At 41.8% G+C, this 115,343-nt stretch carries 88 protein-coding genes, 4 tRNA genes, 3 rRNA genes and 1 riboswitch (1 of these 96 running past the window's edge); of the genes, 73 read left to right on the forward strand and 22 right to left on the reverse strand.

Annotated elements, in window-relative coordinates; translation table 11 throughout:
* The 7 genes from dnaA to GAVG_RS00035 all read left to right on the forward strand — a co-directional run bounded on the left by dnaA (nucleotide 1) and on the right by GAVG_RS00035 (nucleotide 10,352).
* On the forward strand, nucleotides 1-1,608 hold the full coding sequence (gene dnaA, locus GAVG_RS00005; protein ID WP_004114028.1) for a chromosomal replication initiator protein DnaA: 1,608 nt from the start codon (nucleotides 1-3) through the stop codon (nucleotides 1,606-1,608).
* A 425-nt stretch (nucleotides 1,609-2,033) separates the two neighbouring features.
* Entirely contained in the window at nucleotides 2,034-3,152 is a 1,119-nt protein-coding gene (dnaN, locus tag GAVG_RS00010; protein WP_009994520.1) for a DNA polymerase III subunit beta, read from the forward strand.
* A gap of 10 nt (nucleotides 3,153-3,162) precedes the next feature.
* A complete protein-coding gene (gene recF / locus GAVG_RS00015; protein ID WP_009994522.1) occupies nucleotides 3,163-4,431 on the forward strand; it encodes a DNA replication/repair protein RecF in 1,269 nt (422 codons plus the stop codon).
* A gap of 10 nt (nucleotides 4,432-4,441) precedes the next feature.
* Nucleotides 4,442-4,933, forward strand: a complete 492-nt coding sequence (locus GAVG_RS00020; protein ID WP_004114025.1) for a DciA family protein — start codon at nucleotides 4,442-4,444, stop codon at nucleotides 4,931-4,933.
* A gap of 150 nt (nucleotides 4,934-5,083) precedes the next feature.
* Entirely contained in the window at nucleotides 5,084-7,159 is a 2,076-nt protein-coding gene (gene gyrB / locus GAVG_RS00025; RefSeq protein ID WP_009994524.1) for a DNA topoisomerase (ATP-hydrolyzing) subunit B, read from the forward strand.
* Between the two features lie 69 nt (nucleotides 7,160-7,228).
* Nucleotides 7,229-9,868 carry a DNA gyrase subunit A gene (gene gyrA / locus GAVG_RS00030; RefSeq protein ID WP_013399363.1) on the forward strand — a complete coding sequence of 880 codons (2,640 nt, stop codon included), beginning with the start codon at nucleotides 7,229-7,231 and terminating at the stop codon, nucleotides 9,866-9,868.
* A complete protein-coding gene (locus tag GAVG_RS00035) occupies nucleotides 9,861-10,352 on the forward strand; it encodes a DUF3566 domain-containing protein (RefSeq protein ID WP_009994531.1) in 492 nt (163 codons plus the stop codon). The genes gyrA and GAVG_RS00035 overlap by 8 nt, the downstream gene beginning before the upstream one ends.
* 91 nt (nucleotides 10,353-10,443) lie before the next feature.
* On the opposite strand, the gene mscL is transcribed toward GAVG_RS00035, so the two are convergent.
* The gene (gene mscL, locus GAVG_RS00040) at nucleotides 10,444-10,851 is read right to left on the reverse strand and encodes a large conductance mechanosensitive channel protein MscL (protein WP_009994532.1); all 408 of its coding nucleotides are present in this window, start codon (nucleotides 10,849-10,851) and stop codon (nucleotides 10,444-10,446) included.
* Nucleotides 10,852-10,864: 13 nt separating this feature from the next.
* Nucleotides 10,865-11,545: a phosphatase PAP2 family protein gene (locus tag GAVG_RS00045; protein ID WP_004114017.1), complete on the reverse strand. Its 681-nt coding sequence runs from the start codon at nucleotides 11,543-11,545 to the stop codon at nucleotides 10,865-10,867.
* 201 nt (nucleotides 11,546-11,746) lie between these two features.
* On the opposite strand from GAVG_RS00045, the gene GAVG_RS00050 reads away from it, so the two are divergent.
* Genes GAVG_RS00050 through pknB form a run of 7 tightly spaced genes read left to right on the forward strand, consistent with a single transcriptional unit; the run spans nucleotide 11,747 to nucleotide 20,604 of the window.
* The gene (locus GAVG_RS00050; RefSeq protein ID WP_048653108.1) at nucleotides 11,747-12,439 is read left to right on the forward strand and encodes an FhaA domain-containing protein; all 693 of its coding nucleotides are present in this window, start codon (nucleotides 11,747-11,749) and stop codon (nucleotides 12,437-12,439) included.
* A gap of 33 nt (nucleotides 12,440-12,472) precedes the next feature.
* Complete coding sequence (locus tag GAVG_RS00055) at nucleotides 12,473-12,997, forward strand: FHA domain-containing protein FhaB/FipA (protein WP_009994535.1); 525 nt, start codon at nucleotides 12,473-12,475, stop codon at nucleotides 12,995-12,997.
* Between the two features lie 4 nt (nucleotides 12,998-13,001).
* Nucleotides 13,002-14,681: a PP2C family protein-serine/threonine phosphatase gene (locus GAVG_RS00060; RefSeq protein WP_004114012.1), complete on the forward strand. Its 1,680-nt coding sequence runs from the start codon at nucleotides 13,002-13,004 to the stop codon at nucleotides 14,679-14,681.
* Nucleotides 14,678-16,102, forward strand: coding sequence for an FtsW/RodA/SpoVE family cell cycle protein (locus GAVG_RS00065; RefSeq protein ID WP_004573602.1), 1,425 nt, complete (start codon nucleotides 14,678-14,680; stop codon nucleotides 16,100-16,102). The genes GAVG_RS00060 and GAVG_RS00065 overlap by 4 nt, the downstream gene beginning before the upstream one ends.
* A complete protein-coding gene (locus GAVG_RS00070; protein ID WP_009994536.1) occupies nucleotides 16,095-17,561 on the forward strand; it encodes a peptidoglycan D,D-transpeptidase FtsI family protein in 1,467 nt (488 codons plus the stop codon). Before GAVG_RS00065 ends, GAVG_RS00070 begins: the two co-directional genes overlap by 8 nt.
* Nucleotides 17,558-18,523 carry a serine/threonine-protein kinase gene (locus GAVG_RS00075; RefSeq protein ID WP_004137650.1) on the forward strand — a complete coding sequence of 322 codons (966 nt, stop codon included), beginning with the start codon at nucleotides 17,558-17,560 and terminating at the stop codon, nucleotides 18,521-18,523. Before GAVG_RS00070 ends, GAVG_RS00075 begins: the two co-directional genes overlap by 4 nt.
* Nucleotides 18,520-20,604 carry a Stk1 family PASTA domain-containing Ser/Thr kinase gene (gene pknB, locus GAVG_RS00080; protein ID WP_004116465.1) on the forward strand — a complete coding sequence of 695 codons (2,085 nt, stop codon included), beginning with the start codon at nucleotides 18,520-18,522 and terminating at the stop codon, nucleotides 20,602-20,604. Before GAVG_RS00075 ends, pknB begins: the two co-directional genes overlap by 4 nt.
* A gap of 233 nt (nucleotides 20,605-20,837) precedes the next feature.
* Here pknB and GAVG_RS00085 read toward each other — a convergent pair whose 3' ends face one another.
* Nucleotides 20,838-21,953 carry a class E sortase gene (locus GAVG_RS00085; protein WP_004114002.1) on the reverse strand — a complete coding sequence of 372 codons (1,116 nt, stop codon included), beginning with the start codon at nucleotides 21,951-21,953 and terminating at the stop codon, nucleotides 20,838-20,840.
* 9 nt (nucleotides 21,954-21,962) lie between these two features.
* Nucleotides 21,963-22,760 carry a DUF881 domain-containing protein gene (locus tag GAVG_RS00090; RefSeq protein WP_004113998.1) on the reverse strand — a complete coding sequence of 266 codons (798 nt, stop codon included), beginning with the start codon at nucleotides 22,758-22,760 and terminating at the stop codon, nucleotides 21,963-21,965.
* A 76-nt stretch (nucleotides 22,761-22,836) separates the two neighbouring features.
* Here GAVG_RS00090 and crgA point away from each other — a divergent pair, with 76 nt between their 5' ends.
* A complete protein-coding gene (crgA, locus tag GAVG_RS00095) occupies nucleotides 22,837-23,238 on the forward strand; it encodes a cell division protein CrgA (protein WP_004113997.1) in 402 nt (133 codons plus the stop codon).
* Between the two features lie 63 nt (nucleotides 23,239-23,301).
* Here the strand turns inward: crgA and GAVG_RS00100 are convergent, their stop codons facing one another.
* Nucleotides 23,302-24,609 (reverse strand): THUMP-like domain-containing protein, encoded by a 1,308-nt coding sequence (locus GAVG_RS00100; RefSeq protein WP_009993794.1) that lies wholly within the window; start codon nucleotides 24,607-24,609, stop codon nucleotides 23,302-23,304.
* Nucleotides 24,610-24,822: 213 nt separating this feature from the next.
* The gene (locus GAVG_RS00105) at nucleotides 24,823-25,524 is read right to left on the reverse strand and encodes a rhomboid family intramembrane serine protease (RefSeq protein WP_009993795.1); all 702 of its coding nucleotides are present in this window, start codon (nucleotides 25,522-25,524) and stop codon (nucleotides 24,823-24,825) included.
* 170 nt (nucleotides 25,525-25,694) lie between these two features.
* On the opposite strand from GAVG_RS00105, the gene GAVG_RS00110 reads away from it, so the two are divergent.
* Nucleotides 25,695-25,907 (forward strand): hypothetical protein, encoded by a 213-nt coding sequence (locus tag GAVG_RS00110; RefSeq protein ID WP_004113993.1) that lies wholly within the window; start codon nucleotides 25,695-25,697, stop codon nucleotides 25,905-25,907.
* A 201-nt stretch (nucleotides 25,908-26,108) separates the two neighbouring features.
* On the opposite strand, the gene GAVG_RS00115 is transcribed toward GAVG_RS00110, so the two are convergent.
* Nucleotides 26,109-28,592 carry a glycogen/starch/alpha-glucan phosphorylase gene (locus tag GAVG_RS00115; RefSeq protein WP_009993797.1) on the reverse strand — a complete coding sequence of 828 codons (2,484 nt, stop codon included), beginning with the start codon at nucleotides 28,590-28,592 and terminating at the stop codon, nucleotides 26,109-26,111.
* A 276-nt stretch (nucleotides 28,593-28,868) separates the two neighbouring features.
* On the opposite strand from GAVG_RS00115, the gene GAVG_RS00120 reads away from it, so the two are divergent.
* Nucleotides 28,869-29,312, forward strand: a complete 444-nt coding sequence (locus GAVG_RS00120) for a sterol carrier family protein (RefSeq protein ID WP_009993799.1) — start codon at nucleotides 28,869-28,871, stop codon at nucleotides 29,310-29,312.
* Nucleotides 29,313-29,366: 54 nt separating this feature from the next.
* Here GAVG_RS00120 and GAVG_RS00125 read toward each other — a convergent pair whose 3' ends face one another.
* Nucleotides 29,367-29,774 (reverse strand): DUF3073 domain-containing protein, encoded by a 408-nt coding sequence (locus GAVG_RS00125; RefSeq protein ID WP_004113981.1) that lies wholly within the window; start codon nucleotides 29,772-29,774, stop codon nucleotides 29,367-29,369.
* Nucleotides 29,775-29,930: 156 nt separating this feature from the next.
* On the opposite strand from GAVG_RS00125, the gene trpS reads away from it, so the two are divergent.
* The gene (gene trpS / locus GAVG_RS00130; RefSeq protein ID WP_004573597.1) at nucleotides 29,931-31,022 is read left to right on the forward strand and encodes a tryptophan--tRNA ligase; all 1,092 of its coding nucleotides are present in this window, start codon (nucleotides 29,931-29,933) and stop codon (nucleotides 31,020-31,022) included.
* Between the two features lie 126 nt (nucleotides 31,023-31,148).
* Here trpS and GAVG_RS00135 read toward each other — a convergent pair whose 3' ends face one another.
* Nucleotides 31,149-32,921, reverse strand: coding sequence for a threonine/serine exporter family protein (locus tag GAVG_RS00135; protein WP_013399371.1), 1,773 nt, complete (start codon nucleotides 32,919-32,921; stop codon nucleotides 31,149-31,151).
* A gap of 193 nt (nucleotides 32,922-33,114) precedes the next feature.
* On the opposite strand from GAVG_RS00135, the gene GAVG_RS00140 reads away from it, so the two are divergent.
* From GAVG_RS00140 to GAVG_RS00210, 15 genes are all read left to right on the forward strand, one after another.
* Entirely contained in the window at nucleotides 33,115-35,871 is a 2,757-nt protein-coding gene (locus tag GAVG_RS00140) for a phosphoenolpyruvate carboxylase (protein ID WP_004116485.1), read from the forward strand.
* 188 nt (nucleotides 35,872-36,059) lie between these two features.
* Complete coding sequence (locus tag GAVG_RS00145; protein WP_009993864.1) at nucleotides 36,060-36,719, forward strand: carbonic anhydrase; 660 nt, start codon at nucleotides 36,060-36,062, stop codon at nucleotides 36,717-36,719.
* Nucleotides 36,713-37,807: a permease gene (locus GAVG_RS00150; RefSeq protein ID WP_004113976.1), complete on the forward strand. Its 1,095-nt coding sequence runs from the start codon at nucleotides 36,713-36,715 to the stop codon at nucleotides 37,805-37,807. Before GAVG_RS00145 ends, GAVG_RS00150 begins: the two co-directional genes overlap by 7 nt.
* Nucleotides 37,804-38,634 (forward strand): TIGR03943 family putative permease subunit, encoded by an 831-nt coding sequence (locus tag GAVG_RS00155; protein ID WP_004113975.1) that lies wholly within the window; start codon nucleotides 37,804-37,806, stop codon nucleotides 38,632-38,634. Before GAVG_RS00150 ends, GAVG_RS00155 begins: the two co-directional genes overlap by 4 nt.
* A 69-nt stretch (nucleotides 38,635-38,703) precedes the next feature.
* The gene (locus GAVG_RS00160; RefSeq protein WP_004113973.1) at nucleotides 38,704-40,005 is read left to right on the forward strand and encodes a hemolysin family protein; all 1,302 of its coding nucleotides are present in this window, start codon (nucleotides 38,704-38,706) and stop codon (nucleotides 40,003-40,005) included.
* Nucleotides 40,006-40,055: 50 nt separating this feature from the next.
* Nucleotides 40,056-40,535, forward strand: coding sequence for a Dps family protein (locus GAVG_RS00165; RefSeq protein ID WP_004573592.1), 480 nt, complete (start codon nucleotides 40,056-40,058; stop codon nucleotides 40,533-40,535).
* Between the two features lie 97 nt (nucleotides 40,536-40,632).
* A tRNA-Ile gene (locus GAVG_RS00170) sits at nucleotides 40,633-40,706 on the forward strand.
* A 32-nt stretch (nucleotides 40,707-40,738) separates the two neighbouring features.
* Nucleotides 40,739-40,811 (forward strand) — tRNA-Ala (locus GAVG_RS00175).
* A gap of 273 nt (nucleotides 40,812-41,084) precedes the next feature.
* Nucleotides 41,085-43,457: a heavy metal translocating P-type ATPase gene (locus tag GAVG_RS00180; protein ID WP_013399373.1), complete on the forward strand. Its 2,373-nt coding sequence runs from the start codon at nucleotides 41,085-41,087 to the stop codon at nucleotides 43,455-43,457.
* 211 nt (nucleotides 43,458-43,668) lie between these two features.
* Nucleotides 43,669-45,150, forward strand: coding sequence for an FAD-dependent oxidoreductase (locus tag GAVG_RS00185; protein WP_009993508.1), 1,482 nt, complete (start codon nucleotides 43,669-43,671; stop codon nucleotides 45,148-45,150).
* Between the two features lie 176 nt (nucleotides 45,151-45,326).
* The gene (locus GAVG_RS00190; protein ID WP_013399376.1) at nucleotides 45,327-46,400 is read left to right on the forward strand and encodes a M48 family metalloprotease; all 1,074 of its coding nucleotides are present in this window, start codon (nucleotides 45,327-45,329) and stop codon (nucleotides 46,398-46,400) included.
* Nucleotides 46,401-46,474: 74 nt separating this feature from the next.
* Nucleotides 46,475-46,548, forward strand: a tRNA-Gly gene (locus GAVG_RS00195).
* 516 nt (nucleotides 46,549-47,064) lie between these two features.
* Nucleotides 47,065-47,301, forward strand: coding sequence for a hypothetical protein (locus tag GAVG_RS06580; protein ID WP_013399377.1), 237 nt, complete (start codon nucleotides 47,065-47,067; stop codon nucleotides 47,299-47,301).
* A 235-nt stretch (nucleotides 47,302-47,536) separates the two neighbouring features.
* Nucleotides 47,537-48,094: a DUF2599 domain-containing protein gene (locus GAVG_RS00205; RefSeq protein WP_004116508.1), complete on the forward strand. Its 558-nt coding sequence runs from the start codon at nucleotides 47,537-47,539 to the stop codon at nucleotides 48,092-48,094.
* Nucleotides 48,095-48,111: 17 nt separating this feature from the next.
* A complete protein-coding gene (locus tag GAVG_RS00210; protein ID WP_004113951.1) occupies nucleotides 48,112-48,423 on the forward strand; it encodes a peptidase A8 in 312 nt (103 codons plus the stop codon).
* 392 nt (nucleotides 48,424-48,815) lie between these two features.
* Here GAVG_RS00210 and GAVG_RS00215 read toward each other — a convergent pair whose 3' ends face one another.
* Nucleotides 48,816-49,706 (reverse strand): Fic family protein, encoded by an 891-nt coding sequence (locus tag GAVG_RS00215; RefSeq protein ID WP_004116510.1) that lies wholly within the window; start codon nucleotides 49,704-49,706, stop codon nucleotides 48,816-48,818.
* A 395-nt stretch (nucleotides 49,707-50,101) separates the two neighbouring features.
* Between GAVG_RS00215 and GAVG_RS00220 the strand changes: the two genes are divergently transcribed.
* The gene (locus tag GAVG_RS00220; RefSeq protein ID WP_004113947.1) at nucleotides 50,102-51,358 is read left to right on the forward strand and encodes an ATP-binding protein; all 1,257 of its coding nucleotides are present in this window, start codon (nucleotides 50,102-50,104) and stop codon (nucleotides 51,356-51,358) included.
* Between the two features lie 436 nt (nucleotides 51,359-51,794).
* Entirely contained in the window at nucleotides 51,795-52,448 is a 654-nt protein-coding gene (locus GAVG_RS00225) for a hypothetical protein (protein WP_048653109.1), read from the forward strand.
* Nucleotides 52,449-53,010: 562 nt separating this feature from the next.
* Here GAVG_RS00225 and GAVG_RS00230 read toward each other — a convergent pair.
* On the reverse strand, nucleotides 53,011-54,201 hold the full coding sequence (locus GAVG_RS00230) for a lipase family protein (RefSeq protein ID WP_048653110.1): 1,191 nt from the start codon (nucleotides 54,199-54,201) through the stop codon (nucleotides 53,011-53,013).
* A 582-nt stretch (nucleotides 54,202-54,783) separates the two neighbouring features.
* Between GAVG_RS00230 and GAVG_RS00235 the strand changes: the two genes are divergently transcribed.
* The 10 genes from GAVG_RS00235 to nagA all read left to right on the forward strand — a co-directional run bounded on the left by GAVG_RS00235 (nucleotide 54,784) and on the right by nagA (nucleotide 66,781).
* Complete coding sequence (locus GAVG_RS00235) at nucleotides 54,784-55,716, forward strand: DUF4862 family protein (RefSeq protein WP_048653111.1); 933 nt, start codon at nucleotides 54,784-54,786, stop codon at nucleotides 55,714-55,716.
* A 43-nt stretch (nucleotides 55,717-55,759) separates the two neighbouring features.
* A complete protein-coding gene (locus GAVG_RS00240) occupies nucleotides 55,760-56,758 on the forward strand; it encodes an ROK family protein (RefSeq protein ID WP_009993557.1) in 999 nt (332 codons plus the stop codon).
* A 62-nt stretch (nucleotides 56,759-56,820) separates the two neighbouring features.
* A complete protein-coding gene (locus tag GAVG_RS00245; RefSeq protein WP_004113937.1) occupies nucleotides 56,821-57,489 on the forward strand; it encodes an N-acetylmannosamine-6-phosphate 2-epimerase in 669 nt (222 codons plus the stop codon).
* A 289-nt stretch (nucleotides 57,490-57,778) separates the two neighbouring features.
* Complete coding sequence (locus GAVG_RS00250) at nucleotides 57,779-59,344, forward strand: ABC transporter substrate-binding protein (RefSeq protein ID WP_004116517.1); 1,566 nt, start codon at nucleotides 57,779-57,781, stop codon at nucleotides 59,342-59,344.
* Nucleotides 59,345-59,542: 198 nt separating this feature from the next.
* On the forward strand, nucleotides 59,543-60,448 hold the full coding sequence (locus GAVG_RS00255; RefSeq protein WP_004113928.1) for an ABC transporter permease: 906 nt from the start codon (nucleotides 59,543-59,545) through the stop codon (nucleotides 60,446-60,448).
* 1 nt (nucleotide 60,449) lies between these two features.
* Entirely contained in the window at nucleotides 60,450-62,474 is a 2,025-nt protein-coding gene (locus tag GAVG_RS00260; protein ID WP_009993832.1) for a dipeptide/oligopeptide/nickel ABC transporter permease/ATP-binding protein, read from the forward strand.
* Nucleotides 62,471-63,331 carry an ABC transporter ATP-binding protein gene (locus GAVG_RS00265; RefSeq protein ID WP_004116524.1) on the forward strand — a complete coding sequence of 287 codons (861 nt, stop codon included), beginning with the start codon at nucleotides 62,471-62,473 and terminating at the stop codon, nucleotides 63,329-63,331. Before GAVG_RS00260 ends, GAVG_RS00265 begins: the two co-directional genes overlap by 4 nt.
* A gap of 171 nt (nucleotides 63,332-63,502) precedes the next feature.
* On the forward strand, nucleotides 63,503-64,462 hold the full coding sequence (locus GAVG_RS00270) for a dihydrodipicolinate synthase family protein (RefSeq protein ID WP_009993834.1): 960 nt from the start codon (nucleotides 63,503-63,505) through the stop codon (nucleotides 64,460-64,462).
* A gap of 171 nt (nucleotides 64,463-64,633) precedes the next feature.
* On the forward strand, nucleotides 64,634-65,446 hold the full coding sequence (gene nagB / locus GAVG_RS00275) for a glucosamine-6-phosphate deaminase (RefSeq protein WP_004116530.1): 813 nt from the start codon (nucleotides 64,634-64,636) through the stop codon (nucleotides 65,444-65,446).
* A gap of 75 nt (nucleotides 65,447-65,521) precedes the next feature.
* Entirely contained in the window at nucleotides 65,522-66,781 is a 1,260-nt protein-coding gene (nagA, locus tag GAVG_RS00280) for an N-acetylglucosamine-6-phosphate deacetylase (RefSeq protein WP_009993835.1), read from the forward strand.
* 511 nt (nucleotides 66,782-67,292) lie between these two features.
* Here the strand turns inward: nagA and GAVG_RS00285 are convergent.
* From GAVG_RS00285 to tgt, 4 genes are all read right to left on the reverse strand, one after another.
* Nucleotides 67,293-68,090 carry a FadR/GntR family transcriptional regulator gene (locus tag GAVG_RS00285; protein WP_013399385.1) on the reverse strand — a complete coding sequence of 266 codons (798 nt, stop codon included), beginning with the start codon at nucleotides 68,088-68,090 and terminating at the stop codon, nucleotides 67,293-67,295.
* Nucleotides 68,074-70,797: a sialidase family protein gene (locus GAVG_RS00290; RefSeq protein WP_013399386.1), complete on the reverse strand. Its 2,724-nt coding sequence runs from the start codon at nucleotides 70,795-70,797 to the stop codon at nucleotides 68,074-68,076. The genes GAVG_RS00285 and GAVG_RS00290 overlap by 17 nt, the downstream gene beginning before the upstream one ends.
* Before the next feature lie 169 nt (nucleotides 70,798-70,966).
* Nucleotides 70,967-71,049: transfer RNA gene (locus tag GAVG_RS00295), tRNA-Leu, on the reverse strand.
* A 631-nt stretch (nucleotides 71,050-71,680) separates the two neighbouring features.
* Nucleotides 71,681-73,006 (reverse strand): tRNA guanosine(34) transglycosylase Tgt, encoded by a 1,326-nt coding sequence (gene tgt / locus GAVG_RS00300; RefSeq protein WP_009994511.1) that lies wholly within the window; start codon nucleotides 73,004-73,006, stop codon nucleotides 71,681-71,683.
* Between the two features lie 341 nt (nucleotides 73,007-73,347).
* On the opposite strand from tgt, the gene GAVG_RS00305 reads away from it, so the two are divergent.
* Both GAVG_RS00305 and GAVG_RS00310 read left to right on the forward strand, forming a co-directional pair.
* Entirely contained in the window at nucleotides 73,348-75,198 is a 1,851-nt protein-coding gene (locus GAVG_RS00305; protein WP_009994510.1) for a S1C family serine protease, read from the forward strand.
* 9 nt (nucleotides 75,199-75,207) lie between these two features.
* Nucleotides 75,208-75,918, forward strand: a complete 711-nt coding sequence (locus GAVG_RS00310) for a nitroreductase family protein (protein ID WP_009994509.1) — start codon at nucleotides 75,208-75,210, stop codon at nucleotides 75,916-75,918.
* A 24-nt stretch (nucleotides 75,919-75,942) separates the two neighbouring features.
* Here GAVG_RS00310 and GAVG_RS00315 read toward each other — a convergent pair whose 3' ends face one another.
* Both GAVG_RS00315 and rlmB read right to left on the reverse strand, forming a co-directional pair.
* Nucleotides 75,943-77,652 (reverse strand): hypothetical protein, encoded by a 1,710-nt coding sequence (locus tag GAVG_RS00315; RefSeq protein WP_009994508.1) that lies wholly within the window; start codon nucleotides 77,650-77,652, stop codon nucleotides 75,943-75,945.
* A gap of 32 nt (nucleotides 77,653-77,684) precedes the next feature.
* On the reverse strand, nucleotides 77,685-78,680 hold the full coding sequence (gene rlmB / locus GAVG_RS00320; protein ID WP_009994507.1) for a 23S rRNA (guanosine(2251)-2'-O)-methyltransferase RlmB: 996 nt from the start codon (nucleotides 78,678-78,680) through the stop codon (nucleotides 77,685-77,687).
* A gap of 213 nt (nucleotides 78,681-78,893) precedes the next feature.
* Between rlmB and GAVG_RS00325 the strand changes: the two genes are divergently transcribed.
* The 12 genes from GAVG_RS00325 (at nucleotide 78,894) to GAVG_RS00380 (ending at nucleotide 95,060) form a co-directional block, all read left to right on the forward strand.
* On the forward strand, nucleotides 78,894-81,851 hold the full coding sequence (locus GAVG_RS00325; protein ID WP_004116556.1) for a cation-translocating P-type ATPase: 2,958 nt from the start codon (nucleotides 78,894-78,896) through the stop codon (nucleotides 81,849-81,851).
* Nucleotides 81,852-81,941: 90 nt separating this feature from the next.
* Nucleotides 81,942-82,523, forward strand: a complete 582-nt coding sequence (gene dcd / locus GAVG_RS00330; RefSeq protein WP_004113895.1) for a dCTP deaminase — start codon at nucleotides 81,942-81,944, stop codon at nucleotides 82,521-82,523.
* A gap of 290 nt (nucleotides 82,524-82,813) precedes the next feature.
* Nucleotides 82,814-83,635: a phospholipase/carboxylesterase gene (locus tag GAVG_RS00335; protein WP_013399390.1), complete on the forward strand. Its 822-nt coding sequence runs from the start codon at nucleotides 82,814-82,816 to the stop codon at nucleotides 83,633-83,635.
* A 29-nt stretch (nucleotides 83,636-83,664) separates the two neighbouring features.
* The gene (locus GAVG_RS00340) at nucleotides 83,665-84,096 is read left to right on the forward strand and encodes a nucleoside deaminase (RefSeq protein ID WP_042711297.1); all 432 of its coding nucleotides are present in this window, start codon (nucleotides 83,665-83,667) and stop codon (nucleotides 84,094-84,096) included.
* A gap of 485 nt (nucleotides 84,097-84,581) precedes the next feature.
* Nucleotides 84,582-85,592, forward strand: a complete 1,011-nt coding sequence (locus tag GAVG_RS00345) for a LacI family DNA-binding transcriptional regulator (protein WP_004113891.1) — start codon at nucleotides 84,582-84,584, stop codon at nucleotides 85,590-85,592.
* A 262-nt stretch (nucleotides 85,593-85,854) separates the two neighbouring features.
* The gene (locus GAVG_RS00350; protein WP_004137724.1) at nucleotides 85,855-87,348 is read left to right on the forward strand and encodes a sugar ABC transporter ATP-binding protein; all 1,494 of its coding nucleotides are present in this window, start codon (nucleotides 85,855-85,857) and stop codon (nucleotides 87,346-87,348) included.
* A gap of 172 nt (nucleotides 87,349-87,520) precedes the next feature.
* Nucleotides 87,521-88,522, forward strand: coding sequence for an ABC transporter permease (locus tag GAVG_RS00355; RefSeq protein WP_004113889.1), 1,002 nt, complete (start codon nucleotides 87,521-87,523; stop codon nucleotides 88,520-88,522).
* Between the two features lie 298 nt (nucleotides 88,523-88,820).
* A complete protein-coding gene (locus GAVG_RS00360; RefSeq protein WP_004116565.1) occupies nucleotides 88,821-89,759 on the forward strand; it encodes a D-ribose ABC transporter substrate-binding protein in 939 nt (312 codons plus the stop codon).
* 389 nt (nucleotides 89,760-90,148) lie between these two features.
* The gene (rbsD, locus tag GAVG_RS00365) at nucleotides 90,149-90,544 is read left to right on the forward strand and encodes a D-ribose pyranase (protein ID WP_004116568.1); all 396 of its coding nucleotides are present in this window, start codon (nucleotides 90,149-90,151) and stop codon (nucleotides 90,542-90,544) included.
* Nucleotides 90,545-90,612: 68 nt separating this feature from the next.
* Nucleotides 90,613-91,677, forward strand: coding sequence for a ribokinase (locus GAVG_RS00370; RefSeq protein WP_009994500.1), 1,065 nt, complete (start codon nucleotides 90,613-90,615; stop codon nucleotides 91,675-91,677).
* 257 nt (nucleotides 91,678-91,934) lie between these two features.
* Entirely contained in the window at nucleotides 91,935-92,903 is a 969-nt protein-coding gene (locus tag GAVG_RS00375) for a ketopantoate reductase family protein (RefSeq protein WP_009994499.1), read from the forward strand.
* 213 nt (nucleotides 92,904-93,116) lie between these two features.
* Entirely contained in the window at nucleotides 93,117-95,060 is a 1,944-nt protein-coding gene (locus GAVG_RS00380; RefSeq protein WP_009994497.1) for an alpha-glucosidase, read from the forward strand.
* 28 nt (nucleotides 95,061-95,088) lie between these two features.
* Here the strand turns inward: GAVG_RS00380 and GAVG_RS00385 are convergent, their stop codons facing one another.
* Nucleotides 95,089-95,871: an SIR2 family NAD-dependent protein deacylase gene (locus GAVG_RS00385; RefSeq protein ID WP_009994495.1), complete on the reverse strand. Its 783-nt coding sequence runs from the start codon at nucleotides 95,869-95,871 to the stop codon at nucleotides 95,089-95,091.
* A 38-nt stretch (nucleotides 95,872-95,909) separates the two neighbouring features.
* Here GAVG_RS00385 and GAVG_RS07205 point away from each other — a divergent pair, with 38 nt between their 5' ends.
* The 8 genes from GAVG_RS07205 (at nucleotide 95,910) to GAVG_RS00420 (ending at nucleotide 106,309) form a co-directional block, all read left to right on the forward strand.
* Nucleotides 95,910-96,251 (forward strand): hypothetical protein, encoded by a 342-nt coding sequence (locus GAVG_RS07205; RefSeq protein WP_116285251.1) that lies wholly within the window; start codon nucleotides 95,910-95,912, stop codon nucleotides 96,249-96,251.
* A 190-nt stretch (nucleotides 96,252-96,441) separates the two neighbouring features.
* Nucleotides 96,442-97,969, forward strand: a 16S ribosomal RNA gene (locus GAVG_RS00390).
* A 373-nt stretch (nucleotides 97,970-98,342) separates the two neighbouring features.
* Nucleotides 98,343-101,405 (forward strand): 23S ribosomal RNA (locus tag GAVG_RS00395).
* Nucleotides 101,406-101,570: 165 nt separating this feature from the next.
* Nucleotides 101,571-101,687: ribosomal RNA gene (gene rrf / locus GAVG_RS00400) — 5S ribosomal RNA — on the forward strand.
* Together the 16S, 23S and 5S rRNA genes form the textbook arrangement of a ribosomal RNA operon.
* 316 nt (nucleotides 101,688-102,003) lie before the next feature.
* A riboswitch (TPP riboswitch) is annotated at nucleotides 102,004-102,096 on the forward strand.
* Nucleotides 102,084-103,601: a hydroxyethylthiazole kinase gene (gene thiM / locus GAVG_RS00405; RefSeq protein WP_009994090.1), complete on the forward strand. Its 1,518-nt coding sequence runs from the start codon at nucleotides 102,084-102,086 to the stop codon at nucleotides 103,599-103,601. Its footprint overlaps the riboswitch before it by 13 nt.
* A gap of 5 nt (nucleotides 103,602-103,606) precedes the next feature.
* Nucleotides 103,607-105,304: a bifunctional hydroxymethylpyrimidine kinase/phosphomethylpyrimidine kinase gene (locus GAVG_RS00410; protein ID WP_013399395.1), complete on the forward strand. Its 1,698-nt coding sequence runs from the start codon at nucleotides 103,607-103,609 to the stop codon at nucleotides 105,302-105,304.
* A gap of 397 nt (nucleotides 105,305-105,701) precedes the next feature.
* The gene (locus tag GAVG_RS07465) at nucleotides 105,702-105,899 is read left to right on the forward strand and encodes a hypothetical protein (RefSeq protein WP_004112856.1); all 198 of its coding nucleotides are present in this window, start codon (nucleotides 105,702-105,704) and stop codon (nucleotides 105,897-105,899) included.
* Nucleotides 105,896-106,309 (forward strand): transcriptional regulator, encoded by a 414-nt coding sequence (locus GAVG_RS00420; protein ID WP_004113737.1) that lies wholly within the window; start codon nucleotides 105,896-105,898, stop codon nucleotides 106,307-106,309. The genes GAVG_RS07465 and GAVG_RS00420 overlap by 4 nt, the downstream gene beginning before the upstream one ends.
* A 180-nt stretch (nucleotides 106,310-106,489) precedes the next feature.
* Here the strand turns inward: GAVG_RS00420 and GAVG_RS00425 are convergent, their stop codons facing one another.
* The 3 genes from GAVG_RS00425 to GAVG_RS00435 form a co-directional block, all read right to left on the reverse strand.
* Nucleotides 106,490-106,861: a hypothetical protein gene (locus GAVG_RS00425; protein ID WP_004112863.1), complete on the reverse strand. Its 372-nt coding sequence runs from the start codon at nucleotides 106,859-106,861 to the stop codon at nucleotides 106,490-106,492.
* A gap of 161 nt (nucleotides 106,862-107,022) precedes the next feature.
* Nucleotides 107,023-108,183, reverse strand: a complete 1,161-nt coding sequence (locus GAVG_RS00430) for a hypothetical protein (protein ID WP_004113739.1) — start codon at nucleotides 108,181-108,183, stop codon at nucleotides 107,023-107,025.
* Nucleotides 108,180-108,851, reverse strand: coding sequence for a response regulator transcription factor (locus tag GAVG_RS00435; protein ID WP_004113741.1), 672 nt, complete (start codon nucleotides 108,849-108,851; stop codon nucleotides 108,180-108,182). The genes GAVG_RS00430 and GAVG_RS00435 overlap by 4 nt, the downstream gene beginning before the upstream one ends.
* 476 nt (nucleotides 108,852-109,327) lie before the next feature.
* On the opposite strand from GAVG_RS00435, the gene GAVG_RS00440 reads away from it, so the two are divergent.
* From GAVG_RS00440 to GAVG_RS00455, 4 genes are read left to right on the forward strand one after another with little or no spacing between them, the layout of a single operon-like run.
* Nucleotides 109,328-110,230, forward strand: coding sequence for an efflux RND transporter periplasmic adaptor subunit (locus GAVG_RS00440; protein ID WP_009994085.1), 903 nt, complete (start codon nucleotides 109,328-109,330; stop codon nucleotides 110,228-110,230).
* On the forward strand, nucleotides 110,227-110,937 hold the full coding sequence (locus GAVG_RS00445; RefSeq protein WP_009994083.1) for an ABC transporter ATP-binding protein: 711 nt from the start codon (nucleotides 110,227-110,229) through the stop codon (nucleotides 110,935-110,937). Before GAVG_RS00440 ends, GAVG_RS00445 begins: the two co-directional genes overlap by 4 nt.
* Nucleotides 110,921-112,132, forward strand: coding sequence for an ABC transporter permease (locus GAVG_RS00450; RefSeq protein ID WP_004118109.1), 1,212 nt, complete (start codon nucleotides 110,921-110,923; stop codon nucleotides 112,130-112,132). The genes GAVG_RS00445 and GAVG_RS00450 overlap by 17 nt, the downstream gene beginning before the upstream one ends.
* A 27-nt stretch (nucleotides 112,133-112,159) precedes the next feature.
* A complete protein-coding gene (locus tag GAVG_RS00455; protein WP_004118111.1) occupies nucleotides 112,160-112,684 on the forward strand; it encodes a hypothetical protein in 525 nt (174 codons plus the stop codon).
* A gap of 44 nt (nucleotides 112,685-112,728) precedes the next feature.
* On the opposite strand, the gene GAVG_RS00460 is transcribed toward GAVG_RS00455, so the two are convergent.
* The gene (locus GAVG_RS00460) at nucleotides 112,729-113,991 is read right to left on the reverse strand and encodes an MFS transporter (protein WP_009994082.1); all 1,263 of its coding nucleotides are present in this window, start codon (nucleotides 113,989-113,991) and stop codon (nucleotides 112,729-112,731) included.
* A 463-nt stretch (nucleotides 113,992-114,454) separates the two neighbouring features.
* Here GAVG_RS00460 and GAVG_RS07535 point away from each other — a divergent pair, with 463 nt between their 5' ends.
* Together GAVG_RS07535 and GAVG_RS00465 are read left to right on the forward strand one after the other, a co-directional pair.
* Nucleotides 114,455-114,580, forward strand: coding sequence for a hypothetical protein (locus GAVG_RS07535; RefSeq protein ID WP_004113751.1), 126 nt, complete (start codon nucleotides 114,455-114,457; stop codon nucleotides 114,578-114,580).
* 207 nt (nucleotides 114,581-114,787) lie between these two features.
* Nucleotides 114,788-115,343, forward strand: partial view of an ABC transporter substrate-binding protein gene (locus tag GAVG_RS00465; protein ID WP_004113753.1) — the start only. The gene runs 716 nt beyond the window's last position; only the first 556 of its 1,272 coding nucleotides appear in the window; it begins with the start codon at nucleotides 114,788-114,790; its stop codon lies beyond the right edge, outside the window.

Genomic DNA, 115,343 nt, shown 5'->3' on the forward strand with positions numbered 1-115,343 from the left:
ATGTCTGAAGCCTTTGAGGATCCTAGTGCTCAAGCCGCCATAGTATGGTCTAATACTCTCGCCGTGTTGCGCCATAATGCACTTCTAAGCAATCGGGATAAAAGTTGGTTTGAGAGTGTAAAACCTGAAGCTATTTTTGGAACAACAATTGTTTTATGCGTTTCTAATATTGAGACTCAGCAAGCTCTGCAAAACGAACTTAGTTCTGCTCTGCTAACTTCTTTGAAAATTTGTACTGGAAAAGACATGTTTCCAGCATTTAAAATTATCCAAAATAGTGAGAAAGAGAATAACAATACTTTACAAAATGTAAGTAATACTTCAAAAACTTCTCAATCGCTAGATAATACTACAAATAATAATTCTGATTCGTCAGATTCTAATGATTCTTCTGATCCTAAAAAAGTTGAATCTTTTTTGGACGATTCTTATGATTCAATTCCTGTACAGAAAGATTTTGATTACGCAACTGGTTTGAAAACCATGCAAAATACAAATCTCAATGTGCAATCTATTAATCAAAAGCAGACAAATATACCTGCATCAGTTAATAGAGATCCAACAACTCATTTGAATACTTATGCCACTTTTGACACGTTTGTTCCTGGCGATTCCAATCGTTTTGCTCGCACAGTAGCATTGGCAGTTGCAGAAGGCTCAGGACGCGATTTTAATCCTTTGTGTATTTACGGTGGATCTGGTCTTGGCAAAACACATTTGCTTAACGCAATTGGAAATTATGCGCTTGTTAAAGATTCTTCCCTTAAAGTTCGATATATTACAAGCGAAGAGTTTACTAATGAATTTATTGAGGCTTTACAAAATACAAGTCAAAATCAAGGTCAGATTGCTAACTTTAATAGAAGATACCGCGAAGTTGACGTTCTACTAATCGATGATATTCAATTTTTAGGTGGTAAAGAAGCAACTCTTGAACAATTTTTCCATACTTTTAACGCTTTATATCAGGCTAATAAAAGAATCGTAATAGCTTCTGATGTTGCTCCTAAAAATCTTAGAGGATTTGAATCTAGACTTATTTCTAGATTTGAATCTGGTTTAACAGTAGATATTAAACCGCCTGATTTAGAAACTCGTATTGCTATTTTACGAATGATGGCTTCTATGAATGGGTCCAATGTTCCTAGTGATGTTTTGGATCTTATTGCGGAACGTTTTACTGAAAATATTCGCGAACTTGAAGGCGCTTTAACTCGTGTTACGGCGGTTGCTTCTCTTAGTAACCAACCAGTTAGTAAGGCTTTAGCTGAGCAAGCTTTACAGGACTTTTTTGCATCCGATATTGAAGTTAGACCAACAGATATTATCGGTCAGGTTGCTCAATATTTCCATATGACTTTTGATGAGATGGTTGGAAGATCAAGAACTAAAAATGTTGCTTTAGCTCGTCAAATTGCAATGTATTTAGCTAGAGAAATGACTAGCATGAGCTTGGTTGATATTGGAGAAGTTTTTGGTGGAAGAGATCATACCACTGTTATGCATGCTTATACCAGAATTAGTGGCGAAATGCAGGAAAAGCAAGAAATTTATAACTATGTTATGGAATTGACTGTTCGTTTGAAACAAAATCCTTCCAAAAAATAGAGTTTTGCACAAGTTTATTCATAATTTGTTTATTAAAGTAAATAAAGTTATCCACATAGTTAGTAACAAATGTGGGCAAAAGCTGCGAATAACTGGTGGAAAACGCCGTTTAAAAAGTGAATAAACTGTTTTTAACTACGGTAAAAATGTTAATAATCTAAAAATTAGAAAATTATGTGGATAACTTCAGCATTTATGCACATACTTCTCTTTGTGTTGTCAACATTTTTAAATTGTGGATAAAGGCTCTAAATCAGCAGTTCTTTAACTTTATCCACATGTTAACAACCTTTATTACTTTTACTATTTTATTTTTATCTAATATTCATATTTAATTACTTACTCAACTAACTTTCATAAAATATGATTTTTAATTGGCAGCATGATATAGAATAAAACACAGATTTAAACAGAAATGAGGAAAAATGAAAGTTGAAGTTAATTCCGCTTCTTTTGCTGATGCAGTAGCTTGGACAACTAGAGTCATAGATTCTAGACCAGCTAATCCTATTCTTGCAGGACTAAAACTAGAAGCAAAAGATGGAATTCTTCAACTTTCTGCTTTTAACTATCAGCTCTCTAGCAGACATCATGTTGAAGCTGGAATAGATGAGCAGGGTAGTGTACTCGTATTAGGCAAATTGATGGCAGATATAACTAAATCTTTACCATCAGAAAAAACCTATTTATCCTCTAATGAAACTACTCTTACTATTTCTTCTGGAAAATCAACTTTCACACTCCAACTAATGCCTGAAGGAGAATATCCTGATTTACCACAAATTCCTGAAAAACTTGGTCAGGTAGATGCTCCTACTTTTGTTCAGGCAGTAGTACAAGCTTCTGTGGCTGTTTCAAGAGAAGAAGATAGACCTGTTTTGACTGGAATTCATGCTCATTTTGAAGATGATTCTGTTACTTTCACTGCTACAGACAGATATCGTCTTGCAAGATCAACTTTTAAGTGGACACCAGAACATTTTGACATAAATACTTCTACTCTAATCAAAGGAAGCATTCTTAGAGATATTTCTCGATCAATAGATGAACATCAAAATGTTATTGTAAACCTAAATGATAAAGAACCATCTATTCTTGGTTTTGAAAATTCTGGTAGAGTAAGTACTTCTCAACTAATTGATGGAGAATTTCCTTCTGTAGATCGACTTTTTGTTGATGAATATCCTATTCATGCAATTATTAATCGAACAATGCTTATTAATGCTATTAAGCGAGTTGCACTTGTTGCAGAAAAAGATGCTCCTATTTACATGTCTTTCTCTGGGGATGAATTAACTTTAAGTGCTGGAAATGATTCAGAATCTCAAGCAAAAGAACTTATCGATATAGACATGGACGGTCAAGATATTATAGTTGCTTTTAATCCTAATTATTTAATTGAAGGTTTAAGCGCTATAAGCGAGCCATTTGTTCATGCAAAAATCACATCTGCAGTTAAGCCTGTTGAATTTAATGGTCAGCAGGAAGCTGATGGCGATGAGTCTATGAATTACAGATATCTTGTTGTTCCAATGCATCCTTAAAGATAAATAAATGTATGTTTCAAGACTTGTACTAGATCATTTTCGTTCTTGGAGTAGTTGTGTATTAGACTTTTCTCCAAAAATTAATGTTCTATTTGGCTCAAATGGTTTAGGTAAAACTAATATTGTTGAAGCTATAGAAGTTATATCTACTGGAACAAGTCATAGAATATCATCTTTGATGCCACTGATAGAGTGCAATAACAGTTGTGCTACCATACGACTTAATACTAAAAATTTTGATAATAATGATTTAGATGAAACTACATATGAGCTTACGATTAATTCAAAAGGAGCTAACAGAGCAAGAATTAATAGTGGAAAATCATTGTATATGAAGGACATAATTGGATTAGTTAAATCCATTTCTTTCACTCCAAGAGATCAAAATTTGATTTTTTCAGATCCTAATATTCGTAGGACTTTCATAGATCAAGCTGGAGCACTATTAATACCAAATTATTTACAAGTTTTACAAGAATATAATCATATTGCAAAACAACGTGCATATCTTCTTAAAAGTCTATCTAATAATAATTTAGCTAGTTCAACAAATGGATATAATCCTATATCTGATTTGGAAATATGGACGGGTAAATTCATTGAATCAGGAATAATTCTTACAAAAAATCGAAAAAAAATAATAAATTTGTTAAATGAAATTTTTCCTAAAATAGTAGATAAACTTTCCCGATCTTCTAATTTTGCTTCGATACAATATAATCCGTCTTTTGAAGAGTTAGAAGTTGAATCAAAAGAAGATTATTTTCCGCAAACGGCTATAAGCGAGCATTTTCAACGAATTTATGCTGGGGAAGTTGCTAGAGGATACAACCTAATAGGTCCTCATAGAGATGATTTTACAATATTAATAAATAATCATCCTGCAAAAGAATTTGCTTCTAATGGTGAAGCATGGACTCTAGCATTAGCTTTAAAAATGGCTTTATTTAAGACTTTAGAAGAAAAAAATAATCAAAAACCAATAGTTATTTTGGATGATGTTTTTTCACAATTAGATGAATCTAGAAGAAAACAAATTTTAGAGTTTGCAAAAGAACAAGAACAAGTTTTTATTACAGTTGCATCCTTAAGTGATATACCAAAAGATGATAATCTTTCAGAAGAATCATTTATTGATATATCTAAAATAGTAGAAAAAAATAATAATCAAGATGAAAATTTCTTTAATAATAATCTTGACTCTAATCATAAAGATCTACTAAAAGATATTATTAATAATCGAAAAAATAATATCGAGAATAATTCTAATAGTTAAGGGGAAAATAATGAAAATTCCCGTAAATAAATTATTAAAATTAGACACTAGAAAGCTTCCTGAGATTGTTTTTTCTCCTATAGAAAAAAGGGGAGAAAAGAAAACAATAAACGAGCAAAACGCTTATAAAGCTTGGGAAAGTTTTGGAAAACCTGGTAGGGATCCACAAAATCTTTATTCGTTGCTAGGTAATTTTGCTAATAAAAAACATTGGAATGAGCCGCTTGCTATAGCAAGAATGCGAGAAGATTGGTGGAAAATAGTTGGTAAAAGTGCATCTTTAAATTGTTATATAGATCAAATAAAAGACGGTATTTTAATAGTTAGAACAAAATCAAACGTTTGGTATACACAACTTAGCTACTGCAAACCTATGCTTGAGAAAAAAATATTTGAATATTCAAAAAATATTAATATTAAAGAAGTCAAAATAGTTGGTCCATCTTTGCAAAAAACAGGCAAAAAATCAATAAATAGTAGGTTTAATATTAAGAATCACTAATAACGGCTCTTAATAAAGAGCGGTCATTATGCATGTGTAGAATGTTATGTAATATAGTTAAATCGCTAGAAACCCCTTTTTTGTGCTTTCTAGCGTGTATCGACCTCGTAAATGCCTCTTGGCATGAGGTAATACGGGAAGGGATCTAAAGTGTTAAACACTGAAGATAATTCAATGGAAAATTCTGTTGAAGAACATAAACTCGATGACGCTCAGCTTGATGATTCACTTTCTCCTGAACATTATGATGCTAGCGATCTTCGCGTTCTCGAAGGATTAGAAGCAGTCCGAATCAGACCAGGTATGTACATTGGTTCAACTGGTCCAAGAGGCTTACACCACCTTGTATACGAGATTGTAGATAATTCGGTTGATGAGGCTTTGGCTGGTTATGCTTCTCACATTGAAGTGACAATATTGCCAGACAATGCAATAAAAGTTGTAGATGATGGTAGAGGCATTCCAGTTGACGAAGTACCAGGAGAAGGCGTTTCTGGTGTTGAAACGGTTATGACTAAGCTTCATGCTGGTGGAAAGTTTGGCGGCGGCGGATACGCCGTTTCTGGTGGTTTGCATGGCGTTGGTATATCCGTTGTTAACGCACTTTCTACACGCGTAGAAATTGAAGTTCGTCGTCAAGGGTTCCATTGGACTCAAACGTATGTAGATCAGCATCCAACAGCACCATTGGAAAAAGGAAAGCCAATGGAAGAAGGTGAATCTACTGGTACATCCGTAACATTCTGGCCAGATGGTGCTATTTTTGAAACAACTACATACGATTTTGAAACTTTGCGATCTAGATTCCAGCAGATGGCTTTCTTAAACAAAGGATTGAAGATCTCTTTAACTGATTTGCGCAAGCCTGATGAAGCAGGGGACGAAGTCACAGGAGAAAATGAATCAACTAGTGAAGAAAAGCATCAAAGCGTTAGCTACAAGTATGATCACGGAATTAAAGATTACGTTGACTACTTGGTTAAATCTCGAAAAGCTGTTCCTGTAGAGCCAGATGTTATTGATTTTGAGGCGGAAGATCTTGAAATTGGTATTTCTGCCGAAATTGCTATGCAATGGACTGTTGCATATTCGGAAGCAGTTCACACTTTTGCTAACACTATTTCAACTACTGAAGGTGGTACTCACGAAGAAGGATTCCGAGCTGCACTTACATCTCTTGTAAATCGTTATGCTCGAGAAAAGAATATCTTAAAAGAAAAAGATACTAATCTTTCTGGTGACGATGTTCGAGAAGGCTTAACAGCAGTTGTTTCAGTAAAGCTTACAACTCCACAGTTTGAAGGTCAGACTAAAACCAAGCTTGGCAATTCTGAAGCTAAAACCTTTGTTCAGCGAGTAATGACTGAAAAGCTTGGAGATTGGTTCGACGCTCATCCAAGTGAAGCAAAGAACATTATTCAAAAAGCAATTGAAGCATCGCGTGCGCGTATTGCAGCTAAGAAAGCTCGCGAAAATACGCGTAGAAAGTCAATCTTTGAAACTGCTGGAATGCCAGATAAATTGAAGGATTGCCAGTCTAATAATCCAGAAGAATGCGAGCTGTTTATAGTTGAGGGTGATTCCGCAGGTGGCTCCGCAATTCAAGGACGAGATCCTATTACTCAAGCGATTTTGCCTTTGCGCGGTAAGATTTTGAATACTGAGCGCGCTTCAATTGATCGAATGATGAAGTCGGAAACTATTGAATCCTTAATAACTGCTGTTGGAGGCGGTTATGGTGAAGACTTCGATTTAAGTAAGGTTCGATATCACAAAGTCATTATTATGGCTGATGCTGATGTTGACGGCGCTCATATTGCTACATTGAATTTAACACTGTTCTTCCGTTATATGCGTCCAATGATTACAGCAGGATACATTTACGTTGCTATGCCGCCTCTTTACCGTTTGAAGTGGAGCAAGGGAGCACATGACTTTGTTTATACCGATGCTGAGCGTGATCGAGTTCTTGCAGAAGGTAAAGCTGCAGGCAGACAACTTCCTAAAGGCGAAGGTATTCAGCGATACAAGGGCTTGGGTGAGATGAGCTATCAGGAGCTGTGGGAAACAACGATGGACCCTGAACACAGAATCTTAAAGCAAATTCATATTGAAGATGCTGCTCGAGCTGATGAGACATTCTCAATGCTTATGGGAGACGAAGTGGAACCTCGTAGGCTCTTTATTCAACGTAATGCTCATGATGCAAGATTTATTGATGCTTAAAAATAGTTAATAAATCAACGTAAAAATAAAGCAAAATAAACTTTAAAATATAAATAAGAAGGAATAGCAGTGGTAGACGAAATAAACGCCGCTAATGATGGTGAATATAGAGATCAGTTGCCTGATGGGTCTATGGAACCACAAAGTCCGCAAGAATCAGATAATACTGATTACGGCTTAATGAAAGGTGCTCGCGTAAAACACATGGATTTGCAGCAGGAAATGCGCGAATCATATCTTGCTTATGCACTTTCTGTTATTGTTGAGCGCGCTTTACCAGATGTTCGAGATGGCTTAAAACCAGTGCATCGTCGTGTTATTTACGCTATGTATGATGGCGGCTATAGGCCAGATAGAGGGTATAACAAGTGCTCTCGCGTTGTTGGCGACGTTATGGGTAAGTATCATCCTCATGGTGATTCTGCTATCTATGACACTTTGGTTCGTATGGCTCAATCTTGGTCAATGAGATACATGCTTGTTGATGGTCAAGGAAACTTTGGTTCCCCAGGTGATGATCCTGCAGCAGCAATGCGTTATACGGAATGCCGTATGGCGCCTCTTGCTATGGAAATGGTTCGAGATATTGACAAAGATACTGTTGATTTCTTGCCAAACTACGATGGTAAAACTCAAGAGCCAACAGTTTTGCCAGCTCGTTTCCCGAATCTTTTAGTTAATGGTTCTGCTGGTATTGCTGTTGGTATGGCAACAAATATTCCACCTCATAATATGCGTGAGGTTGCCGATGGTGTACATTGGGCTTTGGACCACCCAGATGCTAGTAATTCTGAGCTTCTTGAAGCTTTAATTCAGCGAATTAAAGGTCCTGATTTTCCTACTGGAGCAACAATCTTAGGTCACAAGGGAATTGAGCAAGCGTACCGCACTGGTCGCGGCTTAATTACAATGCGCGCTGTTGTTAATACCGAAGAAATTAAGGGACGTATGTGCTTGGTGGTCACCGAGCTTCCATACCAAGTTAATCCTGATCGCTTAGCTGCCTCTATTAGGGAAGCTGTGCGAGATGGAAAGATTCAAGGCATTGCAGATATGCGCGATGAAACGTCTGGTCGTACTGGTCAGCGTTTAGTGCTTGTTCTTAAAAGAGATGCTGTTCCAAAAGTTGTTTTGAACAACTTGTATAAGCATTCGCAATTGCAGCAAACTTTCGGCGCTAACATGCTTGCGCTTGTTGATGGTGTGCCGCGCACTTTGAGTTTGGATGCGTTTATTCGTCATTGGGTAAGTCATCAGCTTGAAGTAATTGATAGGCGTACACGCTACTTAAAGCGAGAGGCTGAAGAGCGAGATCATATTTTGCAAGGCTACTTAAAAGCTTTGGATATGATTGATGAAGTTGTTGCTTTAATTCGTTCATCTAAAGATGTTGATACTGCTCGCACTGGTTTGATGAATTTGCTTGATGTTGATGATGTTCAAGCAGATGCTATTCTTGCAATGCAGCTTCGTAGACTTGCAGCTTTGGAACGTCAGAAGATTCTCGACGAACATGAAGAATTAATGCGCAAGATTGAAGATTACAATGATATTCTTGCAAGCCCAGAACGTCAGCGCAAGATTGTTGGCGATGAGCTTGATGAAATTGTTGCTAAATATGGCGATGAGCGCAGAACTAGAATTCTTCCATTCTCTGGTGAAATGAATGTTGAAGATCTTATTGCCGAAGAAAATGTTGTTGTTACAGTAACTCGCGCAGGCTATATTAAGCGTACTAAGGCAGACGAGTATCGTGCTCAGCATCGCGGTGGTAAAGGAATTAAAGGCGCTAAATTGCGTGAAGATGATGTAGTTGATCACTTCTTCTTAACTTCTACACACAATTGGTTGTTGTTCTTTACTAATCGCGGACGAGTTTATCGCATTAAAGCTTATGAACTTCCAGAAGGATCAAGAGATTCTAAAGGACAGCATGTTGCTAATTTGCTTCAGTTTACTCCTGGAGAAACAATTCAAGCAGTGTTATCGATTCCAAATTATGATGTTGCTAAATATTTGGTTTTGGCAACTCGTTCTGGAAAAGTTAAGAAAACTGCTTTACAAGAATATGATTCTCCACGTCAAGGTGGTTTGATTGCTGTTCGACTAATGACTAATGAAGAAACAGGCGAACCTGCTGATGAGTTGATTGGTGCAGCTTTGTGCAATTCAGAAGATGACATTATTCTTGTTTCTAAGCTTGGAATGAGCTTGAAGTTTAGAGCAGATGATGAGCAACTTCGACCAATGGGTCGCCAAACTGCAGGCGTTCAAGGCATGCGATTTAGAGAAGACGATGAATTACTTGATATGGATGTTGTATCTGTAGAAACAAGTAAAGATCTTCTCGTTGTTACAAACGAAGGATTTGCTAAGCGAACTGCTATTGAAGAGTATCGTTTGCAAGGAAGAAACGGATACGGTGTTAAAGCTGTTCAACTTGCAGAAGGTCGCGGTTCTTTGGTTGGTGCCTTGATTGTTGAAGAAACAGATCAAGTAATGGCAATTATGAAGTCTGGTAAGGTAATTCGCTCTGATGTTAACGAGGTTAAGCGTACTGGTAGAACAACTCAAGGCGTGACTTTAGCTAAGCCAGATAAGGGTGACGAAATCATCTCTATAGCTCGTAATGAGGAAAGAGATGATGAAAGTGACAATAAGAATGAAGAAGTAGAAGAAAATACTAGCAGAAGGAACTTAGATGAGTGAGGATTTTGAAACATCCAATAGCAAAGTTAATGGCGAACCTAACACTAATTTTCCAAGAACAATTGGTGGAACAGCTAGTTTTGAATCTAATGGTTATACCAAGAGAAAAACTAGTCAGCCGCGTGCTAGAAGAATGAGTCTTTCCTTAGTTAGGGTAGATGCGTGGTCTGTTGCAAAAGTTACTTTTCTTCTTAGCGTAGCTGGAGGAATAATTCAAGTAATTGCAGCAGGATTAGTTTGGCTATTTCTAAACATGGTTGGTGTCTTTGATCAAGTAACTCAGATTGTTTCGTCAACAGGTTTGAATAGCAACGGTTTTAATCTTGCTGATGTATTCTCTCTTCCAACAATTTTAAGTGCTGTAACAATTCTTTCTGTTGTGGAAATAGTTATTTTAACACTACTTTCTGCAATTGGTGCTTTGCTATATAACGTTGTTGGTTCATTAGTTGGTGGAATCCATCTAACTCTTGGCGATGATTAAAATAAGTGATTTAAAATAAAATAATCAAAAATTCCCCCGTTAATCTTATTTAGACTAGCGGGGGAATTTTTAAATTAAAATCAAAGCATTTTTACTTAGAAACAGAATCTCTAATATCTTCCAATACTTTAATCATTTTTTCTTCACGTTCCTTGCGTTTTTCTTCATCTGTTTTTTCTTTTTCAATATTTAAGAAATTAACACCCATTTCTCTCAATTTATTAATAGGCAAAACTATGAAAAAGTAAACAGCTACAGCAATAATAAGGAAATTTAATACAGATACAATAACAGCACCAAACGAAATAGTTGCACCATTTATTGTTATTGTTAGAACACCATCTAAATCTGGTTTTCCACAAATTATTGCTATAAGAGGATTAATAATATTTTTAACTATTGAATTAACAACTGCTGTAACAGCACCGCCCATAACAACACCGACTGCCATGTCGATAACGCTGCCACGAGCAATAAATTTTTTAAAACCATTAAACATTGTTTATTTACCTTTATCTTTTTAATATTTTTCTATTAATAAAACTACTGTTTTTAAAGAAATCAAGATTATACATAACTAATATTGGATACATTATTGCAGAAGTTATAACGTCAGTAGGGAAGTGAGCTGCAACAACAAGCCTAGAAAGAGCCACTATTACAACAACAACAATGCTTATTATCAAGCCAAGTTTTAACAATGATTTATTAGATACATAAAGAATCATAAGAATCATAGCGCAAATCGCAACAGCTGCTGCAGTATGACCACTTGGAAAACTTGGATCTGGTGGAAGTTTAACCTTTACTCCAATAAAAGGCCTAGGTCTATGAACTATGAATTTAATTGCAAAAATATAAACCATAGGCAAAAGAGAAATAACAAGTTGTGTAAGAGTTATACGCCAATTTCTTTTAATAAAGTAAGAAATAATAGATAAAACAAGAAGTATGACTATGCAACATTTTGTAGAAAAAATTATTGCGAGAATCTTTGAAATAGACATTATGAAAGATGGGGAATAATTGTGGAAAAATGCAACTATGCCTGTTTCTAAAGATCTTTCCTCACTCATAACAAGCACCCCTTTACCAATGCAAGGGATTAAAATGGCAAGAAGTAAAACAATAGAAGACTTTTTATTATCTACTATTTTTTGCCAAAAGTCATAAAACTGATTTTTTTGATTCATAGTTAAAGATTACACTTAGAAATATATATGATAAATATGTATTATGAGTATGCGTGTTTATTTATTTAAATGGATGATTTGATGGATGATTTTGTAATATAAAAGAATATTGATTAAAACAAGTATTAACATACGAATGTAATAAGTTGAACACCGTACGAGGTGACGAGTAATATGAGGAAAAGATAGAAAGGGTTTACAATGAGCATGCTTGACCGACTTGAGAAGAGCGTTGAAGGTGCAATGAACGGGGTCTTCGCAAAATTCGGCTCTAAAGACTTGCAGCTTGTTGATCTTTCCAGTGCATTAGAGCGAGAGATTGATAATCAATCTATGCCAATTGATCGCGATCGTACAGTTGCTCCGAATGAATATCACTTTAAACTGAGTACGCCAGATTTTGATCAGCTTGGTAGTGAAGCGTTAGCTAACGAGCTTGCAGATAATCTTACACAATATGCAAAAAGTCAGCATTATGCATTTGTTGGACCTGTTGCAGTTATTTTTGAAGAAGACACAGATCTTGCTAAAGGTAATTTCAATTTGATTTCTGACTCTGTTCCAGGAAATGCTGTTCCTGTAACAACTCAAGAACAGTCAGAAAATCATCCAATGCTTGAAATTAATGGAAATAGATATTTGTTAACAAAAGATCGCACGATATTAGGCAGAGGATCTGGCTGCGATATTGTTATTGACGATCCTGGTATTTCTCGTCGACATCTTGGAATAGATATTACGCCTGATGGTGTTATTGCTAGAGATCTTGGTTCTACTAATGGAACTTATGTTGAAGGACATCAGACTCCAGCAGCAACACTTTTAGATGGAAATACTATAACTATCGGACGTACTCGTATTTTCTATTGGGCTTCATCACAGGATCAGGAGTAATAGACGAATACATAAAGAGATACGAGTACGCGCATGATATTAACCGAGTTAACTTTTGCTATACTTAAGTACAGTTTCTTAGTACTTTTGTGGGTATTCGTGTGGTTTGCTGTTCGTTCTCTTCGTAGAGATATTGAGATTTTTAGTCCTAAAAAGTCTCGTTCTTTTAAGACTAAGTATCGTCGTAAGCCAAATAATTCAAGTAGTGAAAATAATCAAAATAATATAGTTTCTAGGAATGAAGAATCTAATAAACTTTCAGAAAATCCTACTTTACTTGTTATTATTGATGGTCCTTTGGCTGGATCATCCTTCCCTCTTGAACCATCTGGTGTAACTCTTGGAAGATCAGCAAACAATACTGTAGTTTTAAATGACGAATTTGTATCGTCTCATCATGCTCGTGTTTATTTTAATCAATCTGTAAAATCTTGGGTACTCGAAGATTTGGGCAGTACTAATGGAACTATGATTGGTCATAATAGAGTTAATGAACCAGTCGTTTTGCAACCACGCACTTCTGTGCGAATTGGCGCAACAATGTTTGAATTGAGGTGATTATATGACACAATTAGATTCAGACATTGATAGTAGAAATTCCGATACTGTATATAATTCTTTAAATAATAAAAACACTAATCGAGATAAAGAAAATAATTTTAATAAAGCTTCATTTATTGATAAAGCGTTGTTTATGTATTCCACGGCTGTTAGTGATGTTGGTACAGTTCGTAGTAATAATCAAGACTCAGCGTTCGCAGGAGAGCGTTTAGCATCTATTTGTGACGGTATGGGTGGCCATGCTGGTGGAGATACGGCGTCCACTATTGCAATAAGATCTTTAGCTCATATTGAGCAGGATTCAAGACCAAATGATGTAAAAGCTGTTTCTTCTATGATGGAAACGTCAATTATGGCAGCTCACGACGCGATTGTTGGAAAAGCTAAGCGTGAAAGACGACTTGCTGGCATGGGAACGACAGTAACAGCTGTTTCTTTAGTAAACGGATACTGGGTTCTTGCACATTTAGGTGATTCTAGAGCCTACTTGTTGCGAGATAATCATCTTATAAGAATGACTTGTGACCATAGTTATGTTCAACATTTAATTGATACTGGTCATATTACTCCAGAAGAAGCAAGAAATCATCCGCAACGCAATGTTGTTATGCGAGTATTAGGTGATTTTGATATTGATCCACGCCCAGATATGGCAATTCGATTAGCTCATCCTTCAGATCGCTGGTTGCTTTGTTCAGATGGAGTATGTGGAGTATTAGAAGATTCCACTATTCAAGAAGTTATGAGCAGTGTATCTAATCAAGAAGAATGTGCTCAAAAACTTGTTTCAATGGCTCTTAAAGCTGGAAGTACCGATAATGCCACAGCTGTTATTGCAGATGCGACTTTGGCACTAGACGCAGATGCTTTTGATTTACCTCACCAAACACCATTGATTGGCGGTGCTGCAAGTAAGGATTTGGAATCGATAGCAGATATTGTTAATAAAGCAGTATCTTCCACACCAGTGTTGCGAGAAGGTAAAAATTCACCTGCTCAAAGAGCCGCTGCTCTTATACAAGATGGTGAAAAGTCGAGTGAAAAAGATGTTGAAAAAGTTGAAACAACTCGTTTAGTTCAGCCTTCTCACTTAAGAAATGAAGAAGAACTTAGGTCTACAGATACAAATGAGATTCCTATTGTAAAAAAGAAGAATGGAAGAATCTCAACTGATCCTAGAGATCCAGATGTTGCTAGAGCTGTAAAAAGAGAACAAGCTGAAGCGCACAAAGCAAATAAGATTAGAAAAAGATGGATGAGAATAGGAGTTGCTTTCGCAATACTTGTAATATGCTCTATTGTTGCTTCTGGAGCATATCTTGTATATTCGTGGACTCAAAAGCAGTATTACATTGGTAAAGGTAACGATAGAGTAGTTATTTACCAAGGTGTTCCTACAAATATTTTTGGTTTAGAACTTTCTCATCAGATCGAAGAAACAGATATTAGAGTAAAAAAACTAGATAAATCTTGGCAAGATCAACTCGATGAAGGAATAAGTTTTAGCAGTCTTAAAGAAGCTAGAGGACACGCAAAATTAATAAGACGTGAAATGCGTGCTAGAGAAATTGAAAAACACAGTAATAAACAAAAAAGCGCTAAATCTAGTTTAGACGATAAAGATGGCAATAATAGTGGAGTTGTAAATTCAGACTCTGATTCAGGGGGTAAAACCTCATGAATATGTTGAGTATTAGAATTAAACAAATTTCTCTACTTCTGTTTTCCATAATTATATCTTCATTAGCATTTTTGCAGATGTTTTTGAGGATTAATGGATATATTCCAGCAGATTATATTGGAATGCTTACTTTTACAACAGCCTTATACTTGGTTCTATGGGGAGTTTTAATAGTAAAAAAACCTTATTGTAGTCAAGTTATATTGCCATGTATGCTTCTGCTTACAACTATCGGCACAGTAATGATTGCTAGGATAGATAAACAGCACAATACAGATATTGCTATGAAACAGCTTATATGGGTTTGTGTTGCTCTTGTTTTGTCAATAATTTTTGTGCTCGTTCTTGAAGATTACAGAATACTTAGACGTTTCTCGTATGTAAGCATGATAATAGGTTTTATATTGTTACTATCTCCAATGCTTCCTATAGTTGGTAAGGAAATTGGCGGAGCAAGAATATGGATTGGTTTTGGTAACCACACTCTTCAACCTGGAGAATTTGCAAAGTTATTCTTAGCATTCTTCTTTGCAGCATATTTGTTTGACCATAGAGACAGGCTTGCTGTTGGCGGAAAAAAGATTTTAGGCGTGCATCTTCCGCGATTTAAAGACATGGGTCCTATTGCACTTGTTTGGGCTGCATCAATGTGCGTTCTTGTTGTACAACATGATTTAGGAACATCTTTAATGTTCTTTGCAATGTTTGTTTCTATGTTGTATGTTGCTACAGGCAGAAAAGGTTGGCTTGCAATTGGATTTATAGCATTCATGATTGGATGCTTTGTAGCTGTTAAATTATTTGCTCACGTGCAGTATAGAGTAGATGCTTGGCTTAATCCGTATGACCCAGTTATTTACAATAGATTCCCAGGTGGTTCTGCTCAGATTGTTACAGGATTATTTGGATTGGCAGCTGGTGGTGTTACAGGAACAGGATTAGGGCAAGGTCACCCATCTTTGACACCTCTTGCTAATTCTGATTTTATTTACGCTTCAGTGGGTGAAGAATTAGGATTGACTGGGTTGTTCATAGTATTAATGCTTTACTTGATTATTATTGCTTCTGGTATGATAACGGCAATGAAAATCAAGGATGGTTTTGGAAAACTCCTTGCATCTGGTTTAGTTTTTACAATGGCTTTCCAAGTTTTTACTGTTGTTGGAGGTATTACTCTTGTAATTCCTTTAACTGGTTTAACAATGCCATATATGGCTGCTGGAGGATCATCATTAGTGGCAAATTATTTGCTTGCTGCTATTTTGATTGTTATCTCTAATGCTGCAAATAAGCCTGAAACTGCTGTTATGTCTGATACTTTCCAATACGAAGCTTTAGCTGCATTAAGAGAACGAGAACTTAGGGAGAGAGAAAATAAAGCCTCTGATCTTAAAGAAGATGGAGGTGAAAGTTATGAATAAATGTTTAAAAGAGCTTTTTACTGCAGTAATAATATTATTCGTAATACTTTGTGTTTCTAGTACTTACATAACTTCTATAAAATCAAACGAGTTAAATTCAGACCCTAGAAATAGACGAGCACTATACCATGAATTTGGGTCTCCTAGAGGAGCAATACTTGCGTCTGATGGAACAGTATTAGCAAAATCTGATCCATCTAAAGATGCTTTTGTTTATCAGCGCTCATATTTCAATGGTGAAGTTTATGCTCCGATTACAGGATATTATTCAATAAGTCAAAGAGCTGATAGAGGAATAGAAGCGTCAAGGAATGAGCTTTTAAGTGGACAGTCAGATGCTTTATTCCTTCAAAAGTTTAAGTCATTGTTTACTGGAGCAGAAAATAGGGGTGCTTCAATAGAAACATCTATTAACACTAAGCTTCAGACTCTTGCATATAATCTACTAAAAAATAAAGAAGGCGCTTTAGTTGCTATAGAGCCAAAAACTGGACGAATACTAGCAATGGTTAGCACTCCAAGTTACAATCCTTCTCTTCTTGCTTCTCACAATGTTGCTTCTGTAAATAGGTCTTACAAGGATCTTATATCTAATATTTATAATCCGATGCTTAATCGTTCCATTTCTGAACTGTATGCACCGGGATCTACTTTAAAAACACTTATTGCTGCTGCAGCGTTAGAATCTGGAAAATATGATTTAAATACTCAGATTCCAGCTGGATCAAGCTACACTCTTCCTGGAACTCGAACACATTTAACAAATGTTGTTGTTCCCGCAAATGGAGTTAACGGACAAATATCATTTGAAGATGCCTTAGCTTATTCTTCAAATACTGCTTTTGCGCAGTTAGGAATATCGTTAGGGTCTGACGCAATAATAAAGCAAGCTAAGAAATTTGGATTCTTTAGCTCATTTACTTTAGATGGATCAGATTCAACTGGTTTCCCTATGAGAGTAGTAACATCATTACTTTCTACTAAACCATCTCAAGATAAATTAGCTCTAGAATCTATAGGTCAAGGAGATGCAAAGATTACTACGCTTCAAAATGCTATGATTGCGTCGGCTATAGCTAATAATGGAACTCTTATGAAACCAACTTTGGTTGATTGCGTAAGATCTAGTGATTTGTCTGTTATATCGCAAACAAGTCCTACTGTTATGAGCCAATCTATTAGTGCACAGACAGCTGCAAAACTTAATAGTATGATGCAAAGTGTAGTAGTTAAAGAAAATTCAAATCTTTCTCTACCAAATATCCATGTTGCAGCAAAAACTGGAACAGCGCAGATTGGTGTAAAAAATCAGTCTGCAAATGGGTGGGTAATTGGATTTGCCCCAGCAGAAGACCCTAAAATAGCTATAGCAGTAGTAGTTCATAATGCGAACACATATGGAACTTATACTGCAGGACCTATTATGAAGCAGGTGATGAAGGAGGCTCTTAAGCAATGAAACTTGTTGAAGGACAGTTAGTTCATCATCGATATAGGTTAGATAGACGTCTTGCACAAGGCGGTATGGGCGAAGTATGGAAAGGTTTTGACATACAGCTTGGCAGAATTGTAGCAATTAAAGCTCTTAGAACAGACACTAACAATGTTGAAGCTAAATTGCGTAGACTTCGCGCAGAAGCACATAATTCAGCCAATTTAGCGCATCCTAATATTGCGGCATTATTTGATTATTATGAGCATGATGGTATTGGCTTCCTGATTATGGAGTATGTGCCTAGTAAATCTTTAGCAGATTTGTATCATAAAGAAAAAACTGTGGAACCAACTCGTTTGCTTCCTATTCTTATTCAAACAGCTAGAGGTCTTTTTGTAGCTCATTCTCATGGTGTTATACACAGAGACGTTAAACCAGCAAACATTATGGTTTCTGATACTGGAAGTGTAAAAATAACAGATTTTGGTGTTTCTTATTCTAGTGATCAAGAACAAATAACTCAGGATGGAATGGTAGTAGGAACGGCTCAATATATTTCTCCAGAACAAGCTCAAGGAGAACAAGCTACTGCTCAATCTGACATATATTCTCTCGGAGTTGTTGCTTACGAAGGACTTTGTGGACACAGACCATTTACTGGAGCTACGCCTGTAGATATTGCAGCAGCTCATGTTAACGATCCTGTTCCACCTCTTCCAGATAGTGTTGATATCCAATTAAGACAGTTTGTAATGTCAATGCTTTCTAAAAATCCAAAAGACAGACCTAAAGATGCTCTAGTAGTGTCAAAAGTTCTTTCGAAAATAGAAAGAAGACTTTTAGATCAACAAACAGCATTTAATAATAAAAACTCAGTACCTTCTTCCGCTGTTCAGCGTCCTGCTCGTAGCGTGAGAAGTGTTCCAAAAACTCAAGTGAATATTATTAACATTTTAAACAATAACAACCGCAAGGAGCAGCAATGAGTAACACAATGCCTACCTCATTAGCGAATGGACGGTATCAATTAGGTGAATTAATTGGTCGTGGCGGAATGGCCGAGGTGAGAATCGCAGAAGATAAACGTCTTGGTCGTACTGTTGCGGTTAAAATTATGCGTTCTGATCTGGCAAATGATGAGATTTTCTTATCTAGATTCCGCAGAGAGGCACATTCAATTGCTCAGATGAACAATCCTAACATAGTTAATATTTATGATTCTGGAGAAGAATCTGTAGAAGATGACAATGGTGTAGAAGAGCATCTGCCATATCTTGTTATGGAATATGTTAAGGGTAAAACTTTACGCGATATTCTTAAAATGAATGGTGCTTTGAGTCAAAGAGATTCTGAACAAGTTATGCTCGGAGTTCTTAATGCTCTTGAGTATTCGCACAGAATGGGTGTAATTCATAGGGATATTAAGCCTGGAAATATTATGATTTCCGAGCAGGGCATTGTTAAAGTTATGGATTTTGGAATCGCTAGGGCATTGGACGATTCTGCAACAACAATGACACAATCACAGGGTGTGGTTGGAACTGCTCAATACTTGTCTCCTGAACAGGCTCGTGGAGAACAAGTAGATATGAGATCTGACTTATATTCTGCTGGCTGTGTTTTATATGAGATGCTAACTGGTAGACCTCCTTTTACAGGTGATTCAGCTGTTGCAATTGCGTATCAGCATGTGTCTGAGGTTGCAACGCCATTAAGTACGCTTGTTCCTGGTCTTCCTGTTATGTGGGATAAGATTTGTGCCAAAGCAATGGCGAAGGACCGTCAGAATAGGTATGCAACTGCCGCAGAATTTAAAAATGACATATTGGCTTTTATGAATGGTGGTGTTCCTGTTGCTGCAGCATTTAATCCTCTGACGGATTTGGCTAATATGCGTGCTAGAAAGCAGGCTGAGCAGAATGCTGCAACACAAGCAATGAACAATGCTGATACCGCATCAACTCAAAGCTTTGGTGCTATTACAGGTCAATTTGAGCCTTATACTCAAAATACTGGTTATAACACTAGAGCAGCGCAGCTTGCAGCTAATAGAGCAAAAAGAAGCAAGAGAATTGTTATTACTTCCGTTATATCTGCTGTAGTTTGCGCAATTATTGTTGCTGGAATTTTATTTGTTTTGAATCGCAGTAAACTTGCTGGAGAAGTTGTAGTTCCTACATTTACAGAAACAACAACGCAGGATGCCGCTCGCGAAAAGTTGCGAGCTCTTGGTCTTATCCCAGATATTTTGGAAGATGATAAATCTTCTCAACCAGAAGGAACTTTTACAAAACAGCTTCCTAAAGGTGGAGCTAAAGTTTCTTCAGGATCTAGAGTAAGCGTATGGTTCTCTGTAGGTCCACAGTCTACTAAGATTCCAGATGTTACTGGTAAATCGCAAGATGTAGCACGTAAAGCTCTTGAACGTGCTGGATTTAAGATATCTAATGTTCGTGTAGAAGATAGCACGGAAGTTAAGAAGAATCATGTTACTCGTACAGATCCTTCTGCAGATTCGTTTGCAGACAAGGGGTCTATGGTTACCTTATACATTTCTTCTGGTCTTACAAAGATCCCTGATGGTTTAGTTGGACAATCTAAGGATGTTGTAACAAGCGAATTGCAAAATCTTGGTTTTACTGTAAATGTTGTTGAGGAAGAATCTGATACTGCATCTGAAGGAACTGTGACCAAGATGAACCCATCTTCTGGTGCTGCAGTAAAGCCTCATAGCTCTGTAACAGTATATGTTTCTAAAGGAAAGCCTAAAGTTGAAGTTCCTCGTTTGGCTGTTGGCACTGTAACTTTCAAGCAGGCTAAACAAGTATTGGAAGCAAAAGGCTTTAAGGTTGTTGCATCTGATGCATCAGCTAAAGATGATGACATAGTTACTGGAATGTCTGAAAAAGAAGGAGCAAAGATTGACAAAGGTTCAACAATCACTTTGACTGTGAAATCTGCTACTCCTCCATCGGACCTTACAAAGCCAGGTACGGGATTAGATTTGAATAAACCTTCTACTGAAGCCCCATCTACATCTACTACAACAACAGATACAGGTTTGTAAAAAGCAAAGCATAAAGCCAGTAAGTTTAATAAGCTTACTGGCTTTTTATATTAATTAAATGCATATGTTAATTAAGTGCATGCTTAATGTCCACGTGTTTTAGTTAGTTCTTGTACATAAACCAAAAGTAGATTATCTAATCTTATACGAAAAAATCAGGGTTAAGAAATCATCCTAACCCTGATTTTTATTATTTATTAATCTTATCTACTTACTTATTATCTACTTACCCCTTAGTAAGGCGTTGCTGTGTATGCAGACATTTCTCTTAAGAATGGTATATTTGCCGAAACAAACGGGTATACCCATTGCATAAGTATCATAATGCATATTAGGTAGATAATTAAGGAGAGAATTAATCTCACTGGAAGAATTCCAGGCTGTAGCCTCATGAGTCCGCCAAAGATGCTGAATTCAGGCTTTGGCTTTAGACCTGCTTTAATCTCGCGTCTTAATGGCCACTGCCATGCAATAGCTCCAGCAGCAAAGATAATCAAATAAACTATCAGCGCGCCAATCATAAGCGGAACAAGCGAATCGAGATGAGAGATCAAAGATTGTTGCTCGTTATTAACAAACTTAACTTTTCCGTTTTCATCTAAAGTAGAAAGCTCTTTTGGAATACCGTCAGAAACTTTAGCCCAATAGTCAAGCTCTCCAAAGCTAACAAAGCGGAACTTAGGTGTAGAGAACTTAGGTTCGCATGTAATAATGGTGATCATGCGTTTCTTTGGCTCTTTACTATGGTTTATTGGATCTGGGTCAAGAACCTCAACCTGTTCTGGTCTAACAATCTTGTGAGTAATGTATTTGTAAACGAACCAATAATCTTTAGTTCGAAGAATAATAGAATCTCCCTTTTGGAACCTATCAACATCCGCAAGAGGCTGACCATAACCATTGCGGTGACCAATAATTGTAATGTTTCCGATTTCTCCAGGCAACTCAGTTTTAGGATAATGACCTAATCCTCGACGATTAAGTATCTCCATATCTACACCTTCAATAACATTACGCTCCCATTGATCACCGAAGCGTGGAATATAGATTCGTGCTAGAAGATCTCCATGTTTAACGCCCTGTAATTTAGGAGGATTGTCTACTTGAGGAAGAGCAATTTTTGTTTTAGGACCAGCAGCAGGGTTTGTCCAAGAAACAGATTGACGTGTTTCAACTTGTATATGTTCAGCTTGTGCACCCGTCCACCACATCTGCCAGACAATATACAGTGCACAAATAACAGCGAAAGAAATAAGAAGTTCTCCTACAACACCAACTGCTTGCCAGATAATACTGGTTTTGCCGTGTTTAGTTTCGCTACGTTCGTGCATATTGTTAGAACGCTTCATGTTACTCCTTTATTGCCTGTTGGAATGGTGTTGTGGCGAAATATTACTACTAATAAAATCGGCATCTTTTGGAACCGAAGCATATCGTAGCGGCTGTAAAAGTGCAGAAGATTCTGCGAATTTTAGATTACTCTTTTTTTCCACTTTCCATCCCAACCCAAAACCGCTGACATAGTCTTTATATGTTCGAATTGCTGGAGAGTCATCCAGCGCATCTACCATGTCTTCGATTGAGCCAATAGCAGATATTCTATACGGTGGCGAGTACTGATGACCTTGTAGCATAAGCACATTTCCGATACAAACAACAGCAGAATTGAATAGTATGCGTTGGTCTTGGATTGTTATTGCCTCTGCTCCGCCTCTCCAAAGGGCATTTACCACCGCTTCTATGTCTTGTTGGTGTATTACGTAGTCATTTATGTTTGCGGAGCTTCCAGACCCGTTTACGGCTGTTTTCCACAGTGGTGAATCGTTTAGTGTAACACTAATTCCAGGTCCCTGTATTGCTGGGAGTATTGTGCTAGCACCAGTATCGTCGGAAGAATCTGCATCATTTGTATTATTCGTTAAAGTTTTGTTTAGAAGATTTACCTGTGAATCTAGCTCTTTAACATCTTCTCTTAAGCTTTTTGCTCTTTGAGAATTTCTTTCTACCATCTGACCGGTGTCTGATGTAACAAACGCTGTACGATTAATACGCAAGTTAGTAATAAATAAATATCCTGTAAAAGAGATAGCTAATGCCACAGCAATGCTTCCCAACAGCGATTTTTTAGCGCTGTGTTTACCTGTTTGTCTAGCCATAGCATCCAGTCTTCTTATTGCGTTCGAGTGTAACTATTATTATAGCGTGTAGCCGATTGATTGGAGAGTTACTGTTATGGCTGACGAAGAATTAAACACATTGAATGCTGCTTCATCTGCCGATGCTGGCGAAGCAAAAGAATCTTCTAAAGAAGATTTGTATGGCGTGCCTATGGAGCAGGTTGAAGCTGTGCTGAATGCGACTGCGGACAAAGATTCTTTGTCTCCGCAGATACAGCGAATGATGAAGCGTCAAGAAGAAAATACTCGTAGAGTTGAAGAGTCAATTAAAGGAACAAAGGCTAATGCTGGTTGGTTTGTTCCGCTTTTCTGCACGCTTATGATTGTTGGTTTGTTCTGGGCGGTTGTTTACTACCTGAATCCTTCTCTACCAATTCCTGGAATTGGAGCATTTAATCTTTTGATTGCAGCATGCTTGGTTATGGCTGGATTCTTAATGACAATGTGCTGGAGATAAAAAGTTAATAGAACTTTTTAAATCTTGATTAATGGCTGCGTGCATGAGTGCGCAGCCATTAATTTATTTATTGTATATTATCTGTTTATCTGTTACTTGACTTGCTCTAATAATTACGTGCTGGTTTTTACTATCCGTAGTAGCCAGAATTCTAGTTGTACCACCATCTTTTAATTTAAGTTTTTTCTTCAAATCATTAACACTAATTGGAAAATTGTACGTGGCTATATTCGCGTACTCTAAGTCTGAAATAATTTGCTTGATTTCTTTTTTATTCATGCTGCAGACTCCTTCTATTTTCCAAATTTTTCCAGGAAAATCAGAGTTACAATTTTCTGAAATAAAAATGTGGCTGTTGCTTGCGATTTGATAAACACCATATTTTTGTATTAAGAGATTGAAACATCCTGCTTTCATAATAGATGCGTTTGGCTCATAAACATATTTAGCTAAATTTCTCCAATTTTCCATAACATTTGTGACATTATTTGAAATCTCGTAAGATTCTTCAACCTTGTGTAAAGACGAATCATATTTTGCGCAAAAAACAGTAATATTTTCATTGTTAACGCAATGAATCTCAATAATGTTATGTAAATTTGCGTCCAATACTAAAAGTAATTCTTTGCATTCATTGTTGTGAGAAATTATGTGTACCTGACTAACGTTTCCGTTAAAATCACATATAGCTTTTCTCCAATCAAGCATTGGGGATAGTTTTATAATCACAAATTTTGAAGCATCTAGCATCTGTGACTTTAGGTTTATAACATTCGGAGTGCAATCTTCTATAGCGTATGTTCTGGATCCTTTTTGGTCGCGTCTTGCGGGATCAATGTAAATAATGGTAGCTGAATTTACGTTATTTAATACTTCAGAGCTTGTGCAATTTACGCAATGAACATTTTTTAATCCCATTACAATCATATTGTGCTGGCTAATAGCAGATAATTCTTCTTGTTTTTCTGCGCAAATAGATTCACTGAATTCTTTGCTCATTATTGCGCAATCTACGCCAAATCCGCCAGTTAAATCAATTAGTGTAGTGTTAGACTTGTTTAAGTTATTATCTTTTATAAGATTATGAACTATCTGCGCCTTATATTGTGCGGTTGCTTGCGATGAACATTGTTCCATCGAAATGTGAGCTGGATATATTACTTGTTTATTCATATACCAATTAGGCAGTTTTGTTTTTGCAATCTGTTTTCCGCTTATTTGATTAACGGCAAATAAAACATTGATTTTGGGATTATTAGATGCTTTTAAAGCAGCATCTTCAGGGTTAGCATCTTGATTTTCCTTAATAAAATCAAGTGTTTCTTGGCTTTGTGGATTTAGATGTTTTGGATGATTGAATTTAGATTGCATAATTTTATTTCTTATTAAGATTGGAGAAAATCACAATTTATAAAAAATGTGGATAACTTTTATGCACTTGTTAACAGGTTTTAAAAGACTGAGTTATCAACGTTTGTGTACAACATTGTGGATAACGTGAGCAGATATTCCCATGTTATACCCAAGTTATCCACTTTTGTGTCCACAATTGTGGAGAACTACATACGTGTAATTTAAAGTTGATTAGCATATACATAACATGCAAATAGATAGGAGCACAATAAGAATCAGTAAAGAATATATAGCAAAACGTTCATTAAAAGATGCTTTTTTAAGAATCGGATTATTAACTCCAAGCAAAGTAGCCAAAATTGTTCCAGTGATAAGACCACCAACATGAGCCTGCCAAGCAATATTTGGAATAATAATAGGCATAGCTAGAGTTAAAGCAATCCATATCAAAGTTCCTCGAGTATTTTCACCGAGTCTCCATTGAGCTACAAGAAGTGCCCCTATAAGCCCCATAATTGCACCTGATGCACCATAAGCCGACAAGAACCAGTTTCCTGTAATTTTGCAGTAAAGTAGGGTTGCAACGCATCCTCCTAGTCCTGAAATGGCATATAGGAAGAAGAACTTCCACCTGCCAAAGAATTTCTCTAATTCTATTCCGAGAGAATATAAGCAGAGCATGTTGAAAAATATGTGGCTAAATCCAGGAGAATGGACAAACATAGATGTAAACCAAGTCCAAATAGATTTTTTAATCAAAAATGGAGAAAATGCTGTATTCTCAATAAGTACTTGATACAAGTTTGGCGAAAAAGTATGAAGAATAATTTCAACAAGCCAAACAAACACACAAATATAAATGAGTGAATATGTAGCGCTTTTACAATTAATCTTAAAACGCCTAATAATATTTTTTACATCAAAATTGTTCATAAAATAACATTATCTAATCGCATACACAAAGTTTAAATATTTGTAACCAATCTATATGATAAAAAAGATGCGAGTATTGAAAAAAATCACTATGATAGTGAGTACGCGAGTGAAACTCGATATAAATTGTTGACTTGGACGAGCAGGTCAGCTTGACGAAAGGAGCCATCATGGAGAACAGGTCCTCTGGCGGTTGGAAGTTCTTTGCACTGCTCTTTGGAGCACTGCTCGCAGGTATTGCAGCATTGTATGTATACAAGCAGCATAATCCTGATTATGATCCATGGGAGCAGCCATGGGAGAACAGCTCTTCACCAATCGATTTAGGTGCTGAAAAAACAGATAAGGAAGAATCTGAAGTAGCTAAGCCAGTTGAGGCTTAGATAGAATTAAAATTCTTATACTCAGATTTTTAGCTATATAAGGTGTGAAGTTCTGCACTTATAGTGCATAGTTTCACACCTTATTTTTTTTTTATTTTGATATTTATTTTTAATTATTTTTATAAATAAAAAAGGCTGTGACCAACAAACGCTAGTCACAGCCTTTTTTATTAAAGCAATTTTTAAAATGCTTTTACATAATTATTCAGCAGTTGGAAGAGCGCCAGTGTGCCAAATGCGATCGAGGTAATCTTCGATAGAGCGATCAGAAGAGAAGTAACCAGAGTTGGCTACGTTCAAAACTGCCATGCGAGCCCACTTCATAGGATCGCGGTAAGTTTCCTCAATTTGAGCTTGAATATCCATGTAAGAGCTAAAGTCAGCCATTGCCATGAAGTAATCGTGAGTAAGCCAATCATTAACGAGTGGCTCATACGCGCTCTTGTCACCATTGGAGAATGTGCCGTCAGCAACCATGTCTACAGCAGTCTTCAATCGAGGATCAGACTCGTAGTACTTGCGGGAGTCGCCGTGATCGTAGCCTTCAGCATAGAGCTTCTCAACCTCGTCAACAGTCATACCAAAGAGGAAGAAGTTCTCAGCGCCAACGCGTTCACGAATCTCAACGTTTGCACCGTCGAGAGTACCAACAGTCAAAGCACCGTTCAAAGCGAACTTCATGTTACCAGTACCGGAAGCTTCCTTACCGGCCTGAGAAATCTGCTCATCCAAATCGGTTGCAGGAATCAAGTTCATAGCAAGTTCAATGTTGTAGTTCTCTGGGAAGAACACTGCGAGCTTGCCCTTGCATGCTGGATCGTTGTTCACAACGCGAGCAACATTGTTGATGAGCTGAATCGTAAGCTTTGCCATAGCATAGCCTGGAGCGGACTTAGCGCCGAAGAACACGGTGCGTGGAAGCATCTTGTCTACGTCGATTGTGCCATTCTTGATTCCAGCGTATGTGGAGATAACCTGGAGGATCTTCATGGACTGGCGCTTGTACTCGTGCAAACGCTTAACAATGGTGTTAAACATAGTGTCTGGGTTGATTTCAAAGCCATACTTGTGCTTTGCAAAATCAACAAAGGCAAGCTTATTCTGCTTCTTAACTTCAGCAAACTTCTTAACGAATGCTGGATCGTCAGCCAATGGCTTCAAACCTTCAAGAAGCTCCAAATCACCCTGCCATGCGTCAGTGCCCAAGCCCTCAGTAATAAGAGCAGACATGCGTGGGTTGCTCAAGCGCACGAAGCGACGAGGAGTTACGCCGTTAGTAACGTTCTTGAACTTATCTGGGTAAACGTTGGAGAAGTCCTTCAAAGTGACATCCTTCAACAACTCAGAGTGAAGCTCAGCAACACCGTTAACATAAGAACCACCGTAGGTAGCCAAGTAAGCCATGCGAACTACAGCACCTTCGCCATTTTCGTCGGCGTCGGTAGCGATACGCATGCGCTCAACCTGATCCTCAGCAACGCCTTTACCGCGAAGCTCATTGCGGAACTGCTCGCTAATGCCTTGAATAATCTCAAGGTGGCGTGGCAAAAGTTCGCCAATAAGCTTTGCTGGCCAAACTTCCAAAGCTTCTGGAAGAAGCGTGTGGCAAGTGTAGTTGAAGGTCTTGGTGGTAATGCCCCAAGCGGTGTTCCAATCGTAGCCGTACTCGTCCATAAGAACGCGCATAAGCTCTGGAATACCGATAACTGGGTGAGTATCGTTCAACTGGAAGTTGATTTTGCTTGGGAAGGTGGTGAGATCCGGCTTATCCTGACCTGGATAGAATACGCGGATAGCATCATGAATAGAAGCAGCTACGAAGAAGTACTGCTGCTCAAGACGCAAAGCCTTGCCTTCTGGAGTGGAATCTTCTGGGTAAAGAATCTTAGAAATGTTTTCTGCTGCAACCTGTGGCTTAACAGCATCCAAGTACTCAGACTTGTTGAAGGTGAGCAAATCAAATTCGTCGTAAGACTTTGCAGTCCACAAGCGAAGAGTGTTTACGCGACCAGAGTTGTATCCTGGAACCATGTAATCAACTGGAACTGCGCGAACAGACCAAGCTGGTTTCCAAACGCGCTTACCGTTTTCTTCAACAACTTCGCCGCCGAAGTTAACGCGCTGATCTCGACCGTAATCGATGTGACCCCATGGCTCTTCGTTGCTAAGCCAGTAATCAGGGGTTTCTACCTGCTTACCATCTTCGTCGAAGCGCTGCTTAAAAATTCCGTAACGATACTGGATGCCGTAGCCAAATGCTGGCACGCCGATAGAGGCGAGCGAATCGATGAAGCAGGCTGCGAGACGACCCAAACCGCCGTTACCTAAACCTGGCTCATACTCAGCATCGATAACAGCTTTTGGATCGAAACCAAGCTTAGTTACAGCCTTGTTGAACTGGTCAGTAAGACCAGCGTTAAGCAAAGCGTTCTCAAGCTGCTTGCCCATCAAGAACTCTGCGCTCAAATAGCCCACAGCCTTGGTGTTGCCGTTAATCATGTCATGCTGGGTCTGCATCCAAGAGTCCATCAAGTGGCGACGGACCGCGGTAGCAGCGGCAACATACACATCAGCCGTAGTGGCCTGTTCTGGCGTGACACCTTGAGTGTACTTCAGATGTTCTTGAAGTTCTTTGGCAAATGTCGCCGCAGTTGTCTTGGCTTTCGGCGCGACGTGTTTAGTCATATTTGACTCCTTGTGCCGTGAATAATATATTTACCTAAAATGTGCGAATAGCAACCCCTGATTATGTTGGTTGTAGCCGCGCCAAATTGCACTTAACAAGACGGTACGCGGCAATGCACACGTTTTCATTGTTGATGATATCACAACCCCAAACACTTATTAAGAATTATTCACAATATGACTTTTATTAAACTTTTATCTAGCTTTGATTTAGCTTTAATAAAACGCTACTAAAAATACAGATAATAGTCATGTAATTCATGAGATAATTCAAATATGACAGTTATAAGAGAAAAAGATATAAATCGCGCTAAAGAATCATTTAAATTATGGGAAAATAAGGCGAAGGCGTATGTGAAATCTTTGCAAGATAAGGAAAATTTCACATGTATTAACAGCAAAACTCTTGAAGTTAGTAGAGATGATGAAGCAATGGCTGTTAGGTATTCTCTTTATGTTTTGGAATCAATAGCGCCTGGATTTGCTGTAGAGGTAAGAGTAGCGCCCTGGGGAGCTATAAAAATCCTAGAAGGTCCACAATCAGATCCACACAATCTAACGCCGCCTGATGTTATAGAACTAGACCCAGATGTTTGGTTGCGGCTTTCCTGTGGAATAACAAAATGGAATTACGAGCAGCAAATTGGCAACATAAGTGCAATTGGAGAGCGAGATAACCTAAGCAATCTGCTGCCCGAACTCACAAAATCTCTTGCATGAGAATAATTTAATTCAACAATTTAATTCAACAATTACTTGTTTATTATTTTTAAATTACTTCTTATGCATAAAATTCGGCATAGGCATAGGAATATGGTGGTGGACCGTGCCAGAATTGCCGGACGATTTATCTTTGTTAGCTGCAGACGCAGCTGCTTCAGCAGCCCACTTAGCGTAATCGTCTAAATCGTCATCGTTGCAAGGAACAGAATCGCACGAGTCTTGCTCTTCATTAGCGTCTTTAGAATCGCTATCATCAGCAAAATCAGACGAATCTTCTTCCTTATCAAGATAATCTTTAGATTCATCATAATTATCAGATTCAAACGGATCGAAGGATCCCTGACCAGGCTCGTGAGTATTAAGCTCCTTAGCAAGCTCGTCATAATCCGTATCGGTCGTCAGGTATTTGAGCTTACGGGCAATTTTCTGTTGCTTTGCCTTCTGTCGTCCGCGGCCCATCTGACCCCCTCATATTTACCGAAACAATCAATTCATCACACAAGAGCGTACCACTGTGCCGCAACCGAGTATATTGTCTGAGTGAACTTTTACCATAAAAGCCATATTTTTAGGCTTAAAAATCGCAAGAAAAATCGCGTGCGTAAGGAGTTAGAAATGTCAGAAGAAGCACAAGTTACGGCTGCTGGAAACGAGATAAGCGCAAGCTTTGTAGCAGCTCAAAAACGTTCAGACGCAACGCTTGAGAAGCTAAAAGCAAATCCTAGCTCCTTTACAATGCTTACGGGAGATAGGCCAACAGGAAGACTTCACTTAGGTCATTATTTTGGTTCGATTCGCGAGCGTGTCGCAATGCAAAATCTTGGCGTAAACACAAACGTGATTATTGCAGACTATCAGGTGATTACAGATAGAGACACTGTTGAACACGTAGAAGATAATGTACTAAATCTTGTTCTTGATTATATGGCTGCTGGAATTGATCCTAAGAAAACAATGATTTTTACACACTCCGCTGTTCCTGCAGAAAATCAGCTTATGCTGCCATTTTTGTCTTTAGTTACAGAAGCCGAATTGCATAGAAATCCTACTGTTAAAGCCGAAATGGAGGCTTCGGGTCATGCTTTAACAGGACTTTTGCTTACGTACCCAGTGCATCAAGCTTGCGATATTTTGTTCTGCAAAGCAAATGTTGTGCCAATTGGAAAAGATAATTTGCCACATATTGAGATTACGCGTACGATTGCTCGCAGATTTAACGAGCGTTATGCAAAGAAGAATCCTGTTTTCCCAGAGCCAGCTGCGATTCTTTCGGATACGCCAGAAATCCCAGGATTAGACGGACGCAAAATGAGTAAGTCTTACGGAAACTCGATTATGCTGGGCGCAACTGCAGAAGAAACAGCGAAGCTGATTAAGAAAAGCCCAACTGATTCTGAGCGCACAATTACATTCGACCCAGTGGCTCGCCCACAGGTTTCTGCTCTTTTAACTACCGCTGGATTGGTTACAGGCAGAGATCCAAAAGATATTGCGCAAGAAATTGGCAACGCTGGCGCAGGAGCATTAAAAGCGTATGTTATTGAATCTGTAAACAACTTCCTTGCTCCACACCGCGAGCGTCGTGCGGAATTGGCAAAAGATATGGACGCTGTGAGAGATATTTTGCACGATGGAAATGCAAGAGCTGCTGCGATTGCGCAAGAAACACTTGATCAAGTACGCGAAGCAATGAACATGAAGTACTGATTAGCAATATTGATTAGCAATAATTAAATCTGATTAATTCTTGCTTGATTGCATACAAATAAAACGCCCAGTAGTCGCTGGGCGTTTTTGTTTAGGTTTATACTATTTTGTTTATTTTCGATATTACTAAATGTCGTATCGCCAGCTTTTATCTGTTATAACTCGCGCAACAGCAAGTCCTAATGGCAAGCAAATAATCACCATAAACGCGCGGAAAGTCCAATCTAAAGCAGGAAGAGTATTAAACTGTCCAAGATAAAACATTGCGCGATACATATAAAGTCCAGGAACCATAATCACAATAGATGGAACAGTAAGACCAATACGCGGATAGCCCAAATATTGAGGCGCCCAACCCCTATGAACTACAGATCGCCAAGCAGAAGCCAAAAGACCAGCAAGCAAAGCGCCAGTAAATGCTGCGATTTCTGCAGCAATACCAAAATCAGCCATAGTTAAGCGCAAAGTATCGGTAATCGCGCCGATTATTCCAGCAACGAAACACATTCTTTGAGGAGAATTAAACAGAACGGAGAATCCCCACACGCCTGCAAACGCTGTAATCATTCTAAGAACAGCATTAAGCCAAGGATTTAAGCCCAGTGGAGTAAAGCCTTGGGGATTAAGTTGAACAAGGCTTGCAACCATCCAGCCAGCAAGAGTACCCATTAGAATAATCGCCATTGTGTAGCAAAGTCGCTGAATGCCAGAAGGAAAATCAATCTTAGCAATATCTAAGCCGCCTGTAATAAGAGGAAAACCTGGAATTACAAACAAAACAGACCCAATATAAGCTGTATTATGATGCAAAGCAGCAGGATCAAAACATCCAACAAGTCGAAGAGAAGCAATGCAACTCAAAGCGCCAACAGCAACAGCAATAAACGTTACAACAAATTGGTTTAGATGATGCATAAACATGCGTCTTCTAACATAATGACCAATGCCAGCTCCAATAAAAGCACCAAGCATATCGTAAGCGCCGCCGCCGAGCAAAAATGCGAAGGACGCGCACGCCACAGCAGACGCAAGACCCGCAAACCAAGGCTTATAAAGAGGCTTACGATTTTTAATTAAATCGAGACGGTCGTGAACTTGACGAACAGTAAGCGGCGCGGAAGAATCGCAAGCGGGATTTTGATTAGATAAAGCGGCGGAATTGTTTTTAAGATCTAAATTCAAATTATTTTGAGAATTTTGAACATTTTTGACATTTTGAACGTGAGAAAAATGCTCAGCATACGTTCTTTCTGGTTGAAGCGCAAAAATCCCGCGAGGTTTTTCTTTGCGAATCGCCTCTTGAATTGCCATTTTTTCTTCGACTTTTGCAGCGTGCTCCTCCGACTGCTTAGCTGTTTGAACAATCGCATTCTCATTGCTGCTAGCTTGAAGAGTGTCCACCAACTCCTTAGAAACAGCTGCCTTTGAATGATATAAGGAATCATTTCCAAGTTTAACATTAAACCAATCTGCAAAATGTTCGAGAAGCCAAATTCTCTCCGTATTTACGCCAGTAGTAGGCAGATCAACAACTTCGGTAATGCGCTCATGCTTATCTGTGCAAGTAGCCTCAATATCGGTTAAATTAACGTCTGCACGAACATTTACACCCATAGGTTCGCCAACGCGGTGCATAAGCTCGCGAACGCGGTAGCTTCCAGTTCCTGCGCCTAAGCCAAGAGCACCAACTCGAATAATAATGCTGGATTTTGCTGCAATCCCAGCTTCCGTAACTGGTTTATCCCAATCGCGCTCAACATCTTCCATATCTAGCGGAATCGCGTGCGTTTGGAATCTTCCAGAAGGTTTTCCTACTATATGACCAGTCGGAAGTATTTGTGGAGTATTGCCTATATTACTGTTTGAATTACTATCAGCGTTATTCTCTTCTATGCTCACAATTTTTAGTATACGCAGCGCGTAGCCTATAAGAAATTTATAGAAAAAATCAGTCCTAAGGTCGGTTCACAATTATTTTGGAATCTCGCTGGGAACAAAGGCTGTGGGCTTGCAACTTTTGACCTAAATAACCGCGGAGGAGCCGCGGAAGTCAAATGACCAAGCAACCTTATGACTAGCACAAGGAGGTCTGATGACAACTCAAAATCAACAGGTGACTCCAGCAGACGCAACAATAGTTACGTCTGGACTAGGACGAAAAGGACCTGAAGAGCGCGAACTGCCAGCATCGCTTAAGCAAGACATGGATTTATGCTTACATATTCTGCGCGATGTATTAGGCGAATTTGATGAAAAACTATTAACCGTATTCGACGAAGTGCGATTAAACGCGGTAAACGCAAGCACAGCACACTTCGCACAAATGGTTGATGCACAAGGAACAGAAGACGACGGGCTAAACAAAGCTGTAGAAAAAATCAACGGCATGGATTTGCCAGATATGCAGCTTCTTGCGCGTGCGTTTGCTACATACTTCCACTTAGCAAACCTGTGCGAAGAAAACTACAGGGTCTCCGTGCTGCACCAACGCGAATGCGAAGTAGAAGAATCTAATCCCGTAGACCCAGTTAACGAGCTAACATGCGCATACCACAAGTTGCTCACGGAAATGAGCCCTGCGCAAGCTAAGGAACTGCTAAATAAACTTGAATTCCATCCAGTTTTCACAGCGCATCCAACCGAAGCGAGACGAAAAGCTGTAGCTGGTAAAATCCGCAGAATATCAAAGCTTCTAAGCAAACACAATAGGCTAGGAGGATCAGACAAGCGCGAAAACTACAGGCGTCTATACAACGAGATAGACGCATTGCTCCGCACATCGCCTATTGCTCTTAAAAAACCAACACCAGTTGAAGAAGCAGACACAATACTAGATATATTCGACGCAACATTATTCAACACAATTCCGTTGGTTTATCGCAGATTTGACGATTGGCTTTTGGGCAAAAAAGCTGGATTAGTGCCACCGCGCTGCCCAGCATTCTTCCACCCAGGAAGCTGGATTGGATCCGATAGAGACGGAAATCCAAACGTTACAGCAAAGGTAAGTAGGCAGGTTGCGAGCAAGTTTAGCAACCACGTTTTGAAAGCGCTGGAAGAACGCACGCGCGAAGTTGGCAAATGCCTGACTATGGAAACACGCACAACGCCTCCAAGCGTTGAACTGCTGGAACTTTGGAACCGCCAGAGGGAAATGAGCGAGCAGCTCACTGAAAACGCGTCCGACGTATCTAACAGCGAGCCGCATAGAGCCGTTATGCTTGTGATGGCAGATCGACTACACCACACGATTAGCCGCAATACAGACTTGATGTATCATTCTTGCGAAGAGTTCATTGAAGATTTGCGGATAGTGCAACGTTCGCTTGCTGAGGCTGGAGATGCTCGAGCAGCATATGGACCATTGCAGGATTTGATCTGGCAGGCGCAAACCTTTGGATTCCACATGGTGGAGATGGAGTTCCGTCAGCATTCGCTCGTGCATTCGCGCGCATTGGAAGATATTCGTGAGCATGGATTACACGGGGAGCGTGGCCCTCTGCAACCGATGACTCGTGAAGTTCTTGACACTTTCCGCGCTTTGGGAGCAATTCAAAAGCGCAACGGTATGCGTGCAGCTCGCCGCTACATTATTTCGTTTGCAAAGTCTGCTCAGCATGTTCGCGATGTATTTGAGCTTAATCGCCTTGCGTTTGCGCATCCACAGGATGCTCCAACAATTGACGTAATACCACTTTTTGAGCAGCTAGAAGATTTGCAGAATTCGGTTAATGTTCTTGAGGAAATCATTAAGATTCCAGAAGTTCAGGCTAGACTGAAGGCTACTGGTCGCAAGATGGAAGTTATGCTCGGCTACTCCGATTCTTCCAAAGACGCAGGTCCTACTTCTGCAACACTTGCATTACATTCTGCTCAAGAACGTATTGCACAGTGGGCTAAAGATCATGACATTGATTTGACACTATTCCACGGCAGAGGAGGAGCTGTTGGACGAGGCGGTGGTCCTGCAAACCGTGCTGTTCTTGCTCAACCAGTTGGTTCAGTAAATTGCCGATTTAAGCTTACTGAACAAGGTGAGGTTATTTTTGCTCGCTACGGAAACCCAATTCTTGCCATTCGTCACTTGGAATCAGTAGCTGCAGCAACTTTGCTTCAATCTGCTCCAAGCGTTGAGAAAACCAACACGGAAATGACTCATAAGTATGCGGATATGGCTCAAAAGCTTGATGTTGCAGCGCATAATCGTTTTATTGATTTGCTTCAAACAGATGACTTTACGCCTTGGTTCTCAACCGTTACTCCGCTTAGTGAGATTGGTTTGCTCCCAATCGGATCTCGCCCTGCAAAGCGCGGTCTTGGTGCAAAGTCTTTGGACGATTTGCGCACAATCCCGTGGGTTTTCTCTTGGGCGCAAGCTCGAATCAACTTGGCAGCGTGGTACGGCTTGGGTACAGCTTGCGAAAAGTTTGGCGACTTGGAAACTTTGCGCAGAGCTTACGAAGAATGGCCGCTGTTTAGTACTTTTATTGACAATATTGAGATGTCTTTGGCTAAAACAGACGAGCGAATTGCTCGCATGTATCTAAGCCTTGGAGATCGCGAAGATTTAAGCGATAAAGTGCTTTCGGAAATGCAGCTTACGCGCAAGTGGGTTTTGCAAATTGTTGGTGACAAGTGGCCGCTGCAACATCGTCATGTGCTTGGTCAAGCGATTCGCGTGCGCTCGCCTTACGTGGACGCGCTTTCTGTAATTCAGTCACTTGCTTTGCATAAGCTTCGCAACAAGGTGGATAAGGAAGAATTGAGCGAAAGCCAGCAAGCAGAGTTCATCTACCTGATTCTCTGCACTGTTTCCGGTGTTGCTGCAGGCTTGCAAAACACTGGATGATTTTAATAAATTACTGAATCAAGAAGGCTCTCGTATTTGCGAATTGCAATACGGGAGCTTTTTTGATAATAGGCTTATATTCTTAAACAAAATTCTTATTTACTACGAAAGATACAATATATTCTAAGTCAAAAATTTTAAACTTTAAGCAACTGAAAATATTGCCAATGCCAGTGTAGGAGATAATAATGCAAGAAGAAGTCAGCGAAGATTTTGCTAATGAAGATTCAGTTTTAGCTACATCGGTATTAAGCGCAATGCTTGCAGGGAATCGCAAATTTGCAGACGGCAATTCAGCGCATGCAGGCGTAAATTCAGAATCGCGCATGAAACTTATTGACGGTCAGCATCCTGGAGCTGTTGTGCTTTCGTGCGCAGATTCGCGAGTTGCTCCAGAATTTATATTCGACGCCGGTTTGGGCGTTATTTTTTCTGTTCGCACAGCTGGAGAAGTGTTGGATGATGCCGTAATAGCTTCGCTAGAATACGCTGTAAGTGATTTGGGAGTAAAAGTGTTGGTTGTGCTTGGGCATGAGCATTGCGGCGCCGTAAAGGCTGTTTTGCCGAACGTGCAAAAGCTGGTTTCTGAATACGGCGAAGATAAAACAAGCGAAATAATTGAGTCGAGCGAGTTAATATTGCTGCGTTCTTTAGGGCCTGCTGTGCTCGCAGGTGTTGAGGAAAATTTAGATACAGATGATATTGAACGTATTCACGTGTCTAATATTTTGGCTGAAATTTGTGAAAAATCACAAATAATTCGCGAAGCTGTTTTCAAAGACGCTTTGATGCTTGTTGGAGCAAGGTATCGAATGAGTGACGGCTTGGTGGAAGTGTTGTCATGCTAAAAACAGAAACCGAAGCAAAAACAACGAGCCAAGTAGAAAAAGCAAGTAAAGCAGAACAAGCAAATTCTGCAAACTATCTATATTTGATTATAGGGATTCCTTTTATTTCTTTGATTATTGCAATGTTTCCAGCGTTGCAAGCGCGCAACCCTTGGATGCCTGTAAACACTATTATTATGGGTGTTGCTGGGCTGCTTTTACAAGCTGTTCCTTTTACGCTAATTGGCGTGCTTGTTTCTGCTGCTGTAGAAACGTGGATTACGGCAGATTTTATTGAAAAACACGCTCCAAAGTCTATTGCAAACGGCTTTTTGGCTGCAATTCTTGCTGGAGTCTGTGTGCCAGTATGTGATTGTGTTGTTGTTCCAACGTTTTCTCGTCTTGTTGCGCGAAAGCTGCCATTGCCTTGTGCTGTGACATTTCTATGCGCTGTGCCAGTGGTAAATCCTGTTTCTATTTGGGCTACTTGGTACGCATTTGCGGACGTTCCAGCAGTTGCTGTGACTCGAGTGGCTTTGGGTGTTGGTGTGGCTCTTTTAGTGGGAATTAGTTTTGTGATTTTTCCTGTAAAATCACAAGTTTTAAGGGAAAAATTTTTCATAAAATCATGTGGATCAACATGTGATTCATGTGATTTTGACAATAATGTTGGGCCTTTAATAAGTTTTAAAGATCATTTAAAAATTTATGCTCATCACGTCTATGCGGATTTTATGCGATTAATGCCAATAATATTGTTTGGAACAACTGTAGCTTCGATTATTCGCGTTTGGCTTGGCGCAGATCCTGCATCAAAAATAAACACAACAACAGTTTTTGTGGCGATTCCAGCAATGATGCTAATAGCATACGCAAGCTCCTTATGTTCAAGCTCCGACGCAGTAATTGCGCGCTCTTTGGCTGCTTCTCTTCCAATGAGTTCAGTAATTGTTTTTCTGCTTTTTGGGCCAATGCTAGACATAAAAAACACTCTTATGCTTATTGAAGATTTTAAAGGGAAATTTGTGATACGTCTAACAGCAACTATTGTTGTTATTTGCTTACTCGCAGCGCTTCTTGTTCACCTTGCATGGGGTGTGATGCTATGAGTAGTGTAAATGTTGTATGCAATGTTGATTGTAATAATGCAGATTGCAAGCAAACTAAGCATAAAATTACTTTTGCTCATATTGCGCAATCGTTGTGTTTGATTTGCTTTTCAGCCACACTAATGTGGAGCGCATTAAGCGGATGCTACACAATCCTTACCACTCCGCGCGCATTCGTATACCTTATTTTTGCTGCGATTTTGCTTTTTGTTTTGGGAATTTGCTCGCTTTTTGGTATTATTCCAGTTTTTGCAAAAGATTCTAAACGCATTCTTGTTTCCCTAATAATTCCAATGCTCGTGATTTTAATTCCACTTCAAATGTCAAAATCAGCATTAGATCAAGGTTTTACAAAGTCTGCAGGTTTTGACGAGTACGCCTCTGGGCGCGCAATAGCAATCGCGTCTAATCGTAAAAATAATAAAAAAACTTTAAGAGGACTAGACGTAGCTAATAAAAAAATTATTATTTCAGACGATGATTTTGGAAATTGGTATGACGAAATTGACCATAATTTAGAGAAATACCAGGGATATGAAATTGTGGTAAAAGGTTTTATAAGTCGAGAAAACACGCTTTCTAAAAATCAGGTTCGCATATCTAGACAATTTATGTCTTGCTGCATTCTAGATATGTCTCCGTTTGGGTTTGTTGCAGATTTTTCTAAAAACTTACGATTTAAAAATCACCAATGGGTGATTGTAAAAGCTAATATCTCACTTGGGAATATTGGTGTTAGTGGATATTCACACAAAGGTGTGGTTCTTAAAGTTGAATCCATTAAAGAGATAAGTAAAGCTCCATCCGGTTATTTTTATAGAACCTGATTGTGTATATTATTCCGATATTAAGCACAAAGCTTTTTATATATGTTAAATTCAACTAAGATAGCAAGTATGTCGTTGGGTTTTAACATTGCACTCATTGTTGTGTTCCTTTTGTTTGGTTCCATATTTGCAGCAACCGAACTTGCGCTTGTTAATTTGCGATCGTCGCAATTAGACCGCATGGAAACGCAGGATGCTCGTGGGAAAAGAGTTGCAAAAATAGCTCGAGATCCAAACACTTTTCTTTCCACTCTTCAAATCGGAGTTACGCTTTCGGGATTTCTTTCGGCGTCTTTTGGCGAATCTGCAATCGCGCCTCATATTGTGCCAATTGTAAAGTCTTGGGGAGTTCCAGATCATGTTGCTGGACCATTAACGACTATTGTTTTAACGCTTATAATATCGTATTTTTCAATAGTAATTTCTGAACTTGTGCCAAAGAGAATAGCAATGCAGCGCTCTGAGCAAATCGCTCGAGCAGTTGTTCCAGCAGTAGATATATTCTCCAAAATATGCAAGCCTTTAATATGGTTGATTGCTAAGAACACCAACGGTTTTGTGAGACTTCTTGGATTCGATCCAAACGAAAAGGAAAGTGAAGTTTCCGACGAAGAGCTACGTGTTTTAGTTAACTCGAATAAAAAGCTTAGCCAAGATGAGCGAACAATTTTAGACGATGTTTTTGATGCTTCTGAAACGATTGTTGCCGAAGTTATGCGTCCTCGTGCAGACGTTGAGTTTTTGGACGGATCTTTAAGTCTTGAAGAAGCTGCTGCAAAAATTAGAGAATTGCCATATTCTAGATATCCTGTAACAGGCAAAGATTTTGACGATGTTATTGGATTTGTGCATGTACGCGATTTGTTAGATGTTAGAGATCCTAATGCTAAAACAGTTGCAGATGTAACTCGAGAAGGAATAAGTCTTCCTGGAACGTCTAAATTGCTTCCAAGCTTGGAGCTGCTTAGAAAACGCGGAATACATCTTGCTGTTGTTATTGACGAGTATGGCGGAACGGATGGCATCGTGACTCTTGAAGACATGACCGAGGAATTGGTTGGAGATATTAGAGATGAATACGATTTGCCAGACGAGTCAGATTTGAAGCGTGATAGTAAAGCTACTGTGTTTGTAAACGGGGTTGCTACAGTTGACGGTGGAATGACTATAGAAGATTTCGCAGATGTGACTGGAATTGAGCTAGAGGATGGACCTTATGAAACTGTTGCAGGCTATTTCCTTGCTCACACTGGCTCAATGGGCAAGGTTGGAGCTATTTTGCACGATGCGGATGGCTACGATATGACAGTTACGGAGGTTGATGGGCGTAGAATAGCTACGATTGAAGTCAGAAAAACCGAAGTAAATTAAAGATTTGAATAAAATTAAACAAAAATAAACAAAAAATGGAGGATACTAATATGGCTTTAACTCATATTGTGCCAGGTCTTGACGAATCGGCTAGTGAGAAAGCAATCGATATTTTGCAGAATCGCTTAAGCCATGAGCAGGAAGCTGCTTTAGTCTTAAAGCATGCACATTGGAATGTTACGGGTCCAGACTTTATTGCGGTTCATGAAATGCTTGATCCTCAGGTTGCAGAAGTTTTAGCTCAAGCCGATGAAACAGCTGAGCGAATTGCAACGCTTGGTGGATCTCCACTTGGTCGCGCAGACGATGTTGTAGCTTCGCGCACTTGGAAGCGTTTTGCTCTTAGCGGTAGAAAGTCCACCAAAGAGTATTTGCAAGCATTAATTGAGTATTACAACGATATGATTGCAGATGATCGTAAGGCAATTTCTCAGCTTGATGATCTTGATATTGTTAGCTCTAATATTATTCAAGATCATGTTCAGCAGCTTGAAAAGTTCCAGTGGTTTATGCGCAGTCATTTAGAGTAATTTTGTAGAATAATTTTGCGACACGCTTAGATTTGCTATTTGACATTTTTGTTTCATGTGCTAATCTAACTACTTGTATGTTTTCGACATACAAGTTGGGCCCGTAGCTCAGGTGGTTAGAGCGCATCCCTGATAAGGATGAGGTCGGAGGTTCAAGTCCTCCCGGGCCCACGAAATTGAGCATTTTGTTCTTTTTCTCCAATGGGGCTATGGCGCAGCTGGTAGCGCATCTGCTTTGCAAGCAGAGGGTCAGGAGTTCGAGTCTCCTTAGCTCCACAAATAGGGTTTCTAGCCAATCGCTAGAAACCTTTTTTCATATATTCGTATTATCGTCTTCTTTCGTGTGTTTCTTGTTCTTGCGCGCATTTTGTTATATGAGAATGTTTCTCATCAAGGTGTTTTGCTAAACTGAATACCAATAAATGAATATAGATATCTTTACGCCGTGTATTGCGCATGCTTAAGTGGATGCTCAATGGGTTAACAAGGCGTGAAATCGTGTGTTAGCAGCGTCTTAAGCGGTTAGCCTGATCAGCGTAAGGAAAGTGTATGCGTAAACTTTTATCGTATTGCCGTCGTGCTCCTCAATTAGTAATAGTTTTAGTTTTGTTCCCGTTTATTGCGGTGTTTTATTCTAGAAATCTGACTTTTATACTCGATTTTTGCAAAGTTATAAGCAAGACGTTTACTTTCCTACTTTCGTTAATAAATTTTGATTTTAATGTGCAAATAAGCCTTACAATCGGGCAAAGTATAATAACATGTTTAGTTTTATATACATGCGTTAAGTCGCTTTTAAGTATGATTGATGATTTGGCGCATGGCACACTTGGAATTGACTTGCTTGCGTTTGTTGCATTGCTTGCAACGCTTTGTATAGGCGAATTTTGGGCAAGTTATTTGATTGTTGTAATGGTGTTTACAGGCGAAGCAATCGAAGACTTTGCGCAAGATGCAGCGCAGAAAAATCTATCTCTTTTAGTAAATGCGTCTCCTCAAACCGCACATTTAATGACACTTCCTGGAATAGTGTGCGGTGAATCTTGTGAGCAATGTGCTCTGCTTGATCATAGTCATTTTAGAAAAGTCAGCGATGAATCTTCGCTAGAGGCATTGCAAGAACATAAAGATTTTACTAGTTGTGAATCGTGTAAAAAATGTCACAATAACTCTAAAGAATGCCCAATATTGCAAGAGGTAAAGTCTTCTAGCCAATTACAAAGATACAAAACAGTTCCAGTTGAAGATCTAAAAATCGGCAATGTAATAGTTGTTCTTCCAGGAGAAACAGTTCCTGTAGACGGTGAGCTTTTAAGCGGTTCCGCTGTTCTAGACACAAGCGCAATAAATGGCGAGTCGCTTCCGCGTGAAGTGTTTGCTGGCGCGCAAGTGTTGTCTGGATGCGTAAATGGCGGTGTTGTGTTGATTATGCGCGTAACTAAGTTATCGCAAAATTCGCAATATCAAAAAATCATGAAGTTGGTTGAATCTGCAAGATCTTCTAAAGCTGCAGTAGTGCGATTTGCGGATATGCTTTCTGTGCCTTTTACTGTGCTTTCATTTGTTATTGCAGGCGTTGCTTGGGCTGCATCTGGTCAGGCTTTAAGATTTGCGCAAGTTTTGGTGCTAGCTACTCCTTGCCCGCTCTTGATAGCTGTTCCAGTGGCGTTTATGGCAGGAACAGGAAGACTTGCAAAACTTGGTATTGTGGTAAAAAGCCAAGATGTTTTAGAGCAGCTAAGCCGAGTAACAGATGTGTTCTTTGACAAAACGGGAACGCTTACTGTTAAACAGCCTCAAGTTGTTAGAGTGGATTTAGCGAATCATCAAGATAGCGAAAATCAGGAAAATCAAGAAAATAGTGGGTTGCAAAATAGGATACTAATGTTTGCTGGTGTCCTGGAAACATACTCACAGCACATTCTTGCAGGAGGAATTGCAAAAGCTGGATCGGATCTTTGGCAAAACACGCATCCATCTGCCGTTCCGCAACTTCCGAGCGTGCGTGAATACCCAGTTATAAGCGGTGTTAAAGAAACTGCTGGTCAAGGTATATGTGCAAGTGTGGATGGTGTAAACGTTAGAGTAGGTCGCAAAAAATACGTTTTGCAGGCGTCAGCTGGCAATCCCGAGGATGAGTCGCAAGCAACCGAAGATAAAGCCAAACGTGCAAATGTAGAAAATATATCAAAAATAGAAAGCAATTTTGAAGAGCTTTCTGCCGACGAAATGGCGACATACGTTTCTTTTGATGGCAAACTTGTTGGGCGAATCGTTCTAAAAGACGTGCCTCGAGAAAATGCAAAATCTACGATTCAAAAACTAAAGGAGTTTGGTGTTCGTTCAATAAGCATGCTTACTGGAGATGGTCTGCAAGCGGCTCAAACAATAGCAAAAAGCGTTGGAATCGAGCATGTGAAAGCGAATTTGCTTCCAGAAGACAAGCTTGAGTGCGTAAAACAGCACTATAAGAATACGGATAGTGTTAATGCGGATAATAAGTATTCGGAAGGTAGCACAAGCTTACTGAGCACGGATGCTTTCGACTTTTCTGGCGGAAAAACACAAAAATGTAGCATAACGATGATGGTTGGAGATGGCGTAAACGATGCACCAGTTTTGGCTGCAGCAAACATTGGTGTGGCTTTGACTGATGGCACCGATACAGCGGCTTCGGAGTGCGCGCAAGTTGTGATTATGAACAACAACATTTATGCTGTAGCAAACGCTGTAAGTGTTGCAAAACACACGAAGCGTGTTATGGTTCAAGCTGTTATGTTGGGAATTGGATTAGCTGTTATAAGCATGATTGCGGCGGCTTTTGGGCTGATTCCTGCGGTTCTTGGAGCTATGATGCAAGAGATGATTGATGTTGTGTCAATTTTATGGGCGCTTACAGCGTTGAAAGGAAAGCGCGCGTAAGAGTAAATGTGCATATGTGCATAAGTCACAAGTTACAAGCACGCATAAGCAAAATGTATATAAGTGACAATATTCACTTTGGTCTTTTCTTGAATGAGTCAAGGCGCTAGTCTAAGTAGTGGAGCATTTAAGGAAGCGACTTATAAAACAGTTTACAAAAGAGTTCAAAAATGCTTAAGAATGCTTGAAATACTCAATATGGGGAAATTTTATGGAAACGAATTATAATGCGGATGCGAGCGAATTGCGAATCGCAGTTATTGGCGCGGGGCCTGCTGGAATATACTCGTCAGATATTTTTCTTCGTCAGCTTAAAAAATTGGGTGACGAAATGGGATTAGGTACGAGCGCTAGAATCGATTTATTTGAAAAACTACCAGTTCCATTCGGGCTGGTTCGATATGGAGTTGCGCCAGACCATCCGAGCATAAAATTCATTGCAGATGCTTTGGCTAAAACGCTTGATAATCCAAATATTCACTTGTATGCGAATGTTGAATTTGGCAAAGATATTACGCTAGAAGATTTATTGCCTCGCTACGATGCAATTCTGTTTGCTACGGGCGCTGTAGAAGATAAGCCGCTTAGTATTCCAGGAGCATCGTTAAACGGCGTGTATGGCGCTGCAAAATTTGTGGAATGGTACGACGGATATCCTACCAGTGAGTGCACGTGGCCGCTTGATGCAAGCGAAGTGGCTGTTATTGGTGGCGGAAACGTTGCTATGGATGTTGCGCGCGAGCTTTTGCGAGACGCGAATTATCTTAGAGAACACACGGACATTTCCGACGACGTTTACAATGGTTTGCTTAAAAACCAGGCTAAAACATTGCACTTGTTTATTCGACGAGGCGTTGCTCAAGCTAAATTCTCTGTGCAAGAATTGCGCGAGATGGAAAAGCTTTCTGGCGTGCAAATAGTTGTAAATGAAAACGATTTTGACTTGGATGACGAAACGATTGATGTTGCTGGAAAAGACAAATTGACTCGTCAAATGGTAGAAGAACTTTTTGCTATACGCGATTTGAGCGAAGATATGGAAGATAGTGGAAACGTTGACTTTGAAGGCAATCCTGCAAATCGACGCTATATTATTCACTTCAATTCTGATCCAGTTGAAATTCTGGGAGAAGATGGGCGAGTGTGCGCTATTCGAGTAGAGCGTACAGTTACAAGCGCGGACGGGAAAATGACTCGTACTGGAGAGTTTGAAGAATACCCTGTTCAAGCGGTTTACCATGCGATTGGATATAAGCCTGCTAAGGTTTCTGGCGTTGCTTACGATGAGAACAAAACTCTTCTTGCGAATAAAGATGGTCGCATAGTAACTGATCCAGATGGTGATGTTGTGCGTCCACGCTTGTATGCAACTGGCTGGGCTAAGCGAGGACCTGTTGGATTAATTGGTTCCACAAAGTCAGACGCTTTGCAAATAGTGGCAAATATGTTGGAAGATTTATCAAAAAGCTCGCTCGAAGAATGTGAATCCGCACTTCCTGGCAGATTGGCAATAGATAGAGAGCCTAAATCTATCGAAAATCTTCTCGCTTCCAGAGGCGTGGATGTAGTTGATTTTGATGGGTGGAAAAGAGTTGACGATTTTGAAGTTGAATCTGGTATGGCAGAAAATCGCGCTCGCAAAAAAGTTGTATCTAAGCAAATGCTTATAGATATAGCGAATCATCAACAATAGTTTGTTAATTTTTAGTGGTCGCTTACGTTATGCACATTTGCAAAACGTTTAGTGACCACTTGTTAACAGATTATAAATCTTAAATACACTAATTAGCATTAATCTTAAACATATTAATTATAAATATACAGTTTTCATTCAGCAAAATTACAGTTCCGATTATTAGAATCGTAAACATGTTCAGCAATATAGGAATGCGATGCCGCAATTATCTGAAAACAGCAGCACTGTTCTCAGTAATCTGGTTGATTCTTGCCTTAATTTGGGCTGCCTGTGGATTGCGCTTGCCTATGCTGATTTGGTTTGTAGTTTTAGGAATAATTCTCAGTGTGTGCGCGTATTGGCTTTCTAGCAAGCTCGCAATTCGCATGGTGAATGCTATAGAAGTCAGTGAAGATGAAGAGCCAGTCTTGTATGGTATTGTTCGCGAGATTTCTGCGAGAATCGAAAGACCGATGCCGCATCTTTACGTTGCTCCAATGGATAGTCCTAATGTTTTTGCAATTGGTCGCAGTGAAAGACATGCTGTTATTTGTTGTACGCGTGGACTCTTAAACATTCTGAACGAGCGTGAGTTGCGTGGAGTTGTAAGTCATGAGCTGATTCATATTTATAATCATGATATTTTGAATTCCACTATTGCTTCAGCTATTGCGACAATTATGACTTATGTTGGCTATGTTCTTACGTATTCCAAAAAGAAGCATACTGCTGATAGTGAGTTTGCTGTTAGATCAGAATCTTCTAAAAGCCGTTGCCCAGTGTTAAAGATTGTTGGTCAAGTTTTAAATGTGATTTTTGTGCCAGTTGGAGCATTGATGATTAAGCTGGTGGTTTCTAGAAGCCGCGAATTTGACGCAGATAAAAGCGCTGGAATGCTTACGGGAGATCCTGCAGCTTTGGCTTCTGCTCTAAATAAAATTTCTTACGGTGCAAAAATACATGAGATGAGTAGAGCCGATGGATTGCAGGCAATGTCTTCGCTGATGATTGTAAATCCATTTGAAGATGATAAATCAAAATTATTGAAGATGTTTTCTCATCAGTCAGCTGTTAAAGAGCGAGTTAACTTCTTGAGACTAATGGCTAAGTCGCAAGAGGATAATGCTGAGTATTCTGGGTATGCGGAAATGTCTTATGAAAATGAAGCTGCTGCAAAATCAGATGAATTTGATAAGTCTGAATCTGTATTCAACATCCGATATGGGAGAAGATTCCCTAGTGGAGTTGTAGCCGTAAGCGGAGCATGATATCCTTATATGGTTTGTTGTCTAGATTGATTAATCGAGTCATTTGAAGGTATTAATCGCCAGCAGCCGAACATGCGGACATAGTTCATCGGTAGAATGGAAGCTTCCCAAGCTTCAGAGGCGGGTTCGATTCCCGTTGTCCGCTCCACCGTGATGTATAAGTGGAATATGAGGGCGTATACGCTGATGCATCATGCTCATACCAACAGTTCAGACCTCTAGTCGTGTGAGTAGGAGGGCTGGATTTCTTGAGAATTGATTCCCAACCACATTCGTAGGTATTGTGTCTGCTGAGTATTTTCTCACATGTCGACAGGTTTTATAAGCACTTGACTGGTACGCGTGTTATCATAGTAAACAACAAGACCAGTTCCGCTACCCACTTCGGTGGGAGTCCAGGGCTGGTCCTTTTCGTCGGGAGGAGTTGTGACCAGTAAACCGATTAAGCCTTATAAAAGTTATACTGATCAGGTAGCTCTTTTATGCTCACGTGGCATGGAGATTAAAAATGTTGCACAGGCGACTCACGTGCTTTCGACACGTAACTACTACCGACTTTCGGGGTACTGGTATTCGGCACGCATTATTGATTTTGCTTCTGGTAAACCCACAGATAATTTTCAACCTGGTACATCTTTGGATTTATGTACTGAATTGTATACTTATGTTTACAAAAGGTAGTGAGATGGGTCGTCATCTGGGCCTTTTTGGTAGTGTGTTTTTTGATGCGCATGAAACAAGTTCAGGGTTTATTATGGTGGGATTTGGATTACAAAACCCATGGATATTAACTTTAATATTTCTAGTTCTATTTGTTTTTTCTCTTGTATTTTTTATTATTTTATCTGCATTGCAAAAAAGAAAGAAAATGTTGGAGGCGCTATCAAAGAATAAAATCTAATGAAAATGTTTAGAATTTGGAGCCTATGTGTTCAGGTATTCTATGGCTTTTTGAAGTCGTATATGTTTATTATGACGATTTTCCAATTAATGATTGATTATTATGATAGATATGCTAAAGCATTAACAATTGTCTACTTTACTCAACATATTTTAGTATTGACACGAAAATCTTAGTTAAATTAAAATTATATTGTACATGCTATGGCAGCATATACATGATGTTAGGAGGTTTTATGAAAAAATGTAGTTTTATAATCAGCTCATCGATATTAGCTATTTCTATGTTGTTTGCTATACCCGTTGCTAGTGGAAATAGTATAAATAAAAATGATGCAAGTTTGTTTAATGAAACTGGAATGACGTCTTCACAAATTGATAGTTGGGTGAATGATCCAAAACAGAATATTTATGGTCATAGTAGAGAAGATGTTATAGCTTATTTGAGGGCGAATTACAATCCATCATATAGTTTTATGTCTGAAAGTAAGTCATCAACTTGGAGTAATAGGTGGTTTTCTAGTGGCAAGTGGATTAACAGATCTGGGCTAGTTTCTTTGTCTTTAATGCCAACAGATTGGGTTACTGTTCCTCACGCCGCTCATGCCACTGGTCCTAAGGCTTGGGAAACGGTAAAGAGTAGATTTGGCAATGACAAAGAGTGGAGGAAGTATCCTTGGGCAGATGAATCAATGCTCGGACAGTTTAAGTGTCATGTAGGATATGGAAAGCTAAAAGTTCCATATAATTTAGAACCATCAAGAGAGCATTTTAATCCAATAACATGTAATTGAGAAAATAGGAGGGTTTTATGTTAGATATGTTGTTTGCATTTGTTGCTGTTGCATCAATGTTAATAGGTTTGGTTTTGTCTGTAATGCTTTGGGTTAAAAGCAGCAAGTCAGTTAAAGAATTGTATAAAAACGCATATGCGTATGCAATTATTGATGTTGTATTAGGCGTATTGTCGTATATATCTTATGCTGCGACTATCAATTCTGTAGACATTGATGTGCGTGAGTTCTACACAAATTATTTCACGGCGCCATTGATTGTTCTTGCTGTTCTTGTTGTAAGTATTGCTGCTATAGCTATTTTTAAGAGTAAAAAAATAGCTATGTAAAATAACTAGATTAAACAGTTTATCAAATAATAATAGCCTCCTGAGTTTAATTAAAATTCAGAAGGCTATGTTTGTTATATGTTGTGTTTGGTTTGATTGTGATTTGTTGATTTCAGTCTGAAGTGTGTGTGATATTAGACAAAAGATGCATAAATCGTATTTTTTGTACATTGGATGTATAAAAAATTGTACATTGAATGTACAAAAAATATGTTTTTTGTGTATACAAATTTTATAATCGCGCGCTTACAACGCAATGCATTTGAGTTATAGGTCAAACAGAATCTGTGACCAAGTCGGAGATTCGACCACAGTACTGTCAATAATTCAGTCAACTATCTGAGAGAATAACAGTAAAGACAATTGCGCGTAGCTTTAATTAAAAATGACCATTACTCTAAAATAGACAAATACAAATCAAGTCTTTGATTTAAATATCTTGCAAACAAGTTTGCCATGGCAGACACGTTATGCTTTGCGTGATACTCATCAAAAGCTTCATAATATTTCAAGCGATCAGTAAATTTTATATCTATTGGTGGGTACCCTGCTTTCATCAACTCCAAATTGACCAGCAGTCTTCCTGTTCTTCCATTTCCATCAATAAAAGGATGAATGCTTTCGAATTCTATATGAAAACGAGCAAGTTTAGTAACAATATCTTCATCGCTGTTTTTGTATTTTTTCAATAATTCTTCCATTTTTGAAGCGATTAAATATGGTTGTGGTGGCTCATGTGTAGATCCCATAATTCGAACGGGAACTTTTCTATAAACGCCTCTATCTTTTCTCTTATTGGCTAAAACTAAATAATGTATGTCTTTTATAACTTTTTCATTTATCTGCTTATTTTCGCTAACAAGCTGCTTTACGTAATCAAAGGCTTCTTTGTGTCCAATAACTTCTAGGTGCTCTTTTAATGATTTTTGATCAACAGTAAGCCCTCTAAGAACCATGTCTGTTTCGCGCAGTGTTAAAGTATTTCCCTCAATTGCATTTGAGTTATATGTATATTCTATTAGAAATTCTTCATTAAGTCTTTCTAATTCTCCCTCAGTTAAGGGTCTTCTTGTTTTAAGGGTTTCTAATTTAGTTTTTATGATTGGAATTAGAGATTCACTAATTTTATATCTTCCGTCGGTTGGCTTTGATGCGTCATGTGGTATTTTCCAGGATCTTCCTTCCCGATATGCTCCTGGAATTTTTCCTTCGGAGCATAGAATTCTTACTCTTCTATCTGATATGCCCCATTTTTCAGCAGCTTGGTTTACTGTTATATACATAAAATACCCTTAATCATTGTTGCATTTTATTATATTTTAACGTTTTATCGGAATAATATAAACTGTATCGGAATAACATATTTAATTTATCGGAACAATAGTGATTGATAAAACCAGTAACGTGAAGCTGTGTTAAATATTGGGATATCTTTGTTTAGAATGATTTTGCAAGTAAAGAATAAGCACATTTGATACGCTATAAGCCTCACTGCAACAAGGGCTATGAGTTTATTTTTTTTTACACACTTTTGGCGTTTTGGACCCTTGATTTCAGTCTGAATTCTGTGTGTGATATTTAGACAAAAGATGTATAAATTGTATTTTTTGTACATTGGATGTATAAAAAATTGTACATTGAATGTACAAAAAATACGTTTTTGTGTATACTTATATTTATGAGCGCTTATTTTCCTAGACCAATTGCTGATTCTATTCTTCAATCAAAACGAAAAGTCGTGATTCTTGAAGGCGCAAGAGCTGTGGGAAAAACTATGATGTCAAAGCGTCAGCTTGTGTCTAAAGGATTCTCATACGTGAGCCTTGCGGATGAAAATACGTTTGCGCTTGCTTCAACAGATTTATATGGTTGGTTAAAAAATCTTAGTACTCCAGTTGTTATTGACGAAGCGCAAAGACTGCCAAATTTGCCTCTTGCAATAAAAGAAATAGTCGATAATTCAACGGAAAACAGTTTGCAATATGTTTTAACAGGTAGTGCACTTATAAATCGCAATGGACTAGATGGTCAAGATCCTCTTGCTAGACGCGCTCAGCACTTTACAATGAGTCCTCTTACGCAGTGTGAAATTACTCAAAATAGTAGAAATATTGTAGATAGTCTTATAGAAAGTAATCCAAATCTTAAATATGAAAAAGAAATAAGCAGAGAAGAAGTATATAAAATTATGGCTGCAGGAGGATTCCCAGAATATCAGCAATCGTATGATTCTTACGAGGCTTGGGAGCGAGAAAAGCTTGTTTCAAACGATATTCTTGCAGTGTTGGGAGATACCATTCTTCCAGGAGAACGATTAGACAGAAGCATGGCTGTTAGCATACTTAATAAGTTGTTATGTATGCCTGGCGGGATTCTTAATACGAGTTCAATAGGTCAAGATCTTGCTTTAGATAGGCGAACCATTGAGCGTTACGTTAGTGTATTCTTGCGTAGATTCTTAATAAATTATCTACCGAATATAAAAACTGCGCCCAATCGCCAGACTTTTACTAGAGCCAAAATACACCCAGTCGATACGTCTTTAAGCATTCAAACAATGATTAGTAAGGGTCATAATCCTTTGGAAGATCCCGTTATGTATGGGAATCTGCTAGAAAGTTTTGTTGTAAATCAGATTATGCCTGCTGTGCAATGGTCTAAAACGCATCCAGATTGCTTCTACTGGCGTGAACCTGGTAGCAGCCCTAAAGAGGTTGACCTTGTGCTAAGCTTCCGTGGAAATCTGGTTGGAGTGGAAGTAAAAAGCTCTAGCATGGTGAATCGTAACGATTTTAAGGGACTTGTAGCTCTTTCGCAAAAACCTGAATTTAAGCGCGGATATGTTGTTTACATGGGTCAAAAAATTATGCAGTGGGAGGATAATTTGTGGGCAATACCGTTAAGCGCTCTGTGGGAATGCGATGCGTTTGAGTGATATTGCATAAGTCTTGGGGAATAATCCGCGTTGGCTCCTTCAAAGCGTGATTTTCATCACCGAGATTCTCGATTTTGCGCAACCTTGTAGTGCGTTTGTTGTGCGACACGCGCGAAAAGCCTTTCCTTAAAAAAACCTGGGAAAATTCTTCAAAAACCTTGAAATGCGTATTTTTACGGTTTAAGTGTTGTTTATCCACAAATTTTACGATGAGTGTTGCTTAATTGTGGATTAGTTTGTGTGTGACATTATTTTTTTCTGTTTGTTTTGTGTGGTTGCCTCTTGACTTTTTTAAACGGGGGGGGGTATGTTAATAAGCAAACGCTAGCTGCTCCTAGTTTTGGCTGGTGTTTAAACCACTATCCATATGTTGTGGATTGTGGAGCAAATTTTTCTCTGCGCCCCTAACGCAGAGGAGAAGAAGAAAGGAAATAAAATGATGAATAAGAAGGCTATCGCCGCTTTCGCTGCTGGCGCAACTTTGCTCGCTGGCTTTGCAATGGCAACCCCAGCAATGGCATTTGATTTTAATGTTGGATTGAATGATGACGGTTCTTGGGGTACTACTCAGAAGAAGGCTGCTAAGACTTATACTAAAGCTGAGATCTTGAAGCTCGAGGCTGCTGTTGCAGAAGCTGAGGCTACTGTTGCAGAGAAGACAAAGGCAGCAAATGATGCTCAGACAGCTGCCTATGCTGATGATACTGATGGTGCAAAGAAGAAGGCTGCTGTAGAGAAAGCTCAGAAGGAATTGAGCGAAGCTCAGGAGAAGCTTGAGAAAGCTCAGAAGGAATTGAATGACGCTAAGCCTGCTCCATCTGAAGCTGATCCAAAGAATCCTCAGGGCACAAAGCCAGTTGAGGCTTCTAAGGATGCAACAGTTCAGCCAGGCAAGCCAGGTGCTAAGCCAGGTCAGGCTGCTGGCCAGGCTGGCGCTAATGCTGCTGCTGGTGCTAAGACCACTGTGGTTGAGAAGAAGAAGGATGGCGGTAAGAAGTTGCCTACTACTGGTGTTGGTGTTGCTTTGACTGCTTTGGCTGCTTCTATGCTTGCTGGTATGGGTGCTGTTGTTCGCAAGGCTCGTCACTAAGCATTGCGCGCGCACTGGTGTTCGCTGGTGCGCGTGTAAAAAATAGGCTTGCGTTAGGCGGCGGCGCGTGTTTTGTGCTGCAGCTTGCACACAGGTTTAGAGTTTGCTCGGTTTGCCGAAATTTCCTTTTCTTACCGTGTAGGTTCTTTATTCTGCTTGCGAGTGCTTAATGCTTGTTGCTAGAGATGGTTTTCCGCTAGGGACGGGATTCTGTTCTTTAGTTTTAAAGGCTTGTTAGGTTTCTAACAAGCCTTTTTCTTTTCTGTGTTTTGTTGCTCAATGCGCTAAGTATTTGGATATTTTTGTTTTAGAGTGATTGTGCAAGTAAAGAATAGCCCAGATTCGATTGCTGCAAAACGCTTGTATCGCAAGGCCTAAGACATGATTTCTTACACAGTTTTGGCCTATAACCCATATATTGGATTAATCAACATAAAAAGCGCTGACTTATTTATGCGTTAATACACATTTTGTAAGTCAGCGCTTAGTTTATTGTTAGTAAATTACACGCACCAGTTGCCTATTGCTAATTACAAATCACTAATTAACAATTAGCAATAAATTAGAACGTGCGAACATTGTAGAAATTATTAAGCTCTTCCATCCAACGCCCAGTACCAGATATATCTCCTCTAGTTCCTACGGTAAACCCTGGGAAATTGTTCATTCGTGGTTCAAAGTAGCTTCGAGAGCCATGCCCTTCTGCAGAATTGCCAACACTTATAGCTCCTGCAAAATTGCCGACAGAACGAATAACTCTGTCGTTGTCTACTTTGTAATGAACAGCATAACCTTCGCGAGTCAGACGATTCCCTGCGTTTGCTGCAGTGCGAAGCCAACGGTTGAAGATATTTCCCCAAATTTGAGGAGCATTGAAAGTGTAGATTTTCTTAAGCCAAGAATATCCTTTACCGTCTGCACGAATCAAAGCTCGTTGAGCCAAATAGCCTCCAAGAGAATGACCAGTAATATATAGATTATTTACAGTGTGTTCTCTGCCATAACGCTCAATAAGTTGTTCAACATCGTAAGCCTGATCTGGATTGCGACCTACAGCTATTGCAAGATCATCGTCATAATCATTGAATTGAGAAGTTCCACGAATTGCAAGAACTTGAACAGTTCCTTGCTCTAAGAACGGATAAGGACTTACATTTTCAAACAAGACAGCGTCAAAACCACCCCTATTGTGGTAGGTTTCTTTAACTTTCCAGAACGGGGCTATCTCATTGTGCATAAGACGATATTCATTGCGGTTCTTATAAATGTCATGAAGTGGTTTAGTGTAATCAAGAACCTTGTTTATATAACTATCATCGCGATAAGAAAGTTCAGAAAATAGCGTCATATCTCGTGGGCTTATATCCCATCTGCGAGGATTGCTGTCTTGATTATCTGGAATACCATCGCCATCGGTGTCATTCATCATAGGGTGAGAATTGTACCCATAATAAGTTTTACCGTTTTTAGTATAAGTGTAAATTTCTTGTCTATTAGTTAAGCCGTCGCCATCTAAATCAGCATTTGGGTCTAAAGGCTTTTTATGATACAAAGCCATGTCTAAAGCTCCGGGAAGCTCCAGCTTTATATCTCCATTTGAAATCTGTTTAGCTGTTTTCTCTGTAAGAGGAGTGTGTCTTTCTGTAAGCTGCTCGTTTTGAGTATATGCCATCGCTGGTGTAGTGATGCTTAACATGCTTAGCATAAGACACAGGCTTGCAGATAAGCCTATTAGTTTGAAGCTTTTCTTCATGATTCCTCCTACTTTTGTCATTTATTTTGGGAATTAACCCGAATTAACTCGTTTTGGGAATTAATCCTTTGTTTTTTACTATCTTGTTAGCGCGTTTTACGCTTAAAAGCTACAAATAGCAAGTTATGTAAACTGCACCTTCGCTTAATTACAATTACAGTAATGCTTAATTTTCTTCAATAACTCTCTGCAATCAACTTTGACGATATGAGTTCGATTAAGAAAATCCTAGATGCTGCTAAGTGTTCTTATATGCTCAAATCCGCGCTTGATGTGCACAAATCTACGCTTGTATTGGTGTAGCTTATATGACCATGCTACAGCATTAATCAATTAAATACATCATTAATTAGCATAAAATAAGTGAAAATTGTTGTGTTAATGACATTATGACTTTATGACATTAATCTGCTTTAGTTTGAAAACAATTTAGTCGCAAGTACAAAGATTTATCAGACGTCTGACGAATTGTAGTGATATTGGTGTAATCTACAAATCAAAAGACGAATCAAAAGACGAGTCGAGATACAAGTCGAAAGATAAGTCAAAAGATAAATCAGCTACGATTTCAAGGAGGATATCATGCTGAAAGCTAAATTTGTTGTAGGCGCATACGCATCGTTACCAAAAACTCGCGAAGATCAAGAAAAATACTACGATTTGCTGGGTAAACAAAGCTGGATTGCTGGAACAGAGATTCCGTACCCAGGAGATTTGGCAGATTCACAAAATCGCACGTGGCTAGCGTCGGCAATACCAGCGCATTGGCATGCAAACACTATAACCGCAATACCTGGGACAATGAGGCACATAAACTTTGACCCAGATCCAGAATTTGGACTAGCAAGCCCAAGCGAAGAGGGCAGACATCGTGCGCTCGCATTCTTTAAGGATATTCGCGAAGCCATAGCTGATGTTGCAGATAAACGAGATAGTTGTGATATATCGCACGTGGAAATACACACAGCGCCAACTCGAATAGCACAAGCAGACGCAATGAAAAAGTCGTTGGAAGAACTAGCACAACTAGATTGGTGTGGAGCAAAACTGGTTATAGAACACTGCGATCGATATATCGAAGGACAGAATCCGGAAAAAGGATTCCTACCTCTAGAAGAAGAGATTCAAATTGCTAAAGATGCTGGGGTTGGAATCACAATAAACTGGGGAAGAAGCGTTGTAGAAGAGCGAAATGCTCAAGCTGCTATAGAACATGTGCGCGAAGCAAGGCAAGCAGGAGTATTGCAGGGATTAATGTTGTCGGGAGCTGGACCAGAAGCAACGCAATACGGATATGAGTGGATTGATGGTCATTTGCCAATGAACCCAGATGAGCCAACGTCATTAATGACGTCTAAAGAAATTCAAGAAACTACTCGCGAGGCACTAAAAGACGATTATGCAATCGACTATTTGGGTGCAAAAGTGTGCGTTCCTCAAGACGCTAGCGTTGAAGAGCGCTTGGGATACCTATCGCGTATTCATGACGCTGTGAGCGCTGCGCAGGGCGAGTAAATAGGCAAAGTCGCAAACGCAAGAAAGAAAACGGAAACTACTTATGAATGAAACAAAAGATTCTCGCCCTACATATCTTGCTTTTGACATAGGCGGAACAAAAATCGCCTATGGATTGGTGACTTTGCCAGATTCTAATATTCGCCAAGAAAATGCAGATTACGTATCTCCAACAGTGCAAGAGCATGGTTCAATGCTAACAGAAGCTGCAAAAGGTGGAGAAAGTATAAAGAATCGCTTAGTGGAAAAAGCGTCGCAAATCATAGAAGAAGCGCAGAAAAATGGCAAAACTATTAGCGGAATTGGAATAGCGGCTGCGGGAGTGCCAAATAGTAAAACTGGCGAAATTGTAGCTGCTACAGACATTCTGCCAGGTTGGCGAGGGCAGCGAATTTATGACGCATTTAAGAGCGTAACTGACTTGCCAGTTTATATGATTGGCGATGTTGGTGGACATGGTTTAGGCGAAGCAATTTACGGCGCGGGTCGCGGAAAGTCGATTGTATTTTCTGTTGGCATAGGCACTGGAATTGGTGGGGCGATTATTATAAACGGTAAGCTGTTTACAGGAGCGCACGGAGTTGCTGGGCATGCGGGTCACGTTGTTAGTGACTTGGGAGTAGGTTTTGACTGCTCTTGCGGAGCACATGCGGGCCACATTGAGCCAGTGGCTTCGGGAACGGGGCTTGCCACTCTTTACAATAGCAATCTTCCACAAGGCGCCGAGCTTGCGCAAAACGGCTATGAGATTTGTGTGCGCGCAAATTCTGGGCAGGATGCGCACGCCAAAGAAACGCTTGCTAGAAGCGGCAAGGCCTTGGGAGAGTGCGTAGCTGGAATGGCGAATCTTATAGATCCAGATGTGATTGTGCTTTCTGGGTCTGTTGTAGAAGCTGGCGATATTTGGTGGAATGCTATGCGAAGCGGATTTGAAGATTCTGCTTTGACATTGATTAAGAATACGCCAATTTTAAAGGGTCAACTCGGAGGATCTGCTCCTTTGATTGGTGCTGCTTGGGCTGTTCACTCAAATCGCGTTTAATCGCGTTTTATTGCGCTTAATTTTGTTTAGTTTAGTCATATTTTGAAAAAGGAGGAATCTATATGAATCCTGTGATTGAAAAAATCAAGGGCGGCCTAGTGGTTAGCTGCCAAGCTTATCCTGGAGAGCCGCTAAGACACCCAGAAACAATGGCACAAATGGCAATGGCTGCTGTAGAAGGCGGAGCTGTTGGCATTAGATGCCAAGGATTGTCGGATATTTCAGCGATTAAAGGGCAGGTAGATGTGCCTGTAATCGGAATCTGGAAAGACGGTCATGAAGGAGTTTATATTACGCCAACTTTGCGCCATGCACGCTGCTGTGCTGCTGCTGGGGCAGATATTATTGCGATTGATGCTACGGATAGACCGCGTCCAGATGGTTTGACTTACGAGCAAACTGTTCGCGCTTTGCATGACGAAGGCATAGTGGTTATGGCTGATTGCGGAAACTTTGATGACGCTAAGCGCGCGGCGGATTGTGGAACAGATATTATATCTACCACTTTGGCTGGCACTTCTCCCGGAAGGCCAAAGACTGATGGTCCTGATTTTGAGCTTTTAGGTCAGATTTTGCAAGCTTTCCCAAACTATCCGATTATTTGCGAAGGTCGTATCCACACTCCTGATCAGTTGCATAAGGTTATGCAAATGGGAGCTTGGGCTGCGGTGGTTGGAACTGCAATTACACATCCAACGTCGATTACGCGCTGGTTTGCGGCAAAGTTGTAGGCGGTGCATTGTAGGCGGATTGGTCGCCAGTAACCGTACTGGATAAAGTAAACAAATAAATAAAAGTATTGATTATATGTGTGTTGATTTTGTGCGATTTTGTGCTAATTTAATGACTTCAAAAATTAAATCAAAATTTTCACAAATTCGACACACTTATAACTTGACATCAGACATCAGACCTCTTATGTTTAAAGTAACGCGAAAATAACGCACGCGCTATAATTTAAAACGTTTTCGCATTCGAGGATGAAATGCGAAGAAAACAACTCAATGGTGAGGAGAAAATATGGCACGAATTAACTCAAAGCTAACCGCGGTAATCGCTGCAGGTGTAGCCGCATTAATGATGCTTTCTGGCTGTGGTGGAGCAAAATCCCACAAGGCAGCAAAAGCAAAGACTGCTGTTAAAGATACAATCACAGCTCAAGTCGCATACGCAAGCCGTGACTTTGCGCCATCCACTACTTCGGGCGCATTGCCAATGGCAGCAAACTGGCATGTGACAGAGCCGCTCTATGCTCTTGATTACAGCAATTTTAAAGTCTTCAATGCTCTTGCAAAAGGTGAGCCAAAGAAGATTTCCGACACCGAATATGAGGTAACAATTCGCGATGCTGCAAAGTTCTCTGATGGAACTGAAGTAACAGCAGGAGACGTAGTATCTTCCTTCAAGCGCACAACTGCAAAAGGCAGCCTCTATATATCTATGCTCGACTTTATTGATTCAGTTGAAGCAAAAGACAATCGTCATGTAATCTTCAAGCTAAAGAAAGCATTCCCACTGTTCAAGCAGCGTCTTGCTTTAATCCAGATTGTTCCAACAGCAAAGTCTGACGCAGATCTTAAGAACATGCCAATCGGCTCTGGTCCATGGAAGTATGTGTCCATTACAGATAACCAAGTAAAGTTTGAGCGCAACGATCTTTATAACGGCAAGTACAAGGCACAGACCAAGAAGATGGTTTGGAACGTAACCGTTGACGATACTGCTCGCGTAACAGCAATGCAAGGTGGAAAGACAGACGTAATGGAAATGGTTCCAGCACAAGCATTCAACACTTTGAAGGCGTCTGGTTCCGAGCTTAAGACCGCACAGGGCTTCACGCTTCCATTCGTTATGTTCAACACAAAGCAAAAGCCATTTGATGATAAGCGAGTTCGCCAAGCAGCTCTCTACGCGATTGATGTGAACAAGCTCATCACCAACCAAATGAGCGGTCAGGGCGAGCCAGCAACAAGCTTCTTGCCAAAGAACTATGCAAACTACCACAAGGCAAAGAACGTTTACACCAAGAACATTGCTAAGGCAAAGAGCTTGCTTAAGGAAGCTGGTGTAAGCGGTCCACTAAAGTTCACTCTTTACACAACAGACCACACTTGGATTACTCAGCTTGCTCCACAAATCAAGAACGATCTTGCGGAGATTGGTATGGATGTAGAAATCAAGTCCATGAAGTCTTCTGCTCTCTACCCACAGATTACCGACCGCGACGACGCAAACTACTCCATGGTTCTTGCTCCAGGCGACCCATCTGTGTTCGGCAACGATCCAGATTTGCTTATGAGCTGGTGGTACGGCGACAATGCTTGGACTCGTCAGCGCACGTTCTGGAAGAACTCCGAAGGATACGCAAAGCTCCACAAGCTTATGGATGAAGCTCTTGAAGCGTCCAAGCCAGCAGATCGCCAGAAGTATTGGAACCAGTGCTTCGATTTAATTAGCGACGAAGTTCCTCTGTACCCACTCTTCCATCGTAAGACTACGACTGCTGTAAAGAAGGGCGCATTGGCTGAGTGGAACGCAATCGGCTCCACTGGCATCAACCTTGTAAAAGCAAAGCTAACAAAGTAGGTGCAAGCTAAAAAATAACAAACTTCATTTTCCCTAACCTCTAACCGCAAAACCGGCCCGGCTGTTTACCTTTCTCGCCTTTGTGCAGATGGGCCGGTTTTGTTATGCCTTAATAACAAATTTCTTCAATGGATGTGTGGATGTCTTATGAGTAATTTTCTTAGACTTTTAGGTAGGCGATTAATCGCACTGCCATTCATGGCATTCGGTGTTACGTTCCTCGTATTCTTCCTTATGTCATTTTCAAAATATGATCCAGCAGTTGCAGCATTAGGTGAAAACTCATCGCCAGCAGCACTTGCCGCATTCCGCCATGAAATGGGTTACGATCGTCCGTGGTGGGAGCAGTTTGGATCTTACATAGTTGGACTATTCCAAGGAAACATGGGTGTTTACGGCGTAAACAAGGATTCTGTAGCTCAGAGAGTGGCAGATGCCTTCCCAATCACCTTGCAGCTAACCTTCATTGGTTTGTTGATAGCAATAATCTTTGCAGTAATCTTCGGCGTTTTTGCAGCTCTTTACCGCGACACTTGGGTTGACCAAACAGTCCGCGTGCTTTCGATTATTGCAATCGCAACTCCATCCTTCTGGCTCGGCGTTCTTTTGATTTACGTCTTGCAAATCAAGCTTGCATGGCTCCCAGGATCTGGCGATTTTGTGCCGTTCTTTGAAGATCCAGAAGCTTACATCGCTAGAATGGCAATGCCTTGCTTTGCATTAGGTCTCCCAGTAGCAGGTCAACTTACGCGAATCATACGAACCTCGATGGTAGAAGAATTGGATAAGGATTATGTGCGAACCGCAATCGGCGCAGGTATTCCAAAGAGTGTGGTGGTTGCTAGAAACGTGTTCCGCAACGCTCTGATTACACCAATCACGACTCTTGGTATGAAGATTGGTTACCTTATGGGTGGTGCAATCGTTATCGAAGTTATTTTTGCACTCCCAGGAATGGGCACTGCAATGTTCGACGGCATTAATGGCAACCAACCAATGCTTGTTCAAGGTGTTGTTTTGGTTGTTGCAATTGCATTCATCTTCATAAACATTATTGTTGATTTGCTTTACGTGTTAATCAACCCAAGAATTAGGACGGTGTGACATGCTATTCGGAAAGAATCAGGTAGTAGATGCCGCATCTAAGCCAGGTATCAAATTTAACAGATTTAAAAGCATGAGCTTAGGTTCTAAAATATCGCTTATTGTGATTGCAATACTGGCATTCTGCGCAGTATTCGCGCGATTCCTAGCTCCATGCGACCCAGTAAAGATTACGCAAAACTATCAGCCGCCAACAGGAGCGCACTGGTTTGGTACCGATAACCTTGGTAGAGACGTGTTCTCGCGCGTTATGTATGGCGCTCGCTACTCGCTCGTAATTGGCTTGTCGTCTGTTATCTTTGCTTTGATAATGGGCGCAATAATCGGCGCAATCGCAGCTGTAAGCCGCACTTGGATATCTGAGCTTATAATGCGATTGATTGATATAGTAATGTCAATCCCAGGAATTGCATTAGCGGCTGTATGCCTTGCAATTCTTGGACAATCCATGATTGGTATCATCATTTCCATTGGTGTGCTTTACGTTCCACAAATCGCAAGAATTGTGCGAGCAAACATAATAAGCGAATATGGAAAAGACTACGTTCGTGCAGTAATCGTTTCTGGTGCTCGCGCACCTTGGATTTTACTCAAGCACGTAACGCGTAATATTGCAGCTCCAGTTATGGTGTTCACAACGCTTTCTGTTGCAGACGCAATCGTGTTCGAAGCTTCTCTTAGCTTCATCAACGCTGGTATTCCAGAGCCAACGCCAACATGGGGCAACATTTTGTCTTCCGCTAAAGCAGGCGTTATCTTCGGATACTGGTGGCAGGCATTGTTCCCAGGCTTAGCAATCATGATTACTGTTTTGTGCCTAAACATTCTTTCTGAAGGCATTACGGACGCAATGGTTGCTGCTCCAACTGCTCCAGTAGCTAAGAGCGCTGCAGATGCGGATGCAGCTCGCAAGGAAGATAGGATTCTCACCGACCCAGTGGCAGCTTACAAGGAGCAGCACGACGCTTTGGTTGAGTCTTTGGCAAAGCTTCGCGAGGCTGAGTTAAAGCGCACGGATCGCTTGCAGCCAACGTCTACTGAGCCTCCAGTTATTGAAGTTAAAGACTTGTGCATTCAGTTCCCACGCTACGGCAGCGTAAATGTTGTAGATCACTTGAGCTTCTCTGTTCGTCCAGGCGAAACGATGGGCTTGGTTGGCGAATCTGGTTGCGGTAAGTCAATCACTTCGCTTGCGATTATGGGCTTGCTCGATCCAAAAGCTAAGATTAGCGGACAAATCCTCTTTAATGGCAAGGATCTTGTAAAGCTTAGCCCAAAGGAGCACAATGCTTTGCGCGGACACGAAATCGCAATGGTATACCAAGACGCGTTGTCTTCCTTAAACCCATCAATGCTGATTAAAGCGCAGATGAAGCAGCTAACTTCTAGAGGTGGAACTCGTAGCGCCGAAGAGTTATTGGAGCTTGTAGGCTTGGATCCAAAGCGCACGCTTGAATCCTACCCACACGAGCTTTCTGGTGGTCAGCGTCAACGCGTGTTGATTGCAATGGCACTTACGCGAGATCCAAAGTTGATAATCGCAGATGAGCCAACAACCGCTTTGGATGTTACTGTTCAAAAGCAAGTGATTGACCTTCTTAACGAATTGCGCGAAAAGCTTGGATTCGCAATGGTGTTTGTAAGCCACGATTTGGCTCTTGTTGCTAAGGTTGCGCACTCGATTACCGTAATGTACGCAGGTCAGGTTGTTGAGCAAGGCTCCACTAAGGAAATTCTCACCGATCCGCATCATGAGTACACGCGCGGCTTGCTTGGCTCCGTAACCTCCATTGAGGCTGGTGCTCCAAGATTGCATCAGGTTCCAGGAACTGTTCCAAGCCCATCCGACTTCCCTAAGGGAGATCGATTCGCACCGCGTTCTTCTCATCCAGATCAAGGACTTGACGTGCGCCCAGTAATGAAGCGCATTCCAGGAACGTGGCACTTCTACGCTGCGCCTCCAGAGCCAGAATCGGATGTGCCTTCCGCAATTTTGACCAACTCCGATAAAGGAGATGTGCGATGAACATGAATGTTAACGAAACAAACAAAACTCAAAGCGAAAATGGCGATGTTCCAATCATCGAGTTGCGCGACGCCGAAGTGGTGTTCACTACTCGAGCAGGATCTGGCTTATTCCACAAGAACAAGATTACAGCCGTAAACAAGGTGAATCTTAAGCTTATGCCAGGCAAGACGATTGGTATTGTTGGCGAATCTGGTTGCGGAAAGTCTACTACTGCAAACATTATGTGCGGTCTTCAGCAAGTTACAAGCGGCAAGGTTTTGTTTAAAGGTCAAGACGTTACGCATAGAACTGCAAAAGAGCGCATGGATATTGGACGCGTGGTTTCCGTTGTGTTCCAGGATCCAGCAATGGCTTTGAATGCGCGCATGAGTGTGATTGACCAGTTGATTGACCCGCTTGTTGTGCACAAGATTGGAAGCAAAGCTGAGCGCGATGCTAGAGCCAAGGAACTAATACGAATGGTTGGTTTGCCTCACTCTGTTCTTGGCGCTTTGCCAGGTCAGCTTTCTGGCGGCCAGCGTCAGCGCGTGGCAATCGCTCGTGCGCTTTCGCTTAACCCAGATGCAATAATCGCAGATGAGCCAACTTCCGCTTTGGATGTTTCTGTGCGTGCTCAGATTTTGAATCTTCTTTCCGACTTAAAGAAGAAGCTGAATCTTTCCATGGTGTTTATTAGCCACGATATTCAAACAATTAGATACATATCCGACGAGGTTGTTGTTATGAATCATGGAACGATTGTTGAGCGTGGCGAAACTCACCAGGTGATTAACAATCCGCAAGATGAGTACACAAAGATTTTGATGGGCGCGGCGCCTTCGCTGTTGCACCCAACGGAAGAAGAGTGCAAGTAGTGCAAGCAGTGCGAGCAAGCGCTAGTCGTTAGTCGCTAGCTTGAATGCGAGGGCGGTCTGTTAAGACCTTGCAGTAAATCCATGCAGGCCGCCCATTAATTGCAAAATCTAAAGTCATAAGTCATAAATCAATAAGTCATAAATAATAAAAAATACGAAAGAAGTTTAATCATGGCAGAAAAATTCCACGGCGTTATTCCACCAGTAGTTACGCCATTAACGGCAGACGGCGAAGTAGACGTTGTTAGCTTTGAGCGTTCGCTTAACCGAATGATTGAAGCAGGCGTAGACGGCCTGTTTACGCTTGGATCTTCTGGCGAAGTTGCGTTTAGCACAGATAAGCGCCGTCGTGAAATCATTGAAACCGTAATGCGCATTGTTGATGGTCGCGTGCCAGTGTTGGTTGGGTGCATCGATACGGAAACAGACCGTGTTATTGAGCATGCAAAAGAAGCTAAGGAGCTTGGAGCTGCTGCAATCGTTGCAACAGCGCCATTCTACGCACTCGGCGGCATGGCAGAAGTTGAGCGCCACTTCCGTCTTATTCACGAAGCTGTTCCAGATTTGCCACTGTTCGCTTACGATATTCCAGTTTGCGTACACACAAAGCTACCAGGCGCTTTGCTTGTAAAGCTTGGTAAAGATGGCGTACTTGCAGGCGTTAAGGATTCTTCCAACGATGACGTGTCGTTCAGGTTCCTTGTAGACGACAACAATAAGGCTGGTCACCCATTGACTTTGCTTACGGGTCAAGAGGTTGTTGTTGACGGCGCATACATGGCTGGCGCGGACGGTTCTGTTCCAGGACTTGCAAACGTTGAGGCAACTGGCTACGTGCGCATGTGGAAGGCTGCTCAGGCTGGCGATTGGGCAACAGTTAAGAAGGAGCAGGATTGGCTTGCTGCTTTGATGCGAATCGTTACTGTTCCTAGCGGAGTGGCAGGCTTCGGCGCAGGAGTTGGAGCATTTAAGACCGCAATGGCGTTGCTTGGCGTGTTTGACACAAATCAGATGCCAGACCCAGTTTGCCCACTTAAGGGAGAAAATGTTGAAGCCGTGGCTCGCGTTCTTAAGGAAGTTGGCTTGACTTTGGCAAAGACCCCAGAAGAAGTAAGCGCTTCTACTAAGTGAGTATTTTTATCAGATAATTTAAGCAAATAATTTAAACAAAATCGTTTATTCATGGTGCATAGTAAATAAATGGTATTGCGGCGTACGTTTAAACGTATGCCGCAATGCTAATATTTGCTTGGAGTATTTGCAGAATCAAAAATCACCAAAGCTTTAAAGGAGAAGCTAAAGATGGCTGAAGTTATTATTGTAAAAGATCAGGATGAGGCAGGCGAGCTATACGCCGAATCTGTTGTAGATTTGATTAGTCGCAAGCCAGACGCAGTACTAGGGTTGGCAACAGGATCAAGCCCATTAAAAGCCTACGAGCATCTTGCAAAGCTTGTAAAAGACAAGAATGTTGACGTGAGCCGCGTACGTGGATTTGCGCTTGACGAATACATTGGATTGCCATTAGAGCACGAACAATCTTACCACAGCACAATCCGCAGAACCGTAACCGATTTAATCGGCTTAAACCCAGATTTAGTGCACGTTCCAGGAGATGTTCTTAATGGAGCACCATTAAGCGAAGGTGATAAGATTGCGCACGCTGGAGCAGACTACGACGCTGCTATTGCTGCCGCTGGTGGGATTGACGTGCAGATTCTGGGAATTGGCTCCGACGGTCACGTTGGATTCAACGAGCCAGGATCTTCTCTTGCATCTGGTACTCGCGTTAAAACACTAACCGAGCAGACTCGCGTAGACAACCGCAGATTCTTCGACGGAGATATTAACCAAGTTCCAACTCACTGCATAACACAAGGAATTGGAACGATTTTGCGCGCTCGTCATCTCGTGCTTCTTGCGTTTGGTGAAAATAAGGCAGATGCGGTAGCTGCAACAGTAGAAGGTGGAGTAAGCTCGCTATGCCCGGCTTCTGCGCTTCAAATGCATCCTCATGCAACAGTGATTATAGATGAGGCTGCTGCAAGCAAACTTAAGCTTGCTGACTACTATCGTTGGGTGTATGCAAATAAGCCATCTTGGCAGGGGATCTGATACACAAGTCTGAAATTTAAGATAATAAATTTAAGATAATAAGATATCAAATAAGCACAAGCATAGGTGAATGAAATGTCAAAAGATGTGTATTTAGATGCCGTAAAGAAGATTGATGATTCACTAAAATCAAACGAAGAGCGCAATTTTGTAGTGCGCAACGTGAACGTTGTAGACGCTCGAGGAATTGTACCCAATTCGTGGATTTTGGTTAGTGACGGCGTAATTCTAGAGACTGGCATTTTAGACGAAGACCTTGCTTTAGCTATTAGCACTCGCGGCTTAAGCGCATCTGATTTAAGTGTTGTGGATGGGCGTGGCTGTTTTGCTACGCCAGGGTATATTGATCTGCACGCTCATGGAGCCTGGGAGCATTCGTTTGACGATGGTGCCGAAGGTATTGCTATAGCGCGCGCGTATCACATGCTTCATGGAACAACTAGGCAAGTTCTTAGCTTGATTACAAACCCTCTTGACGTAATGCAAGAGAATTTGCGTACTGTTAAGCGTGTTATGCAAACGCGCCCAGATGTGCTTGGGTCGCATTTAGAGGGTCCGTTCTTGGCGTTGTCTAGAAAAGGCGCGCACGACCCTAATTGCCTAGTGGACCCTACTCCAGAGCGCGTTGAGGCGTTGCTTGAGGCGGCAGATGGAACTTTGCGCCAAATTACTTTGGCTCCAGAGCGAGAACACGGCATGGAAGCGATTAAGCGTTTTGTAGAAGCTGGCGTGATCCCAGCAGTGGGGCATTGTGATGCAGATTATAAAACCGCGCGCGCGGCTTTTAATGCTGGCTCTACGCTTATGACTCACATGTTTAACGCTATGAACGGCATTCATCACCGTAAGCCAGGTCCAATTCCTGCTGCTTTGGAGGATTCACGCGTAACTATTGAGCTTATTAACGATGGTTTCCACGTTGAAAACCCAGTTTTGCGAATGGCTTTTGATGCTGCTCCTAATCGCATTGCGTTTGTAACGGATGCTATGGCTGCAACAGGTTGTGCGGATGGTGCTTACAAGCTTGGTGCTCTAGACGTTACTGTTACAGACGGTCACGCAAGGCTTGTTTCTAATGGAGCTATTGCAGGATCTACCCTGATCTTGGAAGTGGCAGTTGAGCGCGCTGTTAAGGAACTTGGCATTGGTTTGTCGGCAGCTATTGCGGCTGCAACTCTTATTCCTGCCCGCGCACTTGGAGTAGATAAGCCGAATGCTATAACTAGCGCTCCTTTGGGCTTAGTTGAAAAGGGGTACGCAGCCGATTTGCTTTTGCTTAATCTAGGAACTTTGGCAGTTGAGCACGTTTGGTGCGACGGTCATAAAATTTCGTAACGTAAAGCGTATCGTTGCGATTAATCGTGATGCTGTAGTACTCAGGCATCACCATTGAAGATGAAAGAACCGCTCCCTAAACTAGAGCGGTTCTTTCATCTTATGCACACCAAGCTAGGTAGAGATTCGAGATTTTTCGCAGCGAATGAAGCGAACCTCAGCATCTTTGATGGTGATTCGCTGAAGTAGCAAGAAAAATCGAGAATCTCAGCGATTAAGCAATACGCAATTGTTCAAGAATGTAAGAGGGCTGGGTGATTCTTGGTCGAACAGTATAAGAGCGGCAGCCGATACCAAATAATCCAAATGATCAACCACTACAAACAAACTTCAACCAAAAACAAAATAAAAGCCAAAACGGAACAACCGCAACACCAGACTACACGTAATAGGCAGAGCGTTGTGAGACAAGAAACACCCAGCCCTCGCGCAACGCTAAATAGGAAAATCGCGCAACACCAAGCTAAGTCACAGCGCTCATGCAAGTCGATTCGTAAGAAAATTATGCGATTTAGTGCTTATGCAGTCTATTAAGCAAAATCGACTGAATTGGCTCGTAATGGTCGTTTACCGCCTGTCTATATCCATCTGCGTCTCCCGCAATAGCCGTTTTTAGCATAAGCTCGTGCGCTCTAGCGGTTTTTTCAAGCTCGTCCGAAACTTCCAACCCCAATTGTGGCAAAACCGCCATATGCACAAGCCACAAGCATCGCACGAATTGCTCTGCAATCGTATTGTTTACCGCGCGCAAAATACCAGTGTGGAAAGCAATGTCTTGTTCCAAGAACGTTTTTCCAGCATGTGCTTCTTTAGTCATTATTTCCGAAAGCGCCTCCAATTCTGGATGCTGCGTTCCTTTAAGTGACTCAACCACCTTATCCGCGCATCCAAGGTCTAGGAATTTTCGCATTTCTACAACATCGCTTAAATCTTCAAAATTCTTATTAATGGATATTAAGGAGCGAAAAGCGAGTGTTTCCACCATTGGATCAAGCGATAATGAGCCAACAAACATGCCTTTTCCTTGCTTAACTTCCACAATATTAAGCGCTTCCAGCTTGCGAATCGCCTCGCGCACCGATGACCTTGATGCACCAATCAAGTTGCAAAGCATTGGTTCTGTTGGCAGCATATCTTTTGGCTGCAAGCGTTCTCTTAATATGAGCGACCTGATTGCATCCATTGTTTCATCGCAGCGTTTTCTAGCTGTGATTGGAGCGGAGTTTGAGTTTGAGCTTGCCTGTAAGAAAGATAAACGATCTAGTGTTGTCATCTCGTCGTCTTCATGGCTGTTAAATGTCTCTTCCATGTTGGCTCCTTTCAGTTCGCGTAAGGCTTCCTTCTTCTAAATCTTTCATTTTTTCACTTGTGTTTATTTTATTTTTTATACAATCTAAGTCTGTATTGTTTAAACTTTTTGCATTGCTTTTAAAATCTATTTGTAAATTATCCTGCTTCCAAAGATTGGAATCTATTGCTGTTATATAAATTCCAGTAGTCTCTCTTTCCCACAGTAGTTGCAAAGTTCGTTTATTGCTAGAGCTAAGGCATTGATAAACGTGGTGGAATGGGTTTATGCACACGCTTTTTGCCCACGTTTTTCCGCCGTCGTAGCTAAACCTCACAACTCCGCGACCGCGATAAGGCATCATTTGGCTTGCGTTTGCAAACGCTATACAGTCTGCGTTGTCTGCATTTTCGCTGTTAAAACAGGTTGCGCTCGGCTGGCTGAATATTTCTGGCAAACTTGTGTCAAAAATCAGCTCGCTCCACGTTTCTCCGCAATCGTGACTAATGGCTTTGCCTACACATCCCGAGCGATTTTGATTTCGGAAGAAAGCTAGAATGTCGCCATTTTTGCGTTCAACAAACACAGTTTCGGAGCTTGTGGCATCGTCGTCTTGCATTGTTGCAGGGTCTACGATTTTTCCGTTGATTAATCGTCCTTCGTTAATCATTTTGCCTCGGCTCCATGTTTTGCCGTCGTCGTCCGAAATAAGCGCTCCCGAAGAATAGTGCGATTTGCTTTTGCCGCTGCAATAGAATGGCACAAGTATTCTGCCGTAATGTTTCTCGCTTTGTCTAATAACAATTCCATTCCCTGGGCATACTCCAGCGAAGCTCATCCATGGCTCCTTAACCATGTGATCGATTAGACGTGTCGCGCTCCACGTTTTGCCGTCGTCGTCCGAGTAGATTTGCGCTATATAACACGTTTTTTCGGCGAATAATGGCTGACTTTCGCTTGCAATTTCTTGCGATTTCCATATGTTCCACGTGGAACTGTCGCAAGTTTGATTACTGTGCGAGTTATTGCGTAAGTCATTGTGCGAATCGCAATTTTTTATACTTCCGTCTGGGAAAACTAGCCACTTTGTTGCGCATTCTTTTTCGCTAGAATCGCATGGCAGTTTTACGGCCGCGCTCCCATCCATCAATGCTGCGTAGTGTCTGCCAAAGCGATCTTCCATCTTGATTCTTCCGCATTCGTCAACGCCTACATCGGTTTTGCAATTTGTTAACCCAATTCCGCTAGGATTAAGGTCTATTAATACGTTAATTCTTTCGCTTTTTCCCGCTGGATCTAAAATAGGGCAGGAGTCGATTGCGCTCGCGCCCAGTTTTCCAAGGTTTTTGCCAGGCATGTTGATTACGGTTTGCAAAGGCTTCCACGTTTTTCCGCCATCTGTGGATCTGCGAATCACAAAGTTTATGTGGTTTGGAGCGTCGTTTGAAACGCTTGTTCGCTGGTCTGCTCCTGCGATTAGCGTTCCCATGCGCGTTTTTACAAGAGACGGTATTCTGTAGCTGCGAGAGCCCGCATATCCCGTATCGAATAATGCGGTTGTTACAAGCGGCTTTACTCTTGATATTCTTTGGATTTGTCCTTCGGTTAGTGCGCTAAAGTAGATTCCGCCTGTTCTAGCTTCGCCCATTAGTCGCACTCCGCGCAAGTCTTCGCCTATACTCACTGCGTTTAATTCTGGTATATTTGCAAACCAGAATTGTCCTATATTGTGTGACTCGCTGTATCCGTCTACGTAAATGTCGATTGCTCCGCGATTTGCGCGAATAATCAAGTCGTGCCATTCGCCGTCGTCAACGCTTGCGGCTGCTTCGATTACGCTTTTTATGCACGTTTCGCTGTCGATTAGCGTGATTTTTATGCCTTCTGGTCCTGCGTACACGCTTATTTTTTCGCTAGATTCTAGATTAGTTTTTGTTCCAACAGTTCCAGCAGCAAAAAGCACTCCATGTTGGCCAGGTCCGCGCAATCTAAATTGAATGTGCAAAGTTCCGCTTGAGTTGCAAGATACGCGTTTTATGTCTCTTGCACAAATCGTAGGTCCTGCAAACCATATGTCTGGCTGTGCTTGAGTGGCCGAATTTGCGATTTCTTCTGGATTTGGCAAGTGACTTGAGTAGTAAAAGTCGTAGATTTGCGAAGATTCTGCCTGCGCTGCACACACTTCGGCCGCTTTTCCGCTCACTCTTTGCGGCCCAAGATTCGTTGCGCTCGCAAAGCATTGGTATCCGTCTAAATAGAATCGGCTTCCAAAACTTCCGTACGTTATTGCAAAATCGTGTTCGCGCCCGTCGCATGCGCCTAGCGCATCTTCCATTTGTAGTGCAATTTCTTTCGCACCGTTTGCGTCGGCGCTATCTTCTAAAAGATTTTGTGCACTAAGCAGGGGAGCGTCTTCTTTAATACTTATTTTTATTATTGGAGTTGTGTGCTCTTGTTGTGCAGAAGCTTCCGACTTTTGCGCGGGCTTAATATCTAATAAATCACAATCCGAATTTGCTACAAATTTAAACCCTATTATTCCTTCGTTCTGATTTATTTCCTCGTTTTTATCTTTGCGATTGATTCCCGATTCGTTTTCGCTATATTTTTTGATTTCACTAGATGGTGTAATTTTTATTGTGGCATGGTTGAATCGCGTGTGCTCCGAACCTTTGATATCCGCGATATCTTCAATAAGGCTCGTCGTCTTCGTTGAACGACGTTCCATTTTAGTCCTCCATGACCAGAAAAATTAAAACCACTATGTTTTAACACGTCTGACGTCTTACGACATCTACTTATTTAGTCTATCACATATTTTTAAGCAAACGCGCAACTGTTGTAAGATGATGCTACAAAATAAAAAAGAACGTCGAAAAATCAACGTTCTTAAAGAGTGCGAACGGCGGGACTTGAACCCGCACGAGTATACACTCACTGCCACCTGAAGACAGCGCGTCTACCATTCCGCCACGTTCGCATACAGACCACAAAGCTACCATATTTGCGCGCTTTTAGCAAATATACACCTAGTGTGTTTATGCAATTTGCTCAAATGGCATCACTCAGCAAGGTAGAGATTCGAGATTTTTCGCAGCGTATGAAGCGTTTCGTTCGCGCGGTCTAAGCGCGCGAACGTCTTCGCCGCGCAGAAGCAATGCTTCTGCTCTAAGCGGCTCAGCGAATCGAAGTGCATTCGCGCGCTACGCTTTAAGCGCTCATGCAAGTCGATTCGCAGTCCTCCGATGGTGATTCGCTGAAACAGCAAGAAAAATCGAGAATCTCGGTGATTAAGCGATACGCAATTGTTCAGACACGTAAGAGGGCTGGGTGATTCTTGGTCGAACAGTATAAGAGCGGCAGCCGATACCAAATAATCCAAATGATCAACCACTACAAACAAACTTCAACCCAAAAACAAAATCAAAACCAAATCGGAACAACCGCAACAACAGACTACACGTAAGAGGCAGAGCGTTGTGAGACAAGAATTACCCAGCCCTCGCGCAACAGCAAACAGAGAATACCGTTCGCGCGGCTAATCCGCGCGAACGCAGAAACACCCAGCCCTCTCGCAACGTTAAGTAGGAAACTGTGTAACTCCAGAGAAATTATCCGCGCGAGCCATTTTCGTAGTAGTGCGCAAGCGATTCATCGCGGAAGTCTTCAAAATATCCGCCGTCAATCGACGCGCGAATGTCGTCTAGAAGCTTAACAAAGAATTGCTCGTTGTGAATCGTAGCAAGCGTGTATCCGTTCATCTCTTTAGCACGCAGTAAATGGCTAACATACATGCGCGAATAATGCGTGCAAGTGTAGCAATCGCATCCAGCTTCAAGCGGTCCCTGATCGTGCTTAAATTCGGCGCGCTTTACGTTGTATCGTCCGTGGCGAGTAAAAATCGCGCCGTTTCGGCCGCATCGCGCAGGCGCCACGCAATCAAACGTATCTCCGCCGTTTTCTACGCAAGCAAAAATGTCGTCAACTGCAGCAATTCCAAGCACGTGGCGAGGGCGATTTTCTGGCATAGCATCGCAGATCCAAGCGCAAGTGTCTCCAATAATGCGCTTTTCAATTGCTCCACCAATTCCGACGCCATCAAAGTCGAGCGAAGCAATCTGCTCTGCCGCGTGCCTACGCAAATCCTCGTAATTCGCTCCCTGAACAACGCCATACAACGCCTGATACGGCTTTCCTAATCGCGCCTCGGTTAATCGCTTGTGTTCGGCAACACAACGCTTAGCCCAGCGGAAAGTGCGCTCAACGGACTCTTCTTGATATCGACGAGTATTCATCAAAGTTGTAAGCTCATCGAAAGCAAACATAATATCTGCGCCAAGCTTGTGTTGAATACCCATTGAGATTTCTGCGCTAAATCGGTGAATTGAGCCGTTTAGAGGGGACTTAAACGTTACGCCATCCTCGTCAACGAATGCCATACGCTCTTTACCTTCTGCAATAACATCGTCGGACTTCATGCCTGTAACGTCCATTGCAAGAGTTTTCTTAAAACCAGCGCCAAGCGAAAGCACTTGGAATCCGCCAGAATCCGTAAAAGTTGGGCCATCCCAGTTCATAAACTTTGCAAGACCGCCAGCTTCGTCTAAAATGTCTTCACCAGGGCGCTCATATAAGTGGAATGCGTTAGAAAGCATGCATTGGCCGCCCAAGTCTTTTATTGACTCTGGCAGCACGGCCTTCATTGCGGCTTGAGTTGCAACAGGCACAAAAGCAGGCGTATGAATATCCCCGTGAGGCGTGCGAATCACGCCTGTACGCCCGTATCTAGCTCCATCTTTTCCCTTGCCGTCCGCCGTATTTTCCAAACGCGTTTTTGTTGTAAACGAGAATTCATTGCGATCTCCAGGCTTACCAGGCTCTGCTCCGCGTGGGTGTTCAATAAGATTAGTCATACCTTTTACTCTATTAGAAGGCATGACGATATGCGCATAAGTTGTGGCATTGTACGCGGAAAAGTCGTCAGCAACCGTTCGTTAAATTTTACGTGTTTATGTATTTTCTATAAAAACCGCTAGCTAATTTTACGGTATTCATACGGTAACTATATGGTATTTATACGGCATTATATGGCTAAATATTCAGGTAATTTTAAGAGCAAAACGTTTAACTCATATTGTAAGAAAATTAAATCTTAGATTTTAACTTACGCTTTATTTGCGTGTAGAAAGATTAAAGCGCGTAAAAATCTCATATTAACTTGTATGAATGCGTGTAATCAGATTAGAGTATGTTGTGTTAAAAGATTTAAGGAGGATTAATGGCTGACGATATTTATGATTCTAAGGCCTATGATTCTAGTGAAGTGCAATCTGAGCAGTCTTCACAAGGACAGTCACAGACGGAGGAGACTAAGCAGACTAGTCAGGGTGAACCTCAGATTTATCGTCCTGCTCCGGAATATGGTGCATATGGTCCTGTTAATACTGGCGACGGAAGCGATGAGAATAATTCTGCAAACTCTACGGTTGCTGGCGACTCTTCTGCTAATGATGGTGAAGAATCGTCAAGAAACACAGTTAACGGAGATTATGCGCGTTCGGATGACAATTTGGATAATCCATTCTTGCCTTATGGTGATCCCTATAGCGGCAATATTAAAAATTCTAGATTTGGGAATCCTTATGATTTGAGTGATGATGCTGCTGATGGCGATGCTGCTGATAGCGATGCTGGCGATAATCAGGATGATGCAGTTCATGGCGAAGTACAGGTCGTAAATCAGGGTTCAAATCAGAATCCAAATCAGGGTCCAAATCAAGGTCCACATGTAGTGTACAAAAAGCGTGGCGCTAGAAAAGAGTCCAGAGAAAACTCAAATATAACAGTGGCGATTGTATCGTCAATTATTTCTGCAGTGGTATGCGTTGTTGTAATGTCATTCGCTATCACTCAAGGACTAATTTCTATTCCAGGTTCGGGAACGCTTGCAGATGTAGGCACACAATCATCTTCAAAAGGAACAGCAGTAGTAAAAGGTGGTCAATCTCCAGATTGGCGTTCGGTTGCTAAAAACGTTTCTGGCGGCGTTGTGTCTATTCAGGCGCGCAATGACAAGAATATGAGCAAAGGCTCTGGGGCAATAATCGACAAGCAAGGTCATGTTGTTACAAACAATCACGTTATTGCTGGAATGCAACAGTTGCAAGTAACGCTATCTAATGGCCAGATTTACAAGGCAAAGCTTGTTGGAACCGATAAAACTACCGATTTGGCTGTGCTTAAAGTAGACGGTTTACCAAGTAACGTAAAGCCAGTTGAGTTTGCTGATTCTGATGCTCTTGCTGTTGGAGAACCTGTGATGGCAATTGGAAATCCTCTTGGTTACGACGATACTGCTACAACAGGCATTGTTTCCGCGCTTAATCGCCCAGTTTCCGTTATGGATGATCAGAGTCGTTCGGAAATCGTAACAAATGCTGTGCAAATTGACGCTGCAATCAATCCTGGTAATTCTGGCGGACCAACTTTTGATGCTGCTGGAAAAGTAATCGGTATTAATTCTTCTATTGCCGCAACTTCTGCTAGAGGCGGCACAGCAGGGTCTATTGGAATTGGATTTGCTATTCCGTCTAATCTTGTTAAGCGCGTAGTAAACGAGATTATTAAGAATGGTTCTGTAAAACACGTTGCTCTTGGAATTATGGTTAAAAGCGTGAACGTAACGCAAAATAACATTACGCGCGGCGGCGCTCAAGTGGCGTCTGTAACTCCTGGCGCTCCTGCAGCAAAAGGCGGAATGCGTGCTGGAGATACAATCGTGGCGTTTAATGGAAAGCCTGTGACAAGCAATTATTCGCTTTTGGGATTTGTGCGCGCTACCGCTTTGGGAGATAAGGCAACAATAACAGTTGTTCGTGGTAACGGAACTGTCAATCTAACAGTCAAGTTTAACCAAGAAGAAGCTGCTGTTAATGGCGCAACTCGTCAAGACCCTCGATCCTTGAGGAAGCGCGGAAGTAAAAAGCCTGATTCTTCCGATAAGAAGAGCCAGAACAACAATGGAGGCGATTCTTCAGATGGAGATGATGATCCTTTGGATCAGCTCCCTCGAGGCGGAGACGACGATTCTGACGATGGTGGCATTTTTGACCCATTCGGTTTCTGGTAAACTGATAGTATGACTTACAAAGATTTTTGCCAACTTGCATCGGAGCGGTTTTCTGCACGCGACTTTTTGAATAAGCCGATTGAGCAAAACGTTTTAGAGTCAATATTGCACACTGCTTCTCTTGCGCCAAGCTGGAGCAACACAAGAGCTTATGCGCTTGCGATTGCGCAAGGTGGCAAAAAAGATTGCATTGTGAAAGCTTATTTAGATAAGTGCAATGCAATGCTTAAAGCCAAAGATAAGAGTTTGAGCGAATCTGAGCGCGCTCAGTTTGCTCAAGAGTCAGCGCCTAATGGCGACGTTCCTGTTGCAAAGCCGTACCCCGACGATTTAAAGCAGCGAAGCGCTAAACTCGGTCTAGCGTTATATTCGCATTTAGGAATCGAAAGGCACGATTTTGCAGCCAGGAACGCCCATACGCGCAGAAATTTCGAAGCTTTTGGAGCACCCGTTATTGGCTTTGTTTTAGCTAGACGCGATTTTATGCCATTTGCTGCAATGGATGCAGGTCTTATGCTACAAACGCTGTTTCTTGCTGCTAAAGATTTAGGCGTTGACTCTTGTCCGCTTGGAGTTTTGGCTACTTGGCGAGATCCGCTAGACGCGGAGTTTGATGTTCCAGAAAACATGGAGCTTTTAACTGGATTTGCGCTTGGGTATGCTAGCGATTCGCACACAAACGAGTTTAGAGCCGAGCATCCAAAGATTGAGCTGCTTTAGCGATTGCGAAACAATCGTTTTTGCCTATTTTATGTGTGCTTTGCGCTCGTAAATAGTGGCAGTGCTTTCCCAAACAAGAGCCTTCCAAGACGTTTTAACGTTGGAAACAGCGTGCGCATTGTAATGCGAAATGTTGTAGTTTAAAGCCAAGAAGTAGTACCACGGCTGGCTGGATTCGCTAACAAAAAATTCTGGCTCGCCCTTTGCAGCACAATCCGTCAACTCTTGTGCTTGCTGGCTTGCAGTAGGGCTTTCATTCGTTATAAAAGTCTTGTTTTTGTAAGCGCAATCTATAAGATTTTTAGAAAAATAAGGGTTTGCGCCTATTAAAAGCCACGAATATTGGTGAGTGTCGTTTTCTTCGTGAGAAATAACTTTTCCACTTTCGTCAACCTGCTCGTCGTTATGGAGCCAAGATGCTACAAAACGCTTATTTTGCAAGTGATTACTAGATATGTATTGTGCTACAGCTCTAGAAGGCGAATAGTCAAACAGAATGTCGTTTACGCAAGCAAACGCGTTCCAAATTAGGCTTGGTGCAAGAATTATTGATATTAGTAGGTTGATTTTAAAAGCTTTGTTTTTTATAAATCTGAATTTAGTAGGGGCAACTTTAACAAAAATCGCAGGAATATCCTTGTTGCTAAGCGGCTCTTTTATGTGACTAATCCAAAGCACACTAAGCAAAAACACAAAGATTAGACCTGCGTGGTGAAGCGTAAAATAGCGAACGGCTACGATTGTAAGGACAAGATAAGGGATTACAAGAACTGTAAGAAGTTTTCTGCGCTTGGCGATTCTAATTGCAAATGCCCAAATCGCAAGACTAAAAATCGTGCATATTGTGATTGGCAAAAAGTCAAAAGGCATTCTTCGCATTGAAATATCGCCATAAAAGCTTGTGAACATGCTTTCGGAAGGCATTACAAATATAAAAGCGAAGCATTTTGCGATTGTTGAATTACCATCAATCGTTGCGCGAGTGGCGAATGCGTTTTTTGCTGGCCATGCAAGAGCAAGGTTTGCAGCGCCAAAAATGGCGATTAATCCCCAAGATATAAGTCGCGCCCAATTTGATGCGATTGTTGCTTTAATCGCGTGAAGAATGGAGCTAAAATTAAGAGTTTTGCTAATATTCTTGCTAAAAACTCGCCAAATCCAAGCAATTGTAAAGCCTGCAGCAAACGCAATCCCGTACACGCTAAGCAAGCACATAAACATAAGACTAATCGCAAGTTTCCAAGCGCTAGAAGTCTTAGAATCCGCACTATTCCAATAATGTGCCGCTACTAGCAAGCTTAAGCAAAGCAAAGCGTATGGTCGCGATGTAACACCGTACTGGAAGCAAGCAAAATAAGTAAACGGAATAAGAAAAGTTGCAAGGCTGCTTGCGCTTTTAAAAGGCGACTTAAAAATAAGCCACGCACCCAGTAGGCTTGCGCAAACCAGTTGAATACCCTTAATTCCAAACTCGTATGGAACGCTATTTTTAGCTGCAATCGCAAGCAAAAGATTCCAAAAAGGAGGGTGACCCTCGTAATGGGGTCTAACGCTAATAATGTCTGCAAGCGACGAGTCGCGCGCAATCAGCCAGCTTTGAGCTTCGTCAAACCAAGGTTCGTGGAAACACATTACGATTGCAATAATCGCAATGTATAAAACAAAAGCTAATAATAAAGCCAATGTGCGCGCGTTATGTGAATCTTGTAAATTGCGTGGCTTAAAAATCCGCATGAGTGTTAATTCTTAATTCGCAATGCTAATTACTAATTTTGACTCAAGGCGGCAAGCCTACGAGCGTTAGCAACAGCATACAAGCTGATTCCAGCTGCAACGGATGCGTTAAGCGATTCAACAGCGCTAGAGATTGGGATTCCAGCAATAGCATCGCAAGCTTCACGCGTTAGGCGACTCATGCCCTTGCCTTCGCTTCCAAGAACTACGACAAGCGGATCTGTTTCAAAACCAGTTTCGCCAACAAGCTTGTCGCCGCCACCGTCAAGACCAATCGCGTACCATCCGCGTTCGCGCAAACCTTGAATCGCCTTGTTTAAATTCACAACGCGAGCAACAGGCAAGTGTGCTGCAGCTCCTGCAGAAACCTTCCAAGCGGCAGCTGTAACAGATGCGCTTCTGCGCTCAGGCAAGATTACACCATTTGCGCCAAAAGCTGCTGCGGATCGAATAACAGCACCAAGATTTTGCGGATCAGTAACGCCATCTAGTGCTATAAACAATGGGCGCGCGTTAATGCGAGCGGCTGAAGAATCCGCCGCCTCCATAGCGCGAGACTTCTTTTCTGCGCGATCAACAAGCTCTTGCAGCGAATAATATTGATAAGGCTGCACTTTTAATATAATGCCTTGATGATTGGTGCTGTGAGCAATGCGATCCATTTCCAAGCGATCCGCTTCCAAAAGCCGCAAGCCTTGCATGCCAGCAAGCTTAACGATTTCGCGCGTGCGATCGTCGTGCTCAATGCGATTTGCAACATAAAGCTGCGTGCTAGGAACGCCTACGCGCAAAGCTTCAAGAGCTGCATTTCGCCCAATTACCAACTCGTCGCTATCTGTGCCCAACTTATCTACTCTTCGTCTAGCTGCCAAACGCGGATCTGCAAATGTGCGCTTAATCGCAGCCTTTTTAGCGAAATAAGCCTTATGATACACGCGGTCCTCTGCTTTAGGAGTAGGTCCCTTGCCGCGCAATGCATTACGATGTTTTCCACCCGACCCCTTGGTCGGTCCTTTTTTCATAGCCATATTCTTATTTTCACATGCCCCCGAGGCATTGACGATGCTTTGGTGCTGCATTAGCGAGGCATTAGTATTTGGCGCTTTATGTGGCATAATAGAACGGTACTTAATTATTGTTATTGCAATAATCCACAACCGCGCAATAATCAAGATTTTGAGTCAACTTTGCGTAAAAATTTTGATTATTGACTACTCCGCGGCGCTCCCAAGGGGGGAAATATGGTTGATCAAAGCGATCAATCCAAAGATCCGTCATTGCAAGACGTGCAAAATGTTGCAAATTCGCTTAATGTAAACGTTTCTACTGGTTTAAGTAGTGATGAGGCGGCTAAAAGGCTCGCGCAATTTGGCTCGAACGTTTTAGCTAGCGCTCCTAAAACACCAGCGTGGAAGAGGTTCCTCGAACAGTTTAAAGATCCGCTTGTTTACTTGCTTATAGCGGCTACTATTATTTCCGCAATCGCATGGTTTGTTGAGCGCGCACAACATGGTGGTGAAAGTGGCGGCGAAGTTTTGCCGTTTGACTCAATAGTTATAATCGTGATTCTTATAGCAAACGCAGTTTTGGGCTATATTCAAGAGTCGCGCGCGCAAGAAGCGGTTGAGGCGTTGGCAAAAATGAGCGCTCCGCAAACGTCCGTTCTTAGAGATGGGCGAGTTATGCGCATAGATACGGCGGATGTTGTGCCTGGAGATATTTTGGTTCTTGGCGAAGGTGATGCCGTTTCTGCGGATGCAAGGCTTATTGCAGCCGCTTCTTTGCGCGTTGCGGAAGCAAGCCTTACGGGAGAATCTGTTGCTGTTAGCAAGCGCCCAGAAACTCTAGCTTCGCCAAAATCTTTGGCAGACCGCACAAACATGGTGTTTAATGGCACTGCCGTAACGCAAGGCACTGGTCGCGCAATAGTCACTTCTACTGGCATGAAAACTCAGGTTGGAAAAATCGCGGATATGCTTTCTAGCGCGCAAGAAGAAGCCACTCCTCTCGAGAAGGAGATGGTTCGCGTATCTAAGGTTCTTGGAATCGCAGTGTGTATTATTGCAGCCGTTGTGCTTGCGTCTATGTGGGCGCTTGAAGGATTCCGCACTATTGAAGATGTTATAGATTCTTTGCTTCTTTCGGTATCTCTTGCTGTTGCTGCTGTTCCAGAAGGCTTAGCGGCGATTTTGACAGTAGTTCTTGCGCTTGGCGTGCAGCGCATGGTAAAGCATCATGCTGTTGTAAAAAAGCTTTCGTCTGTAGAAACGCTTGGCTCCGCATCTGTTATTTGCTCCGACAAAACGGGTACTTTAACTCGAAACGAGATGACTGTTGAGCGTGTTATAACGCCTAGTGGCCAGGTGCAGCTTACAGGTAGCGGATATAAGCCAGAGGGACGAATGGTTTTGCTTGATTCTTTAGATGCTGATTTGGCGGTTCCTCCAGCTCTAGCAACAGAGGTGATTGGCGCGCTCGGATCTGGGTATTTAGCAAACGATGGCGATTTGCACCATAATGAATCGTCTGACGCATGGCAGCCAGTTGGCGACCCTACTGAGGTTTCTCTTATTGTTGCGGCGCGCAAAACCAAGGCGGACAAGCGTTACGCGCATCTTAGTCGTGTTGCGGAAGTGCCATTTACTTCTGAGCGCAAACGCATGTCTGTTGTTGTTAAAGACGATTCGGATTCTGGAAATCTTATTGTTTGTGCAAAAGGTGCTCCAGATGTTTTGCTTTCTTATTGCACGCGAATCGCAGTGGCTGGCGCTGTTCGTCCGCTTACAGATGGCGATCGCGAAGAGATTCTTGCAAATGTGGAAAAGCTCTCTGGCGAAGCGTATCGCACGCTTGCAATGGCGTATAGACCGCTTGGCGTAGATAGTTTAGCTAAAGTTGACGGCATGGTTTCTAACGCTGCCGGCCAAATCGCAGATGTTGCTGAACAAAGTGATGTTTTGGAGTCTGATTTGATTTGGAACGGCATGGTCGCGATTATTGATCCTCCTAGAATCGAAGTTCGAGATAGCGTTGCTCAAGCGCATCGTGCTGGAATCCGAACTGTTATGATTACTGGCGATCATCCGCTTACCGCTGCTCGAATAGCTCGCGACCTTGGCATTATTGGAAAAGATGAGCATGCGCTTACAGGCGATGAGCTTGACGAGTTGCTTTCTAGGGATGACGACAATATTGCTTTCGACGATGCGATTAGCAAAGTGAGCGTGTATGCGCGAGTAGCTCCAGAACACAAGCTTGCTATTGTTTCCTCGCTACAAAGGCAAGGCAATATTGTTGCTATGACTGGCGACGGCGTAAACGATGCTCCTGCCGTAAAGTCGGCAGATATTGGCGTTGCAATGGGCATTACGGGTACGGAAGTCACTAAAGAATCTGCCAAGATGATTTTGGCAGACGATAACTTCTCTACAATCGTTGCAGCAGTGCGCGAAGGTCGCGGAATTTTCGACAATATTCGTAAATTCTTGAGATATTTGCTTAGTTCCAATGTTGGCGAAGTGTTCACTGTTTTTGGTGGCGTAGTGTTTGCTGGCGCTTTGGGAATTACGCAGCCAAACTCTGTTGGCGTGACTTTACCTCTTCTTGCAACGCAGCTTTTGTGGATTAATTTGCTTACGGACGCTGCTCCTGCGCTCGCAATGGGTGTTGATCCGCAAACGGATGATGTTATGAATAGGCGTCCGCGAAGGCTTACGGATAGCGTTATTGATAAGCCAATGTGGGGAGACATTGTGTTTATTGGTGTGATTATGGCAGCTATAACGCTGATTGGCATGGACATGCATTTGGCTGGCGGATTGTTTACAGACCGCTCCACAACTGTTTTAACTCATGCTTCTCAAATGACTCACGCGCGCACAATGGGCTTCACTATTCTTGTGTTTGCTCAAATGCTTAATGCTCTTGCATCTCGCTCGCATTTGCAAAGCGTGTTTGTTGGCTTGTTCGCAAATCGTTGGCTTTGGGGTGCAATCGCAGTTTCCGTAGTGTTGCAGCTTGCTGTAATTTATATACCATTCCTTAATGGCCCGTTTGGCACAGTTCCGCTCGACTTTATGGAGTGGGTGGAGTGCCTTGGGCTTTCAATGGTTGTGCTTATTGCTTCGGAGTTAAGAAAGTGCGTTTTGCGATTTATTGCTAAGCGCAAAGCTGCATCTTCTGTTGCAATTTCTGCCTAATATTTTCGACCGCGGCACGCGCTACACTTGGCATATTAGTGTATTTAAGTGTTTGTTTTATGAAGTTTTATCGCAAGGAGATTTGACGTTATGCTGTTGTCTGATCGCGACATCCTCAAAGCTCATGACGAGGGTCATATTGATTTGACCCCATGGACCCCAGAAATGGTACAGCCTGCGTCGATTGATGTGCGGCTCGACCGATTCTTCCGATTGTTTAATAATCACGCTTACACCTACGTGGATCCTGCAGAAAATCAGGGGGAGTTGACTGAGCAGTTTGCGGTTGCCCCTGATGAACCTTGGATTTTGCATCCTGGCGAGTTTGCTCTTGGTTCCACTTGGGAGTATGTGAAGTTGGATTCTACGATTGCGGCGCGCTTAGAAGGTAAAAGCTCTCTTGGTCGTCTTGGAATTTTAACTCATTCTACGGCTGGCTTTATTGATCCAGGTTTTGAAGGTCATATCACCTTGGAGCTTTCAAATGTTAGTACTTTGCCGGTTAAATTGTGGCCAGGTATGAAGATTGGTCAAATGTGCTTCTTCAAGCTGAGTTCTCCTTGCGAAAATCCTTACGGATCTTCTGTTAACGGATCTCACTATCAAGGTCAGCGTGGTCCAACACCGTCTAGGTCTTATGAGAACTTCTATCGCGCAAATTTGGAAGATTAGTCTTGATTAAGATTTGATTAGTCTTGATTTTTAAGAAAAATCAGGGGAAAAGTAGTAAACTTTCAGGAACTTATCAGCTAACGTACTAGCAGCACTAAGGATTATGTGTTTTCATAATATTAGTGAAAAACTTAAAAAGTAATTCACGAAAGCTTATTCATATTTTTTCCTTTAATTTAAACCCCGACTTAAACGGTCGGGGTTAAATTTTTATGTAGCGTTTAGGCGTTTAGCGCAGTGTTCGGATTACAAGGGTTATAAATGCCAAAGCTGTGCCGTATGCTGTAGATATGACTAATCATAACGGTGTGATCTCAGATGAGTTCGACAACGGCGAGTTTGACAATAACGACAATAATGGCGATTTTGGCAGTGAGGATTCTGCTGCAAGCGCTTCAAATGGTCTACATGCTGGTCGCGAATCTAGTGTTGTTCCAGGCAGATTCGGCGAAGATTTACATGTAAACGCTGCTAAGTATTCTCGCGGAGAAGCGTCGGCTTACGCTACAAGACCTCTTCTTTTGCTTCTGCACGGGTGGGGTTCCAATGAGGATGATTTGCTTGATTTGCTGCGAGTTGTTGCCCCCTATAATGATGCGATTTCTTTGCGTGCTCCGCTTCGATTAGATCAAGGCGCTTACAGCTGGTTCCATGATGCTGTTCCTCAGGGAGATGACTTAGATCGAGATATGTATGCTGCAGCTGCTGCAATTGACGAGTGGGTTGCAGCGAACGTTCCCGAAGATCGCGCTGTTGTGCCATTTGGTTTTTCGCAGGGTGCGGCGCTTGCTGTTCATATTCTCAGGCTTAACCCTGAACGTTATCGTGCAGCCGTTGCGCTTTCTGGCTTTGTAGCTCCTAATATTGCCAAGGATATTTCTCTTAATGATGATGTTCTTGCAAATCTTAATACGCCTGTTTTCTTTGGTTATGGTTTGGATGATGCTGTTATTCCTCCTTACGAGTTTTCGGCGGCTGCAGCCTGGCTTGAGGAACATACGTGGTTGGAAGAGAAGCGTTACCGCGGACTTGACCATGCCGTTCATATGGAAGAACTTGGCGATATTCGCTCTTGGTTTGCTTTGCACAATATTTCTTCGGGGTTAATGTGACTTTGTGCGCGCGCGAATATGTTCCGCTAATGCAAGAGGCATTGCGACTTGCGCAAGTTGCTTCCGATTGTGGAGAGGTTCCAGTTGGCGCTGTTGTTGTAGATGGTTCTGGTGTGATTATTGGCCGCGGCTCTAATCTTCGTGAGCGAGACTCTGACCCTCTTTCTCACGCAGAAGTTCTTGCGATTAAGCAAGCAGCAGAGAGTAAAAAGTCTTGGAATCTTAGTGATTGCACGCTTGTTGTTACTTTAGAACCTTGTCCTATGTGCGCTGGTGCGATTTTACAAACACATATAAAGCGTGTTGTTTTTGGCGCATGGGATTCAAAACTTGGCGCATGTGGATCTGTTTGGGATATTCTGCGAGATCCTCATGTTGGCTCGCATCCGCAAGTTTTTGGTTCTGTTTGTGAATCGGAGTGTGTTCAGATTCTAAGCGATTTTTTTAAGAATTGCAGGTAGGTTTGATTTACTCAAGTCTTTTCTAGCTTTGTTTAGCCTTGTTCAATATAGTCTAGTTTTGTCTTCTTTTATTGTGTCTTATTTAATCTTATCTACTCGTATTTTTAAATTATTTTATTTTACTAATAATTATTTTAATAATATAAATTTCTTAATATTTTTATCTTGCAATTGCGCTTTTTAAATGTTATAGTTGCGGTAACGTTACCGCACAAGGTTTGCTACGGAAGCGAGAAGAGTGTGAAAACGTTATCTCATAGGTGACTTTGGTCAGCGCTGATGAAGCTACTTAGTGAGATTGAGGTTAGTAAAAACATCATATGCATAGATGCATAGTGTGATTCTCTCAAAAGAGAGGAGTATATGAAAAAACGTAATTTAGAATATAGAATACAAGAGAAAATCAGAGCATATAAATTGCAATGTAAATAATCTTAAATGCTGTACTTGTATAGTTTTGTATAGTGTTACCGATGGGAGGTGCTATGACGTATATTACGATTCGCGATGTTGCACAACATGCTGGAATATCAGTGTCAACTGTGTCTCGTGCATTAAACAACACGGGTCGTATATCGGCAAACACCAAGGCAAAAGTTGAGCGTGCGGTTGCTCAATTAGGTTATATCCCAGATTCGCGCGCGCAAGCAATGCGATCGTTACGCACAAAAACAGTAGGACTGCTTGTGCCAGACATTCGTAACGCATATTTTGCCGAACTCGCTTACACTGTTCAAGACTCATTGTTTGAGGCAGGCTATTGTGCATTTATAGGAACATCATCTGAAAGTGCATCTCGTCAAGATTCATTTATAACCAGTATTCTTTCGCAACGTATTGATGGGGCGATTATAGTTCCTCAAGGTGAAGTTACTGAAGCTATGAGAAAGCTGATTGAGCAGCGACTCCCTATGTTGTTTATGGATCGCCACGTAGAACCGCAAGCTGGCGGCTTAGAACACGTACCAGTAGTTGATTCAGACCCAACAAAGGGCATTCGTGATGCGCTGTTAGATGTTCTGCAACATGGTTTTCACTCAGTTGGCTATATTTCTGGCCCAATTATTGCTTCGCCCTCGTTGCAAGAACGTGAGCAAGCATTTAGAACCGTGGCTTCAGAGATATTTGGCGAAGAGCATGTATTCGTAGAATCAACAGGATTTGACCAGTCGTCGTGTGCAAGCGTAATGCATCGCATGATTAATGTTGGAGTGAAAGCTCTTATTATTGGCTATTCGCCAGATGCGTTGCGAGTAATGCAAGTGATGGCTCAAGAAGGATTAGTAATAGGCAAAGATATATCATTGATTTCTTTCGATGATGTAGAAGTGTTTCGCCTAGCAACTCCACGTATTTCTGTGATTTCACAGCAAGTTCAACGTATTGGCCACATAAGTGCTGCACTGTTTTTAGATATGCTTGAGAATAATGGTGACGTTAAATCGCAGCGTGTAGAAACTGTGTATATCCCTCGCGAATCGCTAGGGCGAGCATAGATTCGTAAAAAGCTGCAAAATATCGTCATTCTTTAATGGTTTATCTATCAGTATTTCAACTGATTATTGCACTGTAACTTTGTTGTACGTGTATTAATTGTTTGAGTGAACATTGTTCGTACTCTGTACTTTGCACATTGTACTTAATGTTTTATTCGCAATTCGCAAGTCAATATAAACGTAACTAAACAAACAATAACTTGACGTAATCAATGGTAATTTCGCGAGCGCATTGATGCTATAGCGAAGGAAGAGGCTAAACATGACGGAGCTGTCATTAGTAGGAGTATCGAAAATATTCGGTAATTCTACTGTAGTTGACAATGTGTCAGTAAAAGTAAAGCCAGGTGAAGTTCATGTTCTACTTGGTGAAAATGGTGCTGGCAAGTCAACTGTTATTAAAATGATGAGTGGCATTTATCAGCCAGATAAAGGTCATATTGAGATTAACGGTAAAACGGTGCGTATTCCTAATGTAGATGCTGCGCGCAAATTAGGTATTGCTGTAATACACCAAGAGTTAAATTTAGTGCCTGAACTTTCCATTATGGAAAATCTGTTTCTTGGCATGCTACCGACCAAAGCTGGTTTTGTTGATCGCGCAACTATGCGATCTAAAGCAAAAGAGGCATTGCAAGTTATTGGCTTAGAAGAAGATGTAGATAAGCCAATGGGAGAGCTTGGAGTGGCTCGTCAGCAAATGGTAGAAATTGCTAAAGCGCTTATGCAACATGCATCTATTCTTATTCTTGACGAACCAACGGCAGCACTTACAAAGCGTGAGTGTGAACAATTATTCAGCATTATTGCAGATCTGAAATCTAAAAATGTTGGAATGGTATTTATTTCTCACCATTTGGACGAGATTGCGCGAGTTGGAGATGTAGTAACCGTACTTCGAGATGGAAAATACGTTGACACTGTTAGTGCAGATGTTCCAGAAAAAGAACTTGTAAGGTTAATGGTTGGACGCGATATAACTAATCAGTTCCCGCATGGGAATAGGCATCAAGGCAAGGAACTGCTAAAAGTAGAAGGATTAACGCGAAAAGGTGCTATTGAGGATGTGTCTTTTAGCGTTCATGCTGGAGAAGTCGTTGGACTTGCAGGCTTGGTTGGTGCTGGTAGGACTGAGGTTCTTCGTGCAATATTTGGAGCGGATACTTACGATTCGGGATCTGTTTCAGTAGACGGAAAAGCGATTCCTAAAGCAAATATTGCTGGCAGCATTGCTGCAGGTCTTGGATTAGTGCCAGAAGATCGTCGCGTGCAAGGTCTTATTTTGGAGGCATCTGTTGCAGATAATCTTGGAATCTCTACGTTAATTCCTACATCTCATGCTGGTTTTGCAGATTTAAAAGGTCAGCGTGCGCATGAAGAAGAAACTGCAGAGAAATTGCGTATTCGCATGGCAAATATTGATCAGCTTGCTGGTTCGCTTTCTGGTGGAAATCAGCAGAAAATCGTATTTGGCAAGTGGTCTATGGCAAACGTAAAAGTGCTGCTTTTGGATGAGCCTACTCGTGGCGTTGATGTTGGCGCTCGCGTTGAAATCTATGAGCTTATTAACAATATCGTTGAAAACGGTGGAGCAGTACTTATGGCTTCATCAGATTTACCTGAAGTTCTAGGAATGTCTGATCGTATTCTCGTAATGTCAAACGGCAAGATCAGTGGAGAACTTGCTGCTAGCGAGGCTACGCAGGAAAAGGTTATGGAACTTGCTGTAACGCATCTTAGTGAATCAGATAAATAGGAATAAATAGCAATAAATAACGATAAACAACAATAAACAACATGGCGTGAAGTCATATTGAAAAATTAAAAATTGAAAGATTACTTGTAAAACGTAAAAATTGCGTTCTGCAGTTTGAAAAGCGCAAATAGGTGCTGTGAACTGTTGGAAACTCGTTAAAGGAGTATTTGTTATGAGTGCTACAAAGAGCGAAAAATCTCACCGTTTAGGGTATGGTGCAGACGACAAAGGATTTTTGCCAACGTTAAAAAAGTTTGCATCTCGTAATGGTGCACTTATTGGTTTGATTATTTTGTGTGCAGCGCTTTCTTGCGCTACGCCTGCATTTTTAACAAGTGTAAATATTCTCAACGTTGGCATTCAAGCTGCTACGGTAGCAATTTTGGCATTTGGTCAAACTTTCGTAATCGTTTCCGCTGGAATTGATTTGTCGGTTGGTGCAGTTGCTGCGATTTCTAGCATGCTTGTTGCTTACACTGGCGCTTCTATGGGCTTACCTCCAATATTGACTATTATTATTGGTGTAGCTACAGGTGCAGTTTTTGGCTTAATTTCTGGCGTTGCTAATGCTTTTCTTAAGCTGCCGTCGTTTATTGCCACGTTGGCAATGATGTCTGTGGCTCGTGGACTTACGCTGGTTGTTTCGGATGGTCGTCCTATTTCCACTTCGGGCATGGTGAATTTCTTCGGAGCAACAATATGCGGAATCCCTATGCCAATAGTGATGATGATTATTATGGGCGTTATTTCCGCAATAATCTTGAACTTCACTACTACAGGTCGTTCAATGTATGCTGTTGGCGGAAATATGGAAGCATCTCGTCTTTCTGGCATAAACATTCATAAAACTCAAATTATGGTGTTTATTCTTTCTGGCGTTTTTGCTGCTGTAGCTGGTTTAGTGATTGCAGGGCGTTTGCATTCTGCTCAGCCTCAAGCAGCTACCGGTTACGAGATGGATGCTATAGCGTCTGTGGTTATTGGTGGCGCATCGCTTTCTGGAGGCAAAGGTAAGATTTCAGGCACATTCGTAGGCGCAATACTTTTGGCTGTTATTCGTAATGGCTTGAACATTTTGAACGTTTCTTCCTTCTGGCAGCAAGTTGTTATTGGCTTGGTGATTGCGTTTGCTGTAAGCCTCGATACTTTGCGACGCAAGGAAGATACTCACTGAAATAAGGCATACTAAGCAATTAATAGACATATTAATAATCCGTAGAAACTTGATCTCCTTGCTTAGAAGGGGGGTGTTTATAAAGGTATTGACTTAATGGTGGCAAGCATCAATGCCTAAATGCAGCAAAAATATAATAAGAAATCTAACAAAAATCTAATAAAAATAATTTAAATTATAACTGAAAACAATTTAACAATATGGTAAATAAATGGCAAAAACATCAGCCTTATTTATGCAAATAATGTTTTAAATATTGTGATTTGCGATTAATAAGGCAATAGTCAAAGGAGATATGATGAATTATCTAGTTATGCGCCGTGGTATGAAGCTCGCTTGTGCTGTTGCAGCAGCATCGGCTCTTGTTTTCAGCATGAGTGCGTGTGGAAATGCAAGCTCTAGCGACAAGGTTGCGCTGTTAGTGTCTACGCTAAATAATCCATTCTTTGTGGATTTGCGTGATGGTGCGCAAGCGGAAGCCAAGAAGCTGGGAGTTGATTTACAGGTTTCAGATGCTCAGAACGATTCTTCTAAGCAGCAAGATCAGGCTCAAAACGCGCAATCTCAAGGTGCTAAAGCAGTAATTATAAATCCTGTGGATTCCGATGCTGCTGGCCCAGCCGTTGCGCCACTTCTTAGCTCTGGTATGCCTGTGATTTCTGTGGATCGTTCCGTAACTGGCGAAAAAGTTACTTCTCACATTGCCTCCGATAACGTGGCAGGAGGTGCTCAAGCTGCCGATGCGCTCGCTAAGAGCATGGGAGAAAAGGGCGAAGTTCTAATTTTGCAAGGCATCCCAGGTGCTGCTTCTACGCGAGATCGTGGCAAAGGTTTTAAAGATCGCATTAAGAAGTATCCAAATATTAAGGTTGTTGCGGAGCAGACTGCTAACTTTGATCGTGCTGAGGCGTTGAACGTTGCAACCAACTTGTTGCAATCTCATCCGAACGCAGCTGGCATTTACGCCGAGAATGACGAGATGGCATTAGGTGCAATCCAATCATTAGGTGCTAAAGCTGGTAAAGATGTTAAAGTAGTTGGCTTCGATGGTACTGCCGATGGCATGAAGGCCATTAAGGCTGGAACAATGGCTGGCACTATTGCTCAGCAACCAAAGGAGCTTGGGCGTTCTGCCGTTGCTGCAGCTGTAAAAGCCATTAAGAAGCAAACTGTTCCAAAGACTGAGCCAATTACTGTGAAAACAGTTACAGCAAAGAATGTAGCCGATTTCGAGTAATAGTAAATCAAGTAGTACAAAAAAGTAGTAAACCAAATAGTGTGAAAAGTGTACAAAAAGTAGTACAACATTTATATGGCGTTGAAATCGTTGACTTGTATGCTAAGCGTAACAATTAATACGATTTTATTGCATATGCAACGTGTATGTTGTCATCGTTTTCAACGCCGCACTATTTGTTGTTTTTAATATCACATTATTTTGGATGCATTATTTGTAAATATATAAAAAGTAAATATTTAAAATAAGTAAATACAAATAAGTAGATATTTAGTCTTATAACAATCATTACAGCAAGCATTTAAGCTTGATGAGCATTTGCTATTATGCGATTATCACTGTTGATAGTCACTAACGCAAAGTAAAAATTTAATATCATAAGGAGAAAAATGTTAACTCATGGCATCTTGAACTCGCAATTAGCGGCTGCTCTGGCAAAGCTTAGGCATAAGGATCAATTTGTTATTTCTGATTGCGGATTACCAGTTCCACAAGGCGTAGAAGTAATAGATTTAGCTTTAGTGTTTGGAATTCCACGATTTAGCGATGTGCTGAATGCAATCAAAGCTGATTTGGTACTTGAATCAGGCATAATGGCTAAAGAAGCATGCAATAAAAAGCCAGAAGAGTGGGTAAAAGAATCCTTAGGCGTGCCGCTAACATACGTTCCACACGATGGCGATGAAGGTTTTAAAGCTTTAGTTTCACAAGCAAAATTTGTGATTCGTACAGGCGAAACTACGCCATATTCCAACGTTTTATTGCGCTGTGGCGTTCCTTTCTAAATTTCTAAATTGTGGTGTTCTTTTATAAATTTTTAATATTAAAGATTAGTTGCTGATTTAGGAGAAAAATGCATTGTTATAGTAAGCTTGATTCGTTAAGTGGATTAGAAAATATTGCGTCGCTCCGCTTAAACGATTTAAAAGTTACGCAAGAGAATATGCAAGAATCACATAAAGCGGATTCAAACGCTATTGCAATAGTCGGCTCTATGAATGCGGATTATACTATTGTGGCAGATCGTCTTCCTAACCCAGGAGAAACCATTAATGGAAACGAGATTCGCGTGTTGCCAGGTGGAAAATCTGGTAATCAAGCTGTATCGGCTGCAAAACTCGGTGCACACGTTAAAATGTTTGGTGCAGTTGGCAATGATTCCAATGCTGATTTTCTCCTAAATTCTTTGCAATCTTCCGGAGTTGATACAACTTGTGTTCGTCGCGTAGAAAATAAAAAGAGTGGCGCAACTGTGATTACTGTAGATGCGCATAGTGGGGAAAATACTATTGTGTATGCTCCAGGATCTAATTCTTTAGTAGATTGTGAGTATATTCAATCGCCGTTAGTAAAATCCGCTCTTACTAGCGCAAAAGTTCTTGGTCTTTGTTTAGAAAGTCCTTTAGAAACTGTAACTATGTGCGCACAACTAGCGCATGAAAATGGCGTAAAAGTGCTTCTTAACGATTCGCCATTTTTAAACAAGTTGCCTAAAGATTTGATTGATTCTGCGGATATTTTGCTTGTTAACGAGCATGAGATGGCGCAACTTTTGAATATTGAAGAGCCAGATGATGGCGATTGGTATTCTTTTGATTGGAATCATGTAGCTCACGCTATGCATGATTTTGGCTTTGATGAAGCTGTAGTTACTCTTGGCTCTAAAGGCTCTGTAGTGTTGGATTATTCAAAAGAGGATTGCGTATGCATGATTTCCCCTCAGAACGTTAAAGCTGTTGATACAACTGGCTGCGGTGATGCTTTTATGGGCACAATATTAGCTTGTTTGTCTGTAGATATGCGTTTAGACGAAGCTGCCGCGTTAGCGTCTTATGTTTCTGCGTATGCAGCTACTGGTTTTGGCGCTCAAGCTTCTTATGGCACAGTTGAACAAATTCGTCAATTTTTTAATGTTTAAGTGACTGAGTTGTAGGTGATTGCGATATACGCATATTTGTGAGCATTATTAGTTGGTAATTGCATTTTAAATAATACAAAATTTTGACATTCTCAAAAAACTGTGTAATATGCTATAAAAACCAAAAAGCAGTTGGCTGATTTTAGTCACTACAATCAGCTTTACTGCTTTTTACTATATTCATAGTCGCTTCGACGAATTTCCATGTATGTACGAATTTCGCCTAAGCACATTTTTACCTAAAAGGAGGTGTCACTATGAGTGGCATGAAATATGCAATGATCGGTTCTGGAGCTATGGGGTATCGCTATGGCGTTTTGTTGCAGGAAACGGCTGGCATTCATGTTGATTTCATTGATGCCTGGGATGAAAATGTGAATAAGGTTCGCCAGCAAGGCGGCGTAATGGTTAGCCGAGATCACGAGAATCGCCATCTTGTGCCAATCAATATGTATACTCCAGAAGATTATGACGGCGATCCAGATGTGTGGATTGTGTTTATGAAGCAAATGCAGCTTGCGGAGATGTTGGAGCGTTGCAAGCATTTGTTTAAGGATCATCAGGTTGTGTTCGCTGCAATGAACGGTTGGGGCCATTTTGAGAAGCTTCAGCAATATTTCTCGGACGATTGCATTTACGGCGGTACTGCAATGATTGCAACCGTGCTGAATGGCCCGGGCGATGTTGATTTTATTGGTAAAGTTGGCGTTGGCACAATGAATATGTGTGCGTTGAACGAGCAAGTGAGCGATGTTGAGCTTGCTATGCGAGATGATTTTAAGGCTGCTGGCTTGAATCCTACTATTACGGAAGATTTCAAGGGTACTTGCATGGCGAAGGTAGTTTTTAATTCCGTAGTTAACACTTTGTGCACAATGTATCAGATTCAAATGGGTCAGTTTATTTCGTACCCAGGGGCTATGGATATGGCTCGCCAACTTATTGACGAGGCGTACGATGTGTGCGATCGTGCAGGAATTCGTATGGTTAATACGCGTCAGCAGGAGTTGGAGGCTATTGATTACGTGAGCCGAGTGGCAAATCCTTTGCACTATCCTTCTATGTATCAAGATATGAGTCGTGGACGAAAAACAGAGGTTGATTATATCAATGGCTATATTGCGAAGCTTGGTCGCGAAAATGATTACGTGTGCCGCACTCACGAGTTCTTAACGCACGGAGTTCATTTGGCGGAGCTTGCATTTAAATTGCATAATCAGCAGTGATTTGGAGAGCATTCTACAATTCGTACAATGAATGAGAAGGAGACGCGGCTCGTGGTTTTTACTACGGGCCGCTTTTTATTATCCGCGCGTAACATCTAATATGCTGATAAAATTTAGAGTCTAAAATCATAAATACTATTAAATAAATAAAATTATTTGTAATAAATAAAACTGTAATAAAAATACTTATTGACGTAAATTAATGGGGAATGTATGACTACTTTTGACAGATCGAATTTGCCAGAATCCGTGCGCACAAACGGTGCTACGCCAAACCCTTGGTGGGCGAATGCAGTTGTGTATCAGATTTATCCGCGAAGCTTCCAAGATACTAACGGCGACGGAATCGGTGATTTGAAGGGCATTACTTCGCGTCTTGATTATTTGGCTGATTTAGGTGTTGACGTGCTTTGGCTTAGTCCTGTTTACAAGTCTCCGCAAGACGATAACGGCTACGATATTTCCGATTATCAAGATATTGATCCGCTTTTTGGCACTCTAGAAGATATGGACGAGCTTCTGGCAGAAGCGCACAAGCGCGGGCTTAAGATTGTGATGGATTTAGTAGTAAATCACACTTCCGACGAGCACGCTTGGTTCCAGGCTTCAAGAGATGCTTCTAGCGACTACGCGGATTGGTATTGGTGGAGACCAGCGCGCAAAGGTTGCGTTCCTGGGGAGCCAGGTGCTGAGCCAAATAAGTGGGGCTCGTATTTTGGCGGTTCTGCGTGGACTTACGATCCAAAGCGCGGCGAATATTACTTCCACCAGTATTCGCCAAAGCAGCCAGATTTGAATTGGGAAAATCCTGCGGTTCGTGCTGCCGTGTACAAGATGATGAATTGGTGGATGGATCGCGGAATTGACGGCTTCCGTATGGATGTGATTACGCAAATTTCTAAGCGCGTAGATAGCGAAGGACGTTTGCCAGGGGAATACGGTTCGCAGATTGAAGATGCGCCAGCAGGCGACGACGGCTACTCTTCGCCGTATTTCTTCTGCTCCGATGGCCCTCGTTTAGACGAGTTTTTGCGCGAGATGCGCGAGGCGGTTTTCAAGGGTCGTGAAGGTTTCTTAACTGTTGGCGAGGCTCCTGGAATTTCCGCGCATCGAAACACTTATATTACAAATCCTGCTAATGGTGAGCTAGACATGCTCTTCTTGTTCGATCAAGTTAATGTTGATTGCGCAAATGGCACTAAGTGGAATCCTATTCCTCTTAAGTTGACGGCATTAAAGCGCGCAATGGCAGATCAGCAGCAGGCAGTTAGCGAGGCTGGTTGGGCGAGCCTGTTCTTTAATAATCACGATCAACCGCGTGCGCTTTCTCGCTGGGGTAGTGAGGCTAGCGATGAGATGCGCGTGCTTTCCGCTAAGGCGATTGCAATGCTCTTGCACATGCACCGCGGCACTCCGTATGTGTATCAGGGTGAAGAAATTGGCATGACAAACGCGCACTTTACGAGTCTCGAGCAGTATCGCGATTTGGAAGCGTTAAATATGTTTAAGCAGCGCGTAGAAGAAGCGCATATTCAGTCGGCTGAGTCGATGATGGATGCGCTCGCAAAGCGCGGTCGCGATAATTCTCGAACGCCTATGCAATGGAATGCGTCTCAATATGCGGGATTCATGCCTTTTAATGTTCCGTCGCAAAATAATGCACAGCCGTGGATTAGCGTGAATCCTAATTATGTAGATATTAATGCGGCGGAGCAAATGGAAGATTCGGATTCCGTTTACTCGTTCTACAAGCGTTTGATTGAGTTGCGCCATTCGCAGCCTGTTGTTTCGGCTGGTTCTTGGAATTTGGTTGATGCGGATGACGAGTGCGTTTACGCGTTTGTTAGGCAGGTTGAGCAGACTTGTGAGAATGCTAAGGCAGATGAGGCAGGTCTTGAGAATGGTGTGCGTTCTTCAAGCGCGGTTGCTGGCGATTCTTCCTCTGTCTCGATAAAGAAGCTGCTCGTAATGGTAAATATGACGGATTCGTCTGTGGCAATACCTGCTCAAAGTGCCGAATTGTTGCGTAATATCGCCTCTAATGGCGTATCGTATGATGATGTGATGATTTCTACCTACAGCGCGGATCATGCTCTTAAATCACTTAAAAATGGCACGCTTGCGCCTTGGGAGGGAATCGCTGTTAGCTTGCAATAATTATTTTGAAATAGTCACTTTGTAATATTCACTTTGCAATAGTTTCGTCTACTAATTTTGGCAGAGCTTTCGCAATATCTTCGCGTATTATGCGCTCTGCCAAATAATCGTATTGCGTAGCGCCCAGGTTCATTATTGTAATCGGCACTCCTGCGCGAGCGGCTAGCGGCACAAGGCTTGCAGCTGGAAACACTTCTAGCGTGGAGCCAATAACCCACAACTCGCTTGCGTGCATAATCGCCTGCGCGCTGCGTTCCATTGCACCTTCGGGAAGTGCTTCTCCAAAATATACAACGTCTGTTTTTATAAGACCGTTGCAAGGCATGTTTCCGCGGTATGGCAGCGCGCGCCTGCAATGTGGGTCTGGGTGTGCGTCTAAGTCGCGCATAATGTCGGCTGTATTGTAGCTAGCGTGGCAGCTCATGCAATGCGATGTTCCAATGCTTCCGTGCAAGTTCACTACAATATCTGGGCTGTTTCCAGCTTTTTCGTGAAGCGCATCAAAGTTTTGAGTGGCGATTAAGTCCAGCATCCCAGCTTTCTCAAGTTTTACTAGCGATTTGTGTGCTGTTCCTGGCTGAGCGTTCCAAACTGGCGACTCTTTTTGCCAGCGCCAAGAGTAAATGCGTTCCTCTTCACTGCTTAAAAACGCGTCTATATCGTAAACACTCATTTGCTCTGGGTGTTTAGTCCAAACTCCATCTGGGCCTCGAAAGTCTGGAATGCCAGCGCTTGTAGATATTCCGGCGCCTGTTAGAGCCACAATGTGATTGTGTGAGTTGTTCTTGCTGTTTTTCTCGCTATTTCTCATATACCTATATATAGCACGCGAACGCATAGCACGTACACATGTTGTATGCATATATTTTGTTTACGTTGTTTGCGTTGTGTATTTTGATTATTTTGCTCGATTGCTTTGCGCGACACTCCCGGGTTTTGTGTTTTTTATGGTTTTTTGTTTGTTTTTTGGGTTGTTTTTGGTTTTGTGTTGGTGGTTGTGGTGGTTTGTTGTGGTTTTTTGCGTGTTTTCGACACGCCGATGTTTTGGCTTGTTTTCAATGGTTTTGTGGTGTTTGTTTGGTGTTGGTTTGCGTTTTGGTGGGGTTTGGTGTAAGTTTATCTCTTGCTGCTCAGCGCGGCTGGTTCTCCTCGGTTGAGGTTGATGGGCCGGCTGGTGTGGTGGTGGTTTGAGAACTCAAGAGCGTGTCTGTACTACTTATTAGTTAATTATTGCCAGTTCATTGTCAGCCTCACGGATTGTGGGGTGCCTGAGAGATGGTTAAATGATGGTGAGGTTTTTTGTTGGGATGTTCTTTCCTTAAAGAATGTCTCGTCTTTTTCTTTTATATTGGAGCCTTTTGTTGGCTCTTCATTGAAGTTTTTCGTGGAGGGTTCGATTCTGGCTCAGGATGAACGCTGGCGGCGTGCTTAACACATGCAAGTCGAACGGGATCTGACCAGCTTGCTGGTTGGTGAGAGTGGCGAACGGGTGAGTAATGCGTGACCAACCTGCCCCATGCTCCAGAATAGCTCTTGGAAACGGGTGGTAATGCTGGATGCTCCAACTTGACGCATGTCTTGTTGGGAAAGTGTTTAGTGGCATGGGATGGGGTCGCGTCCTATCAGCTTGTAGGCGGGGTAATGGCCCACCTAGGCTTCGACGGGTAGCCGGCCTGAGAGGGCGGACGGCCACATTGGGACTGAGATACGGCCCAGACTCCTACGGGAGGCAGCAGTGGGGAATATTGCGCAATGGGGGAAACCCTGACGCAGCGACGCCGCGTGCGGGATGAAGGCCTTCGGGTTGTAAACCGCTTTTGATTGGGAGCAAGCCTTTTGGGTGAGTGTACCTTTCGAATAAGCGCCGGCTAACTACGTGCCAGCAGCCGCGGTAATACGTAGGGCGCAAGCGTTATCCGGAATTATTGGGCGTAAAGAGCTTGTAGGCGGTTCGTCGCGTCTGGTGTGAAAGCCCATCGCTTAACGGTGGGTTTGCGCCGGGTACGGGCGGGCTAGAGTGCAGTAGGGGAGACTGGAATTCTCGGTGTAACGGTGGAATGTGTAGATATCGGGAAGAACACCAATGGCGAAGGCAGGTCTCTGGGCTGTTACTGACGCTGAGAAGCGAAAGCGTGGGGAGCGAACAGGATTAGATACCCTGGTAGTCCACGCCGTAAACGGTGGACGCTGGATGTGGGGCCCATTCCACGGGTTCTGTGTCGGAGCTAACGCGTTAAGCGTCCCGCCTGGGGAGTACGGCCGCAAGGCTAAAACTCAAAGAAATTGACGGGGGCCCGCACAAGCGGCGGAGCATGCGGATTAATTCGATGCAACGCGAAGAACCTTACCTGGGCTTGACATGTGCCTGACGACTGCAGAGATGTGGTTTCCTTTCGGGGCAGGTTCACAGGTGGTGCATGGTCGTCGTCAGCTCGTGTCGTGAGATGTTGGGTTAAGTCCCGCAACGAGCGCAACCCTCGCCCTGTGTTGCCAGCGGGTTATGCCGGGAACTCACGGGGGACCGCCGGGGTTAACTCGGAGGAAGGTGGGGATGACGTCAGATCATCATGCCCCTTACGTCCAGGGCTTCACGCATGCTACAATGGCCAGTACAACGGGTTGCTTCATGGTGACATGGTGCTAATCCCTTAAAACTGGTCTCAGTTCGGATCGTAGTCTGCAACTCGACTACGTGAAGGCGGAGTCGCTAGTAATCGCGAATCAGCAACGTCGCGGTGAATGCGTTCCCGGGCCTTGTACACACCGCCCGTCAAGTCATGAAAGTGGGCAGCACCCGAAGCCGGTGGCCTAACCCTTTTGGGATGGAGCCGTCTAAGGTGAGGCTCGTGATTGGGACTAAGTCGTAACAAGGTAGCCGTACCGGAAGGTGCGGCTGGATCACCTCCTTTCTACGGAGTTTTTGTGCACGCTCGGTTGAGTGTGGTTACTGGTGTGGAAAACAATAGTTAATGTTTTTAGATGAGTTTGTTGGGCATGCTTTTGGGTTCCCGGATTGCCACCCCCCTTTTTTGGGGTTGCGGTCCTGGCCCTTGGATTACAGGTTGAGGCTTTTTGGTTTTTGGCTTGTGTTCTTGGTGTTTGGTGGTTTGAGAACTGGATAGTGGACGCGAGTAAGAATAGTGAGACTGTTTTTTGGTTTTGCTTGTTTTTACTTTTATCAATTTCAACCGGCTCCATTTTGGTGGAGTCGCTTGATCGTTTTGTGATCGTTTAGTGTGATGATTTATTGTCTAGAGAGTTAAGCGATAGGCTTTTTACTGGTGTATCACTGGTAAGGGCGTATGGTGGATGCCTTGGTAGACAGGACCGATGAAGGACGTGACGGGCTGCGATATGCCTCGGGGAGCTGCCGAGTGGGCTTTGATCCGAGGATTTCCGAATGGGGAGACCCGGCCACTGTTATGGGTGGTCACCACAGTTTTTGTGGGGGGTACGCAGGGAAGTGAAACATCTCAGTACCTGCAGGAAAGGATACTCCGTGAGTAGTGGCGAGCGAAAGCGGATCAGGCTAAACCGAGTACGTGTGATAACCGTCAGGTGTTGCGTATTCGGGGTCGTGGGATTGACTGTTCAGCCTCTGACGGGGTTGAGAAGAGTGATAAAATGTCGTGTTATGTGAATGGGATTGAATTCCCAGCCGTAGAGGGTGATGGCCCCGTAGCAGGTTGCGCGATGTCTTTTTATGTTTATTCCCAAGTAGCGCGGGCCTCGTGGAATCCCGCGTGAATCTGCCCAGACCGTTGGGTAAGCCTAAGTATTCCTGTCTGACCGATAGTGTACTAGTACCGTGAGGGAAAGGTGAAAAGCACCCCGGGAGGGGAGTGAAATAGTTCCTGAAACCGTGCGCTTACAATCCGTCGGAGCCTTCTTTGTGGGGTGACGGCGTGCCTATCGAAAAATGAGTCTGCGAGTCAGTGGTATGTGGCGAGGCTAACCCGGGTGGGGGAGCCGTAGCGAAAGCGAGTTTTAAAAGGCGTTTTAGTCGCATGTCCTGGACCCGAAGCGGGATGATCTAGCCCTGAGCAGGTTGAAGCGCGGGTAAGACCGTGTGGAGGACCGAACCCACCTAGGTTGAAAACTGGGGGGATGACTTGGGGTTAGGGGTGAAAGGCCAATCAAATTCCGTGATAGCTGGTTCTCTCCGAAATGCATTTAGGTGCAGCGTCATGTTATTGCTTGCAGGGGGTAGAGCTACTGGATGCTTGCGGGCCCATACCGGGTACTAATAGCAGCCAAACTCCGAATACCTGTTAGGTTTATCATGGCAGTGAGTCGGCGGGGGATAAGCTCCGTCGTCAAAAGGGAAACAGCCCTGATCGTCGTCTAAGGTCCCGAAGCGCGTGCTAAGTGGGAAAGGATGTGGAGTCGCATAGACAGCCAGGAGGTTGGCTCAGAAGCAGCCATCCTTGAAAGAGTGCGTAACAGCTCACTGGTCTAGTGGTTCCGCGCCGACAATGTAGCGGGGCTTAAGCACGCCACCGAAGACGCGGCTGCATGATTTAGTTCATGTGGGGTAGGAGAGCGTCCTGTATGGGGTGAAGCGGCAGTGTGAACTTGTCGTGGACTATACGGGAGTGAGAATGCAGACATGAGTAGCGAGAGACAGGTGTGAATCCTGTCCGCTGAATGACTAAGGGTTCCGGGGCCACGTTCGTCGTCCCCGGGTGAGTCGAGTCCTAAGGCGAGGCCGACAGGCGTAGTCGAATGGATGAACGGGTTGATATTCCCGTACCGGTGTTACACCGTTCGAACTGAATCTGAGAGTACTAACCTTCGTTATTCTGGTTGATTATCTTTCGGGGTTTTCTTCTGGTTTAGTGTTGGGAGCGTATCGGTAGTAGGTTAGCGTGGGAGTGACGCGGGTAGGTAGCCGGCTGCGGAGGTGGTTTTCCGTGGCTAAGCGTGTGGGCTGTCTCCTAGGTAAATCCGGGGGATGTTTAAGCTGAGGCGTGATGGGTAGGCTGTAAGGCTGATTCCGGTGATCCTGCTTGCCGAGAAAAGCTTCAACGTGAGGTGTGATTCCGCTCGTACCCTAAACCGACACTGGTGGTCTGGTAGAGTATACCAAAGCGATCGGGCGAATCCTGGCCAAGGAACTCGGCAAATTACTCCCGTGCCTTCGGCATAAGGGAGACCCCTGATGGTGATATGGTTTCACATTGTTGAGCTGTTGGGGGTGGCACAAGCTAGGGGGTAGCGACTGTTTACCAAAAACACAGGAGCGTGCGAAGGCGTAAGCCGCTGTATACGCTCTGACGCCTGCCCGGTGCCGGAAGGTTAAGAGGATCCGTTAGCTTCGGTGAAGCGGTGAATTTAAGCCCCGGTAAACGGCGGTGGTAACTATAACCATCCTAAGGTAGCGAAATTCCTTGTCGGGTAAGTTCCGACCTGCACGAATGGCGTAACGACTTCCCCACTGTCTCGGCCAGGAGCCCGGCGAAATTGCAGTACGAGTAAAGATGCTCGTTAAGCGCAGAAGGACGAAAAGACCCCGGGACCTTTACTATACCTTGGTATTGTCGTTAGGTGTGGATCGTGTAGCATAGGCGGGAGGCTGTGAAGCGTGGGCGCTAGCTTGCGTGGAGTCGATCAGTGAAATACCGCTCTTTCCATATCTGGCGTCTAACCTCGACACGTTATCCGTGTTAGGGACAGTGCCTGGCGGGTAGTTTAACTGGGGCGGTTGCCTCCTAAAGAGTAACGGAGGCGCTCAATGGTCCGCTCAGCCCGGTTGGCAATCGGGTGTTGAGTGTAATCGCACAAGCGGGCTTGACTGTGAGACTGACGGGTCGAGCAGGGACGAAAGTCGGAGATAGTGATCCGGTGCCGGCGTACGGACGTGGCATCGCTCAACGGATAAAAGGTACCCCGGGGATAACAGGCTGATCATTCCCAAGAGTCCATATCGACGGGATGGTTTGGCACCTCGATGTCGGCTCGTCGCATCCTGGGGCTGGAGCAGGTCCCAAGGGTTCGGCTGTTCGCCGATTAAAGCGGCACGCGAGCTGGGTTCAGAACGTCGTGAGACAGTTTGGTCTCTATCCTCTGCGCTCGTTGGAATGTTGAGGAGACCTGCCCATAGTACGAGAGGACCTGGGTGGACGAACCTCTGGTATGCCGGTCGTCACGCCAGTGGCGCTGCCGGTTAGCTACGTTTGGAAGGGATAACCGCTGAAAGCATCTAAGCGGGAAGCCTGCTCCAAGATTAGCATTCCTTGCACTTTGTGTGTGAGCCCCCATGTAGAACACGTGGTTGATAGGCTGGATGTGGAAGCCCTGTAAGGGGTGGAGCTGACCAGTACTAATGGGCGATTGTGATACTACTTGTATTGCTTATCGTTTAATTCTCTTAGATAGTATGGAGTGTTAGACGGTCATTTTATGGTTAAGTTGTTGATTTTGATGATTGTTTTTCTGTTGCTCGCGTTCATGTCCGGTTCCCAAACCGCCAATTTGCCGCTCGTTTAAAGCGAGTGTATAATCTAGTTTTGCGGTGGTCATGGCTCAGGTGAGACGCCCGGTCCCATTCCGAACCCGGAAGCTAAGGCCTGACACGGTGAGGGTACTGCACTCGATAGGGTGTGGGAGACTAGCACGCTGCCGCATTATTCTTTCTAGCGGGGAACTTGATTGTTCCCCGCTTTTTTATTATTTAAGTTTAGGTTATCGTTCGCGCGCACGATTCACGCGCTTACTGTAGTGCGATTGTACTTGATTTACGTCGTGTCGTTATACAAACGCACTACATGGAAGGTCCTCGTTCGCGCGGTCTAAGCGCGCTCACGTCTTCGCCGCCGTAGAAGCACACCGTGCTTCTACGCTAAGCGGCTCAGCGCTCCGAATTACCTTTTCGCGCTACGCTCTAAGCGAAAAGGCAGGTCGGAGCGCATATAAATAACGTCATAACGAACATATATAGTCAAACATAGGTTCGGGGTGCGCATAAGCGCTGAGATTATACCCGTTGAACCTGATCTAGTTAGTACTAGCGAAGGGAAAATCATGACTACTGTGTCGTGCTCTAAAAATAGTGAATTCTCAACTAATGCTCGTTGCAAGCAATTCGTTCAAGATGTACGTGAATGCATCGAAGCTTTGCGCGCAAAAAATCCACTAACACATTGCGTAACGAATAATGTTGTTCAAGAAATAACGGCAAACGTTCTGCTAGCTGCTGGTGCATCGCCAGCAATGGTCGTAGATGCAGAAGAAGCTGAAGTCTTTGCTCAAATCGCATCTGGTGTATTAGTAAACATTGGAACGTACAGGCCAGTAGACAAAGAATCTATGGATGCTGCGATTCGCGGAGCTGTAAAAGCGCACACTCCATGGGTTCTTGACCCAGTTGCAGTTGGCGGTTTAGCTCCACGCACGCAATACGCGCGCGAAATTGTTAAAAGTCATCCTGCTGTAATTCGTGCCAACGCTTCCGAAATCTTAGGCTTAGCTGGAGAAGAAAGCGGCGGTAAAGGCGTAGACGCTGGAGATTCCGTTGATTCGGCAGTTGCAGCAGCTAAGAAGCTAGTTAAACGCTACGGCTCGGTAGTGGCTATTTCTGGCGAAAAAGACGCTATTTATGGTCATGGATGCTCGGCACGAGTTTCTGGCGGCCACGAAATAATGACGAAAGTAGTCGGCACGGGCTGCTCTCTTGGCGCGTTGGTGGCAGCATACGTTGGAGCAAATCGAAATCGACCTTTTGCAGCAACAGTTGCCGCGCACGTACACGCTGCTGCAGCAGGAACTTGGGCAGCGCAACGCTCAACATTGCCAGGGTCATTTAGAAAATTATGGATGGATGCGCTTATGGATTTGAGCGCAGACGAGATGCTGAAATTAGCGAATATTGAATTTGAACTCGATCCTGTTGATTGGTCTTTATACTTTATAACAGACCCAAAGATGAGTGATCGAGCCGAAGAAGATATTGCAGTTGATTGCGTTAAAGGCGGAGCAAGCGTAGTCCAATTGCGCGATAAGTACGCAAATAGCGAAACTTTTAACAATAAAGCTCAAAGCCTGCGAGACAAAATGCTTGCTAATGGTTGCGGAGACGTGCCGATTTTTGTTGACGATCGTATAGATTGCGCTAAAAGCTTAGGGTTCAACTTGCATGTTGGTCAAACAGACACGCCTTATATTGAAGCGCGTAAGTCTATTCCTGCAGAGTGGATGGTTGGACTTTCTATAGAAAAGTTAGAACAGTTAGATTACGTTTATAACGAATGTGCTAAAGAAAATGTGGCATTGCCTGATGTTATTGGAATAGGCCCAATTTGGCCTACTGCCACTAAGCCAGACGCTGCTCCTGCTTTAGGAGTTGAAGGAGTAGAAAAGATTGCTAAACGCGCTAAAGAACTCGGCATTAGCACTCTAGGAATCGGCGGAGTTAATGAAAATACCGTGTTTCCTATTAAAAGCACTTCAATAGATGGTTTATGCGTAGTATCTGCTCTAATGCTTGCGCAAAATCCTTGCGAAGAAGCACACAAATTACGCGATGCCATTACAAAGGAATAAAAATAATGAATAATCAATTTTCGCAAACTCAAGCACCTTTGCAATCAATTTCTAAATTATATGATTCAAGTCTAAGGCCATCTTCCCTACCTTCTTTAGAAGAGCCAATTATTCCGCGAGTGCTAAGCATTGCTGGAACTGATCCAACAGGCGGAGCTGGAATTCAAGCTGATCTAAAATCAATCACAGCATCTCATGGATTTGCAATGTGTGTAACAACTAATTTGGTTGCTCAAAACACTTGCGGTGTGCGCGAAGTTTATACTCCTCCAACCGACTTTTTGCAAGCGCAACTAGAAGCAGTATTTGATGACGTAACTATTGATGCTGTAAAAATCGGCATGCTTGGAGACAAATCATATATTAGCCTAGTTCAAGATTGGCTTAAGAATCATCCTGTTCCTGTTGTTGTGTTAGACCCAGTGATGGTAGCAACTTCGGGAGATAGGTTGCTTGAAAAGTCTGCAGAAGATGCAATGCGTGAGTTTGCACCTCTTGCGGATGTGATTACGCCAAACATACCTGAACTCGCAGTATTATGCGATAAACAGCCTGCATCTAATTTTGAAGAAGCTTATGCTCAAGCAAGCGAGTGGTGTGCAAAAAACAATACTATTGTTATTGTTAAAGGCGGCCACTTAACAAGCGAAGATGCTGGTAATACTGTTGTGTTCCCAGATGGCCACAGAGTGCACGTTCCTTGCCCTAGGGTTGATACAACAACAACGCATGGCACAGGCTGCTCGCTATCTTCCTCGCTTGCTACGCGCATAGGATTAGCGTTGCGAGAAGGCAAGAAGCTAAGCGATTACAGTACAGTAGCGGATGCTCTAGCATGGTCGTCAAGATGGCTTAACGAAGCTATTGCTTGCGGTAAAGATTTGCATGTTGGCAAAGGTCATGGGCCTGTGAACCATGCTGCTCGTAATTATCGTTTGGAATTAGATTCTTCGTCAACTCCTTGGGAACATATGCAAACTAGTGGCTTAGACGGATTAACTGCGCAAAGCGTAGTCGTAAAAGCTCATAGCAAGGCTAGAAAGCCAAATGTGGAGCCTTGTGGCCCTTGGACTCAAGCTTTATGGGATGCTAGTGCAGATGTCGATAACAACATTATGAAAATGCCATTTATTAAGGCTTTAGGTAATGGAACGCTTGACTCCGACTTGTTTGCTTTCTACATAAGTCAAGATTCTGAATACTTGAAGCGTTACTCGCGCGCGCTAGCTGCTGTTGGAGCTAAAACGCCAGATAATGAAGCTAGAGTGCATTGGGCTACGGGCGCAGCTATGTGCATAGAAGCGGAATCGCAGTTGCACAGAGATTGGCTTGGAAGCAGAAATATAAGCATTGATGCGTCTTGCTCGCCAGTAACGTTAGCTTACGTAAATCACTTACTTGCTTCTACAATGGCAGAAGATTACGTGATTGGAGCTGCATCCATATTGCCATGCTATTGGCTTTATGAAGAAGTGGGACAAATTTTAGTCAAAAATAATACTCCTGAAAACCCATATCATGATTGGATTTCAATGTATTCTTCTAATGATTTTGAGTCAGGAGTAAGAATGGCAGTTAAATTTGTTGAGAGAGCTTTTGAAGAAGCTGGCCCACAGGCTCGAATTCTTGCTGCTCAAGCATATATGACTTCATGCATTTACGAGTATGAGTTCTTTAATCAAGCTCATAGAGCATTGAGGTAGATGGTTTGATAGCTTGATAGCGCTGATGCATTGACTTCGTCTTTATTAACAAAATCTAGAAGATTTGAAGATGAGTAAAAGCGTCAGCGCATTTTTATAATACGCATGTCTCTTATTTATTGTTGATTTTCTGAGCAGCGCAGATGCACAAGTGACTTGCTTAAGACCTTGCTTAAGACTTAAATCGTGAGTAGTAAAAGTTACCTAAATTCGCTAGTCAATTTTCCTATCTGCATATTTTCCCATTTTCATATCTCCCTATCTTCCTATCTTGCAAAACTCAAAGTACTTTGGAAAATATCAAATAGAATTGCATTCAATGACGGTTATGCATTTGCGATGATTTTGTATGCAATGCCTATTTACTGAATTGATAAATAGGCATATACTTATATGTGTGAAGCGAAAAGAGTTGGAGAAAAAACTCAATCAGCTTGCAAGAAGTACTAATAGACAAATAACTTGGTCTGAGGGCGGTAATCATAGCAAAGTTTGCATTGGCGAATTGGCTACTACTGTTCCGAGGCATAATGAAATAAATGAGCTTACTGCTAGAAGCATTATTAGATATTTTGAAAGGAACCTGCAGGCATGATAGGAGCAATGAGTGTTACTGAGCATGATAATGCAACAAATTGTTTGCAAAAGGTGACTGCTATAGCTCGCAGATGCGATGACTGGTGGGCTATAGAAGTGCCAGAAATACCAGGATTATTTACTCAAGTACGTAGGCTTGATAAGGTTGCAGCAATGGTAAAAGATGCTGCTGCAACTTTAAATGTTAAAGTCAATTGCGTGGAAGTAACTCCGAAACTTAGTGAGCAAGATGAGCTTATGCTTCAGCGCATGTTAGATGCAAAATCTGCAGCTATAAAAACTCAAGAAGAAGCGTCTATACTTATGCGTGAAACAGTTCGTATACTAAGGAATCAGGGATTGACGGTTCGTGATGTTGCAGAGCTTACGGGGGTTACTCCGCAGCGAATAAGCTCGCTTAAATCTTAGTGATTTAATGCAATGCGGTTGGGGCTATGCACAAGCAAGTTGCTCAGTAGTGTATAAACTCTATGCAAAACAAATCAATAGCGGATAAATAAGTAAAGGTCAAGTCGTAGGATGTGTGGCTACAACTTGACCTTTGAAAATTGCGATATGTTTTTAAGTTAAAATCGCAGTCTAATGCTTTTATTTATTCTTGGCAATTCCAAGAGCTTTTGAACTTTCATCCTTGTCAAGGCCTATAAATAAAAGCACGATTATGCCAATAATCAGCGGAACATAACCGTATCCAGATCCGTGGATTATGCCGAATATTTCCATAAGTCCATTTGCTATTACGGCTAGTGAAGATACTATAAAATATAGTTGAGCGCACCACGGTTTTTTAATGAGAAACATGGTTGCAAGACCAAATAATCCAGCGATAATTTGAGGCACTCCCCATAGATAATCATTACGCATTACAATCAGCGCAATTCCGCTAGCAAGAAATACACCATTGGCTATTGTCCAAAATACGGATGGAATTTGTGCTTTTGTATCTTCTAAATTACTCATATTCTTCTCCTTCTAATACAAGAAAATAATTGTGTATATCAAACCTTTACAACTTATAAATTAATGGCGTGCTAAAAGGTAAACAATATCTTGTCTAGGAAAACCTTTACAAATAATTACTATCTAAAACTGCTTAAGATTCATTAATCTTTTAAACTGAATCAGTAAGCCATACTATCTATACAGTTATGTTCATTTTTGAAAGGAATAACTGCATTACATTCCCAATACTTACCAAAGGCTCGAAAATAGAGTGAACCGCCTAAATGCTTTATGGTATCGCGATGAAGCAAAAGTCCTTTTTGAGATACTGAGCGAATTGCATCTTTACTTTTCCCGCCCAAAAATCGAACATTGAACTGTTTTATAACAATTTGTTTTTCGCGTATCGAAATTCTGATGTAATAAACTAAAGAAGCATATTTTCGCATGTTCAAATATAGTTCTTCGATTAATTCAATAACTTCACAGATGATTTCATTGCTAATGTCTTCAGGAATATCGTTACTAGATATGTTGCATATTGATCTTCCTTTTAATCCACAAGATGTATTGATTGAGTCGTTCATTTGTAGTGTATCTTCAATGTGCTGAATGAACTCGCTTCGAGCATCTTGCTTAGCAGTATTTCCACGTAGAATGTCGATAATATTATGTCCTTCTTCAAAAGCCTGATCTGCCAAATCATTTATTGCCTCAATAGCACTTCGCTGTTTTTTAGAAATAGACTTGTCAAGTAATGCTATTTTACTTTGTAGTGCAATATCTGCAATCTTATTAGTTAATCTATCGTGCATTCGCACAGCCAGATGAAGATTATTAATTGTTTGCTTATCTTTTTCATAAAGAACCATTTTTTGGTGAGAAATGCGCAAAATAATACCAGTGCAAACGCAAAATATATTTATTAAAAGGTAAGCAATAAGATACTTGAAAGACAAAGTTGATAGGTATCGGTATGCAACGTAGTGTAATGCATCTATTACTAAGAATAAAGGTAGTGTAAATTGAATCGGATATAAATACGAAATAAAAACAAATGATATGATGAGCCCGAAAGTTACTGGTGGAAGATTCAGACTAGGAATAACAAGAATGCTGAGATGTACAAAAATATAGCACATGCTCATAAAATGCGGGAGCAAGCAAAGAAACAGATTTATAGCAGCAAGAATCATGTAAACTATGACAAGTTGTATTGTGCTATTGTCGCTATTTGAGTAAATATATGCATCCATTGCGCTCGACAAACATCCCAATAGTAAAAATGTTTTATTGTCAATAAGCTTTTCTCGTAAACGACGCATTAAGAAAATAATCATTGTGTATCATTTCCTAAATATTCATCATGCAGCCATGTAGTAATAAGTTGTGAACGATTTGTCACATTCAATTTTTTGAACACGCGACGAAGGATAGTTTCCACAGTACAAGTTTCAACAAATAAACGTTTGGCGATTTGCGCATTAGTCATGCCTTTACTGCACAACTTTATAATTTCAGTCTCATGATTCGTTAAAGCAAGGCGTCCATTTTTTGGCTTATTTTGCAAACGCTGAAATGCTGTCGTCGTGTCGTCAAAATGAAGATCTCCTATTATTTGTGGCTTGAACGTGCCATTGGCAATACTGCTAAGCATGGCGCAAATAGTTTCTGGGTGGTTCTTTCCAACAATGCCTTGCGCGCCTGCTGTTGATGCTTTTAAAGCATAATCGTTTATAGGGAATGAAGTTATAGCAATTATTATTGGGAGTGAGTATCTTCTTCGCAATTCGTATAATATTTTAATTCCCGAAACCCCAGACATATACATGTCAATTAGCAGCACGTCTGGGCATTGATTTTGACAAAATTGAATTGCTTGATCGGCGTACGCGGATAACCAGCAAATACTGCAGGACGGAACAACCTGTTCAATATATGTTTTTAGGCCGTGTAGACAAAAACAATCATCATCAACAATGCCAACAGTAATATGCTTTGCTATCATATTGCTCCTTCAGAAAAGCATTATTTAAGTAATAATAGTACTTGAATTTGTATGATGAATATCTTGTCTAGGAAAACCTTTACAAAGGTAATCTTATAAAGGTAGGCACTGAGAGCTTACGGGGGTTACTCCGCAGCGAATAAGTTCGCTTAAAGTTTAGTGATTCAATCACAATGTGGTTGAGGTTATAAGCAAATAAATTGTTCAGTAACATATAAACTCTATGCAAAACAAATCATTCTCTGGTATTACGCAAGCTCCAAAAATCATAAATAAAATCATCATTTAGTGTGATGCAAACTCTTTACGGCGATTATAGGCTATTAAGCAAAAGCTGAAATCCTCAATAAAGTGTCAATCATAAAAGCATTAATTGTAGCATTATCAAGCACTTTATTTATTTTGGATCAGTTTGAGAGGCTTGTTTCGACGCATACTATGTGTATACGAGTTTGGCGAGTAAGGAGATTTGTGTTATGAGTAAGTTTACGAAAGTACTCTTGCTTTCTGCTATGCCAGTGTGTTTGCTTACTGCATGCTCTGGTAGCGCAGTTGATAATAGTCAACAGCAAGCACAACATGATTCAGTTCCACTTGTTTCAGTCAAAAAACAGCCTTTAACACAAATTGTGTCGGGTAAAGCAGCAATAGAACAATCATCTACCTTTGTTATCACTGCTGTAAGTAGAGGGAATTTTTCTCCATCGGTAAAAGCAGGAAGTGCTGTAAAAGCTGGAAGTATTTTAGGCTACAATGCTGGTAACAAAGTTATTGCTCCAGTAAACGCTAAAGTTGTGTCAGTGGCTGAATCATCTGCGGACGTGCCTAAATCTTTCCCACTATTCACTCTTAAATATGAAGGTTTTTCAATAAGCCTTAACGCAAAAGCTTTACTTCGTTCTGCGGATATTGCAGATGTTAAAGGTCGCTTCCAAGTTGAAGATGGTGTTGGGCCAACCAATTGTTTGCAAATAGTACAAAGCGGTGGAACTTCTACAGATGTTGCAGCCTCGGGTAGTAGCAAGAATGAGAATGCTGATTCAACTCAAACAGATGAGTCGAGTGCGCAAAGTGCACCTAGCGTATCGTCAAAAGTTTTAACGTGTTTAATAGATAAAAGCACAGAAGTAGAATCAGGTCAAAATGCGACGCTTGTTTTTAATGGCAAGCATAAACAATCAGTTCTAACACTGCCCGTTAGCGCGGTTGCTGGAAGAGTCCAAAAAGGATTAGTCTCATACAAAAAAGGCGATAATTGGGAGCGTAAAGAAGTTGGTCTTGGAATCAGTGACGGCGCTAATATTGAAATTACGTCTGGTTTGCATGAGGGTGATGTCGTAGCAGGTGTTTCTCCTAATCTCATTCCAGGAGTGCAATGATTATGGAGAACAATACTGTTCCGCTGGTTGAACTACAAGACGTGTCAGCGCGTGTAAAACTAGGCAATGGCGAATGGCTTACCACTGTCAACTCTGCTTCTATGTTACTTAATCAAGGTGAAACATACGCGGTAGTTGGCAGGTCTGGCTCCGGCAAAACAAGTCTTATTTCTATTATTGGATTTTTGAATAAAAATTTTACTGGAAAATACTATTATTTTGGCAAATCAATCCAAAAGTGTAGTGATGCTACAGTATCGCATATGCGCGCTCGAAATATTGGTTTTGTTTTTCAAAACTATTCGCTTATTAAGCATTTAAGCATTAGAGAAAATGTTGAGTTGCCGCTTTTATACGCAGGACTACAACAAAGCAAGCAGAAAAGAAGAAAAACTATAGAAGAAGCATTATGTGATGTTGGATTGCAAGATAAACTAAACGAATACTCTGGAAGGCTATCAGGCGGTGAACAGCAGAGAGTCGCGATAGCGCGTGCTCTCGTCACTAATCCCGAATTACTTATTTGCGATGAGCCAACTGGTGCGCTCGATAGTAGTACGGGAGAAAAAGTGCTTCAAGTGTTGCATGATCGTGTTCAAGAATCTGGAACAACATTACTATTAGTCACTCATGATATGAAAGTGGCTCGTTCTTGCTCTCACATTTTTACTATGGAAGGCGGTGTTCTTTATGATCATGCTGCTTAAAGATTTGCGCCTGTCTCCTATGAGATCCTTCCTCACAGGTTTTTCAATGTTTATCGGCATCATTGCCGTTATTGCGTCAGTGCTTATCGGCACGGTTGGTAAGGACTATCTTATTGCAACTAACGAACAGCTAAACGGTCGTAGACCAACATACGAGATTACTTTTTCAGCACAAAATTTTGACGAATATTCAGTATTTAACAAATTCTTAAATCGCATTGAATCCGCAAACCGTAACGCTAACGTTATGCTACAAACAAACACTGGACTACTGTTTAGCGCTTCTATGCCAGCCTCGAAGAGTGTAAAAATAAGCAAAGAATATAAGACTGGCAATCTTCAATATGCTGACGCTGTTTACACTACGGCAGGATACAACAAAGTTTATAACTTACCTATTGTAAGTGGAAGATGGTTTAGTAATAGCGCTAAAAGCAACGCATTAGAAATGGTAGTAAACCAATCTGCTAGCAAAAGATACAAGATTGGTGAAGTAGCATTTATTACTTCTCGCAAAACAACACAAATGAGTCCTATAAGGATTGTTGGAGTTGTGAACGATGGCGTAGACTCAGCAAAAGTATACGTGAATATTCTAGGATTATTACGTTATGCTCCAACTCTTTGGGAATATTCTGGAAAAGAAGCTCAAGGCTCAATCTACTGGTTGAATAAAGAAAATCGTTCTCAAAAATCAATTAAATCTTATGTTTCAGATGCTCTTTACGACTGTTGTGGTGGACAAGTAAACGAAATTAGAAGACATGATAATAGTGATGATTACGAGAATGTTATAACAGTATTGCAATTAAGTTTTGCTATCGTAGCAGCATTATTGCTTTTTGTTTCCGCGCTAGGTTTAATCAATATTGGTTTAGCATCGTTGGAGCAGCGCACACATGAACTGCTTATACGCAGAGCCTTGGGTGCTACTAGATGGTCTATTGCTTCACTCGTGTTAGGAAGTGCGATTATTTTAGCGCTGATAGTTTCGATTGCTGCTGTCGCTGTTTCTTTTGGACTTGTGTCTATAGCATCAAGTTTTTGGGATGCAGCAAGCCCAGTTAGTCCGCCAGTTTACCCATATGAAGCCGCTATTGGAGCTGTTATTGCGGCTTTTATTACAGCGCTTGCTGGAAGTGTGGTGCCGGCAATAAAAGCATCACGTTTACAACCAGCATTAGCATTGCGTTAATTTTCAAAAAATAAGAAAGAAGGAATAATGAATAATCATACTATTGGTAAAGCAACTCTTATTGTTGGTGTGCTTAGTGCGCTTCTTATGTTTAATGCGTGTGGAGGAATAGGCAACAATAATGCGAGTGGTATGGGTGGCGCGCGCTCGCAAAATAGTTCGCCTAGAGAGACTGTTGATTTTGCTCATATAGAGAAGGAATATCAGGAATCTGTGGCAAAGCTTAGTTGGCCTGAAAAATATAAAGCTCCTGCAAACTTGGTTGGAGAAGAAAAAGACGCTCAGTTCCAGAGTGGATATGGTGATACGCAAGCATCTAATTATTATCAGTGTGCTTGGGAACGGCAATGGTTAGACACGTATGCTAGTGATGAACAAGCGGCAAGTAAAGCTTTGCATGAGCTTGAAAAAGTGCCTAGCATGCCGTTTATGGGTCCAGATCGTTGTGATGATGCAACGCGAAACTTTTTCAAAGAGCACATGCGTAAAGCAAAACTAGGAGATCCGTCAGGATTCCAACAGGATGTGCAAACTAATTGTCCTGTGATGTAATTGCATTTGTATAGCTTTATTGTGCTTACGCGCTAAATAGCTTGTTATATGCTTCTTTTTACCCATGTTGATGGTGTCCAATAATCTTTGGTAAGCATTGATGGGTATGTTTGTTTACGAGCTTGAATAATCCATAAGGCTATACCTGTTGAAACAAGTATTACGCCAGCTGCAATCATTATGAATAATGATGAATTTAGATTTCCCCATGCTAGTACGCTTGCATACCCTACGATAATGCCGCATTGCTCCATAATAGAAGTAAAAGTAGTAGTTGCGCCGAGAATGTGTGTCGGTATGCCATCGAGAAGAGCTGTTTGCCCATAGACAATAGTTGCGTCAAAAATAATACCTGCAATGAAAGCAGAGCAAAGAAAAAGAGCAATCCAATTATTAAGTGCGAAAATAAGTAAAGGAATAGAAAGGAATCCAGGTAATAAAATAGAGTATAAAATCTCATAATGCAGCACAATATATTTGCATAATAGCGAACCTACAATCATGCCAATGTTAAATATGCTGACTATTGATCCCCACGTGGATGCCGAATGAAAAAGCGTGAGACAATGGTGTGCTCCCATTAGTCTGAATGCAGCAAGCCATGAGCCTGATTGTAATGCTGATACTACTCCTAAGACTATTAACCATGGTGTAGATTTCATATAGTGTAAAGAAGCTGCAAAACCAGCAGTTTTATTGCTTCCTGTCTTCGTATTGTTTGAGCTATTTTGTGCTTGCTGGTTTAGATTAACTAACAGTAGAGGTAACGCCGCTAATATCATCACAATAGCAATGCTCGTAAAGAAAATGAGCGGATTACATATATCAACAAATATGCCAGTAATCGCTGGTGCAGCAAGCCTGCTGAGATTAATCCACATACGCATGCTTGCTAAAAATTTGGTTTTTTCGCCAGTTGGCGCGCTATATGCCATTAATACTTTTTGATTAGGCGAAGAAAATGCAGTAAAGAATCCGAATATTATGCCGAGTAGTGTAACCGTAATAGCAATAAGATTATGCTGTGCTACTAAAGCGAAACCGTATCCAGTACACAACAAGGCAAAACAAAACGTTAGCGCTATAAACAATCTAGTTGGTGGATATTTATCTGCGATAATGCCGCCAAGCGGTGCTGCTATGCAGGTCATAAGTGCTACGGACACCGCGTTAAGTGCTGCGTGAGATAAGTCGACATGTATTAAAAGATATAGGCTTACGCCAAATCTACAGCTCGTTAAAAGAAAAGCATTAAGCGATAAAACGGCAATAATAAGAGTCGTGCGAATCCGTGCCGCAGCGTTCATTTCCTTCTCTTTTTTCTTTCTTTCATGTTATGAATGTCTTTCATATTCTGAATGATATATGCCTCTTGATATACACCTTTTTCTGGACTGTGAGTGAAATGAGTGTTTTATTGCAGTGTTTTACTCTTAACTACTCTTAACTGTGCTGAGCCCTACTCTCGTATGGCTTTGTTGGGTTTTCTTTGTGTTTATTGTGGTGTTTTACTCCGAAATACTCCGAAATGTATTTACTTTTGCGCTTTGTTGTTTGTGTCGTGATTCGAATTGCTGCAGTTTGCAAACAAGATATATAACTACTGGCGATAGTAGGAGAGGAAGCTGGAGAGTTTGCCCATTGCATCGCGAAGCGTTTGCAAGCGCGGTAAGTAGATAACGTGTAATTATTTTAAGGTATTGACGTTTGTTTAACAATGTAGTAAATTGATTTACAAGAGTTTAGCATTGCAGTTCAAAGGAGACTGAAATGGAGAGAATGCCTAAAGGTAAAAAGTTCCAATTTAAGGCATTGCTTGATGACAAACAGTGGGTATCTAAAGATAATGTCTTCGGAGTTGGAGGGGAGGAGGTAGAAACAAGCGTGCATTTTTGATTTGGTGTCTGTGTGAACATGACATGTAGATTTATATGAGCCAGTGTTTGCGGCAATTAAAAAACTGTTTGCTTGTTATGTAGTCATACAACAAAGAATAAAAAAATTACTAGTTTGTTTTCTGATGCTTTAGAGAATAGTTCGTCACCCATTTTCTAAATGCAAAATGAGTGCAAGTTAACATATGCAGATAAAAAGAAGGTTACAATGAAGAAACTTACAAAAATATGTGCATTAATCGGTGCTGCTGCAATGATTATTAGCGCAGGTGCGTGTGGTAGTGCAAAATCATCCGACGCTAATGGTTCAACACAGCTTACCATTTGGCATTATTGGGATGGCGCTAATGCCGATACCTTTGATGCAATGGTGAAGGATTTTAATGCTTCGCATAAAAATATTAAGATTAAGACTGCGAGCGTCCCGAACTCTGATTTTATGACGAAGCTTCGTGCATCGGCTTCGTCGAAGAGCTTGCCAGATATTTCTATAAGTGATTTGGTATGGGTGCCACAGATTGCAAAAATGGGCAATTTGACTGATCTTTCTAAGGTTATTAGCTCGAAAACGCTCGATGATGTGACTCCTGCATTGATTGACTATGGTCATATTGACGGCAAACAAGTTTCTGTGCCAGTTACTGCCAATAATCTTGCGTACATGTACAACAAGGACGTTTATAAAGCAGCTGGGTTAGATCCTAACAAACCACCACAAACATGGGATGAGTTGAAGAAAGTTGCAAAGACGATCAAGGAAAAGA

Source organism: Gardnerella vaginalis ATCC 14018 = JCM 11026, assembly GCF_001042655.1.
Classification (GTDB): domain Bacteria; phylum Actinomycetota; class Actinomycetes; order Actinomycetales; family Bifidobacteriaceae; genus Bifidobacterium; species Bifidobacterium vaginale.

Bases quoted from the DNA above. Each gene is read 5' to 3' on its own strand.
- dnaA (WP_004114028.1), top strand. From the start codon at position 1: ATGTCTGAAGCCTTTGAGGATCCTAGTGCTCAAGCCGCCATAGTATGG.
- dnaN (WP_009994520.1), top strand. From the start codon at position 2,034: ATGAAAGTTGAAGTTAATTCCGCTTCTTTTGCTGATGCAGTAGCTTGG.
- recF (WP_009994522.1), top strand. From the start codon at position 3,163: ATGTATGTTTCAAGACTTGTACTAGATCATTTTCGTTCTTGGAGTAGT.
- GAVG_RS00020 (WP_004114025.1), top strand. From the start codon at position 4,442: ATGAAAATTCCCGTAAATAAATTATTAAAATTAGACACTAGAAAGCTT.
- GAVG_RS00035 (WP_009994531.1), top strand. From the start codon at position 9,861: ATGAGTGAGGATTTTGAAACATCCAATAGCAAAGTTAATGGCGAACCT.
- mscL (WP_009994532.1), bottom strand. From the start codon at position 10,851: ATGTTTAATGGTTTTAAAAAATTTATTGCTCGTGGCAGCGTTATCGAC.
- GAVG_RS00045 (WP_004114017.1), bottom strand. From the start codon at position 11,545: ATGAATCAAAAAAATCAGTTTTATGACTTTTGGCAAAAAATAGTAGAT.
- GAVG_RS00050 (WP_048653108.1), top strand. From the start codon at position 11,747: ATGAGCATGCTTGACCGACTTGAGAAGAGCGTTGAAGGTGCAATGAAC.
- GAVG_RS00055 (WP_009994535.1), top strand. From the start codon at position 12,473: ATGATATTAACCGAGTTAACTTTTGCTATACTTAAGTACAGTTTCTTA.
- GAVG_RS00060 (WP_004114012.1), top strand. From the start codon at position 13,002: ATGACACAATTAGATTCAGACATTGATAGTAGAAATTCCGATACTGTA.
- GAVG_RS00065 (WP_004573602.1), top strand. From the start codon at position 14,678: ATGAATATGTTGAGTATTAGAATTAAACAAATTTCTCTACTTCTGTTT.
- GAVG_RS00070 (WP_009994536.1), top strand. From the start codon at position 16,095: ATGAATAAATGTTTAAAAGAGCTTTTTACTGCAGTAATAATATTATTC.
- GAVG_RS00075 (WP_004137650.1), top strand. From the start codon at position 17,558: ATGAAACTTGTTGAAGGACAGTTAGTTCATCATCGATATAGGTTAGAT.
- pknB (WP_004116465.1), top strand. From the start codon at position 18,520: ATGAGTAACACAATGCCTACCTCATTAGCGAATGGACGGTATCAATTA.
- GAVG_RS00085 (WP_004114002.1), bottom strand. From the start codon at position 21,953: ATGAAGCGTTCTAACAATATGCACGAACGTAGCGAAACTAAACACGGC.
- GAVG_RS00090 (WP_004113998.1), bottom strand. From the start codon at position 22,760: ATGGCTAGACAAACAGGTAAACACAGCGCTAAAAAATCGCTGTTGGGA.
- crgA (WP_004113997.1), top strand. From the start codon at position 22,837: ATGGCTGACGAAGAATTAAACACATTGAATGCTGCTTCATCTGCCGAT.
- GAVG_RS00100 (WP_009993794.1), bottom strand. From the start codon at position 24,609: ATGCAATCTAAATTCAATCATCCAAAACATCTAAATCCACAAAGCCAA.
- GAVG_RS00105 (WP_009993795.1), bottom strand. From the start codon at position 25,524: ATGAACAATTTTGATGTAAAAAATATTATTAGGCGTTTTAAGATTAAT.
- GAVG_RS00110 (WP_004113993.1), top strand. From the start codon at position 25,695: ATGGAGAACAGGTCCTCTGGCGGTTGGAAGTTCTTTGCACTGCTCTTT.
- GAVG_RS00115 (WP_009993797.1), bottom strand. From the start codon at position 28,592: ATGACTAAACACGTCGCGCCGAAAGCCAAGACAACTGCGGCGACATTT.
- GAVG_RS00120 (WP_009993799.1), top strand. From the start codon at position 28,869: ATGACAGTTATAAGAGAAAAAGATATAAATCGCGCTAAAGAATCATTT.
- GAVG_RS00125 (WP_004113981.1), bottom strand. From the start codon at position 29,774: ATGGGCCGCGGACGACAGAAGGCAAAGCAACAGAAAATTGCCCGTAAG.
- trpS (WP_004573597.1), top strand. From the start codon at position 29,931: ATGTCAGAAGAAGCACAAGTTACGGCTGCTGGAAACGAGATAAGCGCA.
- GAVG_RS00140 (WP_004116485.1), top strand. From the start codon at position 33,115: ATGACAACTCAAAATCAACAGGTGACTCCAGCAGACGCAACAATAGTT.
- GAVG_RS00145 (WP_009993864.1), top strand. From the start codon at position 36,060: ATGCAAGAAGAAGTCAGCGAAGATTTTGCTAATGAAGATTCAGTTTTA.
- GAVG_RS00150 (WP_004113976.1), top strand. From the start codon at position 36,713: ATGCTAAAAACAGAAACCGAAGCAAAAACAACGAGCCAAGTAGAAAAA.
- GAVG_RS00155 (WP_004113975.1), top strand. From the start codon at position 37,804: ATGAGTAGTGTAAATGTTGTATGCAATGTTGATTGTAATAATGCAGAT.
- GAVG_RS00160 (WP_004113973.1), top strand. From the start codon at position 38,704: ATGTCGTTGGGTTTTAACATTGCACTCATTGTTGTGTTCCTTTTGTTT.
- GAVG_RS00165 (WP_004573592.1), top strand. From the start codon at position 40,056: ATGGCTTTAACTCATATTGTGCCAGGTCTTGACGAATCGGCTAGTGAG.
- GAVG_RS00180 (WP_013399373.1), top strand. From the start codon at position 41,085: ATGCGTAAACTTTTATCGTATTGCCGTCGTGCTCCTCAATTAGTAATA.
- GAVG_RS00185 (WP_009993508.1), top strand. From the start codon at position 43,669: ATGGAAACGAATTATAATGCGGATGCGAGCGAATTGCGAATCGCAGTT.
- GAVG_RS00190 (WP_013399376.1), top strand. From the start codon at position 45,327: ATGTTCAGCAATATAGGAATGCGATGCCGCAATTATCTGAAAACAGCA.
- GAVG_RS06580 (WP_013399377.1), top strand. From the start codon at position 47,065: ATGTTTACAAAAGGTAGTGAGATGGGTCGTCATCTGGGCCTTTTTGGT.
- GAVG_RS00205 (WP_004116508.1), top strand. From the start codon at position 47,537: ATGAAAAAATGTAGTTTTATAATCAGCTCATCGATATTAGCTATTTCT.
- GAVG_RS00210 (WP_004113951.1), top strand. From the start codon at position 48,112: ATGTTAGATATGTTGTTTGCATTTGTTGCTGTTGCATCAATGTTAATA.
- GAVG_RS00215 (WP_004116510.1), bottom strand. From the start codon at position 49,706: ATGTATATAACAGTAAACCAAGCTGCTGAAAAATGGGGCATATCAGAT.
- GAVG_RS00220 (WP_004113947.1), top strand. From the start codon at position 50,102: ATGAGCGCTTATTTTCCTAGACCAATTGCTGATTCTATTCTTCAATCA.
- GAVG_RS00225 (WP_048653109.1), top strand. From the start codon at position 51,795: ATGATGAATAAGAAGGCTATCGCCGCTTTCGCTGCTGGCGCAACTTTG.
- GAVG_RS00230 (WP_048653110.1), bottom strand. From the start codon at position 54,201: ATGAAGAAAAGCTTCAAACTAATAGGCTTATCTGCAAGCCTGTGTCTT.
- GAVG_RS00235 (WP_048653111.1), top strand. From the start codon at position 54,784: ATGCTGAAAGCTAAATTTGTTGTAGGCGCATACGCATCGTTACCAAAA.
- GAVG_RS00240 (WP_009993557.1), top strand. From the start codon at position 55,760: ATGAATGAAACAAAAGATTCTCGCCCTACATATCTTGCTTTTGACATA.
- GAVG_RS00245 (WP_004113937.1), top strand. From the start codon at position 56,821: ATGAATCCTGTGATTGAAAAAATCAAGGGCGGCCTAGTGGTTAGCTGC.
- GAVG_RS00250 (WP_004116517.1), top strand. From the start codon at position 57,779: ATGGCACGAATTAACTCAAAGCTAACCGCGGTAATCGCTGCAGGTGTA.
- GAVG_RS00255 (WP_004113928.1), top strand. From the start codon at position 59,543: ATGGCATTCGGTGTTACGTTCCTCGTATTCTTCCTTATGTCATTTTCA.
- GAVG_RS00260 (WP_009993832.1), top strand. From the start codon at position 60,450: ATGCTATTCGGAAAGAATCAGGTAGTAGATGCCGCATCTAAGCCAGGT.
- GAVG_RS00265 (WP_004116524.1), top strand. From the start codon at position 62,471: ATGAACATGAATGTTAACGAAACAAACAAAACTCAAAGCGAAAATGGC.
- GAVG_RS00270 (WP_009993834.1), top strand. From the start codon at position 63,503: ATGGCAGAAAAATTCCACGGCGTTATTCCACCAGTAGTTACGCCATTA.
- nagB (WP_004116530.1), top strand. From the start codon at position 64,634: ATGGCTGAAGTTATTATTGTAAAAGATCAGGATGAGGCAGGCGAGCTA.
- nagA (WP_009993835.1), top strand. From the start codon at position 65,522: ATGTCAAAAGATGTGTATTTAGATGCCGTAAAGAAGATTGATGATTCA.
- GAVG_RS00285 (WP_013399385.1), bottom strand. From the start codon at position 68,090: ATGGAAGAGACATTTAACAGCCATGAAGACGACGAGATGACAACACTA.
- GAVG_RS00290 (WP_013399386.1), bottom strand. From the start codon at position 70,797: ATGGAACGTCGTTCAACGAAGACGACGAGCCTTATTGAAGATATCGCG.
- tgt (WP_009994511.1), bottom strand. From the start codon at position 73,006: ATGCCTTCTAATAGAGTAAAAGGTATGACTAATCTTATTGAACACCCA.
- GAVG_RS00305 (WP_009994510.1), top strand. From the start codon at position 73,348: ATGGCTGACGATATTTATGATTCTAAGGCCTATGATTCTAGTGAAGTG.
- GAVG_RS00310 (WP_009994509.1), top strand. From the start codon at position 75,208: ATGACTTACAAAGATTTTTGCCAACTTGCATCGGAGCGGTTTTCTGCA.
- GAVG_RS00315 (WP_009994508.1), bottom strand. From the start codon at position 77,652: ATGCGGATTTTTAAGCCACGCAATTTACAAGATTCACATAACGCGCGC.
- rlmB (WP_009994507.1), bottom strand. From the start codon at position 78,680: ATGGCTATGAAAAAAGGACCGACCAAGGGGTCGGGTGGAAAACATCGT.
- GAVG_RS00325 (WP_004116556.1), top strand. From the start codon at position 78,894: ATGGTTGATCAAAGCGATCAATCCAAAGATCCGTCATTGCAAGACGTG.
- dcd (WP_004113895.1), top strand. From the start codon at position 81,942: ATGCTGTTGTCTGATCGCGACATCCTCAAAGCTCATGACGAGGGTCAT.
- GAVG_RS00335 (WP_013399390.1), top strand. From the start codon at position 82,814: ATGACTAATCATAACGGTGTGATCTCAGATGAGTTCGACAACGGCGAG.
- GAVG_RS00340 (WP_042711297.1), top strand. From the start codon at position 83,665: ATGCAAGAGGCATTGCGACTTGCGCAAGTTGCTTCCGATTGTGGAGAG.
- GAVG_RS00345 (WP_004113891.1), top strand. From the start codon at position 84,582: ATGACGTATATTACGATTCGCGATGTTGCACAACATGCTGGAATATCA.
- GAVG_RS00350 (WP_004137724.1), top strand. From the start codon at position 85,855: ATGACGGAGCTGTCATTAGTAGGAGTATCGAAAATATTCGGTAATTCT.
- GAVG_RS00355 (WP_004113889.1), top strand. From the start codon at position 87,521: ATGAGTGCTACAAAGAGCGAAAAATCTCACCGTTTAGGGTATGGTGCA.
- GAVG_RS00360 (WP_004116565.1), top strand. From the start codon at position 88,821: ATGAATTATCTAGTTATGCGCCGTGGTATGAAGCTCGCTTGTGCTGTT.
- rbsD (WP_004116568.1), top strand. From the start codon at position 90,149: ATGTTAACTCATGGCATCTTGAACTCGCAATTAGCGGCTGCTCTGGCA.
- GAVG_RS00370 (WP_009994500.1), top strand. From the start codon at position 90,613: ATGCATTGTTATAGTAAGCTTGATTCGTTAAGTGGATTAGAAAATATT.
- GAVG_RS00375 (WP_009994499.1), top strand. From the start codon at position 91,935: ATGAGTGGCATGAAATATGCAATGATCGGTTCTGGAGCTATGGGGTAT.
- GAVG_RS00380 (WP_009994497.1), top strand. From the start codon at position 93,117: ATGACTACTTTTGACAGATCGAATTTGCCAGAATCCGTGCGCACAAAC.
- GAVG_RS00385 (WP_009994495.1), bottom strand. From the start codon at position 95,871: ATGAGAAATAGCGAGAAAAACAGCAAGAACAACTCACACAATCACATT.
- GAVG_RS07205 (WP_116285251.1), top strand. From the start codon at position 95,910: ATGTTGTATGCATATATTTTGTTTACGTTGTTTGCGTTGTGTATTTTG.
- thiM (WP_009994090.1), top strand. From the start codon at position 102,084: ATGACTACTGTGTCGTGCTCTAAAAATAGTGAATTCTCAACTAATGCT.
- GAVG_RS00410 (WP_013399395.1), top strand. From the start codon at position 103,607: ATGAATAATCAATTTTCGCAAACTCAAGCACCTTTGCAATCAATTTCT.
- GAVG_RS00420 (WP_004113737.1), top strand. From the start codon at position 105,896: ATGATAGGAGCAATGAGTGTTACTGAGCATGATAATGCAACAAATTGT.
- GAVG_RS00425 (WP_004112863.1), bottom strand. From the start codon at position 106,861: ATGAGTAATTTAGAAGATACAAAAGCACAAATTCCATCCGTATTTTGG.
- GAVG_RS00430 (WP_004113739.1), bottom strand. From the start codon at position 108,183: ATGATTATTTTCTTAATGCGTCGTTTACGAGAAAAGCTTATTGACAAT.
- GAVG_RS00435 (WP_004113741.1), bottom strand. From the start codon at position 108,851: ATGATAGCAAAGCATATTACTGTTGGCATTGTTGATGATGATTGTTTT.
- GAVG_RS00440 (WP_009994085.1), top strand. From the start codon at position 109,328: ATGAGTAAGTTTACGAAAGTACTCTTGCTTTCTGCTATGCCAGTGTGT.
- GAVG_RS00445 (WP_009994083.1), top strand. From the start codon at position 110,227: ATGATTATGGAGAACAATACTGTTCCGCTGGTTGAACTACAAGACGTG.
- GAVG_RS00450 (WP_004118109.1), top strand. From the start codon at position 110,921: ATGATCATGCTGCTTAAAGATTTGCGCCTGTCTCCTATGAGATCCTTC.
- GAVG_RS00455 (WP_004118111.1), top strand. From the start codon at position 112,160: ATGAATAATCATACTATTGGTAAAGCAACTCTTATTGTTGGTGTGCTT.
- GAVG_RS00460 (WP_009994082.1), bottom strand. From the start codon at position 113,991: ATGAACGCTGCGGCACGGATTCGCACGACTCTTATTATTGCCGTTTTA.
- GAVG_RS07535 (WP_004113751.1), top strand. From the start codon at position 114,455: ATGGAGAGAATGCCTAAAGGTAAAAAGTTCCAATTTAAGGCATTGCTT.